Source organism: Streptomyces sp. NBC_01454 (assembly GCF_036227565.1).
Classification (GTDB): Bacteria; Actinomycetota; Actinomycetes; order Streptomycetales; family Streptomycetaceae; genus Streptomyces.
The window spans coordinates 288,071-403,413 of sequence record NZ_CP109461.1 but is presented as its reverse complement, the minus strand read 5'-3'; the positions used below and the strand labels follow the sequence as shown (position 1 = coordinate 403,413).

The 115,343-nt window shown below is 67.9% G+C and carries 99 protein-coding genes and 14 pseudogenes (2 of these 113 running past the window's edge); 58 read left to right on the top strand and 55 right to left on the bottom strand.

Annotated elements, in window-relative coordinates; all coding sequences use genetic code 11:
• The 6 genes from fxlM to OIU81_RS38550 all read left to right on the top strand — a co-directional run.
• Window positions 1-1,164, top strand: the final stretch of a protein-coding gene (gene fxlM / locus OIU81_RS38575; RefSeq protein WP_329142475.1) for a methyltransferase, FxLD system. It extends 1,173 nt beyond the left edge of the window; only the last 1,164 of its 2,337 coding nucleotides appear in the window; the start codon falls outside the window, past its left edge; the stop codon is at window positions 1,162-1,164.
• On the top strand, window positions 1,161-1,580 hold the full coding sequence (locus OIU81_RS38570) for a MazG-like family protein (RefSeq protein ID WP_329142476.1): 420 nt from the start codon (window positions 1,161-1,163) through the stop codon (window positions 1,578-1,580). The genes fxlM and OIU81_RS38570 overlap by 4 nt, the downstream gene beginning before the upstream one ends.
• On the top strand, window positions 1,577-2,074 hold the full coding sequence (locus OIU81_RS38565; protein ID WP_329142477.1) for an NUDIX hydrolase: 498 nt from the start codon (window positions 1,577-1,579) through the stop codon (window positions 2,072-2,074). The genes OIU81_RS38570 and OIU81_RS38565 overlap by 4 nt, the downstream gene beginning before the upstream one ends.
• Window positions 2,075-2,148: 74 nt before the next feature.
• Window positions 2,149-3,270 carry an NUDIX hydrolase gene (locus OIU81_RS38560; RefSeq protein WP_329142478.1) on the top strand — a complete coding sequence of 374 codons (1,122 nt, stop codon included), beginning with the start codon at window positions 2,149-2,151 and terminating at the stop codon, window positions 3,268-3,270.
• 29 nt (window positions 3,271-3,299) lie between these two features.
• Window positions 3,300-3,767 carry a hypothetical protein gene (locus OIU81_RS38555; RefSeq protein WP_329331888.1) on the top strand — a complete coding sequence of 156 codons (468 nt, stop codon included), beginning with the start codon at window positions 3,300-3,302 and terminating at the stop codon, window positions 3,765-3,767.
• 67 nt (window positions 3,768-3,834) lie between these two features.
• Window positions 3,835-4,137 (top strand): hypothetical protein, encoded by a 303-nt coding sequence (locus OIU81_RS38550; RefSeq protein WP_329142480.1) that lies wholly within the window; start codon window positions 3,835-3,837, stop codon window positions 4,135-4,137.
• 39 nt (window positions 4,138-4,176) lie between these two features.
• Here OIU81_RS38550 and OIU81_RS38545 read toward each other — a convergent pair whose 3' ends face one another.
• From OIU81_RS38545 to OIU81_RS38530, 4 genes are all read right to left on the bottom strand, one after another.
• Window positions 4,177-4,365, bottom strand: a complete 189-nt coding sequence (locus OIU81_RS38545) for a hypothetical protein (protein ID WP_329142481.1) — start codon at window positions 4,363-4,365, stop codon at window positions 4,177-4,179.
• Window positions 4,366-4,864: 499 nt separating this feature from the next.
• Window positions 4,865-6,022 (bottom strand): MFS transporter, encoded by a 1,158-nt coding sequence (locus OIU81_RS38540; protein ID WP_443074112.1) that lies wholly within the window; start codon window positions 6,020-6,022, stop codon window positions 4,865-4,867.
• Window positions 6,023-6,094: 72 nt separating this feature from the next.
• Entirely contained in the window at window positions 6,095-7,204 is a 1,110-nt protein-coding gene (locus OIU81_RS38535) for a M56 family metallopeptidase (protein ID WP_329142483.1), read from the bottom strand.
• A 3-nt stretch (window positions 7,205-7,207) separates the two neighbouring features.
• On the bottom strand, window positions 7,208-7,597 hold the full coding sequence (locus OIU81_RS38530; RefSeq protein ID WP_329142484.1) for a BlaI/MecI/CopY family transcriptional regulator: 390 nt from the start codon (window positions 7,595-7,597) through the stop codon (window positions 7,208-7,210).
• A 240-nt stretch (window positions 7,598-7,837) separates the two neighbouring features.
• On the opposite strand from OIU81_RS38530, the gene OIU81_RS38525 reads away from it, so the two are divergent.
• From OIU81_RS38525 to OIU81_RS38510, 4 genes are all read left to right on the top strand, one after another.
• The gene (locus OIU81_RS38525; RefSeq protein WP_443073897.1) at window positions 7,838-9,226 is read left to right on the top strand and encodes a glycosyltransferase; all 1,389 of its coding nucleotides are present in this window, start codon (window positions 7,838-7,840) and stop codon (window positions 9,224-9,226) included.
• On the top strand, window positions 9,223-10,005 hold the full coding sequence (locus OIU81_RS38520) for a polysaccharide deacetylase family protein (protein ID WP_329142485.1): 783 nt from the start codon (window positions 9,223-9,225) through the stop codon (window positions 10,003-10,005). The genes OIU81_RS38525 and OIU81_RS38520 overlap by 4 nt, the downstream gene beginning before the upstream one ends.
• Complete coding sequence (locus OIU81_RS38515) at window positions 10,002-11,219, top strand: glycosyltransferase family 4 protein (protein WP_329142486.1); 1,218 nt, start codon at window positions 10,002-10,004, stop codon at window positions 11,217-11,219. The genes OIU81_RS38520 and OIU81_RS38515 overlap by 4 nt, the downstream gene beginning before the upstream one ends.
• 89 nt (window positions 11,220-11,308) lie before the next feature.
• Window positions 11,309-12,145, top strand: coding sequence for an undecaprenyl-diphosphate phosphatase (locus tag OIU81_RS38510; protein WP_329142487.1), 837 nt, complete (start codon window positions 11,309-11,311; stop codon window positions 12,143-12,145).
• A gap of 43 nt (window positions 12,146-12,188) precedes the next feature.
• Here the strand turns inward: OIU81_RS38510 and OIU81_RS38505 are convergent, their stop codons facing one another.
• Together OIU81_RS38505 and OIU81_RS38500 are read right to left on the bottom strand one after the other, a co-directional pair.
• A complete protein-coding gene (locus OIU81_RS38505; RefSeq protein WP_329142488.1) occupies window positions 12,189-13,163 on the bottom strand; it encodes a response regulator transcription factor in 975 nt (324 codons plus the stop codon).
• A 423-nt stretch (window positions 13,164-13,586) separates the two neighbouring features.
• Window positions 13,587-14,072, bottom strand: a complete 486-nt coding sequence (locus OIU81_RS38500; protein ID WP_329142489.1) for an alpha/beta hydrolase — start codon at window positions 14,070-14,072, stop codon at window positions 13,587-13,589.
• Window positions 14,073-14,157: 85 nt separating this feature from the next.
• Here OIU81_RS38500 and OIU81_RS38495 point away from each other — a divergent pair, with 85 nt between their 5' ends.
• A complete protein-coding gene (locus tag OIU81_RS38495) occupies window positions 14,158-14,565 on the top strand; it encodes a hypothetical protein (protein ID WP_329142490.1) in 408 nt (135 codons plus the stop codon).
• A 9-nt stretch (window positions 14,566-14,574) separates the two neighbouring features.
• Window positions 14,575-14,793, top strand: a complete 219-nt coding sequence (locus tag OIU81_RS38490; RefSeq protein ID WP_329142491.1) for a helix-turn-helix transcriptional regulator — start codon at window positions 14,575-14,577, stop codon at window positions 14,791-14,793.
• A gap of 110 nt (window positions 14,794-14,903) precedes the next feature.
• Here the strand turns inward: OIU81_RS38490 and OIU81_RS38485 are convergent, their stop codons facing one another.
• Window positions 14,904-15,740: a COG4705 family protein gene (locus OIU81_RS38485; RefSeq protein WP_329142492.1), complete on the bottom strand. Its 837-nt coding sequence runs from the start codon at window positions 15,738-15,740 to the stop codon at window positions 14,904-14,906.
• A gap of 180 nt (window positions 15,741-15,920) precedes the next feature.
• On the opposite strand from OIU81_RS38485, the pseudogene OIU81_RS38480 reads away from it, so the two are divergent.
• From OIU81_RS38480 to OIU81_RS38460, 6 genes and pseudogenes are all read left to right on the top strand, one after another.
• Window positions 15,921-16,457, top strand: a pseudogene (locus OIU81_RS38480) (sodium-dependent transporter); the annotation flags it as partial.
• Between the two features lie 116 nt (window positions 16,458-16,573).
• Window positions 16,574-16,810 carry a DUF5133 domain-containing protein gene (locus OIU81_RS42615; RefSeq protein ID WP_443074893.1) on the top strand — a complete coding sequence of 79 codons (237 nt, stop codon included), beginning with the start codon at window positions 16,574-16,576 and terminating at the stop codon, window positions 16,808-16,810.
• A gap of 299 nt (window positions 16,811-17,109) precedes the next feature.
• Window positions 17,110-17,436: a hypothetical protein gene (locus tag OIU81_RS38475; protein ID WP_329142493.1), complete on the top strand. Its 327-nt coding sequence runs from the start codon at window positions 17,110-17,112 to the stop codon at window positions 17,434-17,436.
• 156 nt (window positions 17,437-17,592) lie between these two features.
• Complete coding sequence (locus tag OIU81_RS38470) at window positions 17,593-18,246, top strand: response regulator transcription factor (RefSeq protein ID WP_329142494.1); 654 nt, start codon at window positions 17,593-17,595, stop codon at window positions 18,244-18,246.
• Window positions 18,237-19,505, top strand: coding sequence for a sensor histidine kinase (locus OIU81_RS38465; protein ID WP_329142495.1), 1,269 nt, complete (start codon window positions 18,237-18,239; stop codon window positions 19,503-19,505). Before OIU81_RS38470 ends, OIU81_RS38465 begins: the two co-directional genes overlap by 10 nt.
• Window positions 19,506-19,543: 38 nt before the next feature.
• Entirely contained in the window at window positions 19,544-20,818 is a 1,275-nt protein-coding gene (locus OIU81_RS38460) for a COG4705 family protein (RefSeq protein ID WP_329142496.1), read from the top strand.
• 697 nt (window positions 20,819-21,515) lie between these two features.
• On the opposite strand, the gene OIU81_RS38455 is transcribed toward OIU81_RS38460, so the two are convergent.
• The 5 genes and pseudogenes from OIU81_RS38455 to OIU81_RS38435 all read right to left on the bottom strand — a co-directional run bounded on the left by OIU81_RS38455 (window position 21,516) and on the right by OIU81_RS38435 (window position 26,402).
• Window positions 21,516-22,439, bottom strand: a complete 924-nt coding sequence (locus OIU81_RS38455) for a hypothetical protein (protein WP_329142497.1) — start codon at window positions 22,437-22,439, stop codon at window positions 21,516-21,518.
• Between the two features lie 846 nt (window positions 22,440-23,285).
• Window positions 23,286-23,459: a hypothetical protein gene (locus OIU81_RS38450; protein WP_329142498.1), complete on the bottom strand. Its 174-nt coding sequence runs from the start codon at window positions 23,457-23,459 to the stop codon at window positions 23,286-23,288.
• Window positions 23,460-23,562: 103 nt separating this feature from the next.
• The gene (locus OIU81_RS38445; protein WP_329142499.1) at window positions 23,563-23,982 is read right to left on the bottom strand and encodes a hypothetical protein; all 420 of its coding nucleotides are present in this window, start codon (window positions 23,980-23,982) and stop codon (window positions 23,563-23,565) included.
• A 71-nt stretch (window positions 23,983-24,053) separates the two neighbouring features.
• Window positions 24,054-24,572: pseudogene (locus OIU81_RS38440) on the bottom strand (IS701 family transposase); the annotation flags it as partial.
• A 63-nt stretch (window positions 24,573-24,635) separates the two neighbouring features.
• The gene (locus tag OIU81_RS38435; protein ID WP_329142500.1) at window positions 24,636-26,402 is read right to left on the bottom strand and encodes a tyrosine-type recombinase/integrase; all 1,767 of its coding nucleotides are present in this window, start codon (window positions 26,400-26,402) and stop codon (window positions 24,636-24,638) included.
• Window positions 26,403-26,443: 41 nt separating this feature from the next.
• Here OIU81_RS38435 and OIU81_RS38430 point away from each other — a divergent pair, with 41 nt between their 5' ends.
• From OIU81_RS38430 to OIU81_RS38420, 3 genes are read left to right on the top strand one after another with little or no spacing between them, the layout of a single operon-like run.
• Complete coding sequence (locus OIU81_RS38430; RefSeq protein ID WP_329142501.1) at window positions 26,444-26,749, top strand: transposase; 306 nt, start codon at window positions 26,444-26,446, stop codon at window positions 26,747-26,749.
• A 35-nt stretch (window positions 26,750-26,784) separates the two neighbouring features.
• Window positions 26,785-27,909, top strand: coding sequence for an IS30 family transposase (locus tag OIU81_RS38425; RefSeq protein ID WP_329142502.1), 1,125 nt, complete (start codon window positions 26,785-26,787; stop codon window positions 27,907-27,909).
• A 36-nt stretch (window positions 27,910-27,945) separates the two neighbouring features.
• Window positions 27,946-28,839, top strand: a complete 894-nt coding sequence (locus OIU81_RS38420) for an IS3 family transposase (RefSeq protein WP_329142503.1) — start codon at window positions 27,946-27,948, stop codon at window positions 28,837-28,839.
• A 382-nt stretch (window positions 28,840-29,221) separates the two neighbouring features.
• Here the strand turns inward: OIU81_RS38420 and OIU81_RS42610 are convergent, their stop codons facing one another.
• The 5 genes and pseudogenes from OIU81_RS42610 to OIU81_RS38400 form a co-directional block, all read right to left on the bottom strand.
• The gene (locus tag OIU81_RS42610; RefSeq protein WP_443074901.1) at window positions 29,222-29,599 is read right to left on the bottom strand and encodes a transposase; all 378 of its coding nucleotides are present in this window, start codon (window positions 29,597-29,599) and stop codon (window positions 29,222-29,224) included.
• Window positions 29,600-29,793: 194 nt separating this feature from the next.
• Window positions 29,794-31,012 (bottom strand): annotated as a pseudogene (locus OIU81_RS42605) (IS256 family transposase); the annotation flags it as partial.
• Window positions 31,013-31,076: 64 nt separating this feature from the next.
• Window positions 31,077-31,645, bottom strand: a pseudogene (locus OIU81_RS38410) (site-specific integrase); the annotation flags it as partial.
• Between the two features lie 489 nt (window positions 31,646-32,134).
• A complete protein-coding gene (locus OIU81_RS38405; RefSeq protein WP_329142155.1) occupies window positions 32,135-33,331 on the bottom strand; it encodes an IS110 family transposase in 1,197 nt (398 codons plus the stop codon).
• Between the two features lie 508 nt (window positions 33,332-33,839).
• Window positions 33,840-33,980, bottom strand: coding sequence for a hypothetical protein (locus OIU81_RS38400; protein WP_329142505.1), 141 nt, complete (start codon window positions 33,978-33,980; stop codon window positions 33,840-33,842).
• Window positions 33,981-34,014: 34 nt separating this feature from the next.
• On the opposite strand from OIU81_RS38400, the gene OIU81_RS38395 reads away from it, so the two are divergent.
• Window positions 34,015-35,154, top strand: a complete 1,140-nt coding sequence (locus tag OIU81_RS38395; protein WP_329142506.1) for a Fic family protein — start codon at window positions 34,015-34,017, stop codon at window positions 35,152-35,154.
• 741 nt (window positions 35,155-35,895) lie between these two features.
• Here OIU81_RS38395 and OIU81_RS38390 read toward each other — a convergent pair.
• Window positions 35,896-39,006 carry an Ig-like domain repeat protein gene (locus OIU81_RS38390; protein WP_329142507.1) on the bottom strand — a complete coding sequence of 1,037 codons (3,111 nt, stop codon included), beginning with the start codon at window positions 39,004-39,006 and terminating at the stop codon, window positions 35,896-35,898.
• A gap of 599 nt (window positions 39,007-39,605) precedes the next feature.
• Here OIU81_RS38390 and OIU81_RS38385 point away from each other — a divergent pair.
• From OIU81_RS38385 to OIU81_RS38370, 4 genes are all read left to right on the top strand, one after another.
• A complete protein-coding gene (locus tag OIU81_RS38385) occupies window positions 39,606-40,676 on the top strand; it encodes a tyrosine-type recombinase/integrase (RefSeq protein WP_329142508.1) in 1,071 nt (356 codons plus the stop codon).
• Complete coding sequence (locus OIU81_RS38380) at window positions 40,673-41,095, top strand: hypothetical protein (RefSeq protein WP_329142509.1); 423 nt, start codon at window positions 40,673-40,675, stop codon at window positions 41,093-41,095. The genes OIU81_RS38385 and OIU81_RS38380 overlap by 4 nt, the downstream gene beginning before the upstream one ends.
• Window positions 41,096-41,119: 24 nt before the next feature.
• Window positions 41,120-42,300, top strand: a protein-coding gene (locus tag OIU81_RS38375) for an IS3 family transposase (protein ID WP_329142510.1) whose coding sequence is annotated in 2 segments (ribosomal slippage) — window positions 41,120-41,387 and window positions 41,387-42,300 — 1,182 coding nt in all. Because the reading frame shifts where the segments join, the coding sequence is not laid out codon by codon here.
• Window positions 42,297-44,291: a tyrosine-type recombinase/integrase gene (locus tag OIU81_RS38370; RefSeq protein WP_329142511.1), complete on the top strand. Its 1,995-nt coding sequence runs from the start codon at window positions 42,297-42,299 to the stop codon at window positions 44,289-44,291. Before OIU81_RS38375 ends, OIU81_RS38370 begins: the two co-directional genes overlap by 4 nt.
• Window positions 44,292-44,948: 657 nt before the next feature.
• Here the strand turns inward: OIU81_RS38370 and OIU81_RS42600 are convergent.
• A pseudogene (locus OIU81_RS42600) lies at window positions 44,949-45,035 on the bottom strand (transposase); the annotation flags it as partial.
• A 333-nt stretch (window positions 45,036-45,368) separates the two neighbouring features.
• Between OIU81_RS42600 and OIU81_RS38360 the strand changes: the two are divergent.
• Entirely contained in the window at window positions 45,369-45,677 is a 309-nt protein-coding gene (locus OIU81_RS38360; RefSeq protein ID WP_329332052.1) for an alpha/beta fold hydrolase, read from the top strand.
• A gap of 246 nt (window positions 45,678-45,923) precedes the next feature.
• Here OIU81_RS38360 and OIU81_RS38355 read toward each other — a convergent pair whose 3' ends face one another.
• From OIU81_RS38355 to OIU81_RS38320, 8 genes are read right to left on the bottom strand one after another with little or no spacing between them, the layout of a single operon-like run.
• Complete coding sequence (locus OIU81_RS38355; RefSeq protein WP_329142512.1) at window positions 45,924-47,108, bottom strand: 4-hydroxybenzoate 3-monooxygenase; 1,185 nt, start codon at window positions 47,106-47,108, stop codon at window positions 45,924-45,926.
• A complete protein-coding gene (gene pcaDC, locus OIU81_RS38350) occupies window positions 47,108-48,244 on the bottom strand; it encodes a bifunctional 3-oxoadipate enol-lactonase/4-carboxymuconolactone decarboxylase PcaDC (protein ID WP_329142513.1) in 1,137 nt (378 codons plus the stop codon). The genes OIU81_RS38355 and pcaDC overlap by 1 nt, the downstream gene beginning before the upstream one ends.
• Window positions 48,241-49,614: a 3-carboxy-cis,cis-muconate cycloisomerase gene (pcaB, locus tag OIU81_RS38345; protein WP_329142514.1), complete on the bottom strand. Its 1,374-nt coding sequence runs from the start codon at window positions 49,612-49,614 to the stop codon at window positions 48,241-48,243. Before pcaB ends, pcaDC begins: the two co-directional genes overlap by 4 nt.
• Complete coding sequence (gene pcaG, locus OIU81_RS38340) at window positions 49,598-50,140, bottom strand: protocatechuate 3,4-dioxygenase subunit alpha (RefSeq protein WP_329142515.1); 543 nt, start codon at window positions 50,138-50,140, stop codon at window positions 49,598-49,600. The genes pcaB and pcaG overlap by 17 nt, the downstream gene beginning before the upstream one ends.
• Window positions 50,137-50,910: a protocatechuate 3,4-dioxygenase subunit beta gene (pcaH, locus tag OIU81_RS38335; protein ID WP_329142516.1), complete on the bottom strand. Its 774-nt coding sequence runs from the start codon at window positions 50,908-50,910 to the stop codon at window positions 50,137-50,139. Before pcaH ends, pcaG begins: the two co-directional genes overlap by 4 nt.
• A gap of 7 nt (window positions 50,911-50,917) precedes the next feature.
• Window positions 50,918-52,108: a thiolase family protein gene (locus OIU81_RS38330; RefSeq protein ID WP_329142517.1), complete on the bottom strand. Its 1,191-nt coding sequence runs from the start codon at window positions 52,106-52,108 to the stop codon at window positions 50,918-50,920.
• Window positions 52,105-52,755: a CoA transferase subunit B gene (locus OIU81_RS38325; RefSeq protein WP_262039924.1), complete on the bottom strand. Its 651-nt coding sequence runs from the start codon at window positions 52,753-52,755 to the stop codon at window positions 52,105-52,107. The genes OIU81_RS38330 and OIU81_RS38325 overlap by 4 nt, the downstream gene beginning before the upstream one ends.
• Window positions 52,755-53,522 (bottom strand): CoA transferase subunit A, encoded by a 768-nt coding sequence (locus OIU81_RS38320; protein WP_329142518.1) that lies wholly within the window; start codon window positions 53,520-53,522, stop codon window positions 52,755-52,757. Before OIU81_RS38320 ends, OIU81_RS38325 begins: the two co-directional genes overlap by 1 nt.
• A 106-nt stretch (window positions 53,523-53,628) precedes the next feature.
• Between OIU81_RS38320 and OIU81_RS38315 the strand changes: the two genes are divergently transcribed.
• Window positions 53,629-55,302: an IclR family transcriptional regulator domain-containing protein gene (locus OIU81_RS38315; protein ID WP_329142519.1), complete on the top strand. Its 1,674-nt coding sequence runs from the start codon at window positions 53,629-53,631 to the stop codon at window positions 55,300-55,302.
• A gap of 66 nt (window positions 55,303-55,368) precedes the next feature.
• Window positions 55,369-55,698 carry a hypothetical protein gene (locus tag OIU81_RS38310; RefSeq protein WP_329142520.1) on the top strand — a complete coding sequence of 110 codons (330 nt, stop codon included), beginning with the start codon at window positions 55,369-55,371 and terminating at the stop codon, window positions 55,696-55,698.
• A 523-nt stretch (window positions 55,699-56,221) separates the two neighbouring features.
• Here OIU81_RS38310 and OIU81_RS38305 read toward each other — a convergent pair.
• Window positions 56,222-56,719: a transposase gene (locus tag OIU81_RS38305; protein WP_329142521.1), complete on the bottom strand. Its 498-nt coding sequence runs from the start codon at window positions 56,717-56,719 to the stop codon at window positions 56,222-56,224.
• A gap of 200 nt (window positions 56,720-56,919) precedes the next feature.
• Between OIU81_RS38305 and OIU81_RS42595 the strand changes: the two are divergent.
• A pseudogene (locus OIU81_RS42595) lies at window positions 56,920-57,054 on the top strand (transposase family protein); the annotation flags it as partial.
• Between the two features lie 146 nt (window positions 57,055-57,200).
• Here OIU81_RS42595 and OIU81_RS42590 read toward each other — a convergent pair.
• The 4 genes from OIU81_RS42590 to OIU81_RS38285 all read right to left on the bottom strand — a co-directional run bounded on the left by OIU81_RS42590 (window position 57,201) and on the right by OIU81_RS38285 (window position 59,047).
• The gene (locus OIU81_RS42590; protein ID WP_443074113.1) at window positions 57,201-57,488 is read right to left on the bottom strand and encodes a cytochrome P450; all 288 of its coding nucleotides are present in this window, start codon (window positions 57,486-57,488) and stop codon (window positions 57,201-57,203) included.
• On the bottom strand, window positions 57,481-58,572 hold the full coding sequence (locus OIU81_RS38295; RefSeq protein ID WP_329142522.1) for a cytochrome P450: 1,092 nt from the start codon (window positions 58,570-58,572) through the stop codon (window positions 57,481-57,483). Before OIU81_RS38295 ends, OIU81_RS42590 begins: the two co-directional genes overlap by 8 nt.
• 2 nt (window positions 58,573-58,574) lie before the next feature.
• A complete protein-coding gene (locus OIU81_RS38290; protein ID WP_329142523.1) occupies window positions 58,575-58,751 on the bottom strand; it encodes a hypothetical protein in 177 nt (58 codons plus the stop codon).
• Between the two features lie 77 nt (window positions 58,752-58,828).
• A complete protein-coding gene (locus OIU81_RS38285) occupies window positions 58,829-59,047 on the bottom strand; it encodes a hypothetical protein (protein WP_329155610.1) in 219 nt (72 codons plus the stop codon).
• A gap of 117 nt (window positions 59,048-59,164) precedes the next feature.
• Here OIU81_RS38285 and OIU81_RS38280 point away from each other — a divergent pair.
• From OIU81_RS38280 to OIU81_RS38255, 6 genes and pseudogenes are all read left to right on the top strand, one after another.
• Window positions 59,165-59,479 (top strand): annotated as a pseudogene (locus OIU81_RS38280) (helix-turn-helix transcriptional regulator); the annotation flags it as partial.
• A gap of 10 nt (window positions 59,480-59,489) precedes the next feature.
• On the top strand, window positions 59,490-59,951 hold the full coding sequence (locus OIU81_RS38275) for a universal stress protein (RefSeq protein ID WP_329142524.1): 462 nt from the start codon (window positions 59,490-59,492) through the stop codon (window positions 59,949-59,951).
• 110 nt (window positions 59,952-60,061) lie between these two features.
• A pseudogene (locus OIU81_RS38270) lies at window positions 60,062-60,273 on the top strand (dodecin).
• 121 nt (window positions 60,274-60,394) lie between these two features.
• Window positions 60,395-61,227, top strand: a protein-coding gene (locus tag OIU81_RS38265; RefSeq protein WP_443073899.1) for an IS5 family transposase whose coding sequence is annotated in 2 segments (ribosomal slippage) — window positions 60,395-60,739 and window positions 60,742-61,227 — 831 coding nt in all. Because the reading frame shifts where the segments join, the coding sequence is not laid out codon by codon here.
• Between the two features lie 73 nt (window positions 61,228-61,300).
• Window positions 61,301-62,755, top strand: coding sequence for an amino acid permease (locus tag OIU81_RS38260; protein ID WP_329142526.1), 1,455 nt, complete (start codon window positions 61,301-61,303; stop codon window positions 62,753-62,755).
• Between the two features lie 110 nt (window positions 62,756-62,865).
• Window positions 62,866-64,863, top strand: coding sequence for a GH92 family glycosyl hydrolase (locus OIU81_RS38255; protein ID WP_329142527.1), 1,998 nt, complete (start codon window positions 62,866-62,868; stop codon window positions 64,861-64,863).
• Between the two features lie 483 nt (window positions 64,864-65,346).
• On the opposite strand, the pseudogene OIU81_RS42585 reads toward OIU81_RS38255, so the two are convergent.
• Window positions 65,347-65,670: pseudogene (locus tag OIU81_RS42585) on the bottom strand (integrase catalytic domain-containing protein); the annotation flags it as partial.
• A gap of 471 nt (window positions 65,671-66,141) precedes the next feature.
• On the opposite strand from OIU81_RS42585, the gene ltrA (OIU81_RS38245) reads away from it, so the two are divergent.
• From ltrA (OIU81_RS38245) to istB, 4 genes are all read left to right on the top strand, one after another.
• Complete coding sequence (ltrA, locus tag OIU81_RS38245; protein ID WP_329142529.1) at window positions 66,142-67,401, top strand: group II intron reverse transcriptase/maturase; 1,260 nt, start codon at window positions 66,142-66,144, stop codon at window positions 67,399-67,401.
• Between the two features lie 728 nt (window positions 67,402-68,129).
• On the top strand, window positions 68,130-69,701 hold the full coding sequence (gene ltrA / locus OIU81_RS38240; protein ID WP_329142530.1) for a group II intron reverse transcriptase/maturase: 1,572 nt from the start codon (window positions 68,130-68,132) through the stop codon (window positions 69,699-69,701).
• Window positions 69,698-71,230 carry an IS21 family transposase gene (gene istA, locus OIU81_RS38235; protein ID WP_329142531.1) on the top strand — a complete coding sequence of 511 codons (1,533 nt, stop codon included), beginning with the start codon at window positions 69,698-69,700 and terminating at the stop codon, window positions 71,228-71,230. Before ltrA (OIU81_RS38240) ends, istA begins: the two co-directional genes overlap by 4 nt.
• Complete coding sequence (istB, locus tag OIU81_RS38230; protein WP_329142532.1) at window positions 71,230-72,021, top strand: IS21-like element helper ATPase IstB; 792 nt, start codon at window positions 71,230-71,232, stop codon at window positions 72,019-72,021. Before istA ends, istB begins: the two co-directional genes overlap by 1 nt.
• A gap of 476 nt (window positions 72,022-72,497) precedes the next feature.
• Here istB and OIU81_RS38225 read toward each other — a convergent pair whose 3' ends face one another.
• A complete protein-coding gene (locus OIU81_RS38225) occupies window positions 72,498-73,028 on the bottom strand; it encodes a hypothetical protein (RefSeq protein ID WP_329142533.1) in 531 nt (176 codons plus the stop codon).
• A gap of 17 nt (window positions 73,029-73,045) precedes the next feature.
• Entirely contained in the window at window positions 73,046-73,435 is a 390-nt protein-coding gene (locus tag OIU81_RS38220; protein WP_329142534.1) for a hypothetical protein, read from the bottom strand.
• A 158-nt stretch (window positions 73,436-73,593) separates the two neighbouring features.
• Here OIU81_RS38220 and OIU81_RS38215 point away from each other — a divergent pair, with 158 nt between their 5' ends.
• The 3 genes and pseudogenes from OIU81_RS38215 to OIU81_RS38205 all read left to right on the top strand — a co-directional run.
• A complete protein-coding gene (locus tag OIU81_RS38215) occupies window positions 73,594-74,970 on the top strand; it encodes an IS1380 family transposase (RefSeq protein WP_329142535.1) in 1,377 nt (458 codons plus the stop codon).
• 324 nt (window positions 74,971-75,294) lie between these two features.
• Window positions 75,295-76,242 (top strand): annotated as a pseudogene (locus tag OIU81_RS38210) (cellulose-binding protein); the annotation flags it as partial.
• A 356-nt stretch (window positions 76,243-76,598) separates the two neighbouring features.
• Window positions 76,599-77,443 (top strand): annotated as a pseudogene (locus OIU81_RS38205) (IS1380 family transposase); the annotation flags it as partial.
• Between the two features lie 69 nt (window positions 77,444-77,512).
• On the opposite strand, the pseudogene OIU81_RS38200 reads toward OIU81_RS38205, so the two are convergent.
• Window positions 77,513-77,710, bottom strand: a pseudogene (locus OIU81_RS38200) (IS21 family transposase); the annotation flags it as partial.
• 593 nt (window positions 77,711-78,303) lie between these two features.
• On the opposite strand from OIU81_RS38200, the gene ltrA (OIU81_RS38195) reads away from it, so the two are divergent.
• From ltrA (OIU81_RS38195) to OIU81_RS38185, 3 genes and pseudogenes are all read left to right on the top strand, one after another.
• A complete protein-coding gene (gene ltrA, locus OIU81_RS38195) occupies window positions 78,304-79,557 on the top strand; it encodes a group II intron reverse transcriptase/maturase (RefSeq protein WP_329142536.1) in 1,254 nt (417 codons plus the stop codon).
• A gap of 507 nt (window positions 79,558-80,064) precedes the next feature.
• Window positions 80,065-83,745 carry an Ig-like domain repeat protein gene (locus tag OIU81_RS38190; RefSeq protein WP_329142537.1) on the top strand — a complete coding sequence of 1,227 codons (3,681 nt, stop codon included), beginning with the start codon at window positions 80,065-80,067 and terminating at the stop codon, window positions 83,743-83,745.
• Window positions 83,746-84,173: 428 nt separating this feature from the next.
• Window positions 84,174-84,431 (top strand): annotated as a pseudogene (locus OIU81_RS38185) (transposase); the annotation flags it as partial.
• Between the two features lie 51 nt (window positions 84,432-84,482).
• On the opposite strand, the gene OIU81_RS38180 reads toward OIU81_RS38185, so the two are convergent.
• From OIU81_RS38180 to OIU81_RS38170, 3 genes are all read right to left on the bottom strand, one after another.
• A complete protein-coding gene (locus OIU81_RS38180) occupies window positions 84,483-85,208 on the bottom strand; it encodes an IS3 family transposase (protein WP_329142538.1) in 726 nt (241 codons plus the stop codon).
• Window positions 85,205-86,575 carry an IS4 family transposase gene (locus tag OIU81_RS38175; RefSeq protein WP_329332048.1) on the bottom strand — a complete coding sequence of 457 codons (1,371 nt, stop codon included), beginning with the start codon at window positions 86,573-86,575 and terminating at the stop codon, window positions 85,205-85,207. Before OIU81_RS38175 ends, OIU81_RS38180 begins: the two co-directional genes overlap by 4 nt.
• Before the next feature lie 1,052 nt (window positions 86,576-87,627).
• Window positions 87,628-87,765, bottom strand: a complete 138-nt coding sequence (locus tag OIU81_RS38170) for a hypothetical protein (RefSeq protein WP_329332035.1) — start codon at window positions 87,763-87,765, stop codon at window positions 87,628-87,630.
• A 287-nt stretch (window positions 87,766-88,052) separates the two neighbouring features.
• Here OIU81_RS38170 and OIU81_RS38165 point away from each other — a divergent pair, with 287 nt between their 5' ends.
• Together OIU81_RS38165 and OIU81_RS38160 are read left to right on the top strand one after the other, a co-directional pair.
• Window positions 88,053-88,739, top strand: a complete 687-nt coding sequence (locus OIU81_RS38165) for an alpha/beta fold hydrolase (RefSeq protein ID WP_329142540.1) — start codon at window positions 88,053-88,055, stop codon at window positions 88,737-88,739.
• An 11-nt stretch (window positions 88,740-88,750) separates the two neighbouring features.
• Entirely contained in the window at window positions 88,751-89,176 is a 426-nt protein-coding gene (locus OIU81_RS38160; protein WP_329142541.1) for a hypothetical protein, read from the top strand.
• Between the two features lie 141 nt (window positions 89,177-89,317).
• On the opposite strand, the gene OIU81_RS38155 is transcribed toward OIU81_RS38160, so the two are convergent.
• Window positions 89,318-90,640, bottom strand: coding sequence for a LuxR C-terminal-related transcriptional regulator (locus tag OIU81_RS38155; protein ID WP_329142542.1), 1,323 nt, complete (start codon window positions 90,638-90,640; stop codon window positions 89,318-89,320).
• A gap of 3 nt (window positions 90,641-90,643) precedes the next feature.
• Here OIU81_RS38155 and OIU81_RS38150 point away from each other — a divergent pair, with 3 nt between their 5' ends.
• Entirely contained in the window at window positions 90,644-91,081 is a 438-nt protein-coding gene (locus tag OIU81_RS38150) for a hypothetical protein (protein WP_329142543.1), read from the top strand.
• Window positions 91,082-92,341: 1,260 nt separating this feature from the next.
• Here the strand turns inward: OIU81_RS38150 and OIU81_RS38145 are convergent.
• Together OIU81_RS38145 and OIU81_RS38140 are read right to left on the bottom strand one after the other, a co-directional pair.
• Entirely contained in the window at window positions 92,342-93,250 is a 909-nt protein-coding gene (locus tag OIU81_RS38145; RefSeq protein WP_329142544.1) for an IS3 family transposase, read from the bottom strand.
• 103 nt (window positions 93,251-93,353) lie between these two features.
• Window positions 93,354-94,522 (bottom strand): IS3 family transposase gene (locus OIU81_RS38140; RefSeq protein ID WP_329142545.1). Its coding sequence is split into 2 segments (ribosomal slippage): window positions 93,354-94,270 and window positions 94,270-94,522, totalling 1,170 coding nucleotides; the frame shifts between segments, so codons are not numbered across the junction.
• Between the two features lie 92 nt (window positions 94,523-94,614).
• Between OIU81_RS38140 and OIU81_RS38135 the strand changes: the two are divergent.
• Window positions 94,615-95,384: pseudogene (locus OIU81_RS38135) on the top strand (transposase).
• Between the two features lie 646 nt (window positions 95,385-96,030).
• Window positions 96,031-96,825: an IS5 family transposase gene (locus OIU81_RS38130; protein WP_329154816.1), complete on the top strand. Its 795-nt coding sequence runs from the start codon at window positions 96,031-96,033 to the stop codon at window positions 96,823-96,825.
• Here the strand turns inward: OIU81_RS38130 and OIU81_RS38125 are convergent.
• The 3 genes from OIU81_RS38125 to ltrA (OIU81_RS38115) form a co-directional block, all read right to left on the bottom strand.
• Complete coding sequence (locus OIU81_RS38125) at window positions 96,773-97,318, bottom strand: hypothetical protein (RefSeq protein WP_329154817.1); 546 nt, start codon at window positions 97,316-97,318, stop codon at window positions 96,773-96,775. The genes OIU81_RS38130 and OIU81_RS38125 overlap by 53 nt on opposite strands.
• Window positions 97,319-97,462: 144 nt before the next feature.
• Window positions 97,463-99,286, bottom strand: coding sequence for a group II intron reverse transcriptase/maturase (ltrA, locus tag OIU81_RS38120; protein ID WP_329142546.1), 1,824 nt, complete (start codon window positions 99,284-99,286; stop codon window positions 97,463-97,465).
• A gap of 716 nt (window positions 99,287-100,002) precedes the next feature.
• Complete coding sequence (gene ltrA, locus OIU81_RS38115) at window positions 100,003-101,259, bottom strand: group II intron reverse transcriptase/maturase (protein WP_329142547.1); 1,257 nt, start codon at window positions 101,257-101,259, stop codon at window positions 100,003-100,005.
• A 982-nt stretch (window positions 101,260-102,241) separates the two neighbouring features.
• Here ltrA (OIU81_RS38115) and OIU81_RS38110 point away from each other — a divergent pair.
• The 3 genes from OIU81_RS38110 to OIU81_RS38100 all read left to right on the top strand — a co-directional run bounded on the left by OIU81_RS38110 (window position 102,242) and on the right by OIU81_RS38100 (window position 104,650).
• Entirely contained in the window at window positions 102,242-103,681 is a 1,440-nt protein-coding gene (locus OIU81_RS38110) for an Ig-like domain-containing protein (protein WP_329142548.1), read from the top strand.
• Window positions 103,682-103,986: 305 nt separating this feature from the next.
• Window positions 103,987-104,157: a DUF7196 family protein gene (locus tag OIU81_RS38105; RefSeq protein ID WP_329142549.1), complete on the top strand. Its 171-nt coding sequence runs from the start codon at window positions 103,987-103,989 to the stop codon at window positions 104,155-104,157.
• A 205-nt stretch (window positions 104,158-104,362) separates the two neighbouring features.
• Window positions 104,363-104,650 carry a hypothetical protein gene (locus tag OIU81_RS38100; protein WP_329332030.1) on the top strand — a complete coding sequence of 96 codons (288 nt, stop codon included), beginning with the start codon at window positions 104,363-104,365 and terminating at the stop codon, window positions 104,648-104,650.
• A gap of 101 nt (window positions 104,651-104,751) precedes the next feature.
• Here the strand turns inward: OIU81_RS38100 and OIU81_RS38095 are convergent, their stop codons facing one another.
• From OIU81_RS38095 to OIU81_RS38070, 6 genes are all read right to left on the bottom strand, one after another.
• A complete protein-coding gene (locus OIU81_RS38095) occupies window positions 104,752-105,177 on the bottom strand; it encodes a transposase (RefSeq protein ID WP_443073902.1) in 426 nt (141 codons plus the stop codon).
• Window positions 105,174-106,378, bottom strand: a protein-coding gene (locus OIU81_RS38090) for an IS3 family transposase (RefSeq protein ID WP_329142551.1) whose coding sequence is annotated in 2 segments (ribosomal slippage) — window positions 105,174-106,138 and window positions 106,138-106,378 — 1,206 coding nt in all. Because the reading frame shifts where the segments join, the coding sequence is not laid out codon by codon here. Before OIU81_RS38090 ends, OIU81_RS38095 begins: the two co-directional genes overlap by 4 nt.
• The gene (locus tag OIU81_RS38085) at window positions 106,273-107,208 is read right to left on the bottom strand and encodes an ExeA family protein (RefSeq protein WP_329142552.1); all 936 of its coding nucleotides are present in this window, start codon (window positions 107,206-107,208) and stop codon (window positions 106,273-106,275) included. Before OIU81_RS38085 ends, OIU81_RS38090 begins: the two co-directional genes overlap by 106 nt.
• Complete coding sequence (locus OIU81_RS38080; protein ID WP_329142553.1) at window positions 107,205-107,435, bottom strand: hypothetical protein; 231 nt, start codon at window positions 107,433-107,435, stop codon at window positions 107,205-107,207. The genes OIU81_RS38085 and OIU81_RS38080 overlap by 4 nt, the downstream gene beginning before the upstream one ends.
• Window positions 107,432-108,811: a DDE-type integrase/transposase/recombinase gene (locus OIU81_RS38075; protein ID WP_329142554.1), complete on the bottom strand. Its 1,380-nt coding sequence runs from the start codon at window positions 108,809-108,811 to the stop codon at window positions 107,432-107,434. The genes OIU81_RS38080 and OIU81_RS38075 overlap by 4 nt, the downstream gene beginning before the upstream one ends.
• Before the next feature lie 99 nt (window positions 108,812-108,910).
• Window positions 108,911-109,291, bottom strand: coding sequence for a helix-turn-helix domain-containing protein (locus OIU81_RS38070; protein ID WP_329142555.1), 381 nt, complete (start codon window positions 109,289-109,291; stop codon window positions 108,911-108,913).
• 281 nt (window positions 109,292-109,572) lie between these two features.
• On the opposite strand from OIU81_RS38070, the gene OIU81_RS38065 reads away from it, so the two are divergent.
• The 3 genes from OIU81_RS38065 to OIU81_RS38055 are packed head-to-tail and all read left to right on the top strand — an operon-like array spanning window position 109,573 to window position 111,910.
• Complete coding sequence (locus tag OIU81_RS38065) at window positions 109,573-110,220, top strand: DUF6415 family natural product biosynthesis protein (protein WP_329142556.1); 648 nt, start codon at window positions 109,573-109,575, stop codon at window positions 110,218-110,220.
• Complete coding sequence (locus tag OIU81_RS38060) at window positions 110,214-110,678, top strand: DUF6302 family protein (RefSeq protein ID WP_329142557.1); 465 nt, start codon at window positions 110,214-110,216, stop codon at window positions 110,676-110,678. The genes OIU81_RS38065 and OIU81_RS38060 overlap by 7 nt, the downstream gene beginning before the upstream one ends.
• 53 nt (window positions 110,679-110,731) lie before the next feature.
• Entirely contained in the window at window positions 110,732-111,910 is a 1,179-nt protein-coding gene (locus OIU81_RS38055; protein ID WP_329142558.1) for a thiopeptide-type bacteriocin biosynthesis protein, read from the top strand.
• A gap of 17 nt (window positions 111,911-111,927) precedes the next feature.
• Here the strand turns inward: OIU81_RS38055 and OIU81_RS38050 are convergent, their stop codons facing one another.
• Window positions 111,928-113,148: an IS110 family transposase gene (locus OIU81_RS38050; RefSeq protein WP_329142559.1), complete on the bottom strand. Its 1,221-nt coding sequence runs from the start codon at window positions 113,146-113,148 to the stop codon at window positions 111,928-111,930.
• Between the two features lie 239 nt (window positions 113,149-113,387).
• Here OIU81_RS38050 and OIU81_RS38045 point away from each other — a divergent pair, with 239 nt between their 5' ends.
• On the top strand, window positions 113,388-114,041 hold the full coding sequence (locus OIU81_RS38045; protein WP_329142560.1) for a lanthionine synthetase LanC family protein: 654 nt from the start codon (window positions 113,388-113,390) through the stop codon (window positions 114,039-114,041).
• A 37-nt stretch (window positions 114,042-114,078) separates the two neighbouring features.
• On the opposite strand, the gene OIU81_RS38040 is transcribed toward OIU81_RS38045, so the two are convergent.
• The 3 genes from OIU81_RS38040 to OIU81_RS38030 form a co-directional block, all read right to left on the bottom strand.
• The gene (locus OIU81_RS38040) at window positions 114,079-114,492 is read right to left on the bottom strand and encodes a hypothetical protein (RefSeq protein ID WP_329142561.1); all 414 of its coding nucleotides are present in this window, start codon (window positions 114,490-114,492) and stop codon (window positions 114,079-114,081) included.
• A gap of 127 nt (window positions 114,493-114,619) precedes the next feature.
• Window positions 114,620-114,841, bottom strand: coding sequence for a DUF397 domain-containing protein (locus OIU81_RS38035; protein WP_329142562.1), 222 nt, complete (start codon window positions 114,839-114,841; stop codon window positions 114,620-114,622).
• A protein-coding gene (locus OIU81_RS38030; protein WP_329142563.1) for a helix-turn-helix domain-containing protein crosses the window boundary here: on the bottom strand, window positions 114,838-115,343 show its 3' portion. It continues 427 nt past the right edge of the window; 506 of the gene's 933 nt are visible here — the last part of the coding sequence; the start codon falls outside the window, past its right edge; it ends in the stop codon at window positions 114,838-114,840. The genes OIU81_RS38035 and OIU81_RS38030 overlap by 4 nt, the downstream gene beginning before the upstream one ends.

Here is a 115,343-nt window from a genome sequence, read left to right as displayed (position 1 = left end):
ACCCCGGAAAGCGAGTTGCGGACCGCCTACGACGACGACCTTGCCGTCGTCACCAGCCGGGACGAGACGGGGACGGCCGTCAGTTCGGTGAGCGCGCCCTGGCTGCAAGCCGACATGATCGAGAAGCTGCGTCTGGAGCCCGGGATGACGGTGTTCGAGGCCGGTTCCGGCGGCTACAACGCCGAGCTGATCGCCCGCGTCGTCGCCCCGGCCGGGCGCGTGGTCACCGTGGACCTCGACCCGTACGTCGTCCAGCGCACCCGGCGGTTCACCGCGGAGGCCGGCCGCGGTCAGGTGACGGTGCTGCTCGGCGACGGCAGCCAGGGCGCGCCCGGACACCTGCCGCGCGGTGGCTTCGACGGCAGCGTGATCACCCACAACTGCTGGGATGTTGCCCCTGCTTGGCGAGAGCAATTGGCCGAGGGCCGGTATCTGGTGCTGCCGCTGGAGATCCACGGCTACACCCGCGCCATCGCACTCCAGCGGCATGGAGATGTGCTGCACGCACGGGACTGGACGTACTGCGGGTTCGTCCGCGACCGCGGGGCCGCCGCCCGCAGCACTCCGATCACCGACTTGGCCGGGGGCGAAGTGCAGTTGTGCCACGAGGACGGCACGTCCCCTGATCCCGCGGGCTTGGATGCGGCGTTGCGAGGTCCACGGCATGAGGTGCCCACCGGCGTCACCGTTGCGGGGATGGAGCCCTTCGAGACCCTCCAGCTCTATGCGGCCACCACGCTGCCGGGGTTCTGCCGGCTGGCCGGCGCCCGGGACACTGCGCTGGCCGCCCTCCCGTACGGCGCGGACGCCGCCGCTACCGTCGCGGACGGCTCACTTGCCTACCTCACTCACGTCCTGGTCAAGGATGGAGAGACGCCTGAAGAGCGCCGCTCCGAGTTCGTCGTCCACGCCGTCGGCCCAGCCTGCGCTGAGCTGGCAGAGCGGATGGCTGCCTGCGTACGGTCCTGGGACCAGCACGTGCGCGGAACCGGCTACCCGCAGATGACCGTGCACCCGGCAGACACTCCCGACCACGCACTCCCCACCGGGCACGTCTTGGACAAGACCTCTTCCCGCCTGGTCTTCCAGTGGCCGGGTCAGCATCCCGCCGCGCAGGCCACGGCCGAAGCAGCGATTCTCACAGAGGCCGGAGGTAGCCGATGAGCTCGAGGACGGAGCAGACGACGCCGCCGTCGGCAGAGCCCGGCCCGGTGGAGGAGGACATCTGGGAGACGATCGGTCGGCTTGCCCGGCTCTTCGAGGCCCACGACGGCGCCCGCGGCCTGGATCAGGCGCAGCAGTGGACCTTGCAGGTACTGAAGATTGCCGAGGAGACCGGCGAAGCCTCCCAAGCCGTCATCGGTGCCCGCGGCACCAACCCCCGCAAGGGCGACAGCCACACCTGGCAGGACGTCCACAGCGAGGTCGCAGACGTCGTCATCACGGGCATGGTCGCCCTCGCCCGTATGCGCCCCGACGACGCCGAGCAGTACCTCCGGCACCAACTGGCGGCGAAGGCCGCCAAGTTTCTTCCGGCCGCGTCAGCCGCCGACCGTCCGTCCCCTGGGGAAACAACATGACTGGCACGTGGCTGCCTCCCGAGCAGTACATCGCGACCTTGCCCAAAGCCACCGTCTACGGGTGTCTTTTCGTCACGGACGAGGCATACCACCCGCTCCAACTGCGTGCTGCGCGCAACCCTGATCTGTGGCAGTGGCCCGGCGGCAACATGGACCCGGGAGAAACGCCCTGGCAGTGCGCGCTGCGCGAATGCCTCGAAGAGACCGGCTTGAGTCTCGCTGTCGAACCGCGGCTGCTGGCCGTGCACTTCCTGCCTCCACTGGGTGACTGGACCACGCACAAGCTCGGTTTCGTCTTCGACGGTGGCCGGCTGACCAGGCGGCAGATCGACAGCATCGTCCTGGACCCGGACGAGCACACTGAGGTGGCCGTCAAGTCACTGGACGTCTGGAAGCAGGAGATGTCCGCGCACTCCTTCGCCCGACTCCAGGCGGTCGCCCGCGCCCGCCACACCCGATCGGTCTGCTACCTGGAACAGACAGCCCTGCCATAGCGAGAGGGGGAGCGGAGCGCTTGCCTTCTCCGCTCCCCTGGCGCGACCGGCGTCCCCCTACCGAAGGAGCATCAATGGACACCTCCGCCAGCAGCACCTCGGCTGCCGAACCCGGACAACCAGCGATGTCACACGAGGAATACGCGCGCTCACGGCATTCGGTCTGGCTCGGCGCGGCGGCGTTGTTCACCGACGAGATCGGCCGTGTCCTGCTGGTCAAGCCGACCTACCGCACGCAGTGGCTGCTGCCGGGCGGCTGCATGGAAGCAGGCGAAGGCCCCGATCAGACCTGCTGGCGCGAAGTCCAGGAGGAACTCGGCCTGTCGATGCCACTCGGACGGCTTCTGGCCGTGCACTGGCTCGCCCCCGGGCACCCGGACCGCACCGAAGGAGTGCCCTTTCCCGGCGAGGTCCGCTACGTGATGGACGGCGGAACCCTCACCCCGCGAGACATCGCCAGGATGCGTCTGCCCCAGGACGAGCTGAGCGGATACGAGTTCCTCGACTCGCGGGGGGCAGCCGAGCGGATGATCCCGGTCGACGCACAGATCCTGCTGGCCGCGCTGCGCGCCCGCCTGGCCGGCACCACCGCCCACCTCAGCGGAGGCCGGCGCGTCGGCCCCGTTCCGCCCCTGGACCGGTGCCAGGTGCACACCCGGCCCCGGGCCGGACGCGGCTGGCCCTGGCACCCCGGCCGCGCCCCGGAACACCTCCCCATCCCGCAGGCGTGGGGCTGGCTGTTCGCACCCGACGGCCGGGTAGTACTGGTCATCGACCCGGAAGAACCCTTGGCCATGCTGCCCGGCGGCACCGTCGAATCCACCGGCGCCTCACCGGAAGCCGCCCTCGTGCGCGAGGCCGCCGAAGAAGCACAACTGACCCTCGGCGAGGTGGAGAGGCTGGGCTGGGTCTACGACGCCACCGGGGAGGTATACGGAGGGATCGGCGAGTGCGCCCGGTTGCGACTGGCCGCGCCGATCACCGGGGCCGAGCCCTCATTGGTTGATCCGGCCAGCGGGCGACGGTTCGCCCGGTTGCTGGCCACGCCGCATCAGGCTGTCGCCCTGCTCGGCTGGGGTGAACAGGGCTATCACCAAGCCGAGCATGCCGCACGCATCGCCCGCAGCCGGTGGGGAATTCCGCTCGCCGCTCCGTCGCCCATCACGGAACTCCCCTCCCAGGGCGGGCTGTCGTGACATATGCCCCATCGCACCACCGACAGGAGATGCTCTTGATGCGGATAGCGAACTTGAACGCCTACAAACTGAGGCTCAACGATCGGGACACCGCTGGGTGGCAGGACCGGGTCACCGCAATCCGGGAACTCAACCCGGATATCCTCGGCCTGCAGGAAGTCCGCGTCGACGAGGACAACGATCCCGCGACGTGGGATGACGAGGCAGCCGAGATCGTCCAGCTTCTCGCAGCAGACTGCGAATTCACCGCCACCGCGCTCGACACACGTGGCCGGCCGCGCACCGCGATGGCCAGCAACTCTCATCGTGGCTGGTACACAGCGGCGATGTGGAACCCCGAGTCCGTCCGCTGCCTCCCCGGCAGCTTTCGTCCGTACGGCGCCCCCGACTTCTGGCACGGAGTCACCACCGCCGCATTCGACATCGGAGCAGTCGAACCGTTCACCGTGGCCGTCTACCACGGGCGACCCCATCCGAGGTGGATTCCGCGCCGATGAGTCCCTACGCCTGAAGAGCATCTTCCGCCGCACCGGTGGGGCCAAGCCCGGAGCCATCATCTGATACATGGTCGATGCCGCGGCTCACCTCGGCGTGGCCTGGCAGCCCACCGTCGGCCACTGGACTGACGGCGAGGGGGACCCCGATCCTTGGGGCTCCCGCCGTATCGACCTCATCCTCGTCAGCCGCCCCCTCGCACCCGCGTTGATCGCCTATGGGACCAACCGAAGCGCCGCCGCCAGCCGGGCAGCCGATCACTTGCCGATCTATACGGACCTCGACCCTGACCTGATTTCCCGGGAGTTCGCGAATTCTGAAGGGACAACGGAGCAGAACTCAGGGGGCGTTGGCGCCAGGAGCCGGGCTTGATGGCGTGGGTTGTGGAATCCGCGGGCTGCCTCGGGGCGCTCAGTCGAGCGCGGCGAGCACGAGGCCGCCGAGCGCCAGGACCATCCATGCCGCCAGGTAGGTGAGGGCGGCGCTTGGGGAGACGGCGGTCCGCAGGACGCCAGCAACGCCGCTCGCGGAGAGGTTGCCGAGGGACTGCTCGCTGGCGAAGAGGCAGAAGGCGGAGCGGGCTTGCGCGAAACCTTGCACGGAACGCGTTGCAAAGGTCGTGGCCAGGTCTCCCAGTCAAGCTCTGAGCGATCTGGGGCAGGAGCGGCTGCTGCGGCTGAGGGAGTGCGGTCCTTCGAACGAAGACGGCTGGAAGTTTCAGCTCCCGTCCAAGGGCGCGATGGGTGAACACACGCACACAGGGGTCGTGGAGAAGTGGGCGAAGCGGTGGGGCGCCCGTGAGGCGACGAAGCTGACGGGAGTCTGATCATTGAGGAGGCGACGCAGCTTGCCCCGCCGCAGATGGTCGAGGGTGACCCGCGCACACTGACGCTGCTGGATGTCAACGCGCGGTTCCAGCCACATGAGCAGTCCCGGCAGTTGGTCGCCGACATACGCCGGGAGGGACGCCCGACCTCGACGCCGCTGGAGTGGGAGGACACGGTGACTGGCGCATCGCCTCGTTGATCAGTTCAGCGCCTGCTCCGCCAGGCTGGCGGTACACAGCGAACCGTCGGTCGGCGTTGGCCTGAAGCCCTGGTCATGCCTGTGGTCCATCCGCCTGCGCAGGCGCCGTGCGGCGCGCAATGAGGACGACTGTCGGACCCACCGCCAGGAGCAGGGCGAGAGCGGCGTACCCGTAGGCGAGGGTGGCGAGCGTGGCAGCGGCGCCGACCAGCAACGGGCCGCCCGCGTCGCCGAGTTCGCGCCCGAGTTCGGCGGATCCCATGGTCTGGCCGAGGCGTTCCTGGGGGGTGGAGGCGGCCAGGGCGGCGAAGCCGAGTGGGGTGATCAGGCCGGTACCGGTGCCGATCAGTACCGCGGCGAGCAGCACGCCGGCCGGTCCTGGCAGCATCGCGAAGCCCAGGCCGCCGGCCGTGGTCAGGAGCCCGATGCCGAGGCCGGTGGGTGCGCTGAAGCGGCCGGTGTCCAGGGCACGTCCGGCCTTGGGCTGAACGATGGCTGCGCAGGCGGCCAGGAGCGAGACGGCGGCGCCGGTGGCCACGGTGTCGAGACCGGCTGCCCTGCCGGAGACCGGCAGGAAGCCGACCCCGACCGAGAGTGCGGCGGCGGCGCCCGCGAGAGCGGCAGTCGGCTTCAGGAAGGCCGGGTCGGCCAGTCGCCTCGCCAGGTCCCTGACGGTCTGGCGGGTGCGCGGCAGCGGTGGTACGTGCGGCACGGCCAGCGCCGCCCATACCGCGACGGCCGCGCCGAGCAGCGCCATGACCGTGAACAGCGGCCGCAGCCCGCCGGCCCAGACCAGTACGCCGCCGAGCAGCGGGCCGAGGGTGTAGCCGATGGACTTGTAGAAGCCGTAGCTGCCGAAGGCCCGGCCATGCTTGGCGGCCGGGTTGAGCCGGGCGACCAGCGCGGAGGCGGAGGGGGAGAAGGCGGAGGCGGCGGCGCCCTGGCCGAGGCGGGCCGCCCATAGCCAGCCGGGGCTGTCCGCCAGCGCGTACAGGGCCGATGCCGCCGCGAAGGCGACCAGTCCGCCCAGCAGCACAGGGCGGGCGCCGATCCGGTCCGCGAGGGTGCCGAAGACGGGCTTGAGCAGCACTTCCGCCCCGTCGTAGAGCGCGAGCAGCCCGCCCAGCACCATCATCGAGGTCACCGCGTCGGGGGAGAAGCCGCCCAGGTTGGCTGCGATGGCGTGGGCGCCGAAGGCGGTGGTGAAGGCAGCCGCGTACAGGGGCCACATCTGCCGCCGTCCCGCCGGAGCGATCTGCTCAGTCGCGGTCATCGGTCTGCCTCCCAGGTCTCGTGCAGGGCGCTAAAGACCCGCTCCGCGTAGTCCACGCACGCCGCGGCGGTCGCCTGCCTGCCCGGGGTGTGGCATGCCTGACTGCTGCCCCGCCTCCGCCGGGTACCGCACCTCGCGCACTTCGGCCCGGTGCCGGGCTCTGCAGTCGTTGCGGCCGGTGACCGGCACCCCGAGCCGGTCGGCTGACCTATCGCCCGGCTGGTGAGCGGACGTGCAGCGTGGGTACATCGCGCCCGCGAACATCGCGTCGGTGTCGACGGCGGCCTCCGCCAGGCTGCCGCAGCACAGTGCCAGTAGCAGGCCGCCTGCGATCAGCGGCAGCCGTCGGGGGCGCCGTGGCGGGGCGAACAGGGCCCGGACCCGGCGCGGTACCGGTCCGCCGGCGGCAGCCAGGGCTCCCGGGTGGCGGCGGGCGCCGGAGGTGGCCAGCGCCGCCCGCGCGACAGCGCGGGCGACCACCGTGCGGTCGCCCGTCGCGGCTGCGGCGTCCTCGTCCGCCCAGCGTTCCAGGACGAAGGCGCCTGATGTCGCAAGGGGGCGCAGCAGCGGGTTCACCGCGGCCGTGAGCCGCCAGGTGATCTGGAAGGTGTGGTGGCGGTGGCGCAGGTGGGCGCGTTCGTGGGCCAACAGGGCTTGTCGTTCCGCGTCATCGAGAGCGCGCAGCATCCCGCGGGAGACCACGATCCGGCCCGGGGCCCCGGGCAGCGCGTACGCCTCCGGCTCCGGGATGTCGATGACGGCGAGCTCGCCGCCGGGCAGCCGCCCGCACTCGCGCCGCGCTCGCAGCAGCGCCCGCAGGTGCCTGCGCACGGCGACACCCAGTGCGAGGATGCTTGCGGCCAGGATCAGCCCGCAGATCACGGCCACGACGGAATGTACGGGATTCTCGGCCCGCAGCACGGTGATGGACCAGGGCCCCTGCTCGGCGACCTCCGGGATCTGCCCGACGCCGGTGAACGCCAGCAGCGCCAGCGCCCCCACCCATCCCCCGGCCGCCACCAACGCGGCGCAGGTCAGGGCCCAGGCCGCCGGGCGGGGCGGCAGGCGAGTCGCTGCCCAGGGGGCGAACAGCGCGAGCAGCGCGCTGATCGCGAAGGGGACGTAGACGCTGACCCGCACCGGTCACTGCTCCCGTTGCTCGCCCAGGAGCCGCTGCAGCAGCCGCTCGTCGTCCGCGGACAGCTCGTCGACGAACCGGGACAGCACCGCCTCGCGGTCCGAGCCGTGTTCCAGCAGCGAGCGCATCTGTCCGGCGGTGTGGGTGGCCTCGTCCCGCGCGGGTGTGAAGGCGTAGCCGCGACCTGCCTTGGTCCGGGTCACCAGGCCCTTGTCCAGCAGCCGGGACAGGATCGTCAGCACCGTGGTGTAGGCCAGGTCGCCGGGAAGCCGCTCGTTGACCTGTGCCGCCGTCAGCGAGCCGTCCGCCGCCCACAGCGTCGCCAGCACTCCGCTCTCCAGCTCCCCGCGCGCCCGCCTGCGGCTGTCGGCTCCCTCGCGGTCCACGTCACCCATGCCGTTACACGCCTTCCTCGCCCCGGCCCCGATACGCCGCCGCCGGTATTTCCGGTGGCCACTCGGCGGCCACCGAATCTACTACGCCTTGTAGAAGAGTAGCTGCCTCGGCCATCAGGCGAACAACTACATGCTGTAGAGTCTTGCTGCTACATGTTGTAGAGCCACGGCCTCCGCCCTGCGCCGTCCGAGCGCAGACAGTGCGGTGCGTTCGTCTACGTCGATGGAGGCTGATCGCGCGTGTTGTCCCCCAGCCCGGCCGATCCGGCAGCGGCCGGTATCGCCCTCCCGGGGCCCCGCCCGCCGGGCCCCGGCGGGCGGATCGTGATCATCTCCGCGAGCGTCGGCGCCGGCCACGACGGCGCCGCCGCTGAACTCGCCCGCCGCCTCGGCGCGTACGGCCGGTCGGTGGACCGGCTCGACTTCCTCGACCTGCTCCCGGCCCGCCTCGGCAGGGCGATCAGTAGCGGCTATCACCGGCTGCTGACCCATGCACCGGGGTGTTACCAGCGGATCTACGCCGCCGCCGAGCGCGCCGGAGGCAGCGGCCCCGGGGCACGAGCCCTGCTGCGCAGCGCGGAGAAGCGGACCCTTCGGGCGCTGCCGCCGGACACCCGGGTGGTGGTCTCCACCTACCCCGGCGCCAGCCAGGTCCTCGGGGCGCTACGGCGCAGCGGCCGGCTCACCGTCCCGGCGATCACCTACCTCACCGACTTCTCCGTGCACCCGCTGTGGGTCGCGGCGGGCGTCGACCTCCACCTGGCCGCCCACGCGATACCCGCCGCGCAGGCCCGCGCCTGTGGCGCCGCCCGGGCCCTGGAGTCCGGGCCGGTCGTGGACCCGCGCTTCTCCCCCGTCGGCGACCGGGAGCGGCGGCCGGCCCGGGCCCGCTTCGGGCTGCCGCCCACCGCACCGCTGGCGCTGCTGGTCGCCGGTTCCTGGGGCGTCGGCCCGGTCCAGCAGGTGGCCGCCGAGATCCGCGACAGCGGCGCCGCGGTGCCGGTAGTGGTCTGCGGCCGCAACGAGGCCCTGGCCGGGCGGCTGCGCGCGGCGGACATCGAGCATGTTTACGGCTGGGTGGAGGACATGCCCGGCCTGATGCACGCCGCCGACGTCCTCGTCCAGAACGCCGGCGGTCTCACGTCGCTGGAAGCCTTCGCCGCCGGTCTGCCGGTGGCCGGCTACCGCTGCATCCCCGGCCATGGCCGGACCAACGCCGCCGCCCTGCACGATGCCGGACTGGCCACCTGGATTCGCGACCCGGCCGACCTCAAGCCGGTCCTGACCGACCTGCTCGGCGGCCCACTCGGCAGGCGTCAACGCGCCGCCGGCCTGGCCCTGTTCACCGCCGACCCGGACACCGGGCCGGTGGCGGCCATCCTCCGGGCGTGCGGCGCGGGAACCGCTCCGCCGCCCGTGGGCCCGCCCCGCCGACGCAGCCGCCCGGCCCCGCACAGGCTCGCCGGCACCGCCGTCCTGGCCACCGCGCTGTGGGCCACCGCGGTGGGCACCGGCATCGCCGCCACCCACAACGGCCTCGGCGTCCTGCGGGGCATCGACGACCGCAAGGATCACCGACCGGACCACGCCGAACCGGCCGCCGCGCCGAGGGAAGGACACCGCCGATGACCACCGCCCGCCTGACCCGTGGCCTCGCCTACGCCGCGCTGCCCGCCCTCGCGTTCGCGTACGCGGCCCCGGTCGTCTCCACCTTCGGGCCGCTGCGCAACCGCCTCATGCCCCGCCTCGCCGGACGCGGCCGGACCGATCACGTGGCCCTGACTTTTGACGACGGCCCCGACGCGCTGTCCACCCCCTTCTTTCTCCGCCTCCTGGACGAGCGCGGAATCCGCGCCACCTTCTTCCTCCTGGGCTCCGCCGCCCGCCGCACCCCGAGCCTGGTGCGGGAGATGAACGCCGCCGGACACGAGATCGCCCTCCACGGCTGGGCGCACCGACCGTTGCTGCTGCGCGGCCCGCGCTCCACCCACGACGACCTTGCCCGCAGCCGCGACACCGTCGCCGACATCATCGGAGCCCCGCCCCGGCTCTTCCGGCCCCCGTACGGGGTGATGACCACCGCTGCCCACCTGGCCGCCCGCCGCCTCGGCCTCACCACCGTGCTGTGGACCTGCTGGGGCGAGGACTGGCGGGCCCGGGCCACCGCCGACAGCGTCCACCGCACCGTCACCGCCGACCTGTGCGGCGGCGGCACGATCCTGCTCCACGACTCCGACTGCACCTCCGCCCCCGGCTCCTGGCGCAGCGCCCTCGGCGCGCTGCCCCGCCTCCTGGACACCTGCGAGCAACACGGCGTGCGCATCGGCCCGCTGCGCGAGCATGGCATTGCGCCGTCCGGGCGCACGCTCGCGCTCCTCCATGAGGAAGAGCAGGAGCATGCCCGGTGAAGATCTCCTTTCTGATCCACAACGTCTACGGGATCGGCGGGACCATTCGCACCACGCTGCATCTCGCCGCCGCGCTCGCGGAGCACCACGATGTGGAGATCGCCTCCGTGCTGCGTCATCGTGAACGCCCACGGTTCGCCGTCGACTCGCGGGTGACGCTGGTGCCTCTGGTCGACATCCGCCCCGACTCCGAGGATGCCGCCGACCCGCTGCTGTACCAGCCGGCCGAGGTCTTTCCCGCCGCCGAGAAGCGGTACCGCCAGTACAGCCGCCTGACCGACCGGCGGGCCGAGGAATATCTGCGCGGCTGCGGCGCCGACGTGATCATCGGGACCCGGCCCGGTGTCAACGTCTACCTCGCCCGCTTCGGTCCGCGGCGGGCCCTGCGGATCGCCCAGGAACACCTCACCCACGACGCCCACAGCAAGAAGCTGCGCGCCGAACTCGCCCGTCACTACGGCACCTTGGACACCGTGGTCACCACCACGGAGGCGGACGCCGCCGTCTACCGGGCCAAGATGCGGCTGCCGGGCGTACGGGTCCTGGGCGTGCCCAACGGCGTGCCCGAGCCGGACGTCGCGCCGTCCGACGGAACCGCCAAGGTGATCGCCGCGGCCGGCCGGCTGGTGCGGGGAAAACGGTTCGACCTGCTGATCGAGGCATTCGCCCAGGTCTTCGCCGAACAGCCCGACTGGCGTCTGCGGATCTACGGCACGGGCACCGAAAAGGACCGGCTGCAGCAGCTGATCGACGACCGCGGCCTGGGCGAACACGCGGAGCTGATGGGGGTTCGCTCGCCGATCGAGGCCGAGTTCGCCAAGGCTTCGATCGTGGCCGTCGCCTCCGACGCCGAGTCGTTCGGCATGACCATCGTCGAGGCCATGCGCTGCGGCGTACCGGTTGTCAGCACCGACTGTCCGCTCGGCCCGGCCGAAATCATCCGCGACGGGGTGGACGGCCGTCTCGTCCCCGTCGGCGACCACAGGGCGATGGCCGACGCGCTGCTCGACCTCATCGCCGATGAAGACGCCCGCCGCCGCATGGGCCAGGCCGCCCTGGCCGCCTCCCGCCGCTTCGACCCGGCTCCCATCGCCCGTACCTATGACGCGCTCTTCGCCGAACTGGACGCCACGCGCCGTGCGCGGGCCAGGCAGCGCCAACGAGCCTTGTGGCGCGGCCGGTTGCGCCGCATCGTACGCAGACTCCGCAGGTGAGCCTCCCTCTCACCGCGCCCGCCTTCCCGCAGCGCACCGCCATGCGACTGCCCCATCACCGGCCCCACTCCCAGGAAAAAACAGGTCTCATGAGCGTGATCAGCGTCAGTCAAGCCGCCGTACTCGGAGTCGTCGAGGGCCTGACCGAATTCCTCCCGGTCTCCTCCACCGGCCACCTCAAGATCACCGAAGGGCTGATGAACATCCCCGTCGACGACAGCGCGGTCGTCGGCTTCACCGCCGTGATCCAGGTCGGCGCGATCGCTGCGGTACTCGTCTACTTCTTCAAGGACATCGTGCGCTTCGCCACCGCCTGGGGGCGCGGTCTGAAAAACCGCGAGGAACGGCACCACCATGACTACAAGTTCGCCTGGTGGGTCATCTACGCAACCATCCCGATCGTCATCGTCGGCCTGGCCGCCAAGCCCCTCGTCGAGGGCCCACTGGCTTCCCTGTGGGTGGTGGCCGGCTCACTGATCGTCGGCAGCGGCTTCATGTGGGTGGCCGACCAGATGGGCCGCCACAAGCGCGGCGAGGACGAAGCCACCTTCAAGGACGCGATGATCGTCGGCTGCTCGCAGATCCTCGCCCTGCTCTTCCCGGGCTTTTCCCGCTCCGGCGCCACGATCTCCACCGCCCTCATCCGCGACCTGGACCGGGTGGCCGCCACCCGGCTCTCCTTCTTCCTGGGCATCCCGGCCCTCACTGGCGCCGGTCTGTACGAACTCAAGGACGCACTCGGCACCGGTGCGGGTGCCGCTCCCCTCGCCGTGGGCACCGTCGTGTCGTTCGTGGTGGCCTACGCCTCCATCGCCTGGCTGCTGAAATTCGTCGCCAAACACTCCTTCAGCGCCTTCGTGATCTACCGGATCGTCATCGGACTGCTGCTGTTCGGACTGCTCGCCACGGGTGTACTGAACGCCTGACGCCCCCGGGCAAGGTGCCGTACAGGTCAGTGCGCCATCCGTCTCAACCGGGCGAGAGGTAGACGCGGTAGCCGTGGTGGACACGCAGGCCGGGCAGGGGGCCGGAGGTCCAACGGCGGGCGTATGCGGGCGCCTTGTGGTGGGGCCGTACGAGAACGGCGACCGGCTCGTGCCGGGCAGTTGCGAGGACCTTCGCGACGGTGGTGTTCTGGTTGTGTCCGGTGACCTGCCCGGAGGCGCAGCGTGCCTGGTACGCCACGGGGGTGGCCAGCCGACCGGTGACCAGGCAGGGCGGCCGTACCCCGTAGGTGCGCAGGTCGGCGGCTATGCGGGCGTAGTCGCCGGTGCCGTCGGCGGCGGTCCGCGCGGCACGGGTCAGGATGGCGTGCCGGCTCACCAGCTGCACCGCGACGAGCGCGGCGATCAGCAGGGTGGCGGCGGGCCGCAGCCGGGGGCCTGCGGATCTGGTCGCGGAGGCCAGGGCGTCCGCGACCGGGACGGCCAGCAGCGCATATGCGGGGAGCAGGAAGCGGGGCGCCGCGTAGTCGAACTCTTTGCGGCGCAGTTGGCCCCCTTCGCCGTGGAGGGTGCAGTGCCGCGCCGTGGTGTCGACGGTGAGGTCGCCGAGCCGGAGTACTTCCTGGGGGGTGGGGGTGATGGTGTGGCGGCGCAGGTGGGCGCGCAAGCGGGCCAGCAGGACGGTGAGGCTGAAGGGTTTGACGAGGCGTCGATGTCGTCGGTGCGGGCGGTGAGGATGATGATGAGCAGGTCGGGGCAGCGGGTGCGCAGGGTGCGGGCCACGTCGAGGCCGTCCATTGTCGGGCAGGCCGAGGTCCAGGAGGAGGGCATCGTAGGGGGTGCGGGCGGCTTCGGCCAGGCCGCTTGCGCCGGTGCGGCTCCAGGTGGGCGCGTGGCCGTTGCAGCGCAGGCCGGTTTGCAGGTGGCGTCCGATGGTGTCGTCGTCCTCGATGACGAGGACGCGCAGGCGGCTGCGGTCCGGTGTGGCGGGCGTGCCCATGGGCGACAGGGTAGACAGGTCGCTCGTTGCACGCTGGTCCACGGGACCGCCCCGCACTGTGGGAGCGACGAGTGCGGTCTGAGCCCGTGTCCTCTGTGCTGACGGGCAGCCACCAAAGCCCGCCCGCGGGTGATGACCTGATGACATCCTTTTGGATCACCTCCACACTGGACACGCGGTGGTCTTGCTCGGTGTTCTGCTCTGGTTGCCGGGCCGAGCTGCCGTCCTGGGCTCCTGCCAGTACGGCGAGCAGGGCGGCGGCTGCGGTGAGTGCCAGGTCGGCGCCGGGGATCGAGAGGCTTGCGGGTGGTGGGTCGAAGACTCCTGTCAGGCCCTTGACCAGCATCCTGCTCCAGCACCCCTCGCCCCGCTACCCGCAGATCCGGTTCCTCCGATGAGGCACCCGCCATACCCGCACCACGGTCACCCCTTCAGGTCTGCGGTGTCGCCGGTAATGGAGAAGGTTTCCACCCGGCCGCCGGGAAACTCGACTTGGTCGGCGTCGTAGGTGTGGTCGACGGCCACGACCAGGTAGCCGTGGCTGGCTAGTTCCTCGATCAGAACAGTGCCGAGGCTGCGATCGCTGCGCAGGCCCGGTGAGTACAGGACGACCGGCCTCCCGCACCGGCCGCGGTCCACCGGTGCGGCCGGGTGGGCGTGCGTGGTGGGCAGCAGCAGCGTGCCGGACGGGATGCCCTGTTCCCGCTCGAAGAAGGTGACGGCGCCGGGTGACATCCACGGCACGGGCGGGTGGCCATGGGCGGCGCGTGCCGGGTACCAGAGCTGGATCATGAGCTCCCGAGCCGGGCGGGAATCCTGCCAGGGATCGACGCGCGCCCGGTCGACCAGGTGCACCGCGACCGTGCCCAGGGGATGCGGACCGGTTGGTGCGGGCAGGGTGAGCCGCACCGTTCACCATCCCAAAATGTAAGGTGTCCTTTCCATCAAGTCAAGTATCCTTGACTTGATGGAAAGGACACCTTACATTCATCGCATGGCAAAGCAGGTACAGCAGGACCAGGTGACGCGCGCGGCCCGCCGCGCTGTACTCATCGACGGCATACCCGTGTCCACTTTGGGCGTGATAGCCCTGGCCCTGGGCAGCAACCCTCATCCGAGCACCGCCCAGAAGGCTTGGTGGATCGCGACCACCGCCGTCTTCACCCTCGCGATCACCTGGGCGCTGCTGCGGGCATTCCGGCGCGCGGACGAATACCTGCGCAGGATTCAGCTGGAGAGCATGGCCATCGCGTTCGCCGCAGTCCTCGTGGGGCTGCAAGTGGCCACCCTGCTCGATGCCGCAGGCATCATCCAGCTCCATCAGCTCGCGCAGTTGATCCTCCTCGGCGGCGTGGCCATCTGGATGACGATCGCTGACCTGCGGACCCGCCTGAACCGGTGACGGAGCACTGTGAAGAACCGACTACGCGAACTGCGTGCAGCCCGCCGGTGGAGCCAGGCCGACCTGGCCGACCGGTGCCAAGTCTCACGGCAGGCCATCAACGCCATCGAAACCGAGCGGCACGATCCCAGCCTGCCTCTGGCGTTCACCATCGCCGACGTCTTCGGCCTGACCATCGAGGGAATCTTCCGTCCTGACCGGCCGGAAACGACTGGCAACCCGGCCTGAATTTGATTCCTCATGCGGCCTCGACAGGCCGCATGAGGAATCAGTGAACGAAAGGGCGCTCGCCCCGAAACCGGGACGAGCGCACCTTGAACGCGAGCGGGCGGGGCAGGTCAGTCCGCGTGCCGGGTGGCCCGCTCCGGCTCGCTGACGTCCTTGTGCGTCACACCCAGATACACGACCAGACCCAGGATGACGGCCAGGAACAACGCGCTGGTCGCCACCGTGCCCAGGCCCAGGCCGCCGTCTCCGGTCGGCTGGGAGAGGTAGTCGCCGATCGACGCGCCGAGGGGCCGGGTGAGGATGTAGGCGATCCAGAAGCTCCAGACCGCGTTCAGGTCGAGGGAGAACCGAGCGAGGGCGATCGCGGCGATGGCCGCGGCGAAGAGCACGGCCGACACCCAGTAGCCGAGGTTTATCTTCTCGGCGACCAGGTCGCCGGCGGAGGTGCCGAGCGCGAAGGTGAACAGGACAGCGAGCCAGTAGAACGCTTCGCGGCGGGTGGTGTCGACGTGGTGGATCGACAGCGTGCGCTCGGCGCGGTACCAGAGGGCGAAGACAATCACCAGGGCTATCGCGAAGACCGTGGTGGTGGTCTCCAGCGCCACGCCCATGTTGTCGGTGAGGTTGTCGCTGACCAGGGTGCCGACGACGCTGATCAAGGCGACGGCGAGCCAGTACACCCCCGGGCGGTAGCCCTTTGTGCGGAACTGCACCACGAGCACGACGGCGAGCAGCGCGCTCATCAGGAGCGAGACTCCGGTCAGCCCGAGGCCGGCCTTCTCGTTCAGGAGGTCGGCGGCGGTCTCGCCGACCGTGGTGCACAGCACCTTGATCACCCAGAAGTAGACGGTGACCTCGGGCACCTTGTTCCAGCGCAGCCGGTGACGGGAAGGGGCTGCCCGGCCGGCCTCCTGAAGCACCGGATTCTCAGATGTCTCGTATGTCATGCTGCCCGACCGTGGCACCGGGCACCTGAACAGATCCTGACTGTCGCCGTGGATCACCCGCCCCGCCCGTTCTGTGCTCGCACCATAGCTCCATGCACACGCACGCACATGGTCTCCGCATAGCGGTCTTCCGTCCCGCCCCTGCCCCCGCGACGGAAGAAGACCGCCATGCACGCACCCGCTCCGACCGCCAGTGGCGGCTACGCCGACTCGCTCGCCGCGAGCGTCCACACTGCGGGCGGGGGCTTCGCCCTCGTCGGCGTGGTGCTGCCCTGCGCGGCGGGCATCCTGGTCCGCCTCAGCCTGCCCCCGTCCCTGCTCGTCCGAGTACTGGGCGCAGTCGTGCCTGTGGCCCTGGCCGGCTCGCTCGTCCTGACGTACGTCAACGCCAGCGGCGCCCTCGGCTCCTTCGTCGCCCGGCCACGCCCGCTGCTGCTGGGCGCCGCGCTGGTCGTGGCGGCACTGGTCTGCCAGCTGTCGTTCGTGCTCGGCGGGTGCGCGGCGCGGGTGCTGCGGCTGGACCCGCCCGCCGCCTCCTCGCTCACCCTCGCCTGCGGCATGAACAACAGCAGCGCCAGCGCCGTACTGATCACCGCCGCGCTCCCGGACAAACCACACCTACTGCTCCCGGTCCTCGCCTACGGCCTGCTCCAGAAGACAGCCGCCAACCGAGTCGTACGGGTCCGGCCTCCCACGGTGTTGCGTTCTATTGCCTAAAACATCGCGGCCCCCGGCCCGACGCCGGGGGCCGCAGGACACCGGTGCGCGCAAGCTGTCGCAGCCTGTTCCCAGGATGCGACAGGCGTCGATGGCTGCGACCGTATGGGTGAAGAATGATCGATGCGGGCCAGCCCGCACGGGAGACAGACTTGGTCATGGCGTACCCCCCGCACTTGCGCGAGCTGGTCGAACGATGCGAAACGCTGAGGCGCCGCCTGGCCGTCGACCACAGCGCCGAGACCGCCCGTCGGCTCGAAGACGCGGCCCACGCACTGTGCCTGCTCACCGGGGCACCCGCCGACTGGACACGGCGCTGTACGTCGCCCGTCAGCAGATGTTCGAGGCGATGAGACGCAAGCAGCCCAACCAGCACTGAGAGGCTCAGCCGTAAATGTCCAGGTCGGATACGAGACGCTGGCTGCAGTCCGAAGACGATCAACACGGTCCCAGATCCTCGCCACCACGGATCTGGGACCGCCATCATGCGAGCTGAGAACAACGTACTGCGAACCGGGGCTCACTGCTGCGTATCCGCTGCCCGGCCTCACGGCGCATGCCGACTGCCCTCTGTTCAAGGGCCTGATCCGACGAAGAAGCGGGCCGTCGGCGCGGTCGCCGGGACACTGATCAGTGGTGGCAGGGTGCGTACATGATGACCGCCATGCAGGCGAGGCAGATCGCCTCGCCGATCAAGGCCGGAGCGGTCGGGCCGGTAGCTATCGGCGACTATGCCCCGGGCGATCGACCCGGCGGCGAACCTCCTGGCCTTTCCGCTGATGAGCGTGGGATGGCGGGAGCTGAAGCCACCATCGCGGTCTGTTCCCCGCCCGTAGATCGAGACGCCGTGGTGCCAGACACCGATGTACAGCCTGCGCTTTTCGACCCGGTAGGGGGCATTCCGTACGACAGTGCCACGCTCGCCTGCGGGAATTCCTCCAGGATCAGCCCGCTCACCCGGTCGAAGAGCGAACGGTGACCTGGCGCAATGGCGTCTGCGGCTCGGCCGGTGGCACCCGACCGTCGCGGCTTCATGGCAGGGCATGGGCGTGCGGCACCAACGGCGTGCTCCAGGCCGTCAGGCGGATGACCTGGGCAGATGGAGAACTGGGACGGGAGTATCTAGGGTCAGCGCGTGGCTTTCATCATGGTGTGCGAGGACGACGCGGCGGTCCGCGGCGTTCTCAAGCGCGCCCTGGAGCATGACGGCCACACCGTCTCCGTCGCCGCCACGGCCGATAGCCTGCTGCGGCAGTTCGCACCGGCGCCCGATCTAGTCGTCCTGGATCTCGGGCTCCCGGACGCCGACGGCCGCGACGTCTGCCTGGCCCTGCGGGCTCGCGGCGTCGACGTGCCGGTGTTGATGCTCACCGCCTTGGACGGCCTGCATCACAAGGTGGGCGGCTTCGAGGCCGGCGCCGACGACTACATGACCAAGCCCTTCGACATCCCGGAACTGCTGGTCCGTGTCCGGGCGCTGCTGCGCCGGGCCATCGTGGCGCCCGCACCGTGCGAGGTCGTCCTCGATCCGGCGAAGCACGTGGTGACCTACGATTCGGAGAGCATGAGCCTGACCCCGACCGAGTTCCGGCTACTGGGCCGCCTGATCGCCTCGCAGGGCGACGCGGTACGCCGCCACGCCCTCATCGCTGCCGGCTGGCCGCACGGAGCGCAGGTCAGCGACAACACCCTCGACTCCTTCGTGCGCCGGCTGCGGACCAAGCTCCGTCCGCTGGGTGTGGCCGAGCGTCTGGCGACCGTCCGCGGTGTGGGCTACCGATGGCAGTGACGGGATTCCGCAGCAGGGTCGTCGCGCTCACTGTGCTGATCGCCACCGCCGTGGTCGCGATACTGGTCGTGGTCTCGCACGTGCTGCTGAGCCAGGTGACGGACGCCGACGCGCACGATATGGCGCGTACCCGCGCCGAGGCGGTCGCGGCGAACGTCACCGCCAAGGCCGGCCGTGTCGTACTGACGGAGAACAGCAGCGAGGCGCTGGACGAGGTCGCCTGGGTGTATGCCGACGGCCGCCTGATCGACGGGAACGTACCGGCAAGCGTGGTCGCGCGCGTCGAGGCGCTGGCAGGCTCAGGGCGATCGCAGACCGCCGCCGTCGGCGACTACCTCCTGTACGCGCGGCAGGTCCCGATCGACGGCCACCACGTCATGGTGATCGTCCGGGTGGACCTCACGCCCTACGAGACATCCGAGCAGCGCAGCCTGACCCTGTCGCTGATCCTGGGCGGCCTCGCAATCCTCCTGGCCGGCGGTGTCGCACACCTCGCAGTGCGCCGCGCGCTGCGGGTCGTGCAGGAGATGGCCGCCCTCGCCGACGAATGGGGCCATCACGAACCCGGGCGCCGCTTCGACCTTGGAGCCCCCCGCGACGAGTTCGGGGAACTGGGACAGACCCTGGACCGCCTCCTGGAGCGCGTCGACAACGCGCTGGCGGACGAGCGCCGGCTCACCGATGAGATCGCCCACGAGCTGCGGACACCGCTCACGGTCCTGCGGGCCGAGGCTCAGCTGGCGCAGCTGTCCGGCGAGCCGGTGGCGCCGGAGGCGGTGCTGAGCGAGGTCGACCGCCTCGACGCGGCGATCACGACGATTCTGCGCGCCGCGCGCGCACGGACCGACGCTGGGACCCGGTGCGATCTGGGCTCCGCCGCGCGGCAGGCGATCGCCGGCCGCGCGGTCGAGGTCGCCTTTCCCGCGAAGGTCGAGGTCGCCGTGCCGGCCGACGTCGCCGTGTCGCTGCTGTCACCCCTGCTGGAGAACGGCCTGCGGCACGCGAAGTCCCGTGTGTGGATCACCGGGCGCAACCATGGCGAGGCCATCGTGGTCGACGTCCTGGACGACGGCCCCGGGTTCGATCCCGCGGACGTCGACCGGGTCTTCGAAGCGGGGGTGACCAGCGGCGCCGGGTACGGGCTGGGGCTGCCGGTGGTCAGGCGCATCGCCGCCTCGGCCGGTGTGGAGGTCCGCGCGATCGCCGACGGCCGCGGCCACGTCGAGGTGACGCTCCCGGCCGCCCGTGCGGCCACGTAGTCAGGTTACGTGCAGGTTCCCCGCGTAAACCTCCCCGCATGACAACGACAACGGAAGCACCCACGCGCAGCGGGCGCCTCATGCTCAACAAGGTCCCCGAGGTCACCATCTGGTTCTGGGTGATCAAGATCCTGTGCACCACCGTGGGTGAGAGCTTCGCCGACTGGATCAACATGAAGCTGGGCGTCGGCCTGGTGAACACGGCCTGGATCTTCACCGCGGTCTTCGTGGTGGTCCTGGCCGTCCAGCTGCGGCTGAAGCGGTACGTCCCGTTCCCTTACTGGTTGACCGTGGTCGTTGTCAGCGTCACGGGCACCTTGTACACCGACATCCTGACCGACCAGCTGAACGTGCCGCTGTGGATCAGTTCCGCGGTCTTCTCGGTGCTGCTGGCGGTGGTCTTCGGCGTGTGGTGGCTGCGTGAGCGCACGCTGTCCATCCACTCGGTCACCACGCTCCCGCGGGAGTCGTTCTACTGGCTCGCCGTTCTCGTCACCTTCGCGCTCGGCACCGCGACCGGCGACTGGACCCTGGAGCTGACCGGCTGGAGCCCGGGCGTCTCGGTGTTGCTGCCGCTCGGCCTCATCGCGGCGATCACGGCGCTGTGGAAGTTCGGCGCGAACCCGGTGCTGTCCTTCTGGCTCGCCTACATCCTGACCCGCCCGCTGGGAGCGAACATCGGCGACTGGCTCGCCTCCCCCAAGGTCGCCCAGAACCCGGGCGACCCGACCGGTCTCGACCTGGGCACATTCACCACCAGCCTGATCTTCCTCGGCCTGATCCTGGCGACGGTGGTCTACCTGACAGTGACGCGCGCGGATGTGACCGAGACCCGCGAGGCGACCCACGCCGCACCCGTCACCGGCGACCCGCGCAAGGAGCGCACCGCGCTGGCCGGCTTCGGACTGCTCGCCGTCGCCACCACGGGCCTGCTGATCTGGGCCCACGGCCAGCCGCACGCCGGCCCAGCGCCGGAGACCGACAACACCTCCGCCGTCCAGATGGCTCCCGGCCAAGCGGTGAAGAACTTCCCGCCCGCGAAGGTCGCCGCGCTGAAGACCCTCGCCTCCACCTCGCTCAAGGACGCACGCTCGGGGAACGCGACCGGAGCGCACGCGGCCGCCCAGTCGCTGCGTGACCTGTGGGACGCCGACCAGGCGTCACTGCAGCCGCTGGACCAGACCGGCTGGACCTCCATCGACGCCCAGATGGACAAGGTGCTCAAGACCTTCGGCATCGACCACCCGAACCCTCCGATGTCGCCTGCACAGCAGGAAAAGGAACTGACCGCCCTCCTGACGGACATGGGCTGACAGACCGCACAGCGCCGGGCCGGCCCACCCGGCCGTCGGGCTCGGTGTGCCGGGCTGCGCCGAGAACCGCGCCGCCCCGGCACACGCCGTCGAGCCGCGGACAGCGCAGGCGGCCGAGGCCGCCCGTGGCAGCCCGGGCATGTCAGCAGACTCCCGTGGGGCGGTCGAAGCCGGCGTCAATGGCTTCGACCGCCCCGCTGTTGCCCCAGGCTGGTCAGTCACGGGCACGACGCCGGTCACGTTCCGCTTGCCCGAACGGGCTGCATTGCCTCAGCGCCATGCCGTCCGGGATTGAATCAAAACTGAGCCACACCAGGAACCGATCCGGCGTAGCGGAGGCCCAGTGAACGTATGCGGTCACCGCACTGGGCGGCTGGGTGGCACCACGGAAAGTAATCACCTTTGCAGTCGTCGGGCTCGGATTGCTCACAACTTGCCGAAGCGGTTACTGCTCACGAAGCGCGGATTTTGGCGCTTCCGCAGGAGCCAGTGCTAATGATCAAGAGGAACCTACAGGCAGCGTGCATGTAGGTTCCGCGGTTTCATGAGCACTTCCGCGCGATCAGGAGCACTGTTTGGGCATTAGGCGGGATCATGAACGGCCGCTACGGTCAGTAGTCTCCATCTATCCGCCGTTTATGATCTTTCCAGCGGGGGAGCATCCGCTCTTCGCTCCGTCCTCGTCCTTCACCATGTCTCAACCCAAAGCTGGAAAGCGTTCAGTGATTCCGAACTGCCCTCGCGCGTGTAGGCAGACGTCGATCGCCTGGTTTCCCTCGGTATTTCCATCATGGAGAGCCAGTTCAGTGGGGGCGATGTACGCCTCTCCCGGGTCAATGCGGACCCGTAGGACAGGGCACTGCGGGTGTGCGGTGAAGAAGCCGGGGATACGCCGATCCCACGTTTTGTGGTCTGTCAGCCCCAACACATCGGCGGCGAACGGCACGTAGAGAAGCGATCGCGACCCTTTCCCTAGATTCACCCCTACACGGTTGGTAGCCAGCCCAACCGGCCTGAAAGTGTCCCAGCCGTCAACGTGCAGTCCTGTGAGGAGACCCGTTTCTATTCTCGGAGTAACTGTCACAAGCCCTGGGTCGCGAGCCGCCAAACCAATTAGGCCGAAACCTTCCCGCGTAATAAGATATTCTCCGAGAAGGTCGGCTGCATCCCGATTGACTACGTCAACACCCTGTTCATCGTGCGCGTTGAAGGCATTCGCGTAAGCGAGTGCCACGCGGACGAGTGCGCGATGCACCGAAGGGGGGAAACGGCAGACGCCAACCATTCGGCGCATATCCCATTGCCCGGGCGGCGCACACAGCGTCTCGCATTCGGCAGCGTCGAGTGTGCGCCAGGGCCACATCGGCACAGAAGCATGGGACCGGTAACGCGGGTCATCGGCCGGCCGCACTCCATTCGATACACTCAGACGCTCGTTCAGCGGCATCAAATCGCTTTGCACACGGACACGAACAGCGTCACGTTCCCACTCGAAGCCGTACTGCTTCAGGTAATTTCGCCCAAAGCTGTCGATTGGCGACTCCATGCGGGGCGTCTCACCCCGCCGCGTATCGTCGAGGTGAAACTCGCTTGCCTTGCCTTCGGGGCGTGAAGCTGCCATAACCTCGCCTTCTTGCGTAGGCGTATTCTCAAACTCTTGGAAACGTCCGAATACAAGCCTCAAGCAGCGCGACACCAAAGGACGGGGATCGAACAGAAGGGAGTGGCGCGCGAGGGATTACCCGCGCGCCACAGCGTTCAGTCCGCAGTAGCGTGCCCGTGGGTCTGGTGGTGACCGACACCACCGCCGTACACTGCTGCCAGGTCGGTCTCATCAATGTAGGCGAGGTCCGTTTCCTGCTCCTCGGAACTATTCATCTCGGGCATAACCTCCTCAATCGCTCAAGTTGAGCGCGATGGTGACTGTAACCAGCCCGGCGCGGCATGCGCAATGGGGCCTCCCGCTGCCGAAGGTGGCCGGGCGCCCATTCCGGGTGCGCCCGACTCAGCGAACTGCCCAAGGAATGGAATTGGCGAGTATTGGTCTGCTTGCCGGTTGAGTGCCACTGATACAGATGGCCTGTCACCTATCCTCCGCTCTTCGCTTGTCCGGCGGGGCAGGAAACGCAAGCGACCCGGCGCTCGTCGAGACCATTGAAGCTCACCCCCTTCCCTCCAGCTTCCAGAGGAGAGCGTGGCAAAAACCTGCTTGCCGCCCAAGAATCGGAGCCGGCTACCCGAAGTGACGACCGCTCAGAGCCTGTCGGGCCATGCTGCTCATGATCACCGAGCACACGCGCTGCTCACCAGGCGCGGAATCCGGTGTTTCCGCAGGAGCCAGTGCTCATGAAGTCACGCTCCCTATAGTGCACATGCGCGGCAGCCGCGTGAGCAAGGAACCGCTGGTCAACCGGCAATGCGCACGCTTTCGGGGAGCGTGGTCAGTTCCCGCGCGGGGCGCACATGATCACGGCCATGCCGACGAGGCACACCAGGGCGCCCGCCACGACGCGTGGAGCTGCTGCGGCCGGGACAGCTCCTGCAGGCGCCCGGTGAACAGCGCATCCCATTCGGCGACCCGCAGTGGCTGCTCCTCGGTGGGCAGCGTGCAGGACTGCGGCACCCACGAAAGATCACTCATCGCACTCGCTCCCGTCGTCACGTCCCCGGTGGTGGAGACACCTTCGACGGTAAACCTGTACCTGGGTACCGGTTGCAAGCCTGGCAGTGAGGGCCGAGCGTCGCTAGGTGGGTGGGGCGGTGAGCTGCTCGGCAATCTGGGCTTCGAGTGCGGCGATGCGTTTGTCGGCGAACCGCGTGTTGTCCCGGGCCGCGGCGAGACGCTTGGTCAGGCGCTCCCGCTCGGCCGTCAGCGATCTGACCTCGCGTTGCAGGGCGACGTTCGCGGTGGTGATGCGGACGACGTCCGCATCGGTCCACTCGCCCTGCAGCGCAGCGATCTGGCCGAGGAGTTCGGCGATGCGCTCTCGCTGGTTGACGACCTCCGCGTTGGTGTTCTTGAGGGCTTCCTCGGTGTTGAGTGCGCGTTCTCGCCAGGACGCCTCAACCGCGTCGCGCTGGGCTTGATCCGTCTGCGCCCGCAGCCCGCGAGCCCTAGGTGTATTGATCACGAGCGTTGTTAACAGCTGCTGGGTCTTGATCAATGGCGAAGACCTCCGGTGTGGTGGAGTTGTCTAGGACTGCACCGCACGGAGGTCTTCGTGTCCCACCGTAGCTTGGTGGCGAACTCGATATCGTCGCTGATTCCGGCAGCCCGGCACCGTTCGCGGTTCGATATCCAGTCCTTCGGGAGATACAGCTCGCGGTCGATCAGTGCCCGCCCCCGGTCGGATCCATAGGCCAGGAACACTCCGATCTGGGAATTCTCGATCCGGCCAGCCGTCCCCGAGTACTGCCGGGCCACACCCGCCGACTTGATGCCCTTCTTCAGGAAACCCGTCTCGTCGAGGATCAGAATTCCCCGGTCGGGATCTGCGATCTGCTCCACGACCGCGTCGCGGACGTCGTCCCGCAGGGCATCGGCGTCCCACAGGTAGTGGTTCAGCAGCCGCTGCATCCCCTGGGGGCCGTCGTCGCCGGCGGCCTCGGCCAAGGTCCAGCCGTTCTTCCGTTCCGCCTCGCTGAGCAGTCCCCGCAGGTAGGACACCATCCGCCGCCTCGACTCCACCCGCCCGAAGCGTCCCGCGAACCGCGCCACGAAGTCACCGAACAAATCTGACCAACCATCAACTATCTCGTCCACCACGAAACCAGCAACGACGACGACCGCATCGAGTCACGGAGTGTCGTTGCAGTACTAGCGGCGGCCTGGGTGACGATGGATCGGGCCTCGGTGCGCTCGTAGAGGAAAGTGCGTGAGACGTCCGCCTGCCGGGCGACCTCGGCCACGGTGATCGCACTGCCGCTCTTGGCGAGCTGGTCGACGACGCTCTTGACGCGCACGAGGCTGGGACCACATGCGGTCGAAGTAGTCTTGGGGCCGGCGCAGGTCCAGGGCGAGGGCGTCCTCCAGCATGCCGAGGCCGGCCAGTGCCTTCTCCAAGCCGCCGATCGCGCGGGCGGTGGGCTCGAATACGGAGTGCAGGTAGTCGGCCGTGCGGTCGTCGGGGGCACGTTTGGCCAGCGAGGCCCACTGCTCCGCCTTGCGACGCCAGTACAAGAGGTCGGCGCCGGACATCACGAACTTGTCGCAGTTGTGGCAGTCCAGGTCCCACGGGCACGCGTCCCCTCGCACCACGGGCTGGTAGGTGCAGAATCCGCCCTCGGCCGGGGTGCAGCGGCGCGCGAGGTCGATGGCCATGGCCTGGGCTTCGGCCCGGGTCATGTGCTCGGACGGCGAGGCGAGCAGCCGGCCCGGCTCGGCCGATCCCGGTCCGCTGACCCAGACCCGCTCGAGTGCGTCGTCGACCTCCGAGGACGCGACCTTCGCGTAGTGCTCGGCCATCCGTACGGAGATCTGGCCGAGGTACTGCTTGATGTGGTGCAGGCCGGCGCCACTCTTGAGCAGGTTCGTCGCCAGCGTGTGGCGGGCCTGATGGGGCACCCAGGCGCCGATGTCCAGCGCCTCCAGCCAGTCCCTGAAGGCGTCACCGAAGATGCTGTAGGTGATCACAACCGTGCCGTCGGGATTCTTGTGGGGCGAGGGGAACAGGGCGAGCGCCTTGCGTTCCTTCGCACTGGGGCTGCGGCCGTAGCGGTCTTCGAAGCGTTCGACGGTGCGCTGGTTGCGCAGTTGAAGCCGCTCGTAGAGGCGTTGCGGGATGCGGATGGCCTCGTCGAGGTTGCCCACCTTCGTCTGGTCATGCCAGAGGAAGGGAACCTTGCGGTGGATCGACGTGCATTCCAGCCGCAGTTCGGTGATCTCCGAGGCCCGGCGGCCGGTGAACACCAGGGCCTCCCAGATGTCGCGATAGCCCATGTCGTTCGGGTCGAAGCGGTCGTCGAGTACCTGGAGGTTTTCCTCGTCGGCCATGGCCCGGGCCACCGGGTCGGGGAACGGGTTGCGGGTGCGGTCGGCGCGTTGAGCCTTTGGCAGAGCGATGATGAACTCCCGTGGCAGGCCGATGCGTTCGGCCTCCCCGGTCTCCATCGCGTCACGCAGGATCGACCGGGCCTCGTTGAAGGTCTCGCGGCGGGTGTAGCCGGTGACCCTCATCGGCCGTCCGTCACGGCTGATCGCAAGCGACGGCAGGCCCTCACGCGCCCGCTTACAGGACGGGGGGGGAGCCATCACCGAGGTCACGACCGCGACCAGGACGACGATGGTGTAGGTGGCCGTGGTCAGTACGCCCAGGCGCAGGCCCGCCGTGGCGATGACGATCTGGATGACACCGCGTGCGTTCATTCCCGCGCCCATGGCCAGCGCCTCCCACACGCCGAGCCGGGCGAGAAGCGCCCCGAGGAACACTCCGGCGAATTTCCCGAGCACGGCAACCGCCAGCACCGCCAGTGCGGCGACCGCCATCACGGGATGGGCCAGAGCGGCTAGGTCGATGTGCAGGCCCGCGGTGGCGAAGAACAGGGGGCGAATACCGCCATGAAGCTTCCCCTTGTGACTGGACACCTGGAGACTGGGACATGAGGTTCCAGAGGAAGTAGTGCCAGGTGGGTAGTCAGTACTCCAAGCGGTATTCGGAGGAGTTCAAGCGGGACGCGATCGCGTTGGCCCGCTCCTCCGACAAGACGATCACGGAGGTCGCGCGGGATCTGGGGGTGAGTCCGGAGAGTCTGCGTGGCTGGGTCAAGCGTGACCGGATCGACCGCGGCGGGGGCACGTCGGGCGAGCTGACCAGCGCTGAGCGCGAGGAGCTGAAGCGGCTGCGCAGGCAGAGCGCCGAACAGCAGAAGACGATCGAGATCCTGAAAAAAGCGGCCTTAGATTCAACCGGTCAGAGCAACAGTGCTGGTTGAGGACGGTATACGTGGCGAGATTGGGTCGGCCGGGGATGTCGGACGAGACGAAGGCCGACCTGTGGCGGCGGTGGAGGTCCGGGGAGTCGATCAGCGTCATCTCGAGACAGATCGGCAAACCGCCCGGCTCGGTGTTCACCGTCCTCAAGCATCACGGAGGAATCGCTCCCGCGCCTCGCAAGGCGCGCGCTGGAAGCCTGACCTTGGGCGAGCGGGAAGAGATCTCGCGCGGGCTTTGTGCCGGCCATTCCTACCGGGCGATCGCCAGCCTGCTGGGGCGTGCGGTGTCGACGATCAGCCGTGAAGTCGGCAACAACGGCGGACGCGACGTCTACCGGGCAATCGCTGCGCAGGAACGGGCACTTGACCGCGCCAGGCGCCCGAAACGGTGCCTGCTCGCCACCAGACCGGCGCTCAGGCAGAAGGTGCTGACCCTGCTCTGCGAGGAGTGGTCACCCGAGCAGATAGTCGGCCACCTTCGTCGCTATCACGGCAATGACCCGGCGATGGAGATCAGCCACGAGACGATCTACCGGTCGGTCTACACCACCCGGTGGAAAGTGATCCCCCGCGAGGTCTGCAAACGCCTTCGCACCGGCCGCCCGATCCGGAAGAACAAGCGACACACGGTGAAGGGACAATGGCGCTCGCAGATCACCGATGCCCGGCCGATCGAGGAGCGCCCCCAGGCCGCGGAGGACCGCAGCGAGCCCGGACATCTGGAAGGCGATCTGGTGATCGGCTCGAACAACAGCCAGGTCGCCACCCTGGTCGACCGAAAGACGCGGTTCCTCACGGTCGTGAAACTCGCCAGCCGCCACACCAACGTTGTCGTTCCAGCTCTAGCCGAGACATACACGCGCATGGACTCCCGACTACGAGGCACGCTGACCTGGGACCGCGGCATGGAACTGGCAGCCCATAAGCGTCTCAGCACCGACACCGGCGTCGACGTGTTCTTCGCAGCCCCACGCAGCCCCTGGCAGCGGGGCACCAACGAGAACACCAACAAGCTGCTCCGGCAGTACCTGCCCAAAGGGACGAACCTCTCGACGTTCAGCCAGGGCGACCTTGATGCCATCGCGGCAAAACTCAACAACCGCCCCCGCAAGTGCCTGGGATTCCGCACCCCGGCCGAGAGTGTTGCCTTGACCGGTTGAATCTAAGGCGGCCTTCTTCGCGAAGGACAGCGATCGGTGAGCGAGTTCTACCAGTTCATCGCTGCGGAGAAGGCCGTCTACCCGGTGGCCCTGCTGTGCCGTGTCCTGGGCGTGGTCCGCTCCTCGTTCTACGCCTGGCTGGAGGCGGAGGATGCCCGGGAGGCCCGGACGCGGGCGGATGACGCGCTGGCCCACGAGATCACCGTGATCCACCTGGCCTCGAAGGGCGCCTACGGTGTTCCGCGCGTGCACGCCGAGCTACGGCGGCTGGGCCGACCAGTCAACCGCAAGCGGGTGGAGCGGGTCATGCGCGAACGTCGGATCACCGGCGTCACACGCCGAAGACGCCGCTCGCTGACCCGTCCCGACAAGCAGGCACGGCCCGCCCCGGACCTGATCGGCCGTGACTTCACCGCCGCCCGGCCCGGCACCCGGCTGGTTGGGGACATCACGTACCTGCCCACCCGTGAGGGCTGGTTGTATCTGGCCTGCTGGCTGGACCTGGCCACCCGCGAGGTCGTCGGTTACGCGATGGCGGACCACCACCGTGCCGCGCTGGTGGTCGACGCACTGCGGATGGCCCACGGCCGGGGCGGCCTGGAAGACGGCTGCATCACACACAGCGACCGCGGAAGCGAGTACACCTCAGCTGAATTCCGCGCAGAAGTACACACGTTGGGGCTTCGTGAGAGCACCGGCAGGACTGGCTCCTGCTTCGACAACGCCGCGGCGGAGAGCTTCTGGGCCGTGCTCAAGGAAGAGATCGGCACCCGGATCTGGCCCGACCGGGCGACCGCCCGCGCCGACGTGTTCACGTTCATTGAGACCTTCTACAACCGGCGCCGCCTGCGCAAACACGCTGTGTTCGGGTACCTCACACCCCACGAGACGCGTCAGCGGTTCCGTAACGCCCAAACACTCGCAGCGTAGAAGAAGAGTGTCCAGGATCACGGGGAAACTTCACCCCACCGCCAGCAACGCATTCGGCATGCCGGACTATTCGCAACAGCGGCGATACCAGCAGTCCGGCTCCGAAAATCGAACCCGGACAGCATTCGACACCCGTGGCAATCCGCCTCTGATCCACACCAAGCGAACAGTCCAACATGACGCCCCATCAACACTATCTGATGGCCCATCATGAAAGTCAGCATCAAGTCAGCGTGCGTCCTGCCAGAGGCGGCGACACATGCACTTGCGCCAATCCACCCCACACCACTTCTGAGCTGCAAAGATGCTGGCCAACCCGCTACACCCACCAGAACGCCGCCAACCCGGCGCCAACGGAACCCGAATCGGCGTGCGAGCAACATCACCGCGCGCCTGCCTTCCCTACTGCTCGACCGGACAAAGTTTCCCAGCGACACCGTGTCCACCCACTTCCTGCACCTGGCGGGAGCAGCCGCCCTGAAGGAGTGGGGTCTGCGCGAGCAGCGCCGCACCGCAAAGCGGTCTCACTGGTCAGGCCGTGGTCTCCACCGTGATCTTCAGTCGGGACCTGCACCGCCACGGCGCCGACCTCCGTCATGACCTTCCTGGGCCGGTAGTCGTTGCGGGCGTTGCCGCCAGAACGAGAGCCCCAGCCACCGGTGCGGCCGGCCTCCTCGCCCAGATGCTGGTCCATCTCCGCCTCGACGGCGGCCTGCATGAGATGCCTGGTCAGCTCAACCAGCAGGCTGCCTTCGCCCATCAGCTTCAGCCCGCCATCGCGGACCTTGACCTCGGCGAGTTCGGCCAGCTCGTCGAGCAGGCGCGGGCTCAGCCCGTGCGCAGCCGCCGCCTCACGGCTCAGAGTTGTTGCTTTCGATGCCACACCGGCACCGTCAACGTCACCGTCCAGCACCGCAACCGATACACCGTCAGCGCCCTCGATCAGGGTGCTGTGGCAGCCCTGGAAAGGACGGCGAAGGCGAGGGAGACGCAGCTGGTCTCGCCGGGGAAGTGGCCGATGACCTTGACACGGCGGCGGGTCTCGCTGAAGGTCCACTCGATAAAGTTGCAGTGCCGGATGCGCTTGTGGTAATCGGCGGGACACCGCAGGTAAGTGGCGAGTGAATTCCAGTCGACCAGAAGGGAATTGGCCGCGGCCGGGTAGGTCTTCTCCCGCTTCGCCGCGAAGTCGCCGAGGAGGCGCTCGACGGCGACGACGAGCAGCTGGCCGGGGCAAGGCCGAGTGCGGCGGTATCGAAGATCTCCCAGAACTCCTTCTTGACCTGTTCCTGGTCGTGCAGGCTGACCTTCGAGACGACGTTGCGGCATTTATGAATGAGACACCGCTGGCGCAGGCCCGGCCCAAGACGAGCTCGCAGGCGGAGATGAGTCCCTTGCCGCCGTCGGATATGACCAGCAGCGGAGGCTCCAGCCCGCGATCCAGGAGCCCGGCAGAGAAGTTGACCCAGGCGTCGTGGGACTCGGAGGCGGCGGCTTCCAGGCCGATGAAGACGGGTTTGCCGTCGGTGTCGATACCCCAGGCGGCCAGCACCGGCTCCGCGGGCACGTTCGGGTGCATGCGGAAGTGCGAGGCGTCGATGAACAAGTAGTCCAGCGTGACGCCGGTCAGGTCGCGCATCCACCAGGCGTCATACTCGCCGCGGATGGCCTGGCAGATGTTGGAGACCGTGGACTTCGACAGCGCCGCGTCGGAGCCGAGGGCTTCGGCGAGGATGTTCTCCACGTCCCGGGTGGACAGGCCGCGGACGAACGAGGCGAACACCAGCGACTCTAGCGCATTCGTCCACGTCACCGCGGTGCCGAACAGACGCGAGCGAACGCCTCCGTGGTGCCCCGCCCTCTGGGACGGGCCACCGTCACCGGTCCGGACGTCGTCTTGATGGTCGCCTCGCGATGCCCGTTGCGGTGCCGGCCCGCACGACCGGTACGACCCCCTCCGTCTCACCGGCCTCACCATCAGCGGCGGCACCGGCGCGCTGGTAGTGGGCCGGGCCGAGGAACTCCTCGACCTCAACTTCCAACGCGAACTGGATGATCACCTGGCGCCGAGACGGGCAACATCCTCCAGACACTCGGCCAGCGGTCGGCCCTGGGCGAAGACGGCATCGATCTCGGCATGGATCGCCTGGATGGGCGATACTCGTGACTGCACGAGCGTGGGTCCTTTCGTACGAACTTGGCCGTTCAGTCCGAAACCTTCGCTCGTCGCCTTTACACCACCTTTTGGACGCGACCTCCGCCGCGGCGGCCAGACCGTTGCGCAACGCGTCGTCGCCGACGAGGCGCGAGGAGCCGTCGGTGCCCTTGCGCTCGGAGGGGAACAGCGGGGCACCGGGTCGAGTGCGGTCGTCGTCGAACTGGCCCCGGACGTCCTCGATGAACCACCGCAGCATGCGGTCGGCGCCGTTGATCAGCGGCACCATCCGCTCGCGCGGACCCGAGCCGCGGGCGCCCTCGCCGTGACGCACATGGAGCTTGCCGAAGCGGCCCAGGTCCCACTTGATGTCGGCCAGGTCGAGTTTGCATGCCTCGCTCACCCCGAGCCCGACCTGCGACATCAGATTCGATGCGGTGCAGTTCCGCGCGGTGGGGGCGAACTTGCGGCAGGTCGCCAGCTCGCCGCCCCAGCCGGTGAACAGCGCCTGGCCTCCGGCTCGGTCGGCGGGATCCACAGGGCAGCGTCCTTGGATCCCCGCGGGCGGTTCATCTCGTCGATCGGGCACTCGACGACCCGCCCAGTCATCCGATGGATCTCGACCTTGTGCCGCAGTTCCAGCAATAGATATGTGAGATATCAGCCCTCGGCGAACAGCTGAAACAACCTCTGACCTGGGACTTGTAACTGATCACTAGAATCTGCTCCTAGCCTATGTAATGTCTACCGGGGTCCACCGTGGTCCGTGGCGACAACGAATGTCCAGGTCAGAGGTCCCCGCGTGCTCCCGTGCGCTCTCGTTTGTGAGAGATGTGTGAGACGAAGTGAGACGCAGGGTTTTTGGTCACACTGACACCCCGGCGGGTCTCCGGTGCGGCGCGACACCCCGCTCCACCGGCCCCGCTCGGAGCTCCTGCCAGGCGGGTGCCTGCCCGTCGACGTACCGGAGGCTGGGCGGATCTCCACCCAGTCTCCACATCGGCAAGCCGTGGTAGGCATCATGCGCGGCGGCGTGATCCCGGCGGTTTGGCTCGCCCCTCGTCTCGGGATCCGCGACGTGCGGACTGTCGGGATCACCCGCACCACCAGCGACAGTATCGATGCTTCCTAATGAAGTTGTCAAGCCGCTGTAGCCACTGGGGGTGCGACCTCGTAGCACCGTCGGTCACGGATCAGGGCCCACAGGACGTTGACGCGGCGGCGGGCGAGGGCGAGCACGGCTTGGACGTGCTTCTTTCCCTCGGCGCGTTTGCGGTCGTAGAACTTCCGCGAGTTGGGGTCGCAGCGGACGCTGACGAGCGCGGAGGTGTAGAAGACGCGCTGGAGTCTTCGGTGGTAGGCGACCGGCCGGTGGAGGTTGCCGCTGACCTTGCCCGAGTCGCGAGGCGCGGGCGCAACGCCGGCGAAGGCCGCCAGGGCGTCCGGAGAGTCGAAGTCGTCCAGGCTGCCGCCGACAGCGGCGAGGAATTCCGCTCCCAGCACGGCACCGATGCCGGGGACGCTCTGGACTATGTCGGCGAGTTCGTGCTCGCGAAACCGGCCCTCGATGAGCTTGTCCATCTCGGAGATCTGCTCGTTGAGGGTCATCACCTCCCCGGCCAGGGTGTGGACCAGCTTGGCTATGGTCTTCTCCCCGGGGATGGCGGTGTGCTGCCGCTCTGCTGCCTCAACGGCTGCTTCGGCCAGGGATCTTGCGTTGCGGACGGTGCGGTTGGCCAGCCACTTGGTCAGCCGTGTGACCCCGGCGCGGCGGATCGAGGCCGGACTCTGGTACCCCGTCAGCAGCTTGAGCGGGCCGGTGTTGGTCACGTCCAGGGCCCGTTCCAGGGCGGGGAACATGCTCAGCAGGGTGCCGCGCAGGCGGTTCACGGTGCGGGTGCGGTCCTCGACCAGGTCGGCGCGGCGTCCGGTCAGCAGCTTCAGCTCGATGGCGGCTTCGTCGCCGGGGCGGATGGGCCGCAGGTCGCGGCGCATCCTGGCCTGGTCGGCGATCACGTAGGCGTCGCGGGCGTCGGTCTTGCCCTCGCCGCGGTAGCCGTCGGAGGCCCGGTTCACCAGCCGGCCGGGCATGTACAGGATCTCCTGGCCGTGGTTGACCAGCAGGGCCAGCAGCAGTGCGGGTTCTCCGCCGGTCATGTCGATGGCCCAGGTGACCTGACGCCCGTCGGCCAGGTCGAGGACGTCACCGAGCAGTTTCAGCAGCTCGGGCTCGTCGTTGGCGACCCGCCGCGACAGCAGTGTTTTGCCGTCGGTGTCCAAGGCGAGGCCGTGGTGGTGGCCCTTGCCGCTGTCGATCCCCGCCCATATCCGGCTCATCGTGCTCCTGACGTTCGTGTTCGTACTGTTCGTGCCACGGACGACTTCGCCGGCATTGCTCTACGCAGCGACTTGTTCGCACTTCCTAATCGGCGGCCGAGTCGTCGTGGGGTGCCGGGCGGCGAAGCCTCGCAAGCCACAAGGTGGCAGCCGCCTGACAGCCACACCCAGCACCCCTGGGCGACCCAACCCTACGAATGGCTCGATCAACCCGATCAAGAAGGTAGAGCCGCCTGACCACGCTGGCGGGCATCCGGAACGCCGCGTCGCTCGGAGACGTGACGGGCCTGGATGTACTGCTCGTCGACGACACCGCCGGAAGCGGCGCGCCCCTCGTCCACACGGCGGACGTGATCCGCGCCCGCCGGCTCCGGGCAAGCTCGGCCAGCTGTTGCTCGATGTTGTAGCTGAGGGCGGTCAGCCGATCGCGGAGCTCACCAGCGCTCAGCTCGGGTTCGCCGGTCCGTTACATGGTCGCGCCGCCTGCTCGGCTGCCCCGCGCCGCCTGTCACTCCATCCAGTCCAGCAGACGCTTCGTTGACCTGGTGTGTTGACCAGTGACCAGCATGGTCGGCAGGCCGGTGGCCCTGCTCGTCGAGCTGGGCGAGTTCATGTTCATCGTGGACGGACGGTGATGAAGCTGCAGCATTGAAGGAATGATAGGAGTCAGGTATCATTCACTTATGCTGTATCAGACGCCTCACCTCACCACCGACGACCGCCGGGTCCTGGAGGAGATCGATTCCCTGCAGGAGCAGCTGCGCCACGCGGTGCAGCAGGTGCCGACGAAGTGGACGCAGGATCTGCGCAAGGCGCTGACGGCCAGCGCGATCGCGGCGTCCAACACCATCGAGGGTTACCAGGTCGATGCGAAGGATGTCGCGGACCTGATGGACGGCGAACGCGATGCGGTGGATGCCAGCGAGGAGAACAAGGCCGAGACGCTGGCCTACCAGCAGGCGATGACCTACATCCAGTCCCTGCACAACGTAGGCGACTTCAGCTACAGCAAGGAGTTGTTCAACTCGCTGCACTGGATGTTGCAGGGCCACCACCATCGACTGCGGGTGGCCGGCCAGTGGCGTCGCACTGCGATCCGCATCACCGCCCCCGGCGATGAGCTGGCCACCGATTACGAAGGCCCGGACGTCGACCTGCTGCCGGGCCTGATGGGCGAGCTGGTGGACTGGCTCAACGACGGCGACCTGGACGCCCACGTCCTGGTGCAGGCGGCGATGGCGCACCTGAACCTGGTGAAGATCCACCCGTGGTCGGACGGGAACGGGCGGATGTCCCGCTCCCTGCAGACGCTGGTCATCGCCCGTGGCGGAGTGCTGGCGCCGGAGTTCTCCTCCATCGAGGAGTGGCTGGGCATGCCGGGCAACACCTGGGAGTACTACAAGGTGCTGCGCGAGGTCGGCGGCCCGGTCTACTCACCTCAGCGCGACACCGGGCCGTGGATCCGGTTCAACCTGCTCGCCTACCACCAGCAGACCCAGCGGGTGCAGCGCCGCGTCGACCGCTCCAACGACTGCTGGATGCAGCTCATGGAGGCCGCCGACACCTTCGGGGTGACGGAGCGGCAGATCACCGCGCTGCACGAGGTGGCGATGGTCGGGCGGGTGCGGCGCTCTCGTTACGAGAAGGCCGAGGGCATCAACACCCAGCAGGCCACCCGGGACCTGCAGGCCCTGACCAAGGCGGGGCTGCTGACGGCGGTGGGGCAGACCAAGGGCCGCCACTACGTCGCCGGCCCCCGCTTCCCCGAGAACGTCCTGGCCACCGCCCAGCGCCCGCACACCATCACCAACCCCTACGCCTAAACCTCGAGGGCGTGTCAGTGACTCCGTGTAAGTCGTGGGGTTTCGCTTGAGGGTAATGCGGTCCTGGAAGTAGATCGAGAAGGCGTTCAGCGCGGCCTTCCAGTGCGGCGGGCCGCGCGTTGAGAGCGGGCGCGGACGGTGGGGTGTGCGACGGCGTTGGGGGCACGCACCTGGGGCGTCCGCTCATGGGCAGGGCTCCGCTGCCATTACGAAGCGGAGCCCTCAGCCCACGTTGGGGGCTTTCCTCAACGGGCTGAGGCCAGGAGACGTTACCCGAGGCATTCCCCACGAGCCGGAGTCACAAGAGCACATGACCCCATAACTTAGTTCCTGCGTGTACCGCGCTGTGGTGTGGGAGAGCCTGTGGTCAGGCGCCGGCTGTTCGGCGCTTCCTGCGTTGCGGTGGGCAGCCGGACGCTCCTTGCGGTCGGCGCCTGCCTGACCACTTGGCTCTGTGGGTCCCGTGGGCCGGCCGCTGGAGGAGGAGGGGCCGGTCGTGGTCAGGTGGCGGCGTCCAGGGCGCAGGCATCCGTCCGTCCGATTGGTGGGTCCGGGGGTGCCTGGTCTGGGCTCGCTGTGGTGTTTGTGGGCCTGTTTTTGCGGCACGAGCCGTCCCCCGTAGTTGCGTTACGGGGGACGGCTCTTGTGTTGGGTTGTTCGCCAGCCCGGTTGGGTCAGGCGGTTCAGGTGAGTGCCGCGGGCTTCCGGCTGTGCACGTTCACGTGTACGCCAGAGGCATCGTCAGCTGATGATGCAGGGGGTGAGGGTGTTGGAGGAGGTGAGGAATCCTCCGGGGACGGGGGTGGTTGCGGTGTAGCCGGAGGCGAGTTGGAAGACGGTGAGGTGGGCGAGGCAGGTGGCGTTGCCGAAGGTGTCGGCCACGGCGGTGCACAGGACGGGTCCGCTGGGTCCGTCGGAGTGGAAGGTGACGGTTGATCCGGGGGTGGCGCCGGTGGCGGTGAGGGTGGTGTGGGCGAAGGACCAGGGCAGCGGGGGGAAGTCCAGCGTGTAGCAGGCCGGCTGCGCCTTGAACGTACCGCCGGAGGGCTGGACGGTGACGGTGACCGGTGTGGAGGTGACGTTGGTGCAGGTGCAGGCGGTTCCGGTGGCGGTGACCGTGGCGATGAGGGTGTTGGCGCCGGGGGTGGTGAAGATGACCGGGCTGGTGGCCACCCCGGAGGCGTTGGTGAGCGCGAAGCCGATGATCGCACCGTTGCTGGTGAACGTCACCCCCGCGTTCGGCACCGGCGCCCCGTTGCAGGTGACCGTGGCGGACACGGTGGTGGGCTGGCCCACCGTGACCGTACCGGCCGGGGGTGTCACGGTGATCAGGCAGCTGGAGGGTGATTGGACCGTCACCGTGACGGCACCGGTTGAGGCGGTGGTGCAGGTGTTGCCGGTGTAGACCGCGGTGATGGTGCCGGAGGTCAGGGTGGTGGAGGTGAAGCACGCCTGTCCGGTGCCATCGACGGGCACGCTTTGGCTCAGGCCGGGGCCGCTGAAGAAGACGGTGCCGGTCGGGGTGGGATTACCGGGCGGGACGGTGATCTGGGCGCAGACGGTCACCGTCTGTCCGGGGGTGGAGGGGTTGGGGGTGGCGGTGACGGTGGTGGTGGAGGGGATTTGGTTGACGGTGACGGTGACGTTGCCGGTCGAGCCGGTGAACGGTCCGGTGGGGGTGTAGGTGGCGGTGATGGTGCCGGAGGTCAGGGTGGTGGAGGTGAAGCACGCCTGCCCGGTGCCATCCACCGGCACGGTCTGGTTGAGGCCGCCGGGGCCGGTGAACACCACGCTGCCGGTGGGGATGGTGGCGCTGGGAGGTGCGGTGGCCACCTGCGCGCACACGGTCACCGCCTGCCCGCAGGTGGAGGGGTTGGGAGTGGCCGTCACCGTGGTGGTGGTGCCGGCCGGAGTCTGAACAATGTCAACGGTACCGGTGGACTGTGTGAAGCACGTATTGCCGCTGTAGGCGGCGGTGATGGTGCCAGCCGACAAGGTGCTGGAGGTGAAGCACGCCTGTCCGGTGGGGTCCACCGGCACGGTCTGATTCAGCCCGCCGGGGCCGGTGAAGACCACGCTGCCGACCGGAACCCCCGCACCAGGAGCGGTCGCCGCAACCTGGGCGCAGACCATCACTGACTGTCCCGGACCGGAGGGATTCGGTGTCGCCGTGACGGTCGTGGTGGTCGCTGATGGGGTGACGGTCAGTGGGGCGAGAGGCGAGCCTGAGCCGAGGTAGTTGCTGTCGCCGCTGTAGACGGCCGACACCTGGTGTGTGCCGGCATCAAGTGGGGTGCTGAGAGTGACGGTGGCCTGGCCGGTCGGGTCCAGAGTGCCGGTCAGTGCCGGGCCGTCATCGCTGATGATGAAGGTCACCGTTCCCGTCGGAACGGGAGTGCCACCGGGTGGAACTGTGGACACCTGCGCCGTCAGGGTCACCGGCTGACCGCACGGCACCGGATTCGGGCTCACCGACACCACCGTCGACGACGTCGGCTGCGCCGTGAAGGTGTAGTTCAGCGCGTTGCTCGGCCCACCGGGAGTGGTCACGGTCACCGGCACGGTGCCCGACCCCGCAGGAGCCGTCACCGTCAGCGACATACCACCCGGGCTCACCACGATGCTCGTTCCCGGCGTGGCCCCGAACAGCACCTGTGTCGCGCCGGTCAGGTCAGTGCCCGTGATGGTCACCGTATTGCCCCCTGCGGGCACTCCCTGCGCCGGACTGAGGAAGATCAGATGCGGGACCGGCGGAAACACACTGACGTCATTCGAGGTCTCGTTGGTGACGTAGATGTTGCCGTTGGGCGCCACCGCCACCCGGATTGGCTGGGTGCCGGCGGGGAGGGTGGTCCTGACGGTGTTGGTGGCACTGTCGATCAGCGTCACATCGCCCGAGGCATTGTTGACGACGTAGACGATGCCGTTGGGCGCCACCGCCACCGCCCGCGGCACGTTGCCGAAGGGGATGGGGATGGTGGTGGTGACGGTGTTGGTGGCACTGTCGATCACCGTCACACCGCCGAGTTGGTTGGTGACGTAGACGTTGCCGTTGGGCGCCGCCGCCACCCCACTCGGAGTGCTGCCGGCGGGGAGGGTGGTGGTGACGGTGTTGGTGGCACTGTCGATCACCGTCACATCGTTCGGGCCACTGTTGGCGACGTAGACGTTGCCGTTGGGCGCCGCCGCCACCCCACTCGGATTGGTGCCGGCGGGGAGGGTGGTGGTGACGGTGTTGGTGACACTGTCGATCACCGTCACACTGCCCGAGATGCCGGCGACGTAGACGTTGCCGTTGGGCGCCACCCCCACGTTCAGGGGACTGCCGGCGGCGGGGAGGGTGGTGGTGACGGTGTTGGTGACACTGTCGATCACCGTCACATCGTTCGAGGATTGGTTGGCGACGTAGACGTTGCCGTTGGGCGCCACCGCCACCGCAGTCGGATTGGTGCCGGCGGGGAGGGTGGTGATGACGGTGTTGGTGACACTATTGATCACCGTCACATCGTTCGAGCCATTGTTGGCGACGTAGACGATGCCGTTGGGCGCCACCGCCACCCCAAACGGACCGTTGCCGGCGGGGAGGGTGGCGGTGACGGTGTTGGTGACACTGTCGATCACCGTCACATCGTTCGAGGATTGGTTGGCGACGTAGACGTTGCCATTGGGCGCCACCGCCACCGCCCGCGGATTGGTGCCGGCGGGGAGGGTGATAGCGGCGAGCAGCGCCATGTGCTGCTGCGCTCCAGCCACGCTCCCGGCGCCGAGCGCGGCCAGCCCTGCAGCTGCTTGCCCTTGGACGAGAAGAGCGGAGATCTGCGGCGGCAGCCACAGTTGTGGGTTTGTGTTCATGGTCAGGGAGCCTCTCGATTCGCTCTGAGCGGCACTGCCCATGCGGCCATAGTACGGACAACGCCAGATGACGTCGGCACCAGAACGCCTTGCTCCCGAAAGGGCGGCACCACACAGCACGAACGAACCGAATGATCGCATAGTGGGCTGCTCATCCAGGAGGGATGGGCAGCCCACCGGTTCACATCCATTAGGCATCTGGCACGACAGTCAACCAACCCTTCAGACGCACATTCACCCGACCGGCCCACCACCCCCGCCCAACTCTCCACAACGCAGAGCCCCACAGCACCAGAGAGAGACAGCAAAATCCCCCACCTGCACAGCCGACGAGACCGACCTTCCCTCACAGCGTAGAGACCGTGACTGCAGGGGAAGTTGGGAGTCATGCCGGTCAAAAGGCGGCGGACGTGTAAAGCGGGTCTGATCAACATTTCGGGGAGGCGTGACGGGGTGTGACCCTGTTCATGGGGTGAGGATGATCCGGCGTCGCAGGAGGTCGAGGTTCGCTCGTCCATAGCCTTGCCTTTTTAAAAGTTACGTGGAATCTGCCGGGGTGATCATGTCTTCCCGGTGTAACCACGGACTTGGGAGATGGCTTGAGCGGCACGACGGTGCTCACAGAGAAGTGGCCGGTGCTCGGCCGGCACGCGCAGGCGGCGGCCTGGCTGACGGTCTGGACGGATCTCGGACGTGCGCCACGCACGATCGACGCGTACGGGCGGGGACTGGCCGAATACCTGCTGATGTGCGAGCGGGAGGATGTCGATCCGGTCACCGCGAACCGTTCCCATGTCGCCGTCTACGTACGGGAGTTGAGCTCGCGGCCGCACCGCCGGGGCGCGAACGTGATCTCGATCGACTCGGGGGCGGGACTGGCGAACGCGACGATCCAGCAACGGCTCGTGCCGGTCCGCCTGTTCTACGACTTCCTCATGGAAGAGGGGCTGCGGGAATCCAACCCCGTCGGCCGCGGTCGGTACACCCCCGGCCGACGGAACGGCGGTCCGCAGCGCGGCCTGGTGCCCCGGCTGACGAAGCTGCCGTGGATTCCCGGAGAACAGCAGTGGCTCAGCGTCCTGGAGATAGCCAAGCGCGAGCCCGTACGCAACCGCGTGATGCTCGCCCTGGCCTACGACGCCGCCCTGCGCCGCGAGGAACTGTGCTCACTGCGGACCGACGACGTCGATCCGGCCCACCGCACGCTGCGCATACGGGCGGAAACAACGAAGAACCGGCTGGAGCGGGTGGTGCCCTACTCGGCACCGACCGGGATACTGCTGTCGGACTACCTCGCCCACCGCGCCCGGATCAGCCGGGCCCGAGGGCCGCTGTTCTTGTCGGAGTCGCGGCGCAATCACGCCCAGCCGCTGAGCCTGTGGACCTGGTCAAAGGTGGTCCGACGGATCGCGCTGACCTCCGGCGTCGAGCGGTTCTCCACGCATACCACCCGGCACCTGTGTCTGACCGATCTGGCCCGCATGGGCTGGGAGTTGCACGCGATCGCGTCGTTTGCCGGACACCGTCACACCGACTCCACGCTCCAGTACATCCACCTCTCCGGCCGGGACCTGGCGGAAAAGCTGGCCCGCGGCATGGACCATATTCACGCCTGGCGAATACAGATGCTCATCGCCCCGGCCGGCGCGACGGCGGAGGTGTCGCGGTGAGTGCACCGTCGCTGGTCATCGCCACTGAGGACGCCGGTGGTCGCTGGTCCTGGCCGATCGTCCCGGGCCGCTACGACACGACCGTCGCGGTCCGTCCTGTTGAGGCACGGGCCGTTCTCGAGCTCGGCGTGCGCAATCTGCGCCGGCTGCAGTACCACGACCCGGCCGCACCGGGCTGGCGCGTGATCGCACGGCTGTTGGGACCGCTCGAGGCGGTCAACGCCGCACTCGACTCGCCGCCCACCCCGCACCGCCGACGGGCCATGCTCGACGTGATCGCCCTGCTGCTGACGCACAGCGCGGAGACCGGACGGGCCTACTGGGGCTGGACCATGCAGGAATGGACCCGTCTACTCGGCCGCACCCAGGCCGAGGGGCGTTTCCCCTTGAGCGTGGACACCCTGATCATTGGATCGTGATGATCCATAGGACAGGAGTTCCCGTTGGGGACGTCGAAGTACTCGCCTGAGTTCCGGGCCGATGCCGTCGCGCTGTATCACTCGAGCCCGGGTGGGACGTACGCGTCGGTGGCCAAGGACCTGGGCGTCAACCACGAGACGCTCCGCACGTGGGTGCGGGATGCCGAGCAGGCCGCCCGGCCCGGGGCGGTGGAGGCCACCGCGATGGAGAAGGAGAACCGGCAGCTGAGGGCGCGGGTGAAGGAACTCGAGCTCGAGCGGGAGATCCTGCGGAGGGCCGCGAAGTATTTTGCGGCGGAGACCAGTTGGTGAGCAGCCGCTTCCAGTTCGTCGAGGATCACCGTGGCGCCTTCGGCGTCAAGCGGCTGTGCCGGATACTCGCGGTCTCGCGTTCCGGCTTCTACCGGTGGCTGGCCGGCGCATCCGCGCGGGCCAGCCGGGCGAGGGCGGATGCCGAGCTCGCCGAGCGCATCAACCGGATCCATCAGGAATCGGACGGCACCTATGGGGTTCCGCGCGTCACCGCCGAGCTGAAGGAGGCCGGGAAGCCGGTCAATCACAAGCGGGTCGAGCGCGTCATGCGCAAGTTCCACATCGTCGGGCTGCACCTGCGCAAGAAGGTCCGCACCACCATTCCCGAGCCGTCGGCGACACCGGTGCCGGACCTGCTCCAGCGGGACTTTGCTGCCCCGGTGCCGAACACCAAGTACGTGGGCGACATCACCTATCTCCCGATCGGCAACGGCCAATTCCTTTATCTGGCAACGGTGTTGGACCTGTGCTCGAAACGCCTGACGGGCTGGTCGATCGCCGACCACATGCGGACCTCGCTGGTCACCGACGCGCTCAGGGCCGCAGCGAGGGCCCGCGGCGGGGACGGCCTGCGCGGGGCGATATTTCACAGCGACAACGGGGCGCAATATGTGTCGAAGGAGTTCGCCCAGGTCTGCTCGGAGCTGGGCGTGACCAGATCGCGAGGCACGGTCGGCACAAGTGCGGACAACGCCGCCGCGGAGAGTCTGAACGCGACCATGAAGCGCGAAACGCTCCAGGGCCGCAAGCGGTGGAACGGGGCCAGTGAGGCCCGCCCCGCGGTCTTCCGCTGGGCGACCCGCTACAACACCCGCCGACGGCACTCCCGCCTCGGCCAGATCAGCCCGATCACCTACGAACAGCGATCAACTACGCTGGCCACCGCCGCATGACAACCGGTGTCCACGATCACGGGGAAGGCCCCGAGTTCCGCCAGCACGCACCCGGCTGGGCCGGGGACGAAGTCCGCCCCTACCTCGCGGCGCACGCCTACCTGCTCGGCTCTTTCAACGAGTTCCACCGGCTCAGCAGTTTCCAACGTCTCACGCTGTCCTGGCGGATCTTCGGACGCGACCGCGTCACCAGCGAGATCACCCGCATCCGCACGGTCCTTCGCACCTGGGGCTATCAGCTGGGCCAGGACGACGACACGCTGCTGCCGGCGGTCGCCTGCCAGCTGTTTCTGCTTAATCACAGCCCGCACCTGGAAGACATGGGCACCGCGCTGTTCGACAGGGTCCGCCGCGAACGGCTGCTGGAGGGCTCCCAGCTGAACACCCTGCACGCTCTGCAGCGAGCGGTCGCCGAGCTCGGTTTCTGCGAGCCGCCCCTGCAGAGCACCGGCCGCCACTCGGTGCGGGCCACTGGCGGCGCCAAGATCTGGGAACAGTGGGCCGACCGCTGGCACGACACCTCCACCCTCACCCCGCGCGTCCGCGGCAGCATCCGCTCCACCCTCCTGCGGGTCGGCCGGTGGATTGCCGCCGAACAGCCCGACGCCGCCGATCCCACCGACTGGACCCGGCAGACCTGCGCGACCTGGATCGCGGCACTGGACCGGATGAAAGTCGGCGACTACGTCCAGCGCGCGGTCGGTCTCAAGGACCGGCTCGGCAAGCCGCTGGAGGCGCCCACCAAGGCCGGGCAGATCACCGCGCTGCGGACCTTCTTTCGGGACTGCCAGGAGTGGGAGTGGCTGCCCCGCCGGTTCGACCCACTACGCGCTCTGGCGCTCCCCCGCAGCATCACCGCCCTCCTCGGCCCCGATCCACGCGTGATCGCCGACGAGGTCTGGGCGAAGCTGTTGTGGGCCGGTCTCAACCTCGATCCCGCGGATCTTCCGCAGACCCGGTCCGGGCACTTCTACCCCTTCGAACTGGTCCGCGCGGTCACGCTGACCTGGCTGTTCTCCGGCCAACGCAGCAACGAGATCGCCCGGTTGAGGCTGGGCTGCATCCGCTGGCAGCACGACGGAGATCCCATCGCGGGCGACTCACAGCAGGTGCTGGCCCGCGATGCGGTCTGCCTGCTCGACGTCCCAACCCACAAGACCGGCACCGCCTTCACCAAGCCGGTCGACCCGATCCTCGGCCAGGCCATCGACGCCTGGCAGGCCGTCCGCCCGGACCAGCCGAAGTTCACCGACCGCCGCACCAGCGAGCACGTCGAGCTGCTGTTCGCCGTCCGGGCCCGCCGGGTCTCCACCAGCTACATCAACAACACCATCATCCCGATGCTCTGCCGCAAGGCCGGAGTCCCGGACGCCGACGTCCGCGGGAACATCACCAGCCACCGATCCCGGTGCACCATCGCCAGCCAGCTCTACAACGCCAAGGAACCGATGACGCTGTTCGAGCTGCAAGCCTGGCTCGGCCACCGATCGCCACAATCCACCCAGTACTACGCGAAGATCACCCCGAACACTCTGTCCAAGGCGTACTCCGAAGCTGGCTACTTCGAGCGGAACGTCCGCACCATCGAGGTCCTGGTCGACCGCGACGCGGTCGCCTCCGGCGCCGCCGCGACCGGCGAACCCTGGCAGCACTACGACCTCGGCCACGGCTACTGCACCTACACCTTTTTCGAGCAGTGCCAGCACCGCATGGCCTGCGCACGCTGCGACTTCTACACCCCCAAGGACTCCACAAGAGCCCAACTCCCGGAAGCCAAGGGCAACTTGCAGAAGATGGCTGTCTCGATCCCACTCACCGAGGATGAGCAAGCAGCCGTCACCGACGGCCAGACCGCGCTCGACCGCCTCCTCGACAGACTCGCCGACACCCCCACCCCCGCCGGACCAACACCCCGACAGCTCGACGTCCCGGTCGGCGCCACCCTCCTGCCGATACTCGACGTCCGCCAGGGCAAAGCACAGCAAGCTTGACAATTCTGATTCCACAGAATGATCCGGTGCACGTGGCCCTCGACTCGACCGCTCGACCAGGGCAGGCTCAGTCCGGCAGTGACGGCGTCGAGGTCGCGTCGCAGATGTCGGGCGAAGATCCGCAGGGGCGCGGGTTCGACGTGCTCGTTCGCTTGGATCCAGTCATTCAAGCGGTGTCCTTCGAGGTTGGTCATCATCTGGGCGAAGTCGCTGACGCTCCCGGCGACGGTGGCCAGTTCGGGGCATCGGGCCAGCAGGTGGTCTCGGTGTTGGACCTCGGTGCTGGTGAGGCGGTCGGGTCGGCGGGTGAGCCAGCCGGTGACCTGGCGGACGCTCGGTGCTGTCGGTAGTTTTGGTGCGGGGGCCGGCGAGCTTCGCAGGGGTTCGAGCCAGCGGCGAACGGTGCGGTCGCTGCCGCGGTAGCCCATGGCCACGATCTCTTGGTAGAGGCGGCTGCTGTCGGTGCAGCCCTCGTTCCACCGCTGGTTGAGGTAGACATGAAAGCGCCGCAGCGGTCCGTGAACGTGCCGGGACGGCCCCAGCAGGGCTTGCGGTGCGGGCGCCGTCGCATAGCGCCGGACGGTCTTGCGGTCCAGGCCGAGCCGTTCGGAGATCTGGGTGATGTTCACACCGAGGGCGTATACTGACTTCGGCTTGTCAGGGTGACGTCGGGATGTCGAGGGCGAGGCCGGTTCCGGCGATGAAGCCGTCGAGGGTGGCGGGCCGGTATTGGAGTCGTTTGAGCACGGGGCACGAATACCGCCGAACATCGCCCGCATCGCCCCGTGCCGCAACACCGCCAGGTCATCGATGCTGTCCGCACCCGCGGCCATGCCCGCGACGATGCCGGTGACCTTGGCGTCCGCCGCCGCACCCGCGCCGTTGCTCGTGCCGGTCAGCTTCACCTTCTCCCTCACCAGTCGCGGCAGCCCGCACCGCTCCGCCAGCCGCAACACCGGGACCAGCCCGGCATGCGCGATCAGATTCGGGTCATCGAACGCAGCGGAGACCGCCGCAGGAGTGTGGGAAGCTTGCATCTCGGAAGTGCCTTGCTGACTGTGCGTGCTGGAAGCCTGAATAACTCCCATCATCGCAGGTCGCAAGGCACTTCCTCGTTTCAAGGGTGTCACCGCCAGCCACGCTGCAGTACAGAAACTCCCTCGCCTCGGCATCGACGGCGCCGCCGCCGGTTCCCCCGCCTGGCGCCAGATCCCCTCCCACTACCTCATCGCCACCCAGGACCGGGCCCTGCCCGCCACCACACAGCAGGAACTCGCCGACCGGATCGGCGCACAGACCACCGAATGGGACACCGGGCACGGCCCCATGTACTCCCGCCCCAAGGACATCGCCACCTACCTGCACACCCTCGCCAAGAACCTGTGACCGCGCGGTTCTGGCCCGGCCAGGGGTCTTGACGTGGTTCCTGCCCGGTCCGGGGCCATACCTACGGTCGGGGTGTCCCATTCCTGCGGGAGAGGGGCCACGCCTCGCCCCCGCAGGCGCCTTCCTCGCCGTGTCATCGCCTGCCCGGGCCCACGCCAGCACTTCCGCACCGGGCCACGGCCAGCCGGTTGTGAACCCATTGCCAGAGCCGTCCGCAGCGGATCAGGTCTACCGCGGACCGCCCGGTCAGTCTGAAAGTGGCAACCCCGTGTAGTTCTCGGCGAGTTCCGCCGCCGCGTGCTTCGAGGTCGCCACCCGTTCCAGCTGTGACAGCTGCAACCGCGTCTCGAACGCCGACTGCTCAGGGTCCGTGTGCAGGGTGGTCGTCATGAAGTACGAGAAGTGCTCCGCCCGCCACACCCGGCGCAGACATGTGCCCGAGTACGCGTCCAACAGCTCGGTCGAACCAGTCTCCCGCCACCGGGTCAGCGCGCGGGCCAGCACGATCACATCGGCCGCGGCCAGGTTCAGCCCCTTCGCTCCGGTCGGCGGAACGATGTGCGCCGCGTCGCCCGCCAGGAAGACCCGGCCGTAGCGCATGGGCTCGGTGACGTAACTGCGCATCGACAGCACCGCCTTCGAGGTGACAGGTCCACGCTCCAGCTTCCAGCCGGGATCGGCGTGGGTCGCAAACCGGGCGTCCAGCTCGTCCCAGATCCGCTCGTCCGGCCAGTCGCCGGGATCAGCGCCGTTCGGCACCTGGAGGTACAAGCGGCTCACGGACGGCGAGCGCATGCTGGCGAGGGCGAAGCCACGCTCCGAGTGTGCGTAGATCAACTCCTCGTACACGGGCGGTGCTTCGGCGAGTACACCGAGCCAGGAGTAGGGGTATGTCCGCTCGTAGGTGGTCCGTACGGAGTCGGGCACGGCGTTGCGGGTCACACCGTGGAAGCCGTCACAGCCGACAACGTAGTCGCAGGTGAGCATCTGCTCCCGGCCCTCGTGCCGATAGCGGACAACCGGGCTTCCGGTGTCCGCACCGTCGATGGAGGTCACCTCTGCCTCGAACAGCAGTGGCCCGCCCTCGGCGAGTTGGAGGGCGATGAGATCCTTCACGACCTCGGTCTGCGCGTACACCATCACGCTCCGCCCGCCGGTGAGCGAGGGGAAGTCGATGCGGTGCGCGCGGCCGCCGAAGCGGAGCTCGATGCCGTCGTGGGGCATGCCCTCGCGGTCCAGTCGTGCCCCTGCCCCGACGGCGCGCAGCGCGTCGACGGTGGCCTGTTCGAGGATTCCGGCGCGCTGTCGCTGCTCGACGTAGGCACGGTCCCGGCTCTCCAGCACGACGCTGTCGATTCCTGCGCCGTGCAGCAGCCTGGCCAGCAGCAGGCCGGCCGGGCCGCCGCCTATGATGCCGACGGTGGTGTGCATCAGCACTTCCCTTCTTCTTCGAGTTCCCTGAGGACGGGGTCCGCCACGGCGAAGGCGGAGTTGGCGGAGGGCACCCCGCAGTACACGGCTGACTGCAGCAGGACCTCGCCGATCTCTTCCGGGGTGAGGCCGTTCCGGACGGCCGCGCGCACGTGCATGGCGAGCTCCTCCGCGTGGCCGCCGGCGACGAGTGCGGTGAGGGTGATGCAGCTCCGCGTACGCCGGTCCAGGACGTCGCTGGTCCATATCTCGCCCCAGGCGTAGCGGGTGATGAAGTCCTGGAAGCGCGCGGTGAACGGGGTGGTCCGGGCGACGGCCCGGTCGACATGGGCGTCGCCGAGCACCGCACGGCGCACGGCGGTACCGGGTGATCCGGTTGAGCCGGCTCTGAAGTGCGCCTGCAGCGCGCTGAGTACGGCCTGCGGCTGCTCCACACTCGCCAGGTGCGCGGCGTGGGGCAGTTCGAGCAGCTGGGCGTGGCCGATACCGTCGGCGAGTTCGCGGGCGTGGGCGGGTGGAGTGGCCGGGTCCTCGCGGCCGGCGATGACGAGGGTGGGTGTGGTGATGCGCGACAGGTCGGCGCGCAGGTCGAGGGTTGCGAGGAGGTCGCAGCAGATGGCGTAGGCCTCCCGGTCGGCGGAGCGCTGGTCGGTGACGAACGCGTCGAACTCCGTGAACGCCGGGGTGAACCACCGTGTGGGCGCGGTCGCGGCGATCGGGTCCGTGCCGTGCGTGCGCACCAGCTCGGCGCGCTCCAGCCAGGGTCCTGGTTCCCCGAACCGGGCCGAGGAGCAGAGCAGGGCAAGGGAGGCCATCCGGCCGGGGTGGTGTGCGGCGAGCCAGATGCCGACGGCGCCGCCGAGGGAGATGCCCGCGTACGCGAAGGAGTCGGCTCCGAGCGCGTCGGCGAGGTCGAGGACCAACCCGCCGAGCTCGGCGATGCCGGCCCCGGCAGGGAGCAGATCGGCACGGGAGCCGCCGTGGCCGGGGAGGTCCCAGCGCACGACGCGCCACTGTTGTGCAAGCGCTGGGACCTGCGGGTCCCATACGGACAGCGAGGTCCCGAGGGAGGGCCCGAGTACGAGCACGGGGGCGTCGGCCTGGCCGTCGACACGATGGTGGAGCAGGGGGGTCATGGGGCGTCCTGGGATTCAGGGGCGGGTGCGGCCTGGTGGGTGTTCGTGCCCGCATGTCCGCAGCCGCGTGAGAGAGCGCGGTCGACCAGGGCTGGGGCGGAGCCCAGGTACCTGCTCGCGTCGCCAAGACGGGCGAGGGTCTCCGCGGGGAGCCGGGTCGTCAGCTCCGGGTCCCGGAAGAGGTCGGTGCCCTGCCGTGACGCACGGCGCGCCGCCTCCGTCACCAGGCGGCGCGCCGCCGCGCGACCCAGCATCGGCTGAAGCTCCGTCAGGAGACGTTCGGTGAGCATCAGTCCGCCCGTGAGGTCGAGGTTGGCCCGCATCCGGTCCGGGTGGACCACGAGGTCCGAGCACAGGACCGTCGTCGCCCGCGCCGCCCCGCCCGTCAGCCGCAGGGCCTCGCGCAGGGGCAGCCATTCCGCGTGCCACGTCCCCGCGGGGCGTTCGTCCTCCGCGACCAGCGAGCCCAGGAGGACCGACGCGAGGGGTGGCACCTGGCGGGCCGCGGAAGCGATCAGCGTCGCCCGCGCCGGGTTGTTCTTGTGCGGCATCGCGGAGGAGCCGCCGCCGGAGCCCTCCGCCAGCTCACCCACCTCGGTGCGGGACAGCACCAGCACATCCGCGGCGATCTTTCCCAGCGCACCGGCGCAGAACGCCAGCGCTGCGCCCAGATCCGCGATCGGAGTGCGCAGGACGTGCCAGGGCAGCTCGGGCTCGGCAAGGCCGGTTTCCCGCGCGTAGGCGGCCAGGAGCGACAAACCCTGGTCACCGAAGGCGGCCAGGGTCCCGGCCGCGCCCCCCAACTGCGCCGGCAGTGAGGCCCGAACCCGTGCGAGCCGTTCCTGTGCGTCCAGTACGAGCGCGCGCCAGCCCGCCGCCTTGAGGCCGAAGGTGGTGGGGACGGCGTGCTGGGTGAGGGTGCGGCCCGGCATGGGAGTGTGGCGGTGCCCGGCGGCGAGTGTGCCCAGCACGTCGGCGGTGTGTGCGAGGTCGCCGGCCATCAGGTCCAGGGCTGGTGCGGCCATGAGCATGAGTGCGCTGTCCAGGATGTCCTGGCTCGTGGCGCCCCGGTGGACGAACTCCGCGTGCTCGGGCACTCGTTCGGCCACGGCCGCGGTGAGGTCGGCGACGAGTGGGATTACTGGATTGCCCCCGGCCTGCGCCCGCAGGGCCAGGGACCGTGCGTCGAACCGTGCGGCGGAGCACGCCACGGCAGTGACGGTCTCGCCCGCCGCCTGGTCCTGAACGCGCGCAAGCGCCGCCTCGGCGTCCAGCATGGCCTGCAGGAAAGCCCGGTCACTCGTGGCTGTCTCCGCGGGGCTTCCCGCCCATAGCGGAGCCAGCAGCCCGACGTCATCCGTGGAAGTCAAGGAAGACCGTCTCCTTCTCCCCTTGCAGGTGGATGTCGAAGCGGTACGCCCGCTCGCCTGTGGGCACCGCTGTCAGCGTGGACCTGCGTTCCTCGGGAATCGTGGCGAGCAGCGGGTCGGCCGCCGCGTCGCCGACGTACGCCCTCGTGAACAAGTGGTGCATCAACCCGCGGGCGAACACGCACACCGACAGATACGGCGTCGCCTCCGGCGGTGGCAGTGTCGTCACGACCCAGCGCCCGTCGGCGTCGGTCGGCACTCGACCGAACCCGGTGAAGTCCCTCCCGTTGCGGCCGGTGAATCCCCCGGTGACCGGGTCCCGGCGCAGGGAGCCGGGGCGGCCCGAGCCCTGCCAGAACTCCAGGAGCGCGTCCGGCACCGGGTCACCGTTCCCGTCGCGTACGCAGCCGTGCACGGTGATCGTGGCGGGATGCCCGGCTGGGGCGATGTCCCCGCCGCCGGGAAACGGGAGGGCGTACCCGTAGAAGGGGCCAACGGTCTGCGAGGGAGTGGGGAAAAGCGTCATTGCCCCTCCTCGGGGTCCTGGAGCGTGGCGGCCGGGCCGTCGAGCACGATGTCCCAGCGGTAGCCGAGGGACCCTTCGGGGATCGACAGCTCGTGCTCGTACGCGGCGACGAGCCTGGCCCGCGCCGCCGGGTCGGTGACCGACTGGAGGATCGGGTCGTACGGGAAGAGGGGATCACCCGGGAAGTACATCTGCGTCACCAGGCGCTGGGTGAACGCCCTGCCGAACAGCGAGAAGTGAATGTGGGCGGGCCGCCAGGCGTTGACGTGGTTCCGCCACGGATACGCCCCGGGCTTGATCGTCGTGAACGTGTAGGTGCCGTCCTCGCCCGTCAGGCAGCGTCCGACTCCCGTGAAGTGGGGATCCAGCGGGGCCGGATGCTGGTCGCGCTGATGCGCGTACCTTCCTGATGCGTTGGCCTGCCAGATCTCCACGAGCTGGCCGCGCACGGGCCGTCCCGAGCGGTCAAGGATCCGACCGGTGACGGTGATGCGCTCGCCGAGCGGCTCTCCGGCGTGCTGCCGGGTCAGATCCGCGTCGAGCTCGGTGACATCGGTGATGCCGAAGACCGGACCGTGCAGCTCGGTCGCTTCCGGGTCGTCACCCACGGCGATGAGCGGCAGGCGCGGGTGGCGTAGGACGCTGCTGCGGTAGGGGGCGAAGTCCCGAGCTGGGTGGTGCGGTGCGGGAGCGCCGTCCATGACCGCCGTGGTGGCCGATTCATGGGCCGTGGCGATCTCCGCACTGATCTGCTTCTGGGTGGGGGTCATGGGGAAGTCACCTTTCCAGGACGAGTGCGAGGCCCTGCCCCACGCCGATGCACAGGGTGGCCAGTCCGGTGCCGGAGCCCGCGGCGGCCAGCTGATGGGCGACCGCGCTGGTGAGCCGCGCCCCGGACACGCCGAGCGGATGGCCGAGGGCGATGGCTCCGCCCCGCGGGTTGACGACGGCCGGATCGAGGCCCGGCAGCTGGTTCACACAGGCCAGGGCCTGGGCGGCGAAGGCTTCGTTGAGCTCCACGGTGACCAGCTCGCCCAGCTCCCGGCCGGCCTTCTTCAGGGCGCGGCGAACGGCCTCGACGGGGCCCGCTCCGAAGTACTGCGGCTCGATGCCGGTGACGGCCGAGGCACCGATGCGGGCGAGCGGTTCGCGGCCGGTGGCGCGCAACCCGTCCTCGTCCACGAGGAGCAGCGCGGCGGCCCCGTCGTTCAGCGGGGAGGAGTTGCCCGCCGTGACGGTGCCGTCCGTGCGGAACACCGTCTTCAGCTTGGCCAGCGCCTCGATCGACGTGCTGTCCCGGATGCACTCGTCCCGGACCAGGTCCACCCCGTCGACCGGCACGACCTCAGCGTCGTACAGGCCGTCCGACCAGCCACGGGCGGCATTGCGGTGGCTGGCGAGGGCGAACGCGTCCTGGGCCTCGCGGTCGATCCCGTACCGCTCGGCGAGCAGCTCCGCGCCCTCACCGAGGCCGACCGTCCACTCCTCGGGCATCCGCGGGTTGACCATCCGCCAGCCCAGCGTCGTCGAATGCACCTGCTGGTGCCCGGCGGGGAATCCACGCTCCGGCTTCTGCAGCACCCAAGGGGAGCGGCTCATCGACTCCACACCGCCCGCGACGGCGATCGACGCGTCACCGACGGCGATGGCGCGGGCGGCTTGGACGACAGCCTCCATCCCCGACCCGCACAGCCGGTTCACCGTGGTGCCGGGCACGGTCACCGGCAGTCCGGCGAGCAGCAGGGCCATCCGGGCCACATCGCGGTTGTCCTCCCCGGCACCGTTGGCATTGCCGAAGAAGACGTCGTCGATCCGGGCCGGGTCGAGGTCCGGCACACGCGAGACGAGTGCACCCAACACCCCCGCCGCCAGATCGTCCGGACGCACACCGGCCAGCGCACCGCCGTACTTGCCGATCGGCGTACGAACGGCATCGACCACATACACCTCACGCAGACGGCCGGTCATGTCAGCTCCTTCACGCACGCGACCCCGACGGGCGCAGCAGTCCTCTGTCGTATGTCATCCGGAGCGACTCCCGGAGCGGTCTCGACGAGAACGAGTCCCTCCGCGGTCACGTCCAGGACGCCAAGGTCGGTGATGATGCGGTGCACACACGCCCTGCCCGTCAGCGGCAGCGTGCACTCCTGGACGATCTTCGGGGCACCATCCTTGGTGGTGTGGTCCGTCAGAACGATCACTCTGCGGGCGCCGTGAACGAGGTCCATCGCGCCTCCCATGCCCTTGATCAACTTTCCGGGGACGGACCAGTTGGCCAGATCGCCGCCCGCGGAGACCTGCATGGCCCCCAGGACGGCCGTGTCGACGTGGCCGCCGCGGATCATGCCGAAGGACAGCGCGGAGTCGAAGAACGCGGCGCCGGGACGGGTGGTGACCGTCTCCTTCCCGGCATTGATCAGATCCGGGTCGACTTCGTCCTCGTACGGGTACGGTCCGACGCCGAGGATCCCGTTCTCGGAGTGCAGGACGACGTCAACGCCGGCCGGGAGGAAGCTCGGTATGAGCGTGGGCAGCCCGATGCCGAGGTTCACATACGAGCCGTCGGTCAGTTCGGCGGCCGCGCGCGCGGCCATCTCGTCGCGTGTCCAGCTCATCAGCGTCGTTCCGCCCCTCGTACGGTCCTTTTTTCTATGTCCTTGATGGCGGCCTGCTGCGGGGTGAGCGGGAGCACCCGCTGGACGAACAGGCCCGGTACGTGGATCGCGTCCGGGTCCAGTTCCCCCGGCTCGACCAGCTCTTCCACCTCGGCGATGGTGACCCTGCCTGCCATCGCCGCAAGCGGGTTGAAGTTCCGGGCGGCCTTGCTGAAGACCAGGTTCCCGTGCCGGTCGCCCTTCGCAGCACGCACGAGGGCGAAGTCGGTGGTGATGCCGTGTTCGAGGATGTGGTCACGGCCGCCGAAGGCACGGACCTCCTTGGCCGGGGACGGCAACGCCACCGAACCGTCGGGGGCGTACCGCCAGGGCAGTCCGCCGTCTGCGACCTGGGTGCCGACGCCGGCGGAGGTGAAGAAGGCAGGGATACCGCAGCCTCCGGCACGCAGCCGTTCGGCGAGCGTGCCCTGAGGCACGAGCTCGACCTCCAGCTCACCGTGGAGGTACTGGCGGGCGAACTCCTTGTTCTCGCCGATGTACGAGCTGGTGACCCGGGCGACGCGGCGCGCTGCGAGCAGGATGCCGAGGCCACCGCCGTCCACACCGCAATTGTTGGAGACCACGCCGAGTCCGGCGGTGCCGCAGGCGTGCACAGCCTCGATCAGCACGTTCGGCACCCCGCTCAGGCCGAATCCGCCGACGGCGAGCGACGCGTGATCCGGGATGTCGGCGACCGCCTCGGCGGCCGACCGTTTGACTTTGTCCATGGAGGGTTGCACCATTCGGTTGTTCGCCCAGTGAACTAGAGTTCATTTTTGGCTCGCCCTGAGTGTGCGTTCACCCGGCGCGCATGTCAACGCCCCTGGAGAAGCGATGCCAGCCACCCCGGCAGACGACCCGACCACCGCACCGGCCGAGGCCGTAGGGCCGCTGATGCGCGGGATCACCGTGCTGCACGAAATCAACGACGCGGGCGGACGGATGAGCCTCAGCGATGTCGCGCGCACCACGGGGCTGGCCCGCTCCACCGTCGACCGGGTCGCGGCAACCTTCGGGCGTATGGGCTATCTGCGGCTCGACGACCACGAGGTGAGACTCGCGCCGCAGCTGATGGAGCTGGGCAACACCTATCTCGCTGCGCTCGGGCTGCCGGAGCGGCTGGGTCCACTCGCCGCACGGCTCGCCGGGGAACTCGACGAGTCGGTCTCCCTCGCCGTGCCCGACAGGGACGGCATCCGCTTCGTGCACCAGACCACCCGGCGCCGTGCGATGTCGCTGACCTTCCGGATCGGTGATCTGCTGCCGGCGGAACGCACGGCGCCAGGGCCGCTGTTCGCCGCGGCGCGCTGGGCGGAGGAAGATTGGGCGGCGTGGCGCGGGCGCCGGGCGAGGGCCCCGGAGAGCCGCCCATTTCCCGCCGTGCCACCGCGATCCGGGGACACCGCCGCCAAGGACTTCGAAGACTTCGAGGAGCGGGCCGCCAGGGCGACGCAGGACGGCTACGCCCTGGACGACCAGCGCATCGAGCCCGGCCTGATCGCCGTCGCCGTCCCGGTTCGCGACCCGCAGGACGAGGTGGCCTGCGCGGTCAGCGTGGTCAGCCACACCAGTCGTCACAGCGCCGACTCGCTGCGGCAGGCGGTCCTGCCCCGGGTACGGGAGACCGTGGCCGCGATGGAGCACGAGCTGCTCCGGTCCGAACCCGCAGCGGCGGAACCCACCAAGGATCTCGCCCGGTGGACCACGACCTCCAAGCAAGAGCTCGGCGCGGAGTTCGTGGAGTCCCTGGCCCGCGGACTGACCGTGATCACCGCATTCGGGGAGGGGAGGGCGGAACTCTCGTTGAGCGAGATCGCCGGGGCAACCGGGCTCGCCAGGGCCTCCGCGCGGCGCGCCCTCATCACTCTGGAGCACCTCGGATACGTGACATCCCAGGACCGCCGCTTCCGGCTCACCCCACGCGTGCTCGCCCTCGGCCATTCCGCGCTGTCCTGTACGACGCTCCCTGAAATCGCCGTACCCCACATGACCCAACTGGTCGGCCGCGTCCACGAATCCGCGTCGCTCGCCGTCCTCGAGGGCGACGACATCCGCTACACCGCCCGCGTCGCCACCGAGCGCATCATGAGCGTCAACATCACCATCGGCACCCGCTTCCCGGCGTATGCCGCTTCCATGGGACGCGTCCTCCTGGCCGGACTCCCCGCGGACGAACGCACAGCCCGTCTGGCCCGTGCCGACCTCCGCCCCCTCACACCCCGCACCGTCACCGAGCCCGCCCGCATCAGCGCACTACTCGACGGCGTCCACCACGACGGCTATGCCCTCGTCGACGAGGAACTGGAGGAGGGTCTGCGTTCGATCGCCGTGCCCGTCCGCGACCGTCTGGGCCGCACGGTCGCCGCCCTAAACGTCGCCATGCACAGTAGCAGCCGCACCACAACGGCCTGCATCACGGACGTCCTCCCCGAACTCCGTGCCACCGTGGCCCGCATCGAAGCCGACCTCCATGTCGCGGGCCGCTTCACCCGCATCTCCGAGGTCTGACGTGATCGCCAGGACCCCGCCCTCCCCGCTCCCCGCTCCCCGGCCGTCGCGACGGCCGTGATCGTCGTGGCGGCGCAGCCGTCCGTGGAGACGTTCCTGCCGCTGCTGCTCGCGACCGTGCTGCTCGTGCTGGTCGGCCTCGTGACCGGCCGTAGCGGGCAGACCGCCCGCTACCCCACCTATTGGTGGTCGCCGCGACGGAGGCGAGCGAGCGGCGGCCTCGCCTTCGCCCCCGAACTCCTGCATGCGGGCGCCTTGTTCCACCGGATCGGCCTGAACCAGGAGCAGCGCTCCTCCGGCCGCCGGTTCGAGATCGCCGACGCCGAGGAGGCCCGGGCGCGCCGCACACCACCCCGGAGATCCCCGCATACCCCGATCCGGAGGTCGCACGGGTGACCGCGGGCGCAGAGCTGGACGTGCGCGGCACCGGCTACCGCGCCGTCTCCGGCGCGGTGCGGACGGCCGTGGTCGCGGCCCACGCGCCCCGCCTTCAAGCGGCGCGTTCAGCGACGGCATCGCGCCGAAGCCCAACGCCGCGTTCGGCAACGTCGAGGCGGACGCCCAGGAGCGGCGCACGTCCGGCTACGTCTCGCGAACGTCGTCGAAGCGGTCAAGAGCTCCAACCGGCCCGAGGGACCGGGGACCTTGACCACCGAACGGCATGGCGAGCCCCGGGCGGACCGCCGGGGCTCGACTCCTCGGCCTCGGCGGGACAGCACGGCCGCCCGCCTCCCCTCAGCACGCTCCCGCCGGGCAGCCCGCCCTCACCGTCGTACGCGCCCGCGTCTACGACGCGTTGCCTCAGCGGCGGGTCTCAGCCCAAGTTGACGACGCGGCCGAGGGAGGACGATAAGGTGCACCCGTAATTTCCGGTGCAGGGAGGAGCTGACCACCCGTTCCGCCTTCGGAGACCCCCAGATCACGCTGCGCAGGGGACCATCTCGTCCAGGCCGCCGGTCCGCCGCGCGCACTTCGGCAGCAGGCTGGAGGCGATCGTGCCCGGCCCGGTCCCTCGGGACTGCACCGCCACGGCGCCGACCTCCGGCATGACCTTCCTGGGCCGGTAGCCGTTGCGGGCGTTGCCGCCAGAACGAGAGCCCCGGCCACCGGTGCGGCCAGCCTCCTCGCCCAGATGCTGGTCCATCTCCGCCTCGACGGCGGCCTGCATGAGATGCCTGGTCAGCTCAACCAGCAGGCCGCCCTCGCCCATCAGCTTCAGCCCGCCGTCGCGGACCTTGACCTCGGCGAGTTCGGCCAGCTCGTCGAGCAGGCGCGGGCTCAGCCCGTGCGCAGCCGCCGCCTCACGGCTCAGAGTTGTTGCTTTCGATGCCACACCGGCACCGTCAACGTCACCGTCCAGCACCGCAACCGATACACCGTCAGCGCCCTCGATCAGGTGACCGTTCTTCGCTTCCATCAGGGGTCCCTTCTGAGTGGCTGCCCACCTGATTCATGACACTCCCGAGTGGCGCGGTGCCCCGCTTGGGGCTCTGTCGCGAGTTTGGTGAAAGACCCGGTGTGAATCTTGGTAGTTCGTGATCATGTCGGGCGTCGATCGCTGAACTGATCTCGGTCTTGTTCCCGCACTTCGCTCGCCTGCACGTTGAGCATGTCCGGGTGACTCTACGTACGGTCCGGATATATGCGCGAGGACGAGAGCCGGCCGTAGTGTGTCCGGGCTGCGGCACGGTGTCTATGAGGGTGCACAGCCGCTACGAACGGAAGGTCTCCGATACGGCGGTTGCGGGCCGGCAGGCCCAGATCTGCTGTTCCCGTCGGTCTCCGGTGTCGCGGTCATGGCGGTGGACACGGGTGATGAGGCCATTTACGTCGATATCCGCTGCACGCGCACCGGGGCGGCCTGTCCTGACTGCGGCGGCTGCGTCAGACGAGGACCGTCAGAGCGGACTCGGTGGACGCACGGTGCGCACCGTCACCGGGACACCGCCCCTGGGCCACATCGTGGCAACACCGGTCGGATGGACCGCCTTCGCCAAGGACAGTTCGGTCCGGCGTGCGAGTTCTGCGATCAGCGCTCGCAGCTCCAGCTCGGCGAAGGCGAATCCGATGCACCGCCGGTACCCGCCGCCGAAAGGGGACGAAGCTGTACGGCACTGGTTCGCGGTAGCCGGGAGTCGTGGGGTTCCACCGCTCCGGGCTGAACACCTCGGGGTCGGGCTACAGATCCGGTAGGCGGTGGGTCACATACGGTGAGTAGAGCGCCTTGGAGCCCTGCGGTATCACATGCCCGGCATACGAGAAGCTCTCGGCCGCTGTGCGTCCGGTCAGCACACCTGGGGTATACAGGCGCAGGATCTCGGAGACCGTCCAGCCGACATAGCGCATCGCCCCGAGGCGGTCGGCGGTCAGCACCCCGTCTCCGGCGATGCTCGCAACTTCGTGGCGAACGCGGTCATAGATCTCGGGGTGCCTGAGCAGCGCGCAAATGGCCCAACCCGCCGCGGAACTGCTTGAGTCATACCCAGAGGCGATCAGGCTGATCACCTGGTCACGTACTTCGAGGTCGGTGAGGTGGTCGCCTGCATGGTCGCATGCCCCCAGCAGGGCATCCAGTACCTCCCCTTGGTCGTCGGGCTTGGTCCGTCGTTTCGCGATCTCCGCGCAGACGCAATGATCGACGCGCCGACAGGCAGCCGCCGCCCGGCGATGGGCGCTGCCCGGCAGGTCGTAGTCGAAGCGGAGGAATGGTGAGCGGTTGATGTACCGCAGTGCCGTCTCAAGTTCTCGACCGATCTCATCGACGTGGGCCTGCAGCCGGTCACCGAACAATGAGCGGACGGCGATGCGTCGGACGCAGGAGCGCACTTCGGTGAACGCGTTGACGCGCAGTCCTGGCGGCCAACCGCCGATCATCCGGTGGCTCGCCTGGAGCATAAGCGGGAGGTACCCCTGGATGCGCCGGTGGCTGAACGCGGGCTGTACCAACCATCGGCGCCGCCGATGGTCGTCACCCTCACTCACCACCATCGCACGGGAGCCGACGACCAGAACGAGCAGGCTGAGCACTTCCCCTGAGCGGAACGCGGGATTCTTGGGCGAGACGCTCAGCAGCAGGCGGTTCGCCTGGGCACCGAAGAGCATCACATACCGTCTGTCGCCGAACCCGAACCGGCACACCGGTCCGTAGCGGCGCTGCAGCTCGAGCAGGGCGTCGTAGGGCTCGCCCAGCACACCCTTGAGGAAGTGGACGTGGCCGAGCAGCGTCGGTCCCGGCAACCGGGCCGCCGCATCACCAGCACGGGCTCTCATGATCACCGCTCCTCTTCCGCTTCCTTCGCCTCGCGCACATACCCCGCGGCAGGCAAGCGCGGGAGGCCGAGGCCGTCGTAGAGAGCTCTCACCAACGCGTAGCGACGGGCAAAGGTCTTGACGTCGTCCAGCCGGCAATTCCAGTAGACGGCGGCTACGAGGTCGAACAGCGGATCCACGAGTAGTGTGGAGGTGTTGCTGCCGGCGTGGCCGAACGTGCGGACCGAGCAACGGCGTCCGAAAATGGCCGGGAGTGTCATGACCCCCAGTCCGTAGGGAAGTCCGTGTCGCAGATCGATCGATGAGGCGCCCCGGGCCAGTGCGTGGCCGTCAACGCTTCGGCGCTGGCCTTCCCGATCAGCGGGGCGTCCTGGCGGATCCTCGTGGTCAGCAGGACCTCGCCGACGGCACACAGGTCACGCATGGTTCCCCACACGCCCGTGCCGGGCAGGGGCAACGCGCTGACCAGCAGCATGCGCTCAAGCAGAGCCTGCTGGTCCGGCGCGGGGCTGAACTGTCACCCGCTGCTCGCGGGAACGTCTGGAAATCCCAGGGTGGCGGAGAGTCCGAGGCGTTTGTACATCACACGGTAACTGTCGCCGCCCCCCCGCCGCGCGGCTCGGCCAGCCCCGTGGAGGCACAGATCCTGACACTGGCCGCGGGCGGCGCGACCACGGCGTCGATCGGGACGGCGCTGGGGCTGACCGTCGACGGGGTGAACTACCACCTCACCCGGCTGGCCCGCCGCTGGCGGGTACAGGGCCGTACCGCGCTGGTGGCCAGGGCGTATGTGCTGGGCGTGCTGTCGCCGGACAGCTGGCCGCCGGCGCCCGCCTGCCCGGCCGGGAGGCGGACGCGGGGTGCAACGGCCCGGCCCGCCGCCCCGGCAGCACACCTGTGCGGATAACTTCCATGATGTGGAGCAGAATGCAGCCGCACAGTTCGAGCGCGGAACGGACGGCCCGAAGGTCATCGTCGTGGGCATCGACGGCTCCGACTCGTCGTGGCGCGCCGCCGCCTACGCGGCGGGGCTGGCCCGGCGTCAGTCCTCGAAGCTCGCCCTGGTCTACGTCCAGCCGGTACTGCCCGCCGGGGCGGCGATGGGGGCCCCGGTCGCCGACGCCACGGACGAGGTGGCCGAGCAGCTGATGACCGAGATCCGCCGCGCGACCGAGCGGCTGGCGGGGCTGTACCCCCTGCGCTGGGAGTTCCACACGCTGCGTGGCGACCCGTACAACGGCATGGTGCAGATGGCCGACGAGCTCACGGCCGACGCGGTGGTGGTCGGCGCCTCGGAGTCCGCCGGGCACCGCATCATGGGCTCGGTCGCCGTGCGCCTGGTCAAGGCCGGGCGCTGGCCGGTCACCGTCGTCCCGTAGGACAGGTCCGCAACGTCCCGCCCGGCCCTCGCTCCGCTGGTGAGGCCGGGCACCCTGAGGCACGGTGGGAAGTGGACGGGCGGAGCGCCGCCCCGGCGAGGGAGACCACCGTGACCGACCGCACGTATCGCGTGACCGAGATCGTCGGAACGTCCCAGCAGAGCGTGGACGCCGCAGTCAAAAATGACAGCGCGCCGCGGAGACCCTGCGCAACCTCGACTGGTTCGAGGTCACCCAGGTACGCAGGCATATCGTCGACGGCGAAATCGATCACTACCAGGCCGGCCTGAAGGTCGGCTTCCGCCTGGAGGAGGCCGAATAACACTCCTCCCGTGTACGTCTCCCGGCGAGTCCCCGCAGCACTAGGGTCTGTCCGGTGGCGTCGCCTTCCTAAGAACTCCTAACGAAATGATCTTCGAGGTGGTTGGATCACTCCGGGACTGATGATCTGGGGGTACGGGGTGGCTCGGCCGAAGCCGTGGGAAGTCGATGACGAATTGTGGGCGGTGATCGAGCCGCTGTTGCCCAGGGTTGAGCGTCGGACCCGGCATCCGGGACGCAAGCGGCATCCGGACAGGCTGGTGTTCCAGGGCATCCTGTTCGTGCTGCACACCGGGATCGCCTGGGAACACCTGCCGCAGGAACTCGGCTTCGGGGCGGGCATGACCTGCTGGCGCCGCCTGGCCGAGTGGACCGAGGCCGGGGTGTGGCCTCGGCTGCACGAGGTCCTGCTCGCCAAGCTCCGCGGCGCGAACGCCTTGGACTTCTCCCGGGCGGCGGTCGACGGCTCCCACATCCGGGCGTTAAAAGGGGCCCCAAGACGGGACGAAGCCCCGTCGACCGGGGCAGGACGGGCAGCAAGCACCACCTGATCACCGACGCCACCGGCATCCCTCTGGCCGCCACCCTGACCGGCGGCAACCGCAACGACGTCACCCAGCTGATCCCACTCCTCCAGGCCGTGCCGCCAGTGCGGGGCAAGCGCGGCCGCCCCCGGCGCCGCCCGGACGTGGTGCTCGGTGACCGCGGCTACGACCACGACAAATACCGCCGTCTCGTCTGGGACCTCGGCGTGAAGCCGCTGATCGCCCGCCGCGGCACCGAGCACGGCTCCGGCCTGGGCACCCAACGCTGGGTCGTGGAGCGCGCGTTCGCCCACCTGCACTGGTTCCGCCGCCTGCGGATCCGCTGGGAGATACGCGACGACATCCACGAAGCCTTCCTCACCCTCGGATGCGCACTCATCTGCTGGAGGCGCCTGAAGTCATTGCGTTAGGAGTTCTAAGACGCCCCCGAGGGTCCATGATGAGCCGCCGTCGGACCACAACGGAGCGACGGAGGGATGACGCATGGGGCTGCGCGCGGGACAGGGCGTACTGCGCCGCAAACCGATCGAACACATTGAAGAGGCGGAAGGCAGCGCGAGTCAGCAGCTCACCCGGGCGCTCGGCCTGTGGCAGCTGACGGCCATCGGTGTCGGCGCCATCATCGGCGCGGGCATCTTCACCCTGGCCGGCACCGTCGCGAACGGCAAGGCCGGCCCGGCGGTGGTGATCTCCTTCCTCATCGCGGGCATCGCGAGCGCCGCGGCGGCCTTCTCCTACGCCGAGTTCGCCGGGCTGATCCCGAAGGCGGGGTCGGCCTACACCTATGGCTACGCGGTCCTCGGCGAGCTGGCGGGCTGGTTCATCGGCTGGGACCTGCTGCTGGAGTACACCGCGATCGTGGCGGTGGTGGCGATCGGCATCTCCGGCTACTTCGGCTTTCTGCTCGGTGAGCTGGGCGTCGATCTGCCCGCCTGGATGCTGGGCGCGCCGGGCACGGGCCCGGGGCACCGGGTGGACCTCTTCGCGGCGGTGCTGTGCCTGCTGATCGCCTATCTGCTGACCCTGGGCATCAAGAACGCCGCACGCTTCGAGACGGTCGTGGTGGGCCTGAAGGTCATCGTGGTCATCGTGGTCATCGCGGTCGGCTTCTTCCACATCAACACCGCGAACTACCACCCGTTCTTCCCGTTCGGGGTGAGCGGCGCCTTCACCGGCGCGGCCACGGTCTTCTTCGCGGTCTTCGGCTATGACGCGATGAGCACCGCGGCCGAGGAGTCCAAGGACGCCCAGCGCCACATGCCGAAGGCGATCATGTATTCGCTGGCCATCTCCATGGTGCTGTACGTCCTGGCCTGCCTGGTGCTGACGGGTATGCAGAACTACCGTCACATCGACCCGGAGAGCGGTTTCTCCTCGGCGTTCAAGTCGGTGGGCCTCAGCGGCCTGGCGGATGTCATCGCGGTCGGCGCGATCATCGGCATTCTGACCGTCATGTTCACCTTCATGCTCGGGGTGACCCGGGTGTGGTTCTCGATGAGCCGGGACGGGCTGCTGCCGAAGTGGTTCGCCAAGACCAGCGCCAAGCACCGTGTGCCGACCCGGGTCACCTGGATCGTGGGCTTCGCCTCCGCGGCCATCGCGGGCTTCCTGCCGATCGGTGAGGCCGCCGAGCTGACGAACATCGGGATTCTGCTCGCGTTCGTGGTGGTCTGTGTCGCGGTCATCGTGCTGCGCTACAAGCGCCCCGAGCTGCCGCGGACGTTCCGTACACCCGGGATGCCGGTGGTGCCGGCCATCGGGGTGTGCTTCTCGATCTGGCTGATCACGTTTTTGGCGTGGCAGACCTGGGTCCGGTTCGTGGTGTGGTTCCTGATCGGCATGGTCATCTACTTCTCGTACTCCTACCGCCGTTCGAACCTGGCGCGGGCGGAGGGGCGGACCGCCTCCGGTACGGACGGCGGCGGCACACCGCGGTGAGCCACGGCCGCCAATCGGGCGGCGGCACACGACGGGGACCGGCGGATCGATCGGCCGGCCCCCGCGCGCGGTCAGAAGACGAACGGCCCCGGCGACTGCGGGGAGGTGGCGTGACAGGTGGCCGTGATGCCCAGCACCACGACCGTCTGAAGTCCTACGGCGGGATCACCGCCGAACTGACGGCCACCGCCCGCACCGGCAAGCAGCGCTACACCTTCCCGGCCACCGACCGGGCCAATGTGCTGCTCGACGCGGGCCAGTCGCTGCACCGGACGGTCTCGACGCGGGTCGAGGTGCTCGACTCCCGCACCATCCGCACGACGATCACGGGCCGCGGCTTCTGCCAGGACACCAAGCCGTACACCGTCCACACCCTCACCCGCTTCGACCGGCCCTTCGCCTCGTACGGCACCTGGGACGGCGACAAGGTGACGGCGGGCTCCCGGGACTCCACCGCCACCGGCCGCCACGGGGCCTACGCCCGCTTCGACACCCGCACGGACCGCACCGTCGAGGCGACCACCGCGATCAGCTATGTGGACGCGGCGGGCGCGGCGGGCAACCTGCGTGCCGAGGGCGGCCGTTCCTTCGACCGGACGAGGGCCGCGGCCGACGCCGCCTGGGAACGCCGGCTGGCGCTGGTGCGGACGCAGGGCGGCGACCAGGCGCTGCGCCGCACCTTCTACTCCTCGCTCTACCGGTCCTTCCTCGCGCCGAACATCGGCAGTGACGTGGACGGCCGCTACACCGGCTGGGACCAGCGCGCCCACCGGGCCGAGGGGTTCACGTACTACCAGAACTGGTCGCTGTGGGACACCTACCGCACCCAGACACAGCTGCTGTCGCTGCTGGCGCCGGGTGAGGCCCGCGACATGGCGCTGTCGGTCCTGCGGATCGACGAGGAGAGCGGCTGGCTGCCCAAGTGGGGCTACGGCACGGTCGAAACCAACATCATGACCGGCGATCCGGTCACTCCCTTCCTCACCAACGCCTACCAGCAGGGGCTGCTGCGGGGCCATGAGGAGCAGGCGTACGCGGCGCTGAAGAAGAACGCCGACGGGGTGCCGCCGGCCGACTCCCCAGCCATCGGGCGGGAGGCCAACGCGCAGTATGTGAAGGACGGCTTCGTGCCGTACCTCAAGGACCACCCGCATCCCAAGTCCGGCGACTCCGACTTCGCCCAGGGCGCCTCGGCGACCCTCGAATACGCCCTGTCGGACGCCATGCTCGCCCAGATGGCACGCGATCTGGGCCACGGCGGGGACGCCGACCGCTATGCGGCCCGGTCCCGCAACTACCGCACACTCTTCGACAGTTCGACCGGCTTCTTCCGGGCCCGCGACGGGAAGGGCGCCTTCACCGGCCCCGCCGACCCGGCCAAGAGCGTGGGCTTCCACGAGGGCACGTCCTGGCAGTACCAGTGGCTGGTGCCGCAGGACCTGCCCGGGATGCTGGCGCTGATCGGCGGCAAGGACAAGGCCGACGCGCGCCTGGACTCCTTCTTCGCCTACCCCCGGTTGCTGGCGGACCCGGGGAGGACGGCACGCGAGGTGTGGGTCAACGGCCCCTACGACTACTACAACGCGGACAAGTACAACCCGCAGAACGAGCCCGATCTGATCGCGCCGTACACGTATCTCTCCACCGGCCGCCCCTGGAAGACGACCGATGTGGTGCACGCCGCGCTGACCCTGTTCACCGACGCCCCCACCGGGATGACCGGAAACGACGACCTGGGGACGATGTCGGCGTGGATGGTGCTCTCCTCGATGGGGATGTTCCCGGTCCAGCCGGGCACCGACACCTGGGGGCTGAGCACTCCGGTCTTCGACCGGGTGGAACTGACACTGGACCGGCGCTTCTACCCGTCCGGCCACTTCTCCGTCACGGCGCCCGGTACGTCCTCCGCCAACCGCTATGCACAGTCCGTCCGCCTGGACGGCACCGACCATGACCGCACGTACCTCACCACCGGCGACCTGCGCGCGGCCCACGAACTGTCCTTCACCGTGGGGCCAAAGCCGTCCGCCTGGGGCACCGGCCCCCACGCGGCCCCACCGCCGGTGGGCGGCCCGGCCACACAGCAGCGGCGCGATCGCCAGCACTGAGAGCACCACGGCCGAGACCAGCGCGATGGCGACCCGCGCCCGGGGGCCGGTCAGCGCCCTGCCGAGCACGGCTCCGCCGGCGGCCAGGAACAGCTGCCAGCTCGCGGAGGCGGTGAGCACGGCCGCCACAAAGGCGGCCGGTCCGGCGACACCGGTGCGCAGGGTGCCCGCGCCACCCGCGAGCACCAGCGCGGAGAAGTAGACCACCGTCCACGGGTTGATCAACGTCAGCCCCAGGAAGGCGGCATAGGCCCGGGCGGGGTGTCCCAGGACGTCCCGCTCCGGGCCGTCCGGCGTGCCGCGCTGCCGCAGTGCCCGCCCGGCGGTCCGTACCGAGGTCAGCGAATCGAACCGTTCCGGGTAGTCGGCGGCGTACTTCGTGGTCCTGAACTGGCTTTCCGAGTACGGATTGTCGTTGCTGACCCTGGGGCGCGAGTGACTCCTGGTGATGCCGAGGTCGATCAGCAGCTGGGGGAGCTTCTTGCTGGTCATGGAGGTGCCGTGGTCCGCGTGCACGGTCTCGGGCACGATGCCGTTGCGCTCGATGGCCTCGCGGATCAACTCCTCGGCCCGCTCGGCCGTTTCGGCCAGTTCGACGGTTTGGCCGACGATGTAGCGGTTGAAGATGTCGATGATGACGTAGGCGTGGTACCAGATGCCCTTGGCCGGGCCGGGCAGCTTGGTGATGTCCCTTGTGTCCTGAACACGGGAAGGAAGCGTGTATAGGCAGCTTTCTGTAAGTGATGCTGTACGGATGATGAAGGTTTTGTTGGCCCTTCGAAGTCGCCCTGCGGGGGGAGATTTCAAACCGCCTCATGCTGCGTTGGCTGAAGACCGTCGTGGTGAGCGATGAGGAAAAGGCATCGGAAGAGATGTCAGGTGGGGATCGGGAAGACGAACGCAAGTGAATCGCTGCTGACGTGTCGTAAAACAATCAGGTGGCGTCAAAACCGGGGTGTGGGATAGATCCCGGGATGAGCCTGACGGGAGCCCGTCTATTGGTCAGGTGGCGTCCGGCATGTAGGTGACGTGAGCCCGGTCTGCGGCGTCCGTATGGAACAGGAGAAGGCAGGTCCCGGTACTGCCCGCCGCTCGGCGGCGGACGAGAGGGAGAACTTCGAGCAGCAGAATCTGCGAGGAGCCGAGTACCGACCCGGGTCCTGCTGGCGGACCGGCCCGTAGTAGTGGTGATGCCCCTGTAACGGGGGCGGAGCGAAGGAGCCGGGTCGCTCGTGACTGTGTTGATCGCATCAACCGGGAACATCCGGGAGGAATTCGGTGGGCCAGTTGAAGTCGAAGACCAAGCCGTTTGAAATTTCCAAGTGGGAGATCAAGGAGGCATGGGAGGAAGTCAGGGCTAACAAAGGCGCCCCGGGAGTGGATGGGCAGAGTATCGATGACTTCGAAAAGGATCTGAGAGGTAATCTCTACAAGATCTGGAACAGAATGTCATCGGGCTCCTACTTCCCGCCTCCGGTGCGTGCGGTGGAAATCCCCAGGTCGCACGGAAGTGGCACGAGGATGCTCGGCATGCCCGCTGTCGCGGACCGCGTGGCACAGACCGTCGTGGCCCGGCATCTGATGCGGCGAGTGGATCTAGTGTTCCACCCGGACAGCTATGGGTATCGGCCGGGGCGGTCCGCCTTAGACGCCGTGGAGAAGTGCCGGGAACGCTGTTGGAAACGGGATTGGGTCGTCGAATTCGACATCGCCCAGTTCTTCGACAGCGTGCCCTGGGACCTCCTGGTCAAGGCGGTGGAGGCTCACACCGACGCCGTTTGGGTGAAGTTGTACGTGTGCAGGTGGCTCGCCGCCCCGCTCGTCATGCCCGACGGCTCCCTGCTGCAACGGGAGCGCGGAACCCCACAAGGGGCTCCGGTCTCACCGGTGATGGCGAATCTGTTCTTGCACTACGCGATCGACCTCTGGATGGACCGGGAGTTCCCGTCCGTCCAGTTCGAGCGGTATGCCGATGACGCGGTCATGCACTGCGTCACGGAGCGGCAGGCCCGCGAGGTCCTGGATGCGCTGCGGAACAGGGTGGTCGAGGTCGGGCTGGAACTGCACCCGGACAAGACCCGGATCGTGTACTGCAAGGACGCCAGGCGCCGCGGCTCGCACGAGCACGAGGCGTTCACGTTCCTGGGCTACACCTTCCGCGCCAGAATGAGCCGCGACCGGCAGGGAGTTCAGTTCCTGTCGTTCACGCCGGCAGTCAGCAAGGAAGCCCTGAAGAAGATGGGGCGGGAGGTGCGGTCCTGGAGGCTGCACACCCGCTCGGACCTGTCCTTCGTGCAGCTCGCTCGCAGGATCAACCCTGTGGTGGCGGGCTGGGTCAACTACTACGGCCTGTTCCGGCCGTGGGAGATGAACCCCGTCCTCAGGCGCATCAACGCCTATCTGGTGCGCTGGATCCGGCGGAAGTACGAGCGGCTGGCGCCGAAGCGCAAGGCCATCGCGAAGTTCCAGGAGATCGTGAAGCGATACCCGAGGATGTTCGCGCACTGGCGAGTGACTATGGCGATCTCGGTGGTCTGACGATCAGGGCGACAAGAGCCGTGTAACGGGCGACTGTTACGCACGGTTCTGTGAGGGCGTGCGACACGAAGTCGCACGAATCGAGTGAATTGCACTGAAAGGAGGATCAGAGGTGTTGATGGTGTAATTCCGGACTAGTGTCCATGGGTCCGTTCCCGCCCTGACGTGCGTTGCGAGTAATCGCGGGGTGCGAAGCTCAGGGTTCAAGCCCAAGGGTGCTCGTACCATCCGAGCGCAACAGGCCAGGGAAAGGCTGATGGGTGAACGACAGTGAACCCGTGATGATGCTCCGTCACAGAAAGCCCTGGAGATGGCATGTAGGACCAGGGTGTAGGGCTGGCCGTTGGAAAGCGGCAGGCGGCGGCTGTGCAGCTCTACGCAGCCGTAAGGACACCGCAGCCTCGGAGTTGAGCGGGCACCCTTCCCAGCTGCATCTCGATCGTGTGAAACGTGGTAACCCCGTTGAGGTCCGGTGGCGATAACCGGTAGGCCGACCGTAAGGAGAGCTCAACTCCCCAGCGGGAACAGGATGGTCCAACAAGCCAAAGCCAGCAGCCGAAAGGAAACAGGAAGCCGGATGTCGCGAACTGGCACCTCCGCTGGTGACCTCCGTATAACTGGCTGGATACAGGCTCTTGCCTGGCCCGAAAGGGAGCTGACGTGGACCAGGTGAGCCTTTGAATGCTCACGCCGCAAGGACAACCGAACCGAAGGGCAAGTTAGGCGCCATGACAACGCGGACGAGTGAGGCGGCGCCGGCCGTCGTGCCTGCTCCGAGTCTGGTGAACGGACCGGAGGACCTGGACTGGCACTGGGATGCCATCGATTGGGGGCATGCCGAAGCCCAGGTAAGACGTCTGAGGCAGCGGATATTCAAGGCAACGCAGGAAGGGGACCTCAAGAAGGTCCGCAATCTGCAAAAATTGATGCTTCGGAGCTTTTCCAACACGCTGGTCAGCGTACGGAAGGTCACGGAGGTCAACGCTGGACGCCTGACACCGGGGATTGATGGGAGGGTCATTACGACCTCCCAGGGCAAGACAGGGTTGACGCAAGCCTTGCGTCGTTCCGTTCGAGAACCCAAAGCCCGGCCAGTCAGGAGGGTCTATGTAGCGAAGGCGAACGGGAAGCGGCGCCCACTGGGGATTCCCGTCATTGTAGATCGCGTGCGACAAGCCCGTGTCGTCAATGCGCTGGAACCAGAGTGGGAGGCCAGGTTCGAGCCGAGATCTTACGGATTCCGGCCGGGCCGCGGCTGTCATGACGCGATTGAGACCATCTTCACCACAGCGTGCGGTAAGAATGCCAAACGCCTGTGGGTGCTCGACGCGGATCTCAAGGCAGCCTTCGACCGCATCAGTCATGATCACATCCTCAACCAGCTCGGCACCTTCCCTGCTAGGAAGTTGGTCCACGGCTGGTTGAAGGCAGGTGTGGTTGAGAGGGGCTGGCTCACCCCGACCCGCGAGGGAACGCCTCAGGGCGGTGTGGTCAGTCCATTGCTACTCAATATCGCCCTCCATGGAATGGAGAGTGCGGCCGGGGTACGCTATCGCACCGGCCAAGACGGAAACATCGTCGAGGTAGTGCGTGGTGCCCCGGTGCTGGTCCGCTACGCTGACGATCTTCTCGCCTTATGCTCCAGCCAGGAGCAAGCCGAGTGGGTCAAAGCGCGGTTGAGTGAGTGGTTGACTCCCAAGGGTCTTACCTTCAACGAAGAGAAGACCCAGATCGTCCATCTGACACAAGGGGTCGATTTCCTAGGGTTCAACATCCGCCGTTACGACAGTGGAAAGCTCATCATCAAGCCCAGCAGAGACGCCGTTAAACGAATCCGGAAGAGACTCGCTGATGAGATGCATGCCCTACGCGGTGCGAACTCGGCGGCAGTCTTAGCCAAGCTCAATCCCATCATCAAGGGTTGGGCTTGCTACTACCGGACCGTGGTGTCCAGCCGAATATTCAACGCGCTGGATGCCTATGTGTGGAGGCTCACCTACCGGTGGGGTCTACATAGTCACCAGAGCAAACCCACACGCTGGGTTGTGGATCGGTACTACGGCGCTTTCAACACCGCCAGGAAGGATCGATGGGTCTTCGGCAACCGTGACAACGGTGCCTATCTCATCAAGTTCTCCTGGATTCCTGACGGCGGTCTTCGTAAGCTCCACGCTGGCGGCCATCTACGGCGCAATCTATGGCCACGGTTTTCCCCACGTACGGCATGGGGTCCCCGGGTACGGCCAGATTTCTCCCCGCTCGCTTTGAGTAATCCCGCTCGACGACGCTGGAGCGGGTGAAGAACAGCGAGGAAATCATGGAGATCCTGGAGGCTTACGACCTCACGGGGAGTTACCGCGCCGCGGCCGAGCTGGCCGGGTGCGACCACCACACGGTGGCCCGATATGTGAAGATGCGGGCGGCTGGGCAGCAGCCGGACAAGCGCCGGCACCGGGCCCGGCAGATCGACGACTATCTGCCGAAGATCGAGGAACTGGTGGTTCGCTCGCAGGGCAAGATCCGCGCGGACGTGGTCCACAAGAGGATCACCGCGATGGGCTTCACCGGCGGGGAACGCACCACCCGCCGCACCGTCGCCGAGGCGAAAGCCCAGTTCAGGGCCGGTAGGCGGCGGGTCTATCGGCCGTGGGTGACCGAGCCGGGGCTCTGGCTCCAATACGATTTCGGCGACGGCCCGGTGATCAACGGACGCAAGACGACGCTGTTCTGCGCCTGGCTCGCGTGGTCGAGGTTCCGCGTCGTGATTCCGATCTGGGACAAGACGCTGCCGACGATCACCGCGTGTCTGGACACGACGTTCCGCCGGATCGGCGGCATCCCGGCCTACGTGCTCACCGACAACGAGAAGACCGTCACCACCGATCACGTCGCCGGGATCGCGGTCCGTAACCCGGAGATCGTCGAGGTCGCGAGGCACTACGGCACGACGATACGTACTTGCCTGCCCGCGGATCCGGAGACCAAGGGCGGCTCGGAGTCCACGGTGAAGATCGCGAAGGCCGATCTCGTGCCGAAGGACGTGAATCTGCGCGAGCAGTACAAGAGCTTCGGTGACCTGGAGGCGGCTTGCCGGCAGTTCTGCGAGGAGGTCAACTCCCGTATTCACAAGGCGACTCGACGCAAGTCCGTCGAGCGGCTCGCGGAGGAAGCCCACCGGCTGCACCCGCTGCCGAAGAGTCCGTTCACCGCGGCATTCGGCACCACCCGCCGGGTCTGCTGGGACGCGACGATCTCGGTCGAGGCGGTCCGCTACTCGGTCCCGCACGAACTGATCGACACCCGGGTCTGGGCCCGCTTCCACGGCGACGAGCTGATCGTCACCGCCGCCGACGAGACCGGCTCGGCCCGTGAGGTCGCCCGCCACCAGCGGGGCGAGCCCGGCAGCCCTGTCTTGGACGACGCCCACTACCCGCCCCGCGAAAACAAGGAATCCGACCGCACCCCGCGGGCCACGAGCGCGGAGGAGGCCGCGTTCCTCGCCCTCGGCCCCGGGGCGGCGTCCTGGCTGATCGAAGCAGCCGCGACCGGCGTCCGCCGGATCAAGGCGAAGATGGCCGAGGCCGTCGCCCTGGCGAAACTCCACTCCGCGGCGGAAGTCGACCGCGCGCTCGGCACTGCCGCGGTCACCGGACGGTTCGCCGACAAGGACCTGCTGTCCATCCTCGACTACCAGGCCGTCCACGGCCCCACCGAGCCGCACCGCCGCAGCGAGGACCACTCCCTGCAGCCCGGCACCGGCGCCTGGTCCACGTTCGGCCTGTCCGCCACTTCTGATCTTCCCGAGTACGACGAAAGCGATCTCGCCTGATGGCCACCCCTCTTCGCACCGTTCCCGGCACCAACGGCGACCCCCTCGCCGAGGCCATCGAGCTCACCAGGCGGCTCAAACTCCCGCACATCCGCCGGTCGTTGACCGACATCATCCCCACCGCGAAGGCCCAGAGGTGGGACCCGGCCGAGGTCGTCCGCGTCCTTCTCGCCGAGGAGGCCGCCGGACGAGACCGCGCCAACCTGCACACCCGCCGCAAGCGGGCCGGCTTCCCCACCGGCAAGACCTTCGGCGACTGGGACGAGGGCAAGTCCTCGATCCCCAGGGCGACCCAGGACGCGCTCAAGACCCTCGAATGGGTCGGCCGCCGGGAGTCGTTTTGTATTTGTGGACCAAGCGGCACGGGCAAGAGCCACTTCACCGAGGCTCTTGGGCAGACCGCGGTCGAGGCCGGCCTGGCCGTCTCATGGTTCACGATCGAGGACCTCGGCTCGCTGGTCCGCCGTCACCGCGCGGACGACTCGATAGCAAGGGCCCTGGCACGGATCATCCGTTCGGATTTGATCATCGTGGACGACATCGGGCTCCTGCCCGTCTCCGAGGACGCCGCCGAGGGCTTCTACCGACTGGTCGATGCCGCATATGAGCGACGCTCGATCGCGGTGTCAAGCAACCTTCATCCGTCTGGCTTCGACGAGATCATGCCCAAGACCTTGGCCACAGCGACTGTCGATCGTCTTCTGCACCACGCTCATGTCGTGGTCACGCAGGGTGATTCGTTCCGGCTTACCGAGGCCACCACCGGGAAGGGAGTGAAGCCCTTCAGCTGATCCACACCGACCCAAAGGCGGGGAGATTATCTGGCCGCAGGCGGGGCGATCATGCCGTCCACCTGCGGGGATGTCTCAAGGCCGCCAGCGGGGCGCCACAGAAGGCCATTGACAATTCCGATCGTTCGGCACCAGGCGGTCAAGTCTGGGGCGTCACCAGACGACCCTGAGCTGGCCGAGTACTGGGCCAAACGACGACGCAGGAGAAGACCACCGCCCCTCGATCAGTCGACCTTGCGCCTACTCAAAGCGCAAGAAGGACGCTGTCCGGAGTGCGGGGACTACCTTCTGTACGCCGACCAGGAACCACAAGCTCCAGAGGAATGGGGAACGTGGTTCACCGTCGTCCGCAAGGCTCTCCGCAAAGAGGTGTTGACCTTGCAGAACGATGGTTCTGGCGATCGGAATCGCATCCATCTCCTGCATAGCTACTGCCACCACCGACGCTCAGCAAGAGTGGCATCGGAACAGCGAACTCAGCAGAACCTGCCAGCCCTTGTGGCTTGCCCGAGCCGTGTGCGGTGATAAGTCGCATGCACGGTTCCGAGGGGGCGGCGGCGCAGCAATGCGCCGTCGCTACCCGACCGGGAGGTGAGATCCCTCCCGGCTACTCGGCAGGTGAAGACCTGCGACGGCCCGGTGGCGACCAGTTCGGGGATCACCCTTGGCGGGTGGGTGGCCTGGCGGCGGCGTTCGCCGTTCTGCCCGGCGGCGGACAGGATCCGGTACATCGTCCGCTGCGAGCACCAGCAGTTCCCCGCGTCCAGCTCACGCGCCCAGACCTGCGCGGGCGGCAGGTCGACGTACTCCGGCCGGTTCAGCAGCGCCAGGATTTCGGCCCGCTCGGCCAGCGAAAGAACCGAGGCGGGCGCAGGTCTTGGGGACGGTGCGGGCTTCGGCGTCGGGCTGAGGCGGCGGCAGTGGGTGGCGCGTGAGTGTCCGGTCAGCCGGCAGGCCGCCGTGGTCCCCAGCTGTCCCTGGACACCCGCGAACTCCTCATCGATCACCGGCGCGGCGGCATGCTTCAGTCCACGCTCTCGGAGAGCAGTTCCAAGAGGGCGTTGGCTTTTCCCATGGCCTCCAGTGCGGCATCGCGGCGGGCGAGGTCCTTCTCCAGGCGGGCGACCTTCTTGCGCAGCCGCTCCAGCTCGGCCTGCTCGGCCGCCTTCTTCGGCCGTACCGCCGAGGTCCGCCGGTCGGTCAGCGCGTCGAGTGCACCGGCCTCACGGGCCTGGCGCCACTCGATGATGTGCGAGTGGTACAGCCGCTCACGGCGCAGGACCGCGCCGTTCTCGCCCGGCGGGGCGGCGTCGTACTCGGCGACCCGCAGTTTGTGCTCCGCGGGGAATATCCGTCGATTCGGCTTCGGCGACGGATCGTCGCCACCGGTGGGTATCGGGGTGGTGGTGACCATGCTGAGGGAATCTCCTGTCTCGCCCATCCAGACTAACCTCGCGCTTTCATGAAGCGGGCTGTCCGACAGGTGGTCAGGTAAGCGAAAAGTGCCTCTGACCAGCGAGAATGAGGATTGCTGAGGTCCTTGTTCCCGCCCCTGTCGGAGGCACTTTCCAGGTGAAGCAGCCTACCGGGTCCTACCCCCATGTCCGTGTCCGGGACGACGGCCGAGCCGTGGTCTCGCAGGCCGGTTCGGTCCTGCTGGTTGAAACGGCCCGCAAGATCGGCCTTGACCGAGCCATCTCCGCAGCGCTCACGCCCTGGCGCAAACCGCGGGCAGTCCACGACTCGGGCAAGGTCCTCCTGGACCTCGCGCTGGCGGTCGCGCTCGGCGGAGACTGCCTCGCCGACGTCGCACTGCTGCGGTCCGAGCCGGCCGTGTTCGGACCGGTGGCCTCCGACCCGACGGTCTCCCGCCTGATCGACACCCTCGCCACCGCCGGCGGGAAGGCACTGACCGCGATCCGTGCGGCCCGGGCCGAAGTCCGCAGCCACGTCTGGAAGTTGGCTGCAGGTCGGGCTCCGGACGCCGGCGGGCGGGTGACCGTGGACCTGGACGGGGTGCTGGTCGTCGCGCACTCGGACAAGCAGGACGCCGCCCCGACCTGGAAGAAGACCTACGGCCACCACCCGCTGATGGGGTTCGTCGACCACGGACCGGGCGGAACCGGCGAGGCCGTCGCGGCCCTGCTGAGGCCGGGCAACGCGGGCTCGAACACGGCCGCCGACCACATCAGTGCCGCCCGCCTCGCCCTGGCCCAGTTGCCGAAGAAGTACCGGCGCGGTCGGCAGACCCTCATCCGCTGCGATTCCGCAGGCGGCACTCACGAGTTCGTCGCCTGGCTCGCCCAGCGCGGACGCTGGCTGTCCTACTCGGTCGGCATGGTGATCACCGAGGCCATCCACAGCCACGTCCTCAAGATCCCGGCATCGGCCTGGACCCCGGCCGTCGAGACGGACGGCGAGGTCCGCGACGGCGCCTGGGTGGCCGAACTCGCCGGCGACGTCGTGGACGGCTGGCCCAAGGGCATGCGGCTGATCGTCCGCAGGGAACGGCCCCATCCCGGTGCCCAGTTGAGAATCACGGACGCTGACGGCATGCGGATCACCTGCTTCGCCACGAACACCCCCGACCGGCCGATCGCCGAGCTCGAGCTCCGCCACCGGCTGCGGGCCCGCGCGGAGGACCGCATCCGAGCCGCGCGTTCGACCGGCCTGCGCAACCTTCCCCTGCACGACACCGCGCAGAACGGCATCTGGCTGGAGATCGTCCAGATCGCTCTCGACCTGCTGGCCTGGATGCCCATGCTCGCCCTGACCGGCCAGGCAAGGCTCTGGGAACCGCGCCGTCTGCGGTTCCGCCTGTTCTCCGCGGCCGGCCAGCTCGTCACCACCGGCCGGCGCCGCATCCTCTGCCTCGCCCGCCACTGGCCCTGGAGCCACGAGATCACAGGCGCCCTCGAACGGCTCACCCTCCTGCCAAACCCTGACTGACCAGCAGATTCGCCTGTCCCCACGAAAAGAGGACCCAGCCCGGAGCAGTGGAACCCGGCGCCCACCCGACGCGACACTCGGGCCGCCAGCATGCCCACCATCAGGCACAGAAAGCGAAACGGTCCACCGACTCCGTCGGCGGACCGTCATGCAAGATCGAGGCTAACCCGATAAAACGGGTGTCTCAGTCGAGACGGTCAGAGAGGGTTCACCGGGCAGGCCTCCTTTCGGGTGCATGTGCATGCACGGCGGTTTGTGCGAATCGAAATGTGATAAACACACCCTAGAATATTCGCCCTCCCTTCACTTGATTGGGAAAAATCTATGAGCCAAACACTTCATTCCTCCGACCTCAGGGTTGCGCGGCGAGGGTACGACTGCGAGCAAGTGAGAGACCGCATCGCGGCGCTTGTCTCCGAGCGCGATACCGCCGTCGCAGACCGTGAGATCGCACAGGCATCGGTCAAATCGCTGGAACAGCGGATTGAGGAGCTTCACCTCGATACGCAGAGTAATCAGGATCAGGAAGACGACACCGTTTCGCCCTATGCCGGCCTGGGGAAGCGCATCGAGGAGATCCTGCACCTCGCAGAAGAGGAGGCGCAGGATATTAGGGACGCTGCAGATCGGCAGCGTCAGACAGCTGAAGCGGCGGCTTTGCAGCTGCGGGAGGAGGCGGAATCAGAGACAACCCGGCGGGAATTGGCGGCAGAGCAAGAGTGTGACCGCCTCGTCGCGGAAGCAAAGAGTGAGGCTGAGGCGCTGCGCACCGAGGCCCTCAAGGAAGCGCAGGCCAAGCGCGAGGAAGCTGGAGTTCTCTTCGAGGAGTGGCGAGCCAAGGCCTCTCAGGCCGCTGCTGAATTTGAGTCGAATCTCGCCAAGCGACGCGAGCAGTCGGAGCGTTCCATTGCTTCGCGCGAGGAGAAGGCAGAGATGGCCCTCTCTGCGAACGGGCAACGCGCAGAACAGATGCGCTTGGAGGCAGAAAAGCGACGCACGGATGCGGAACGAAGAGCCCGTCAAACGCTAGAGACATCAGATCTCTATGCGGCAGAAATTGTGGCAGCTGCCAAAACTCAGGCAGAGCAGATTCGTAGTGAGGCTGAGCGGGAGGTTGCGGTACTCGCCAAGCGTCGCGACCATATTAGTAACCAGATGGTAAATTTCCGGGAGATGCTCGCAACAGTGACGGATGACGAAGAAGGTACGGTGCGTGCAACTGTCTCGCAGGCAGTTTCGTCCTCCTCTACTGCCCCAGCATCTGAGGACCCGTCAACCTGTCAGGTTCACAGCGAAGACATGTCAGGCCCCTTCCCGCCCCGTCGCGGCGCTCCGATGGTGAATGTCACGGATTCCAGGTCTGGGCCCAAGCCCTGATGTCGGCTTCGAGGGCCTGCACGGATTTGTGGTGCCGCGGCGGATGAGCTTGTCGGTCTGGATCGCCCCGGCGTGTCCGGAGACTTCACTTCGGGAGGAGATGGAGTTCATGTCACGTCAGTGACGGCAGCCATGGCAAGCTAACCTCGCGCTTTCATGAAGCGGACTGTCCGAGGCTTGATCAAAAACACGGGAAGTGCCCCTGACCTGTAACGATAGGGCTTGCTGCAGGGAAAAGAAGCACTTCCCAGGTGAAGAAGCGTATCGGGTCGTACCCGCATGTTCGTGTCGAGGTCGGCGGTCGCGGGGCGGTCTCTCAGGCAGGGGCCGTGCTGCTGGTGGAGACGATCCGCAAGACCGGCCTTGACCAGGCGATGTCCGCTGCGCTCGCCCCGTGGCGCAAGCAGCGGGCCGTCCACGACCCGGGGAGGGCCATTCTGGACGTCGCCTTCGCGGTCGCGCTGGGTGGGGCTGCCTCGCCGACGTGGGCATGCTGCGGGCGGAGCCGGCCGTGTTCGGTCCGGTGGCCTCCGTTCCGACGGTCTCCCGACTGATCGGCCGACTGGCCGCAGGAGGGAAGCGGGGTCTGGCCGCACTCCGCATGGCCCGGGCCGAAGTGCGTGAACACGTCTGGAAGTTGGCTGGCGATGCGGCGCCGGACGCGGGCGGGCAGGTGATCGTGGACATCGACGGGGTCCTCGTCCTGGCGCACTCCGAGAAGCAGGACGCCGCGACCTGGAAGAGGACCTTCGGCCACCACCCGCTGATGGGGTTCGTCGACCACGGCCGGGGCGGGTCCGGCGAGCAGGTCGTGGGCATGCTGCGGCCCGGCAACGCCGGCTCCAACACTGCCGCGGACCACATCGAGGCCACCAAGCTGGCCCTGGCCCAGCTGCCGAAGCGGTTGAGGCGCGGCCGGCAGACCTTGATCCGTACCGACTCCGGCGGCGGCACCCACGAGTTCGCCGCCTGGCTCGCCCAGCACGGGCGGTGACTGTCGTACTCGGTCGGCATGACCATCACCGGCGCCATCCACCAGGCCGTCCTCAAGATCCCGGCCTCGGCCTGGACACCGGCCGTGGAACCCGAGGGCGAGACCGATGTCGCCTGACAGCTGAGCACGTTTATCTGTACTTGGCTGAGCACTTCAACGAGTACGCGGACAGCCGCCGGACCGCTCGATGAGTTCCTCGATCTTCGGCAGGTAATCGTCGATCATCTTCGGCCGTTGCTGGCGCCGGGTCGGGTCGCTGCCCTTGCCCCGAAGTTCCACATATCGCTGCACGGTGTGGTGGTCACAGCCGGCCAGCTCGGCCGCCGCACGGTAACTGCCCGTGAGATCGAACGCTTCAAGAATCTCCATGATCTCGTGTGCCACGAACGTGGAAGGAGCGCGCAATGTAGGCAAGCTCTCTCAAAGCGATGCTATGTGAGAGATGAAGGAATTGGCCCTTCGGAGCCGCCTTGCAGGAGGAGGCTTCAAACCCCCACATGCTGCGGAAGCGGTGACGCGACCGTGGTGAGCGATGTGGAAAAGGCGCCCGAGAGGCGTCAGGTAGGGATCAGGAAGACGAACGCAAGTGAACCACTGCTGAAGTGTCGTTATGGAGAATCAAGTGGCATCGAAACCGGGCCCTGAGATTGTGTCCGGGATAAGCCTGACGGGAAACCTGTCTACTGGTCAGGCGGTGTCCGGCATGGAGGTGGCGTGAGCCTGATCTGCCGCTCTCGCATGGAACGTGGGAAGGCACGTCCCGACACAGCACTCGCCCAAGGGTAGTGCGAGAGGGAGCCCTCCAAGCGGCTGAACCGCAAGGAGCTGAGTACCGTCGCGGGACGCGTTGGCGGACCGGTCCGTAGTAGTGCCGAAGCCTCTGTAATGGGGGTGGAGCGAAGGGACCGGGTCATCCGTGGCTGTGTGTGTCAGGTCAACCGGACGTTCTCCGGGAGGAGCCGATGGACAAGCTGAAAGCACCGGACAAGCCGTTCAGTATCTCCAAGTGGGAAGTACTGGAGGCATATCGGGAGGTGAAAAGGAATCAGGGAGCACCAGGGGTGGATGGGCAGTCCATCGACGACTTCGAGGAGGATCTGAAGGGCAACCTTTATAGAATCTGGAACAGGATGTCGTCAGGGACGTACTTTCCTCCTCCGGTGCGTGCGGTGGAGATCCCGAAGCAGCATGGTGGAGGCACGAGAATGCTCGGCATTCCCACCGTGGCGGATCGTGTGGCGCAAACCGTAGTAGCCAGACACCTGGCAGTCCGCGTGGAGCCTGTGTTCCACAAGGATTCCTACGGATATCGACCTTATCGGTCGGCCCTTGACGCGGTGGAAACCTGCCGACGGCGCTGCTGGAAGGACAACTGGGTTATCGATCTCGATATTCAGAAGTTCTTCGACAGCGTCCGGTGGGACCTCGTTGTCAAGGCTGTGGAGGCTCACACCGACGCCGTTTGGGTGAAGTTGTATGTTAAGCGGTGGCTCGAAGCGCCGCTTCAACTGCCCGACGGCACCTTGCAGAAGCGGAGCCAAGGAACCTCTCAGGGATCGGCGGTTTCGCCCGTGCTGGCGAACCTGTTCATGCACTACGCGTTTGACATGTGGCTCGCCCGGAACCACCCGGACGTCACGTTCGAACGCTATGCCGACGACGCGGTCGTGCACTGCATCAACATCCGCCAGGCGCGGAGGGTGTTGGCAGGGCTCACGGACAGGATGGAAGAAGTCGGGCTGCGGCTGCATCCCGACAAGACCAGGATCGTGTACCTCAAGGATGGGAGGCGACGTGGCTCGTACGAGAACACGTCGTTCACCTTCCTCGGATTCACGTTCCGAGCCCGCGGGGCGCGGAACAGGGACGGTGAGAACTTCACCAGCTTCCTGCCCGCGATCAGCAAGGACGCCAAGAAGAAGATCAGCCGGGAAGTCCGCTCGTGGCGGCTGCACCGGAAGACCCAGTTCACCTTCACCGAACTCGCCCAGCGGATCAACCCCGTTGTACGCGGGTGGATGCAGTACTTCGGCGCGTTCTGTCGCTCCGCGCTGTATCCCCTCCTCCAGCGCATTAATGCCTACATGTTGCGCTGGGTCCGCAGGAAGTACAAGCGGCTCCGGGCATTCAAGAAGGCCCACAGGTGCTGGAAACGCGTGATCCGCCAGTACCCCAGGCTCTTCGCCCACTGGGCATGGATGCCGGACGTGTGGTGACCAGGACGACAAGAGCGGAGTGACGAGAGATTGTCACGCTCCGTTCTGAGGGAGCCCGGAGGTGAGATCCCTCCGGGCCACCCGACCTCTTTCGTCTTCACCCGGCCAAGAGAACAGGCCAGGTGATCAAGCCCCCTGCAGTCACGGTTTCTACGCGGTGAGGGAAGGTCGGTCTCCTCGGCTGTGCAGGTGGGGGATTTTGCTGTCTTGCTCTGGTGCTGTGGGGCTCTGCGTTGTGGAGAGTTGGGCGGGGGTGGTGGGCCGGTCGGGTGAATGTGCGTCTGAAGGGTTGGTTGACTGTCGTGCCAGATGCCTAATGGATGTGAACCGGTGGGCTGCCCATCCCTCCTGGATGAGCAGGCCACTATGCGATCATTCGGTTCGTTCGTGCTGTGTGGTGCCGCCCTTTCGGGAGCAAGGCGTTCTGGTGCCGACGTCATCTGGCGTTGTCCGTACCTCGGCCGCATGGGCAGTGCCGCTCAGAGCGAATCGAGAGGCTCCCTGACCATGAACACAAACGCACAACTGTGGCTGCCGCCGCAGATCTCCGCTCTTCTCGCCCAAGGGCAAGCAGTTGCAGGGCTGGCCGCGCTCGGTGCCGGGAGCGTGGCTGGAGCGCAGCAGCGCATGGCGCTGCTCGCCGCTGTCACCCTCCCCGCCGGCACCAATCCGGAGGCGGTGGCGGCGGCGCCCAACGGCAACGTCTACGTCGCCAACAATGGCTCGGGCGATGTGACGGTGATCGACAGTGCCTCCAACGCCGTCATCGCTACCCTCCCCGCCGGCACCAGTCCGCTGGCGGTGGCGGTGGCGCCCAACGGCAACGTCTACGTCACCAACTTCGTCTCGGACAATGTGACGGTGATCAACAGTGCCACCAACGCCGTCATCGCTACCCTCACCGCCGGCAACGGTCCGGGTGCGGTGGCGGTGGCGCCCAACGGCAACGTCTACGTCACCAACGCGAACTCGAACGATGTGACGGTGATCGACAGTGCCACCAACACCGTCACCACCACACTCACTGCCGGCACCGGTCCGCGGGGGGTGGCGGTGGCGCCCAACGGCAACGTCTACGTCGCCAACGGTACCTCGGGCAATGTGACGGTGATCGACAGTGCCACCAACACCGTCACCACCACCCTCCCCGCCGGCGGCATTCCGTTTGGGGTGGCGGTGGCGCCCAACGGCAACGTCTACGTCACCAACACCGGCTCGGGCAATGTGACGGTGATCAACAGTGCCACCAACGCCGTCATCACCACACTCACTGCCGGCACCGGTCCGCGGGCGGTGGCGGTGGCGCCCAACGGCAACGTCTACGTCGCCAACTTCGGCTCGGGCGATGTGACGGTGATCGACAGTGCCACCAACACCGTCACCACCACCCTCCCCGCCGGCACCAATCCGCGGGCGGTGGCGGTGGCGCCCAACGGCATCGTCTACGTCGCCAACGGTACCTCGGGCGATGTGACGGTGATCGACAGTGCCACCAACACCGTCAGGACCACCCTCCCCGCCGGCACCAATCCGTTTGGGGTGGCGGTGGCGCCCAACGGCAACATCTACGTCACCAACAGTGGCTCGAATGACGTGAGTGTGTTTCCGCCGGTCCCGCATCTGATCTTCCTCAGTCCGGCGCAGGGAGTGCCCGCAGGGGGCAATACGGTGACCATCACGGGCACTGACCTGACCGGCGCGACACAGGTGCTGTTCGGGGCCACGCCGGGAACGAGCATCGTGGTGAGCCCGGGTGGTATGTCGCTGACGGTGACGGCTCCTGCGGGGTCGGGCACCGTGCCGGTGACCGTGACCACTCCCGGTGGGCCGAGCAACGCGCTGAACTACACCTTCACGGCGCAGCCGACGTCGTCGACGGTGGTGTCGGTGAGCCCGAATCCGGTGCCGTGCGGTCAGCCGGTGACGCTGACGGCGCAGGTGTCCACAGTTCCGCCCGGTGGCACTCCCGTTCCGACGGGAACGGTGACGTTCATCGTCAGCGATGACGGCCCGGCACTGACCGGCACTCTGGACCCGACCGGCCAGGCCACCGTCACTCTCAGCACCCCACTTGATGCCGGCACACACCAGGTGTCGGCCGTCTACAGCGGCGACAGCAACTACCTCGGCTCAGGCTCGCCTCTCGCACCGCTGACCGTCACCCCATCAGCGACCACCACGACGGTCACGGCGACACCGAATCCCTCCGGTCCGGGACAGTCAGTGATGGTCTGCGCCCAGGTTGCGGCGACCGCTCCTGGTGCGGGGGTTCCGGTCGGCAGCGTGGTCTTCACCGGCCCCGGCGGGCTGAATCAGACCGTGCCGGTGGACCCCACCGGACAGGCGTGCTTCACCTCCAGCACCTTGTCGGCCGGCACCATCACCGCCGCCTACAGCGGCAATACGTGCTTCACACAGTCCACCGGTACCGTTGACATTGTTCAGAATCCGGCCGGCACCACCACGACGGTGACGGCCACTCCCAACCCCTCCACCTGCGGGCAGGTGGTGACCGTGTGCGCGCAGGTGGCCACCGCACCTCCCAGCGCCACCATCCCCACCGGCAGCGTGGTGTTCACCGGCCCCGGCGGCCTCAACCAGACCGTGCCCGTCGATGGCACCGGACAGGCGTGCTTCACCTCCACCACCCTGACCTCCGGCACCATCACCGCCACCTACACCCCCACCGGACCGTTCACCGGCTCGACCGGCAACGTCACCGTCACCGTCAACCAAATCCCCTCCACCACCACCGTCACCGCCACCCCCAACCCCTCCACCCCCGGACAGACGGTGACCGTCTGCGCCCAGATCACCGTCCCGCCCGGTGATCCCACCCCGACCGGCACCGTCTTCTTCAGCGGCCCCGGCCTGAGCCAAAGCGTGCCCGTCGATGGCACCGGACAGGCGTGCTTCACCTCCACCACCCTGACCTCCGGCACCATCACCGCGGTCTACACCGGCAACACCTGCACCACCGCCTCAACCGGTGCCGTCACGGTAACGGTCACCCCCCCCACCAGCCCGACCACCACGACGGTGACGGCCACTCCCAACCCCTCCACCTGCGGGCAGGTGGTGACCGTGTGCGCGCAGGTGGCCACCGCACCTCCCAGCGCCACCATCCCCACCGGCAGCGTGGTGTTCACCGGCCCCGGCGGCCTCAACCAGACCGTGCCCGTCGATGGCACCGGACAGGCGTGCTTCACCTCCACCACCCTGACCTCCGGCACCATCACCGCCACCTACACCCCCACCGGACCGTTCACCGGCTCGACCGGCAACGTCACCGTCACCGTCAACCAAATCCCCTCCACCACCACCGTCACCGCCACCCCCAACCCCTCCACCCCCGGACAGACGGTGACCGTCTGCGCCCAGATCACCGTCCCGCCCGGTGATCCCACCCCGACCGGCACCGTCTTCTTCAGCGGCCCCGGCCTGAGCCAAAGCGTGCCCGTCGATGGCACCGGACAGGCGTGCTTCACCTCCACCACCCTGACCTCCGGCACCATCACCGCGGTCTACACCGGCAACACCTGCACCACCGCCTCAACCGGTGCCGTCACGGTAACGGTCCAAACACCCTCCAGCTGCCTGATCACCGTGACACCCCCGGCCGGCACGGTCACGGTGGGCCAGCCCACCACCGTGTCCGCCACCGTCACCTGCAACGGGGCGCCGGTGCCGAACGCGGGGGTGACGTTCACCAGCAACGGTGCGATCATCGGCTTCGCGCTCACCAACGCCTCCGGGGTGGCCACCAGCCCGGTCATCTTCACCACCCCCGGCGCCAACACCCTCATCGCCACGGTCACCGCCACCGGAACCGCCTGCACCTGCACCAACGTCACCTCCACACCGGTCACCGTCACCGTCCAACCCTCCGGCGGTACGTTCACGGCGCACCCGGCCTGCTACACGCTGGACTTCCCCCCGCTGCCCTGGTCCTTCGCCCACACCACCCTCACCGCCACCGGCGCCACCCCCGGATCAACCGTCACCTTCCACTCCGACGGACCCAGCGGACCCGTCCTGTGCACCGCCGTCGCCGACACCTTCGGCAACGCCACCTGCCTCGCCCACCTCACCGTCTTCCAACTCGCCTCCGGCTACACCGCAACCACCCCCGTCCCCGGAGGATTCCTCACCTCCTCCAACACCCTCACCCCCTGCATCATCAGCTGACGATGCCTCTGGCGTACACGTGAACGTGCACAGCCGGAAGCCCGCAGCACTCACCTGAACCGCCTGACCCAACCGGGCTGGCGAACAACCCAACACAAGAGCCGTCCCCCGTAACGCAACTACGGGGGACGGCTCCTGCCGCAAAACAGGCCCACAAACACCACAGCGAGTCCAGACCAGGCACCCCCGGACCCACCAATCAGACGGACGGATGCCTGCGCCCTGAACGCCGCCACCTGACCACGACCGGCCCCACCTCTTCCAGCAGCCGGCCCACGGGACCCACAGAGCCAAGTGGTCGGGCAGGCGCCGACCGCAAGGAGCGTCCGACTGCCCACCGCAACGCAGGAAGCGTCAAACAACCGGCGCCTGACCACAGGCTCTCCCACACCACAGCGCGGTACACGCAGGAACTAAGTTATGGGGTCATGTGCTCTTGTGACTCCGGCTCGTGGGTTTTGGACACCGGAGAGAATCGGATCTTGATGGTCCAGGAGAACGGAGTCCCTGTGGGGATGAAGCACTACCCCGCCGAGTTCAAGGCGGACGCGGTCGCGTTGTACCGGTCGCGTCCGGGAGCGACGATCAAGTCGGTCGCCGCCGACCTCGGAGTGAGCACTGAGACGCTGCGCAACTGGATCCGGGCCGCGGACGGACGCCGCTCCGGCGCCCACTCCGCACCCGCGGCGGCGTCTGAGGGGCCCCGCGTTTTCCGGACAGCCTGCCAATTAGTTAATTCAGGCTGCGAGCTGCTGGTTCAGGTACTCATCGTGGACCTCTCGTGGGGTCCGGCATCCGAGTCCCGAGTGGCGGCGTTTCGTATTGTAGCGGACCTCTATGTAGCGGGCAATATCACGGTAGGCGTGTTCGCGCGTGGGGTAGACGGTCCGATGGACGCGTTCATTTTTCAAGGTCGCGAAAAATGATTCCGCCATGGCATTATCGAAGCAGATCCCGGTCCGTCCGACGGATTGCCGGATTCCCAGTCCGGCCAGCGTGTTGGCGAACTGGGCCGAAGTGTAATTGCTGCCGCGATCCGAGTGAAAGATGACGCCCTCGGCGAGCCGGTGGTTGCGTGCCGCCATTTCGATGGCTGCTTCGATGAGCGGGGTCTTGTAATTGTCTTGCAGGCCCCACCCGATGACGGCCTTGGTGTGGCAGTCGATGACGGTGGCGAGGAATACCCAGCCTTCCCACGTCGGAATGTAGGTGATGTCGCCGACCATTTTGTGGCCGGGCGCGTCGGCGGTGAAGTCGCGGTTCACGAGATCGGGGATCGGGCCGGCCGAGCCATCGTTCTCGGTGAGGCTATGGCGCCACGGCCGCGGCTGGCAGGCCTGGAGGTCCAGTTCCCGCATGAGGTCACGCACGAGCTCGGGTCCACAGGCCACACCCCAGGCGGACAGGTCGGCGTGCACCCGACGGTAGCCGTAGATCAATGCCGGGAAGCGTAGCTTGATCATCTTGTGCGGCTGTTCTGTTTCGTGGTGGCTGTCGGGCCTGTTTGACCTGTGACGATCTGGATCCCGTACTCGATGATCTTTGTGCTGCGACTGGCCGGTCCGATGGGTTTCGAGGGGAAGATGGCGTTGGGCCGCTTCACTGCCCGCAGGCAGACACGCAGGCGCCGCTCGGACGGCCCCAGGTTCGCCAGCAGCGACGCCGTCATCTCGGGGGGGTGGGTGCCTGTCCGTGCCCTGATGCGGACCACCGTGTCCCGGGCAACAGTCAAAGCGACGGTGAAGGAGAGCCGGTCGGCATCAAGGCGGTGGTCGGCGGCGGTGGCCGCGATCATGCGACGGATCGCCTGGTGGGTGACGAGATACGCCCAGATCTCCTGGTTGACCAGCGCAGGCGTCTTCGACCTCAGGACGGCGCGCGGCCCACGCTGGGTGATCTTCAAGTCCCGGAATTCGAGCTCGGATTCCCACCGCTGCGAATACAGTGCGGCCAGCTCACCAGCGGGGAAGGCCTTGTGATCGAGCAAGGTGGTGATGAGCCGGTAGGGCTCATGACGCCGCGAGCCGTCGGCCGCCTCGATGACGACCACCATCTCGATCACCCGGACCCGTACCGACCGGGGCCTGCCCGCCAGGGCTTTCCAGATGTTCTTGTCCGCGTGACGGGTCGCGAGCCAGGAGCCGTCGGGCAGGACCTCGTCGGGGACCAGTCGCACGGCCGCCGAGATCCGCCAGAGCAGATCCGCCCCGCCGGCCGCGGCGTCGACCCACAGCAGCCAGCCAGGGAACCCCCGGTCGGCCAGCACCAGCATCCCCGGGCGCATTCGGTCCAACAGGCGCCGCGTCAGGTCTTGTTCGCAGACCCGGCGGACGTCGAAGGCCACCCCGAGCAGCGCCCGCGTCCCGCACTCGATCAGTGCAACCAGGTGGACCTGGGGGAACGCGGCGGCCCGTCGCTGATTGCGGGTCCGGCCGAACACCGCGTTCACCGCAGTGTCGGCGACCTCGAAGTATGTGCCGTCCACCGAGGCCAGCCGAAGCCCCCGCCAGAACACCCCCGGCATCACGGCCGTGCCGACCGGCCCGGCGATCCGCTCGAACAGCAACCGGAACGGCTCCGGGCCCAGCGAGAGGCGGCGCTGCCTCAGCGCCGAAGACGAGACCAGCTGTCCCCGCGCGACCAGACTCGCTGTCCCACCGGCCAGCTTCGACAGCACCGACCGATACCCGTCCCTCGGGAACAGCGTCAACGCGAGCACGAAGAACACGCACGTCACCGCGCAGAGTTTGCCGTCACTACGCCGGTCCCCGCGGCCGGAAACCGCCAGCACCTGCGTGACCATCGCCCGGGTCACGACCTGGCGCAACACCCCCAACTGCCCTGTCTGCCCAGCACTCGCGCGCGCCGATCCCTCTGTGCCACACTCCCCAGACAACGATGCTCCTGTTCTGAACAAACCGATCGTGGTAGATCGCTCGTTCTACAGGAGCATCGCTGCATTGAGGGCCCGAACCCACAAGATGATCAATCTACGCTTCCCGGCATTGACCTACGGCGCCCCCAGGATCACCGCCGAACTCCGCGAGGACAGCGGCCTGGTGGTCAATCACAAGCGGGTCGCGAGGATCATGCGGGCCATCGGGGTCGAGGGAGTCCCCCTGCGGCGCCGGCACCGCACCACCGTCGCGGACCCGGCCGCGGCGAAGGCACCGGATCTGATCGGCCGCGACTTCACCGCCACGGAGGTGAACACGAAGTACGTCGGTGACATCGCCTACCTCAGCGTCGGCGGCGGAAAGTTCTGCTATCTCGCGACCGTAATCGACCTGTGCTCGCGCCGACTGGCGGGGTGGGCGGTCGTCTGCGAGGGCTTTATCGTACGAGTCTCCGACCGAGCCCATCGAAGCTTGAACTCCCGCTCTCAACATCCAAGTTGTGAGCATCACCAAGGTGTACTGGAAGCCGTGATCGGCGTAGTGCACGAGCTTGCCGGGCTCGACCTCCCGGCTGGCCAGGGCGTACTCGAGCGTGGTAGGCATCAGGTCCGCGTCAGCGCGGGCGGAGGTCTCCCAGGCCACCGCCCGGCGCGCGAACGCGTCCCGGATCGCCGAGAGCACAAAGGCCCCTCATCGGTTGAGACCATCGTCGAGGTCGGTGGTCCACAGCCGGTTCGGCGCACTCGCGGCGAAGTCCCGCTCGACCAGGTGCGGGGCGAGCGTGGCTTTGGGATCCCGGCGTGTGAAGCCCTTCCGCCGCGAGCTGATCCTGGCGAGACCGGCCTCGCGCATCAGTCGCTCGACCCGCCACGGCCGACGTGGACGCCTTCGCGTTGAGTACGGCGGGACGCGTGGGGAGCTCCACGAGCCTGGCCAGCGGATCGTCGGTCGCTTCGTTGCCCAGCCGCAGGCGTGCTGCCACGGTCTAAGCCAGCAGGTCCCCGTCCTCCAGCGCGACCAGCTCCACCAGCCACACCCCATCGGGGAAGGACCGCTGCACCTCGGCGGCTATCTGCAACGCCAACCGGGCCTTGTCGATCCCGCCTGGCCCGGTCAGCGTCACCAGCCGCCTGCGCGACAGTAGGGTCCTGACCTGTGAGAACTCACTTCGTCGCCCGATGAAGCGGGTCACTTCAGCTGGCAGCGTGCCCGCTCCCCGGACATTGCCGCCCATGCCCACCGGAGACGCCCGCCGCAGGCCGGGCATTCTTCCGCTGCCAGCCCCGCGGGGAGGCCAATTCTCACGGAGATTCCGTGATCCTCGGCGGCGCCTGTCTCGGCAGTCTTGTTCCTCGTGAGGAGCCTCCTCCCCTGAGGAGGGGTGCTGTCCGGATACGAGGATAGGAGTTGATGACCGTGGCAGATGTGGTGCTGGTACATGGGTTGTGGTCCGACGGGTCCAGTTGGAGCGAGGTCATCCCGTTCCTGCACGACGCCGGGCACCGGGTGGCGGCGGTGCAGTTGCCGCTGACCTCCCTGGAGGATGACGTGGCCGCGACACGGCGGGTTGTGGAGCGCATGCCGGGGCCTGTCGTGCTGGCCGGCTGGTCCTACGGCGGAACGGTGATCACCAACGCGATGGCGGAGTCGTCCCACGTCTCGGCGCTGGTGTACGTGGCGGCATTCGCTCCGGACCGGGGCGAGAGCAGCTTCGGGATCCTGCAGCGGTTCGGGGCGACGGTGGGCGAAGCGGTCCGGCCGTACGAGGACGGGCTGTGCGGGCTGGATACCGACCGCTACCAGGAGGTGTTCGCCGGTGACGTGCCGGCGGTGCGCGCGAACGTCCTGGCGGCCGTCCAGAAGCCCTCCGCTCTGGCGTGTCTGGAGGCTGCGTCGGGTGAGCCGGCGTGGCGCTCGGTCCGCTCCTGGTACCAGGTGGCCGAGGAGGACAACGCCCTGCCGCCGGCGGCTCAGCGCTTCATGGCCGAGCGGATGGGGGCAGTGACCACGTCGGTGCCGTCCAGTCACGCCTCGCCCCTGTCCCACGCCGGGGAAGTCGCCGACCTGATCACCCGCGCCGCGGTCGGCACGGCCTGAGGGGGCGCCAGATGATGGAAGTGACCAAGCGTTCCGGTACGTCGGCGGCAGCAGGGAACGATACGCTGCTGCGCTTCTCCCTGAAGCTGGACGGCATCGTCTCCGGACTCGTCGCAGCCCTCAGTCTGCTGGGCGCCAGCGCATTGGACCCGCTGCTCGGTCTGCCCGCGTGGCTGCACTGGGCGCAGGGGGCGTTCCTGGCGGTCTACGCCGCCGGGCTGTGGTACGCGGGCACCCGCCCGGCCGTGATCCGGTGGATCGCCGTCAGCGCCGTCGTCCTCAACGCCGTATGGGCGGTGGGTTGCATAGCGATCATCGCGGCCGGCCGCTCATGGTTTCCCGTTACTGCCTTCGGCTATGCCTACGTCGGCTTCATCGGTATCGCCGTGACGGTGTTCGGGGCGATGCAGTACGCGGGACTGGGGCGGGCCCGTTAGGCCAGCAACCAGCCCTGACCCGGCGGTTGCGGAATCCGTCGGCGCTGCCGGGGCGGCGGGGTCGTGTCACGGGGGGATACGGCCCCGCCGCCCCGGCAGCGGCCGTCCCCGATGCGCGGACCCGCACCGAGGACCCTTCCGTCAGGGGCAGGGAGGGCCGACGGAGACCTGCCGCCCGGTCCCCCGGCCGCTGTCGAGCAAGGGCGCCAACTCACGTCTGCTGCTGATACCGAGCTTGCGGAACCCACTGGTCAAATGGTTCTCGACGGTCCGCCGCGTGATGAACAGGGTCTCGGCGATCTCCCGGTTGGTCAGCCCGCGGGCCGCCAGCTGCGCGACGCGGCGTTCGCTGTTGGTCAGCGCCGACAGCCCGACCGCGTGCGCGCGGCGGGGCCGTGCGCCGAAGGCACGCAGGCGGTCGCGGGCCAGGTCGGCGAGGCCGACGGCCCCGCCCTGCCGAGCGAGGACCAGCCCGCGCAGGGCCACCTCGCGGGCCAGCCGGGTATGCCCTGCCTCGAACCGCAAGGTGCCGTACTCGACCAGCGACCGGGCCTGTTCGAGCGGGGCTCCGGCTTCTTCGAGCAGGCCGGCGGATTCCTCCAGCGGCTTCAGGCTGGCCCGGCCGCGCGTCGTCATGCCGACGGCGCGCAGGCTGATGCCCAGGGTACGGGGGGTGCCCCAGTCCCGGGCCTGCTCCAGTTCCTGGTGCGCAAGGCGTGTGGCCTGCCCGGGGCGGCCCAGGACGAAATGGGCGAGGGCAGTGAGGGATCTCCAGGGAAGGATGGCAGGGTTGTCCCGTTGCCAGGCGATCTGGTGGCGCCCGCACGCCAGCAGGTCCTCCAGGGCGCCCATGTGGTCGCCGTGATCCAGACGCAGCCGCGCACGCGCCTCCAGCAGGTGCGCCCACTGCCACACGGTGCCGTACCGCTCGGGGTCGGCGGAGAGCAGAAGCGGCTCGGCTTCCTCGCGCCGTCCCGTTTCCAGCAACACCCGCACGACACCGGCGACCGCGAGGGGCACCATGGCGTCTCCGCGGGTGGCCGAGGTCAGGTCGAGCCAGCGACGTCCCGCGTCGAGGGCGGCATCAAGGCGTCCGGTCCGGTAGGCCACTTCGCACCGGCCCATCGAGAGCAGCGTCCGCGCCGGAGCGGAGTCGTGCCACTGGGTCTGTTCCGACAGGCGGTCGAGGAAGTCCGTCGTCTCCGCCGGCCGGTCGCACCAGACCAGGGCCAGGGCTGCCAGGCCGGTCGCGGAGATGAAGACGCCGTCCTGCGGCAGCGATACGTCCAGCGCCTCACGGGCGTACGAGGCCACAGTGGCGGCGTCGGCAGGCCGGCCGACCGCAAGGGCCGCCTGCACCGCCCGCACCGCTCGTTGACGGTCGTGGTCACCGTCAGGCATCAGCTCGGCCAGCCTCTCGCTTATCGACGGCCGCTTGTTCAGGTCGTTCAGTTCGACTAGCACACGTTGCAGACGCAGCCCGAATGCGGCACCGCTGCCGGGCTGATCGGCCGCGGCCATGAGCTGGGATTCGTGTGCGAGGAGCTCGCCCGCCTGGCAGCCGCGCTGGCCTCGCGTCAGCGCGTCGGCCAGTACAGATACCACTTCCCGCCGCGCCGACGGCGCGGTGAGCTCGTCCAGCGAGGTGCACAAGTGACGGACCGCGGCTGCCGGATGAGCTGGTGCCTCGGCCCGGCCGAGTTCGGCCAGCAGCGCACCCTGCCCCGCCGCAGGCAATTCGCGCAGCGCGCGCCGGAGATAGGCCACCGTCATCTCGGTGTCACCGCGAGCCGTGGCTTGGCGCGCCGCGCCGCGCAACGCGCCGGCGACCCACGCCCGGCCGGCGGGTTCGGCGGCGAGCAGATGCCCGGCGACCTCCTCCAGCGGGCCGTCCTGGTCGTGTAGCAGCCGGGCTGCCCGGTAGTGCGGGCAGGAACCGTCGTGCAGATCGGGCGTGTTGATGGGTCCCCCTCAGAAATCCGTCACTTGACATGTGGAGCGGTGGAGCCGACGACCACCGCCCCGACCACGAACGAGCACCGGGCCCGCTGCCGTGTCCGACGGGTGGCAAGCGGCCAATCATCGACGGCTGGCTGTTTTCGGGCCAGCCGACTCGGCCTTGGCGCGAAGAATGCGAAAACTCGAAAAAGGGGAACAGGGCGGCTGGACGCAGCCGGAAATACCCCAGTGTCAGAATGAAGGCATACGGTGAAGCCGGCACGGAGGCGCTATGAGCACACCATCAACGGCTCGGAGAATGGCAGCAGTCAGTACGCTGCAACGCTGTGGCAACGACTTCCATCGGGACTCATCCCCATCACCTCTTTGCTCGCGCGGACATATCCCGGTGCCCTCACAACGGGCGCCATCTTTCCCCCATGCTGCCATATCCCCGGACCGGGCCCCTCATTCTTTCGGCCGAATACGCTGACGGCACCAGGTGATCCGCGCCGCTTCCGGCGCGAGCGGTGCGGACGGCAGAAGGTGCCGGCTGGCAAGAGCGGTGCCGGGTGAGCGTATCGATGAGCGGGGGTGGTGAAGGCGTCGTCAAGTACGACGCTCCTAAAATTCCCCTCCACCGTGCTCGCCGATCCACTCCAGATGAGCAGCGTTGCGTCTTCGACGCCACTGTCCGGATGAGAGCTACGCGCTTCGCACGGGCCTTCAGCTCACCTGCAGCGTACGGTCGCTCCAACTGGGACAAGCAGTCCGGAAGGCACCGCCTGGGGTCGGTCGACTCACCGTCGGGAGGCTGCACTTGACGCCTTCAGTATTTGCGTAGCCAGGCGGTCGGTGTGGCGAAGATTTCTGCGGAGGCGGTGCACGAAGATCCATCGGCCGTCCGCATGCGCCGCGATGAAGCCAGAAGAGTCTCGTGTGGCGCCGTGGTACCAGAGCGCCCGCCCATTACGGAACCATGTAGGGGCCGGTTCACCAGCATTTCACGGTTGAGTCGGTCGCTATGGGGCCATGTCGCTTCTTCCGGGAGAAACTGCCAGGGGACAGTTCTCACTGCCGGTGGGGCCGGTGCGGGATCTTGCGGATGACGTTCTGGCAGAAGCCGCAGTCTCCGTCATAGGTGAGGAGCGGATCAGCTTCCTTCGCTGATGCTGTCACAGGTCTGAGGGGCCCCGCGTTTTCCGGACAGCCTGCCAATTAGTTAATTCAGGCTGCGAGCTGCTGGTTCAGGTACTCATCGTGGACCTCTCGTGGGGTCCGGCATCCGAGTCCCGAGTGGCGGCGTTTCGTATTGTAGCGGACCTCTATGTAGCGGGCAATATCACGGTAGGCGTGTTCGCGCGTGGGGTAGACGGTCCGATGGACGCGTTCATTTTTCAAGGTCGCGAAAAATGATTCCGCCATGGCATTATCGAAGCAGATCCCGGTCCGTCCGACGGATTGCCGGATTCCCAGTCCGGCCAGCGTGTTGGCGAACTGGGCCGAAGTGTAATTGCTGCCGCGATCCGAGTGAAAGATGACGCCCTCGGCGAGCCGGTGGTTGCGTGCCGCCATTTCGATGGCTGCTTCGATGAGCGGGGTCTTGTAATTGTCTTGCAGGCCCCACCCGATGACGGCCTTGGTGTGGCAGTCGATGACGGTGGCGAGGAATACCCAGCCTTCCCACGTCGGAATGTAGGTGATGTCGCCGACCATTTTGTGGCCGGGCGCGTCGGCGGTGAAGTCGCGGTTCACGAGATCGGGGATCGGGCCGGCCGAGCCATCGTTCTCGGTGAGGCTATGGCGCCACGGCCGCGGCTGGCAGGCCTGGAGGTCCAGTTCCCGCATGAGGTCACGCACGAGCTCGGGTCCACAGGCCACACCCCAGGCGGACAGGTCGGCGTGCACCCGACGGTAGCCGTAGATGCCGTCGGAATCCTCGAACGACTTGGTGATCAGCAATTTCAGATCCTCTCGTCGCCGGGCGGTCGCCGAAAGCGGCCGGCTCCGCCATTCGTAGAATCCGGAACGCGATATTCCCAGCCAGTCACACATCTTGGCAACCGGCACCCTCTCTTCCGTGTCCGTGGTGAACATTGCGTACTCTGCGTCGATGAACTCGAACTTGTCGCTCACCGAGGATCCTTGGCAAAGTACGCCGCGACTTTTTCCAGGAAAGCGACCTTCTGCCGCAGTTTGAGGCGCCCCGCGTTTCTCGGACAGGGGGTTTGCGGGATTCCTATGCTGCGGCCTGCAACTCTTCGTACTCGGCATGAACTTCTGCGGGGGTTCGGTAGCCGAGTGCGGAGTGGAGGCGTCTGTGATTGTAGAACATCTCGATGTATCGGACGATCGCCCGGTGAGCATGTGCACGCGTCGGGAACGAAGTTCGGTGGACGAGCTGGTTCTTCAGGGCGCCGAAGAATGATTCGGCCATAGCGTTGTCCCAGCAGACTCCGGTGCGGCCGACTGATGCCCTGAGTCCCAACGAACGAAGTTTCCCCCGGAGTTCCCGAGAAGTGTATTGACTGCCGCGGTCCGAATGAAAAATGCAGCCGTCGGTGAGGTGGGTGTTCCGTGCTGCCATGTCGAGTGCGTCCGATATGAGTGAGGTCTTCATGTGGTCAGCCATCCCCCAGCCGATCACGGCCTTGGTATGGCAGTCAATAACCGTCGCGAGGTAGAGGAACCTGGCCCAGGTATGGATATACGTGATATCGCTGACAAGCTTGCGACCGGGGGCATCGGCGGTGAAGTCACGGGCTATCAGGTCGGGTGTGGACGGCGCCGTGTCGTCGGCGACGGTGGTCACTCGCCAGGGTCGTGGCTGGCACGGGACCAGGCCCAGCTCGCGCATCAGAGCGCGGACCAGCTCCGGCCCGGCCTGCACGTTCATCCTCTTCAGGGCGGCGTGGACGCGCCGGTAGCCGTAGGTTTCGTGCGAGTCGGAGAAGACCTGGCAGATGATTTCCTTGAGTTCTGTGCGGCGCCCGGAGGTGGCCGACAACGGCAGGGAACGCCAGTGGTAGAAACCCGACGTCGATACACCTGCCCAGGCACATATTCGTCGCACGGGATAGGTATCGGACTCGCCGTCGATGAACTCGTACTTCTCCGTCACCGGTATTCCTGGGCGAAGAAGGCCGCCTCTTTTCCCAGGAACTCGGTCTTCATCCGCAGTTCACGGTTCTCGCGTTCCAGCTCACGCAGGCGAGCGCGTTCACTGATGTTCAGGGGTGGTTCCTCGCCGGCGTGCTCCTGCCGGTAGCGGCTGACCCAGGTACCCAGAGTTCCCTCGTTCACCTGGATTTCCCGTGCGACCTCGGCGATCGGCCGGGACTCCACGACCACCATCTTGACTGCCTCGTCCCTGAATTCGGGACTGAACTTCCTACGCTTTGGTGCCACGTGCTCTCTCCGCCGTTCCGGACTTCGATCCTATCGGGGACCCCTGTCCGAGAACTTCGGGGCGGCTCAGTTACGGGTGAGATGATCTTGCTGTGTCTGGTGTGATCGCGGCGTCGGAGCCGTTCTGGATAGTCCCGTTCACCGGGTTGAGTCCGCGTCAGTTCGGCAAGCTGATCACCGTGCTGCGCCGTGAGTGTGTGGAGCCGGTGCGCAAGGGTCGGCCGTCGAGCCTGCCGCTGAAGGACCGGGTTCTGCTGGTTGCCGCTTACTGGCGTACGAACCTGACACTGCGGCAGCTGGCGCCGCTGTTCGGCGTCTCGAAGTCGGCAGCGGACCGCATCGTCGACCACCTCGGCCCGCATCTGGCGCTTCAGCCCCGCAAGCGGTTCCGCAAGGACGCTGTCCTGATCGTGGATGGCACGCTGGTCCCCACCCGGGACCACACCGTGGCCAAGCAGTCGAAGAACTACCGCTACTCGACCAACCACCAGGTCGTCATCGACGCCGACAGCCAGCTGATCGTCGCCGTGGGCCGGCGCTGCCCGGCAACCGCAACGACTGCAAGGCGTGGGACCTGTCCGGAGCCAAGGCGGCCGTCGGCAAGACCACGGTGATCGCCGACGGCGGCTATCGGGGCACCGGCCTGGTCATACCGCACCGCCGCGAACGCGGCCAGGCCGAACTGCCCGCCTGGAAGGAGGAACACAACACCTCCCACCGCAAAGTCCGAGCCCGCGTCGAGCACGCCTTCGCCCGGATGAAGAGCTGGAAGATCCTCCGCGACTGCCGCCTGAAAGGCGACGGCGTTCACCACGCCATGCTCGGCATCGCCCGCCTGCACAACCTCGTCCTCGCCGGATAAGCGAACAGTGGACCAGCGGCCGACACACCGCCAAAGATCATTTACGAGACAGTCCTTAACGCCAGCTCGCATGCGTAGGAAAGGGAAAGTGCAGGGCCTGCCCCAGGCCACGAAGTAGGTGGATCCTGGACCTGCAATCCCTGCGGATTCGAGAACTTGCATGAGAGCTCTCGCCCCGAGGAGGGGCCCCATCGAGGCGAGAGGAACCCCCACTTTTCAGCAGATACGTCAATTGGCTCCGTGTCAGCGGTACACCAAGACGAGGTGAGCTACTGACCGACAACAGCATCCCACCGGGTTCAGTTCAAGTAGCCCACAAGGCTTGCCCACAGGCAACCGCTTGCATAGCATCATGACCCAAATGGCTGAGCGCATAAGAAGCCGTATCTCAACCGATCATGGAACGTGCGAGTCGAACAGGTTTCTCGCTGGGGTGATCTTCTGGCGGTCGGCGCATGGGGGCAGGGCCCCTTGGTAGCTCGGAGGTGCGAACCGAACCGAGCAGTACCAGGAGGCCCTGTTGTCGCAGTTGTACGCGCTCACGCCCGCTGTTCTCAACTCGGGCTCTCGATCGTGTGATTGCCTCGCGCACGTGTACGGGAACGCGGCCGATCATCCCGATCGGGTGCGGCGGTATCCGTCGGACATGACGGACGCGGAGTGGGCGTCCATCCGACCGTTGCTGCCGGTGCCGGCCTGGCTCCAGGGGCGGGGCGGGCAGCCGGAAGGCTATTGCCACCGCCAGATGCTGGACGCGATCCGGTATCTGGTCGCGGGCGGGATCTCCTGGCGGGCGATGCCCGCGGACTTCCCCGACTGGGGCCGGGTCTACGCCTTCTTCCGCCGCTGGCGCGAGCACGGGCTGATCACCGAGTTCCACGACCGGCTGCGCGGGCGAGTGAGGGAGTGCGAGCGCCGTGAGGCCGAGCCCACGGCGGGGATCATCGACGCGCAGTCGGTGCGGGCCGCCGCGACGGTGCCGGCCGCCTCACGCGGCTACGACGGCGGGAAGAAGGTGCCGGGCCGCAAGCGGCACATCGTGACCGATACGCTCGGTCTGCTGCTGGTCGTCGCGGTTACCGCCGCGAACATCGGCGACCGGGACGCAGCGGCGGGCCTGCTGAGGCGGCTGCGCCGCCTGCACCGCGACGTCACTCTTCTCTGGGCCGACGGCGGCTACACAGGCGACCTGGTCGACTGGTGCCGCAACAAACTCGCCCTCACCCTGCAGATCGTCAAGCGCACCGACGACATGAAGGGATTCGTGGTGCTCCCCAGGCGTTGGGTGGCCGAGCGCACATTCGCATGGCTGATGAACTCCCGCCGTCTGGCGAGGGATTACGAAACCCTGCCCGCCACCAGCGAAGCGATGATCCTATGGTCGATGATCACGCGGATGGGCCGGCGTCTGGCACGGCCACGGGCCGCCGGCCGACGCTGAACGTCCCCGACGACTCCTGCACCAGCCACCCGCGCTCCGCCAGTCGCCTGGCCTTCGAGCGCACTCCCTCGACCTTCGCCGGCGTCGTCTTCAAGCCCAGTTCCACCGCGATCTCCCTGGCCTTCAGTGGCCCCCTGCCCGCTGATCGCCCCTCCTCCAGCACACCCAGAAGCCGCTGATAGTCCGGCGCCAGAACCGTCACCGGCAACCCGTCCCGCCAGGGCGCCACCGTCGAGCCCGGCACGGGTGACGCCGCGGTTTCCCGCTCCGCCCCGGCCTCGGTCACGGCAGTCGACTCGGCCGCAGAGACCGCCAGGGCCTCGACCAGCTCCTCCCTCGCGATCACCCGCCGGTCCAGCTCGATCTCCGCGGCCTCCAACACCTCGGCCAGCCGCGCGACTTCCTCCCGCAGACCCTCCACCCGCACCCGGGCAGCCGCCTCGCGCTCCTCCAGCATTCCCAACACCGACGCCACCGCGCACCCCTCGACCATCAAGCGGACACAAGACACCGCATGCCTCCCTCACCCCGAGCAAAACCATGCCTAGCGAGTAGCCGGGAGGGATCTCACCTCCCGGTCGGGTAGCGACGGCGCATTGCTGCGCCGCCGCCCCCTCGGAACCGTGCATGCGACTTATCACCGCACACGGCTCGGGCAAGCCACAAGGGCTGGCAGGTTCTGCTGAGTTCGCTGTTCCGATGCCACTCTTGCTGAGCGTCGGTGGTGGCAGTAGCTATGCAGGAGATGGATGCGATTCCGATCGCCAGAACCATCGTTCTGCAAGGTCAACACCTCTTTGCGGAGAGCCTTGCGGACGACGGTGAACCACGTTCCCCATTCCTCTGGAGCTTGTGGTTCCTGGTCGGCGTACAGAAGGTAGTCCCCGCACTCCGGACAGCGTCCTTCTTGCGCTTTGAGTAGGCGCAAGGTCGACTGATCGAGGGGCGGTGGTCTTCTCCTGCGTCGTCGTTTGGCCCAGTACTCGGCCAGCTCAGGGTCGTCTGGTGACGCCCCAGACTTGACCGCCTGGTGCCGAACGATCGGAATCCAGGAGAACTTGATGAGATAGGCACCGTTGTCACGGTTGCCGAAGACCCATCGATCCTTCCTGGCGGTGTTGAAAGCGCCGTAGTACCGATCCACAACCCAGCGTGTGGGTTTGCTCTGGTGACTATGTAGACCCCACCGGTAGGTGAGCCTCCACACATAGGCATCCAGCGCGTTGAATATTCGGCTGGACACCACGGTCCGGTAGTAGCAAGCCCAACCCTTGATGATGGGATTGAGCTTGGCTAAGACTGCCGCCGAGTTCGCACCGCGTAGGGCATGCATCTCATCAGCGAGTCTCTTCCGGATTCGTTTAACGGCGTCTCTGCTGGGCTTGATGATGAGCTTTCCACTGTCGTAACGGCGGATGTTGAACCCTAGGAAATCGACCCCTTGTGTCAGATGGACGATCTGGGTCTTCTCTTCGTTGAAGGTAAGACCCTTGGGAGTCAACCACTCACTCAACCGCGCTTTGACCCACTCGGCTTGCTCCTGGCTGGAGCATAAGGCGAGAAGATCGTCAGCGTAGCGGACCAGCACCGGGGCACCACGCACTACCTCGACGATGTTTCCGTCTTGGCCGGTGCGATAGCGTACCCCGGCCGCACTCTCCATTCCATGGAGGGCGATATTGAGTAGCAATGGACTGACCACACCGCCCTGAGGCGTTCCCTCGCGGGTCGGGGTGAGCCAGCCCCTCTCAACCACACCTGCCTTCAACCAGCCGTGGACCAACTTCCTAGCAGGGAAGGTGCCGAGCTGGTTGAGGATGTGATCATGACTGATGCGGTCGAAGGCTGCCTTGAGATCCGCGTCGAGCACCCACAGGCGTTTGGCATTCTTACCGCACGCTGTGGTGAAGATGGTCTCAATCGCGTCATGACAGCCGCGGCCCGGCCGGAATCCGTAAGATCTCGGCTCGAACCTGGCCTCCCACTCTGGTTCCAGCGCATTGACGACACGGGCTTGTCGCACGCGATCTACAATGACGGGAATCCCCAGTGGGCGCCGCTTCCCGTTCGCCTTCGCTACATAGACCCTCCTGACTGGCCGGGCTTTGGGTTCTCGAACGGAACGACGCAAGGCTTGCGTCAACCCTGTCTTGCCCTGGGAGGTCGTAATGACCCTCCCATCAATCCCCGGTGTCAGGCGTCCAGCGTTGACCTCCGTGACCTTCCGTACGCTGACCAGCGTGTTGGAAAAGCTCCGAAGCATCAATTTTTGCAGATTGCGGACCTTCTTGAGGTCCCCTTCCTGCGTTGCCTTGAATATCCGCTGCCTCAGACGTCTTACCTGGGCTTCGGCATGCCCCCAATCGATGGCATCCCAGTGCCAGTCCAGGTCCTCCGGTCCGTTCACCAGACTCGGAGCAGGCACGACGGCCGGCGCCGCCTCACTCGTCCGCGTTGTCATGGCGCCTAACTTGCCCTTCGGTTCGGTTGTCCTTGCGGCGTGAGCATTCAAAGGCTCACCTGGTCCACGTCAGCTCCCTTTCGGGCCAGGCAAGAGCCTGTATCCAGCCAGTTATACGGAGGTCACCAGCGGAGGTGCCAGTTCGCGACATCCGGCTTCCTGTTTCCTTTCGGCTGCTGGCTTTGGCTTGTTGGACCATCCTGTTCCCGCTGGGGAGTTGAGCTCTCCTTACGGTCGGCCTACCGGTTATCGCCACCGGACCTCAACGGGGTTACCACGTTTCACACGATCGAGATGCAGCTGGGAAGGGTGCCCGCTCAACTCCGAGGCTGCGGTGTCCTTACGGCTGCGTAGAGCTGCACAGCCGCCGCCTGCCGCTTTCCAACGGCCAGCCCTACACCCTGGTCCTACATGCCATCTCCAGGGCTTTCTGTGACGGAGCATCATCACGGGTTCACTGTCGTTCACCCATCAGCCTTTCCCTGGCCTGTTGCGCTCGGATGGTACGAGCACCCTTGGGCTTGAACCCTGAGCTTCGCACCCCGCGATTACTCGCAACGCACGTCAGGGCGGGAACGGACCCATGGACACTAGTCCGGAATTACACCATCAACACCTCTGATCCTCCTTTCAGTGCAATTCACTCGATTCGTGCGACTTCGTGTCGCACGCTCTCTCAGAACCGTGCGTGAACCTCTCGATTCACACGGCTCCCATCACCCGGTCGTTCGAGGCCGGAGCAGTTTCCAGTGGGCGAAGAGCCCCGGGTAGAGCTTGGCGGTCCTCTCCAAGCCCTGCCACGCCCAGCTCCGGCGACGCCGGAGCCGCTTGTACTTCTGCGTGGCCCATCGCATCAGATACTGATCGATGCCCATCAGGCTCGGGACCAACGCGGACGGGTAGAACCGGCCGTAATAGTTGATCCATCCCCGCACGATGGGATTGATCTCCCGTGCGAGGTCTGCCAGGGACGATCCACTGCGCAGGTGCAGCCGCCACCGGCGGATCTGCGCCCGGATGCGCTTGGCCGCCTCATCGCTGATCGCCGGGTTGAAGCCGAAGAAGTAACTCCCCGTCCTCGACCGGGCCTTCCGCGAACGGAACGTGTACCCGAGGAAGCTGAACGAGACGTGCTCGTACGAACCACGCCTCTTGCCGTCCTTGCAGTACACGATGCGGGTCTTGTCGGGATGCAGCCGCAAGCCCCCGCACTCGGCCAGCCGCTGGCCAATCGCCTGGCACACCTGGTGCGCCTCGGCCTCGGTGCGGCAGTGAACCACCATGTCATCGCAGTAGCGCTCGAACCGGACACCCGGGAAGACCCAATCCATCCAGGCGTCGAACGCGTAGTGCATAAACAGGTTCGCCAACAGGGGCGAGATCGCCGAGCCCTGGGGACTCCCACGATCCCGCGCGACCAGTTCGCCACTCTTGTGCCGCAGCGGAGCCTTCAACCAGCGCTCCACATACAGCAGAATCCACCGCTGGTCGGTGTGGTGGGCCACCGCTTTGAGGACCAGGTCGTGGTCGAGGTTGTCGAAGAACCCCTGGATGTCGATATCGACCGTCCAGTCGGTCCTCCAGCACCGCTCCCGGCACGCCGCGACCGCGTCCAGCGCGCTTCTGCGGGGCCGGTATCCATAGGAATCGGGATGGAACATCGGTTCCACCTCCGGTTCCAGGACCATGGCCGCCGCCGTCTGCGCGATTCTGTCCGCGACTGTCGGCACCCCGAGAACCCTGACCTTGCCCGATCCCCCGGGCTTGGGGATCTCCACCATCCGCACCGGCGGTGGGAAGTAGCTGCCCGACGACAGACGATTCCACAGTTTGTAGAGGTTGCCTTGCAGGTCAGCCTCGAACTGCTCGACCGACTCACCGTCGACCCCGGCCGCTCCCCGGTTCGCCTTGACCCTGAGATACGCCTCCCAGACCACGTGCTTCGAGATCTCGAACGGCTTCGGCCCGCTCATCCGGCTCCTCCCGGGAACTCCGGTTGACCGCCAAGCAGACCTGGATGATCCGTCCCCTTCGCTCCACCCGCATTACCGGGTTTCGTCACTACTACGAGACGGTCTGCCCCCATGCCCCGCATCGGTACTCGGCCCCTTGCGGTGTTGGCCGCTTGGGGATCTCCCTCTCGCCGCCGGCCCCACAGGCCAGCAGAAGTATCGGGGCGACAGGTTCTCACGTTCCGTGCAAGAGCCCAGGTCAGGCTCGCGCCGCCTACATGCCGGACGCCATCCGGGCAGTCAGCAGGCTCCCCCCGGACTTGTCCCAGAGCCCTGGTCTCGCCCTGGTTTCGACGCCACTGGAATTTGTTACGACACGTCATCAGCGGTTCGCTCCCGCTCGCCTTCCTGACCCACACCTGACGCGATCACGTCGCGTCTTTTCCCGCAGCGCTCACCACGAACGGCACTTACTGACTTCGGCTCGTCAGGGGGGGGACGAACTGGTCAACGCCGACCTCAAAGGCAGCCTGCCCCACACCCACCGAGCCAGGAGCCAAGCCGAAACTCGCCGCCGAAACCCGCAGGTTCTTCCACCGCCGACAACGCCAGCCCCACGTCGTCACGGGCTACTTCAAAGCCCCGCACGTCCGCTACATCCTCGACGAGTGAACCCAACTAGTTTCTGATCAATAGGGACCGCACGTGCCGGTGCCCGCCGGGTGCGGCCGGGGGCTGGAATCCACCTCCGAAGCGCGCTGCGCCAATCAGGCTAATTCGCTCCCCAACTATGGTGCGCCGTCCGGTCGGTCGCTTCAATCGGTGCTATCGACGGTGGGGTGCCCATCCCCTGTCGGGGGACCAGGGACGACTGCCGTCATGCGGCGAATTCGTCCTGTTCTTCAGGGCACCCCCGGCAGGTGAGCACGCTCGGAGAGTCTTCTTCCTCCGGCGTGTATTCAGCCCCCACCTCCCTCACGGAGCCTTGAAAGGGGCTGCCATCATGGCAATCGCGCTCGTTCTCACCCCCGCAACAACCGTAGCGGGCCAGACCTTCACGGCCACTGCCACAGCCACCCCGGCCGTGGCAGGCGAACCGATCACCTTCGTGTACGACGCACAGCCCACTCAGATCGTCAACGCCAACGCGGGCGGTGTGGCGATCGCCACCTTCACGGCGACCACGACGGGGCCAGTAGTTGCTACCGGCGCTGTCAGCGGAACCGGCGTTGCGACGCAGACCGTCACCGCGGCAGCGGCCTGTGTGATCACGGTGACGCCCTCGCCCGCCAACCCGACCACGGGCCAGCCGGTGACCCTCACCACCACCGTCACCTGCAACGGCGTCCCGGTCAACGGTGCCGTGGTGTCGCTCACCACCCCCAACGGCACCTTCGTCGGCATCACCGCCGGCGGTGTAGGGACCGCCCTGAACGTCGGCGCGCTGCCCCTCGGCGTCAGCCCCATCACGGCCACGGTGGTCGGCTTCACGGGGGTCCCCCCCACCTGCCTCTGCATCGGCAACACCATCACGACGACTGTGACCGTCACCGCCGCCGCGACCTGCGCGGTCACGCTCACCTCGTCGCCCGCCAACCCGACCGCGGGCCAGCCGGTGACCCTCACCGCCACCGTCACCTGCAGCGGCGCCCCCGTCGCGGGCGCGACGGTACTCTTCACCGGACCCGGCGGACTGGCAGCCTCCGCCACCACCAACGGCTCCGGCGTGGCCACCACGATCACCAGCACACTTCCCGCCGGAGCCAACACCGTCATCGCCACCGTGAACGCCGCAGGTGGCACCTGTACCTGCACCAACGTCCAGGCCACCACGACCGTGACCGTCGCCGCCGCCGGGACCTGCGCGGTGGCACTGGCTGCGGTGCCCGCCAACCCGACCGCGGGCCAGTCCGTGACCCTCACCGCCACCGTCACCTGCAGCGGCGTCCCCGTCCAGGGCGCGACGGTACTCTTCAACTCCGGCGCCACGATCCTGGGCAGCACCACCACCATGGCCACCGGCCAAGCCGTCGTGACCACCAGCGCGTTGCCCTCCGGGGCCAACACCGTCACGGCCACGGTGATCGGCGAAGGCACCACCTGCACCTGCACCGGCGTCGCCGGCACCACAACGGTGACCGTCGGACCGTCGCAGACCTTCACGGCGCACCCGGCCTGCTACACGCTGGACTTCCCCCCGCTGCCGTGGTCCTTCGCCCACGCCACCCTCACCGTGACCGGCGCGACCCCGGGATCAACGGTCACCTTCCACTCCGACGGACCGGGCGGGCCCGTCCTGTGCACCGCAGTCGCCGACACCTTCGGCAACGCTACCTGCCTCGCCCACCTGACCGTCTTCCAGCTCGCCTCCGGCTACACGGCAACCACCCCCGTGCCCGGAGGGTTCCTCACTTCCTCCAGCACCCTGCTCCCCTGCATCTGACCCATCACCCCCTGGTCTGCACGGCTGAAAGTGCGCGGTTGCTGACCCCGAACCGCTGAACCAGGCAGCACAGATCAGCCCCCCACAAGAGCCGTCCCCCGTAACGCAACTACGGGGGACGGCTCGGGTCACAAGGATAGCCCCAGAGGCACTGCGCCGAGCCGATGCCAGGCGCCCCTGGACCCCACGAGGAGGCCGGAGCGGACGCCCGCGTCCGACCCACGAAGTTCGCTGCGGGCGACCATCACGACGCCGTGTCCGGCCCCCTCGGCCCCTCGCCAAGAGAGCGACAAAAGGAGTACGACATGGGCTGCAACTGCGGCGGAGGCACGCAACAGCAACAGCAACAAACCATCACTGCCTTTCAATTGGTCCTTCCCGACGGCACCGTGCGCGTGTACTACACGTGGCAAGAAGCGCACGCCGCCTACCAGCGGGCGGGCGGAGTCGGCACCATCGTCCCCGTGTACCAGTAACCGACTCCCGTCGGCACGAGAGCAGTTCCGCGACCCACGGCATTGACCTGACAGCAACTCTGCCGACGCCGCAGGCCCGTGCTCCGGCCGACCGGTCAGCCGGGGCCGCCGTCCCTTCCCGCCCGTGCCTGCCGGGAGAACTGCCGGTCCCGGCCCTCGCTCTGCCAATTCGTCCAGACACCCTCACGGTTAGGGGACGGACTTCATGACGCTTTCAGAGTTTCTTCTCTCCCTCGGCGCCACGTGCCGCCTCACCAGATTCCTCACGAAAGACACGTTGGCAGCGGGTTTCCGCTCATGGATCGCCGACCGCTTCGGCGACGACTCCAGACCCTCGTACCTGGTCAGCTGTAGCTGGTGCACGAGCATCTGGATGGCCGCCGCGATGACCGCCGCCATGCACTGGGCCGGTGGCAGCCTCGCGCTACAACTCGCCACCACCGCCCTGTCGCTCTCCTACGTCGCCGGGCTCGCCTCGCGCTGGCTCGACTGAGCGTCGCAGGCGTCACAACCGCCACGGCGGAGCAGGCGTAGAAGGCCGATGAAGATCTTGGGGAGGGGCTGTCCGGCCGGAGGCCGGATGGCCCCTCTTCGTTATGTGGTGGCTGGGGCGAGGTGCCAGGCGCCGTCGATGCGGGTGAGTCCGAGGTTGATCAGTCGGCGGAGGTTGAGGGCGGCGGCTCGGATGTGGAGCCAGGCGTCGTTCTTGAGGGTGCCGCGGTAGCGGAGTCGGCGGTTGCCGTGGTGGACGAGCCATGCGACGGCGCGTTCGACCGGTGGTCTCCAGCGGCGGTAGTCGGCCTGCCAGTCAGGATCGGTGGCGGCCTGGTGGCGGGCGGCCGCTTGGAGGTCGTGGTGCGGACGGATGGTCAGGATGCGTCCGGCCTTGGCTTTGGTGCACTGCTCACGCAGGGGGCACCCGGTGCATAAGTTGCCGAAGGAGGCTTTGCGTTGGTGGTGCTGCCCGCCGGGGTCGGACAGGCCTGAGGTGACCCCCGGAGTGTGGACACAGGGGTTCATGCTGCGAGTGAGAGTTTAGCTGTCTTGTGGTGCTGCTGTTCGAACTCCATTGGGGAGAGGTAGCCCAGGGCGCTGTGGCGGCGGCGGGCGTTGTAGTAGGTGAGCCACTGGAATATCTCCAGCCTCGCCTGCCGCATCGTCAAGAACAGTTTCCCGTACATCGTTTCTCGCTTCAGGCCCTGCCAGAAACTCTCGGCCAGGGCGTTGTCGTAACTCGAGCCGACCCTGCCCATGCTCCTGCGGATGCCGTACCGGTCGCAGACCTGGGCGAACGCGGCCGAGGTGTACTGCGACCCGCGGTCCGCGTGGAAGATCACTCCGGCCACGTTGCCGCCGCGGGCGGCGACCGCGTTCTGGAGCGCGTCGATGACGAGTTCGGCCCGCATGTGCGGGGCCATCGACCAGCCGAGCACCCGGCGGGACCGGATGTCCACGACGCAGGCGAGGTAGAGCCACGTTGCTCCGACCTGCACGTATGTGATGTCACCGCACCACTTCTCGTCCAGATCGCCGGCGGTGAAGTCCCGCCGGACCAGGTCCGGCACCGGCGGCGCGAGGCGGTCTGGAGTCGTGGTGCGCTTCTTCTTGCGCAGGTGGCGGCCGACGATGTCGTGCTTGCGCATCAGCCGCGCGACCCGCTTGCGGTTGACCGTGTGGCCGAAGCCGCGCAGCTCGGCGTGGACCCGCAACGCGCCGTAGTTCCCGCGGTGTTCGGCGTGGATCTCGCGGATCTCGGCGACCAGCGTGTCCTCGGCGGCCTGCTGCACGGCCCGCGCTTCGGCGCCGGCGATCCACCCGTAGTAGCCCGAGCGGGAGACCTCCAGCACCCGGCATATCCGCTTGACGCCGAACATCTCGGCATGGGCGGAGACGAAGTCCCAAGCGGCGGTCTTCACTTCATCTCCCGGGCAAAATACGCCGCTGCCCGGCGCAGGATCTCCCGCTCCAGCTGCCATTCCTTCTCGTTCTTCAGCAGCCGGGCGTTCTCCGCCCGCAGCCGCGCCAGCTCGCCCTCCGCGCCATCCGACGCGCCAGCGGCGGCCGACGGTGCGTCCATGTCGCGCACCCAGGTCCGCAGCGTCTCGGGGTTGACGTTCAGATCGGCCGCGACGTCCTTGAACGTCCGCCTGCCGGCCGAAGCCCGCCACAACGCGATCGCGTCGGACCGGAACTCCGCACTGTACTTCGAGGGCCGTGCCACAGAGATCTACACCTTCCAGGATCAACAAGATCCATTGTCAGGTGTGTCCACATCACGGGGATCACCTCAATGGGCTTGCCCTCGGCGTAGGCGGACAGCAGGGCCTGGACGGCGAGGTTGTTGACGGCGCGGGGAAAGCCGCGGGCGGTGTCGTGGATCAGCGTGATCGCGTCGTCGGTGAACAGGGTGTCGCTGCGGCCGGCGAGCGCGAGGTGGTGGACCAGGTAGGAGGAGGTCTCCTCGCCGGTCATGGACGGCATGTTGTAGCGGACCTGGATCCTCTGGTCCAGGGCGGCCAGGACACCGAGTTTGATCTTGTGCCGCAGGGTCGGCTGGCCGATCAGCAGGCAGGCCAGCGGGCTGTTGGAATCCATCTCGTCGTTGGTCAGCATCCGGATCGCCTCCAGCTGCTCGTGGTCCAGGAGATGTGCCTCCTCGATGATCAGGATGGGGACGCGGCCGCGCTCGTTGTTCTCGGTGGCCAGCAGGGCGGTGGCCTGCGGGATCAGCGTCGACTTGTGCGGACGCGGGACGCCGCCCAGCGAGGCGACGATCGCGTGGTGGATCCCGGCGACGCCGACCGCGGGGTTCGCCAGGTAGATCACCTTGTGGCGGGGGTGGTCCAGCTGGGACAGCGACGCTCTGACCGCGACGGTCTTGCCCGCGCCGACCTCGCCGGTGATCACCCCCAGTGCGCGTTCGCCGATGCACCAGGTGATGCGGGCGACGGCCTGCGCGTGGGAGGAGTGCCGGTGCAGCATCGAGGGGGCCAGGTCCTTGTCGAAGGGCATGCGCGTGAAGCCCCAGTGCGCGGTCAGTTTGTCTATCAACGTCCGTCCGTCCTCTCCAAGTGGGCGATGCAGCGGTCCAGTTCGGCTGCGGCGTGTTCGGCCCGCCGGTGGAAGCGGACCGCGAGCCGCAAGGCCGGGCCGGTGACCCGGTGGTGGTCGAGCCTGCGGCCGGCCAGCCGCAGCGTCCGCTCCAGCAGCAGGCGGGCCGACGTCTCCTGGTCGTCGAGCTCGTCGAGCCGGTCCTGGACCGGGTTGCCGCTGGTCACGAGCCTTCCTCGGTCAGGTCGACGGCTTCGGTCGGTTGGGCCTGGCCGGGCAGGAAGACCTCGTAGTTGATCCGCTGCCCGAGTTCCCTGGTGCGCTCGGTGTCGATCAGGCAGAGGTAGTCGATCCCGGTCGGCGCCGGCGGGGCCGCGACGGGGGTCTCGGGCTTGGCCTTGGGGTGCGCGTGCCGGGTGATCTGGTGCGGGATGGCCTTGCCGAACGAGCGTCCGCCGAAGCGGACGTCGATGTCGGTCAGGTCGAAGGGGTCGAAGACGAGCTCGACCTGCCGGCCGACCAGCGAGGCGTCGACGTTGTAGGTGTTGGACTGGAGTGAGACCGTGGCGGTCTTGGCGACCTTCCGCAGCTCTGACCAGCGGAAAGCCTCCCTCAACGCGTCCGGGGTGGGGACCGGGAACGGGGCGCTGGCCATCCACCGCTCCAGCGGCTGCTGCCCCGTCTCGGAGTGCGCCCGCCGGTGATAGACCTGCTCGACCCAGGCTGTGAAGAGGCGATTGAGCATGGCCAGGTCGGTGACCTTCTCCGTGTCGACCTCGACCAGGAACTGTTCCCGGACAGTGCGGAAAAAGCGTTCGATCTTGCCCCTGCCCTGCGGGCGCCCCGGCGTCGAGTGGATCAGCTTGATCCCGAGCCTCGCGCAGGCTCTGAGCAGGGCGGAGTCCACGAACGCGGAGCCGTTGTCGACGTAGACGCCCTCGGGGACGCCGCGGGCGGCCAGTGCCGGCCGAAGCGCCGCCGCCAGTCGGACGCTGTCCTCGGCGCCGCCCCAGCGGTGCCCGACCACCGCCCGACTGTGGTCGTCGACGAACGCGAAGAGATAAGCCTTGTGACCTGCGATCTTCGGCCCGTGGAGGGCATCCCCGACCCAGAGCTCATTCGGCCGGTTCGCCTCGAACCGGCCGAACGCCTCCGGCGCCTGCCCGTCGGGGCGGGTCAGCAGTTCCAGGCGCTGAAGGTGCCGGTGGACGGTGCGGTAGGACGGGCCCCAGCCCAGGTGCTGCTGCAGGATCCGCACCACCTGCGCGGTCGACCGGCTCGGATTCTCCCGCTTCAAGGCCGCTGCCAGGTCCAGCACCTCCTCCGGCGTGCGCGGGGTGACCTGCCGGGTCGGCGGCAGCAGCGCGTCGAAACCGCCCTCACGCCAGAGCTTGAGCCAGCGATCCACCGTCCCGCGCGTGATCTTGACCGGCTTCCCGAACGGATCGGTGTGCACCCGGGCAGCGATCGCGCGGACCATCGCCCCGCGCTGGCGCGGGCTCAGGGCAGCGTCAGCCGCCTCGCGGATCAACTGGTAACGGAACAAGGCGACTTGGTGGGCCCGTTCGGCCCGCCGTCGCTCCTCCTCATCGACCAACGCCATCCGGCGCCCTCCTGAAACGGCTGTGGACATGCCAGCCGCCAGGATGAGCCGAGCCCGACGATCTTCGTCAGGGTCAGCTCGTGTTGATCGTTTCGGAGGTCAGGCCGGAGGCCAGCCCGGCGCCAGCAGGCGGCCGTGGCAGGCCGCCGACACCAGCAACCAGGTAGGCACCTTCAACTTCCCGAGCCTCGCCCTCGCGGCGAACGCGAACCCCGTCACCGCACTGACCGCGTCAGCGACCGCCGTCCCGGCCGGGGCCGGCAGGACCGCGGCCGGGTCGTCCGCCAGCGCGACCAGCCACGCGGTGAACACCGCCGTCGCCCGGACCGCCCGCCGCGACCAGCACCGCAGCCAGCCCCGCACTGTCGTCACCGGCCTGCCCAGCCGCCCGGCGATCCGCCGGCAGCCCCAGCCGGCTGCCGCGAGCTCCAGCCCGGCCCCGACGACCTCAGCCGTGTCCGCGCGTCTGACCAGGGACAACGCTGGAAGCAGGATGTGCGTCGCCTCGCAGGAGCGGCACCTCGCCCGACGCGGACGCACCACCACGACCCCGCCCGGACCCCGCAGGCTCCGCGACCGGCCCCAGCCCCACCGGGCTAGCACCCCGCCGCAGCCCGGACACGACAACTCGCCCTCGACCAAGCGCCGTTCGACAACCGAAGTTGCCACCTCTACCGTGACCAAAGCGCCCTCCGTTGGCGCTCGCACGGCCCTCCCGGACGCCGCCAAACGAGCGGGAGGGCCGTGATCATGTTCAGGACATGATCACGGTGCCGCCCAGCACCCAGAAGATCAATTACCTTCTTGTGAACTCTTCCTCATCAACATCACCAATGGCACAACACTGCCCGTTCGTCAGCATGTTGAGTGGCTATCTACAGCTGATGACGAACACCGCATTACGCGACGAGATGGCGAGACCAGAGACCATGCCGGTCCGCGTCAAGGACCCCACGGCCCCGTCAACCCGCTGGATCCCACCGCTTGGCAGGCTGGGCCTCCACAACCTGCTGACCGCCGTGCGCAATTGGGAGCCGGTGGACTGGGAAGCGGTGTATGACAGCCTGGACACCGTCCTGAATGACGAGGTCAGCCACCACGCGGCAGGTGCAAGCGGCGGCGGCCGACCCGGGGCCGCTGTGCCTAGCTATGACGAAGCCGAAGACCTTGCTCAGCGATTCCGCGGGGCCCTTATACAGCTCGTGAGCCGAGGTCTGCGCGACGCGGCCGACGAGAAGCACCCGGACATCGCCGTCCTGATCGAACAGGCCCGTACGTTGCGCTCTGAAGGGCTGCCCGGCGACGAGCACCAAGCCCTGACGCTCCTTCGGAAGCTGGGTCGGGTCACCTTGGAGCTCGCCGAGCGCCCGGAAGAAGTCGGCATCGTAAAGGGGCTGGTCGAATGCTGACCACCGCCACAATGCTGACGCGCCATCCCACCGTCTCCCTTCGCCCGGCTGTGCAAGCGTACGACTACGAGTATTTCCGCAGTCGCCTCGCCGAGCCCGCTCTCCTCGCTGACGCTGTAGCAGTCCGTGTCTTTCGGGCGCCCCTCCTCGCCGTTCCCGTCGGTGGGCAGCGCCGCGGCGGATACATGTCCTTCGACCTGCTGACTCTGGCGACAGCAGCACGCGGTCTACTCGCGGGCCAGGCCGGATTCCCGGACCTCCGTATCCGGTGGTCGCCGTTCCGCGACACCTGCCACACCGTCGAGTGGGGAGATCCCTCTCCCGGCTGGTGGGAGAGCGACATGGTCTTTGGCCGCTTCTACGGCTACAGCGAGGCAGCCATCACCACGTTCGTACGCCAGCACCCCCAGTCCCCTTCGCCAGCAGTCTCCGTTCCGTGTTCCCCCACGGCCCCGTAGCCACCGGGGAGTGGCCCTCTTCCCGCACCGCACCCGAGAGGACGACGAGCACCATGTGCGAGCACAACCCGCCGTGTCCCACGGCCAAGGCTTCCCCCCTGCCGGGCGTCTCGACAAAGGAGTGGGACGACGCCTTCGATGCCTGGCGCGACCGCCTCCGCGTCCCGAGCCGTGTCGCCATGATCGAGTACGACCAGCGCCTTCCGCTGGACCTGACCCACCCGGTCCACCGGCGGGTGCTGCGTGCCGCCCTCGACAACACCCGGCGTCTGGACCTGCGCGAGGTCCCCGACGGCGACGTGCACGGGTGGATCGGGCGGGCGCACGAGGTGTGGCTCTCCCTCGGACTCACTCAGCCCAAGGCCGCTGCCGCACCGCTACCGCGTCCGGCCGCCGTCGCCGTCCCCACGCGGAACCTGCCTGGCGGTGGCGATGTCCTCCATGCACAGCTTCACGCGCATCCGCGCCGTTACGACGAGATCCTGAGCCGGCATCTGCCCCGGCTGCTCGCGATGTTCGATGACACCCCGCCGGTGTGGTGGTTCACCCGGCACCGGGAGATGGCCCGCCCGGACGCCGACCAGCACCTCGACTTCACGCTGCACCTGCCACGCGGCGCGTACGGCACCGCAGCCGCGCACGCCCACGCCTGGGCGGACGGCCTGCACTCCCTCGGCCTGGCGTCCGGTCTCGTCCTGGCTCCCTACCAGCCGCAGACTGGGCGGTTCGGCGGCGCGGCAGCCATGGACACCGCGCATCGGGCGTTCGCCGCGGACTCCGCCGCAGCCCTCGCGCAGATCCAACTCACCGAGCGCACAGATGCCTTCGCCCCGCAGGCCCTCGCCGCAGCCAGCGCCCTGAACCTCGTCACCTACCTCGCGCCGAGCACCGCCGAGGCCGAACAGTGGCTGGTCCACAACCTCTCCCAGAGCACAGGCCGCCTGGACCGGAAGCTGGGTAACCAGGTGCTTGAACTCGCCGGCCCTGACGCCACCTCGCTTCTCGCACCTCTCCCTGGCGGCCCCCAGGTCGCCGAAGCGTGGCGGGTCCGTGCCGCCGCTGTGACCGCCTACCGCAACGTCCTCGCCGGGGAGCGTGACCCGCTCACCGTCGTCCGATCCCTGCTCCACCAGCACCACGTGAGGGCTCTGGGCGTCAGCCCGACCGCCGAGTCCACCACGCTGCGGCTCGTTCGTACCGCGGCCCTCCAGCACCGGAAAGCGAACCGATGAGTTTCCTGAGTCAACCTCTATGCCGCCAAAGGTGTGTCGGCGGCGGGTTTGATCTTGCCGTTGGCCTCGTGGGTGACGGGGTCGTAGCAGACTCCGTCGCGCCAGCAGGCCCAGATCACTCGCAGCCAGGCGCGGGCGAGGATCCGGGTCGCATGGGGGTGTCGTTTCTGGCGGGCACGGGCATCGTTGTAGATCTTGGAGGCCCAGGGGCTGTTGTGTCGGCTGTTGTCGGCGAACTGGGTCAGGGCGAGGCGGGCCCTGCGGTTGGTCGCGAATCGGAAGGCCACCGATCGGGATTTGCCCGAAGCACGTGTGACGGGGACGACGCCGCCCTCGGCGATGAGCTGTTCGCAGGTCTGGGCGCGTTCCAGGAGCGGACCGACCTCGCCGATGATCTGGCCGAGGTTGACCTTTCCGATGCGCGGCATGGTCGCGAACAGCGGCGCGTAGGGGTGGGAATCGACCCTCTCGGCGATGGCCTTGTCCAGGGTGCGGATGGTTGCTCGTATGCCCTGCACCAGCTGGACCTGGACGCGGACCAGCTGCTCGACGACCGCTTCGCCGAGGCGGGAGGCCGCGGTCGGGGCCGAGCGCAGACGTTCGATGAGGACGGCACCGGGGCGCTTACCGGAGTATCCGCGGCGCCTGCACCAGGCTTCCAGCCGCCCGGCTGTGAGCTTGGCGGCCGAGGCCGGGGTGGGGTAGCGCTCCAGGAACGCCATCGCGATGTCGCTGTCCAGATTGGCGAACACCGCCTTGCCGCCGGGCCAGTGCATGTCCAGCAGCGCGGCGAGTTGGTTGACCGCGGCGACACGGGCCTCGACGTGGTCGGCGCGCTGACGGGTGAGGGCCTGCAGGTCCATGGTGGCCTGCTCGGTGGGCTCCAGCCGGGGCATCAGGTGGCCATCGGTGCGCAGGTAGTCGGCGAGCTTCATGCTGTCGCCCGCGTCGGTCTTGGCCTTGGAAGCGCCCCAGCGCGGGCGCATGGCGTGGAAGGCGTTGGGGTGCACGGGCACCACTGGGTGACCGGCCGCCAGCAGCCGGTCCACGGCCAGTCCGCGGGTCGTCTCGATCGCCACCGGCAGATCGGCCGGAGCCCCGTGTCTGCGCAGCCTGGCCAGGGTCTTGGCGAAACCCTCTTCGGTGTGGGCGAACTCCCACCGGTCGATGCGCTTGCCGGAGGCGTCCATGACGGTCACGTCATGGGTCTCGGTTGCCCAGTCCCATCCGATGAACACGCGCGTCGTACTCCTGTGGCTCTGACGGAGCACCTGCTCGGGGGTGAGGTGGTCTGCCGGGAGCTCATTAATCGGCCCTCTGCGGGGCGTGTCCCTGAAGCCGATCAGACGGCCTCGGTCCGGCGGGGCTGGCGGAACTCATCGTGGCCGTCGAACGGCTCGCGCCACTGGCCATGCACCCGCCGGGACCGAGAGGTCACAACCCTACGCGTGAAGGCTGCAGAAAGGATGGTCCTCTAATGAGCGCCCCGGTCGCCACAGCCCCGGCCATCCTCGACCAGTACACCGCCGGCCTGGCAGAACCCACCCCGCCGCCGGAGAACATGCCTTGGGCGGTGCAGTCCCTCGCCGAGGGTGCCGCCGGGATCGCTCTGCTGCACGCCGAAACCGTCAGTCGGTACGGCGGCTCCTGGCGCCCCGCCCACCGATGGATCACGGCTGCGGCCTCCGGGCCCATCAGCGCGGCCGACCAGACGGGCCTGTTCCTCGGGGCCCCGGCCATCGGCTTCCTCCTAACCACCGTCCCCCCGGCCTACCAGCATCTGTACGCCTCGGCACGCGCGATGGTGCACCAGCACATCACCGACCTCGCGAACCGCCGCGTGGACGCTGCACTCGCCCGCATCGACAGGCGCGACCTGCCCACCTTCGCGGAATACGACCTCTTCTACGGCCTCACCGGGATCGGCGCCTACCTCCTACGCACTGACCCCGAATGCCCCGCCCTGGAACGGGTCCTGAACTACCTCGTCGCCCTGACCCGGCCGCTCGCACCCGCCAACCGCGGCCTTCCCGGCTGGTGGGTCCGCCATGACCCCGCCCGCGGCGATTCCCCGTTCTTCCCCGGCGGACACGGCAACTTCGGCGCCGCACACGGCATCGCTGTTATCTAGGGTTGTCAACTCTTTGAGCAGTTCAGATGACTGAAGGCTAGTGAGGGACGTTAGGCACGTTGTCGAACGATGTGTATGGGAAGACGCCGAGGTTGCGGCAGTCGTCGCACAGGGACTGCATTCGCATCCATGTGCCGTCGCCGCGGAAGCGGATGCGGCCCGAAGATCCGCAGGCTTCACAGGTCTGCTCGGACGCGGTCTCGGCCGTATCGGTCAGGGCGGCGGCCCGGTCGGCGTACTCGCCGTCGAACTCGCCAGCCTCGAAGCGGTCGGTGACGGTGATGCGCAGGCGGCCGAGCTGTGTGCCGAACTCTTCGATCCGGTAGGCGGGATCGAGAGCGGACAGGTCGCGGTGGAGCTGATCCAGCAGTTCGGTCCAGCCTGGGCCGACGGTGGGGATGAGGGCGGGGATCTGTCGGGAGGCGTCTGTGACGTGGTTCGTGTCCGTCATGCTTCCCATGGTGTCGTGGGGGTGTGACAACGGGCCGTGGGCGGGGTAGGGCTGACCATACTGCGGCGCCTGCTTTCCCGCGGTGGGTTCGGGGGAAAGCAGGCGCCGTTTGTGCAGGAGGTGCTGGTCAGAGCTCTCCGGCGATCACGCCTTGCCGGAAGGCTGCCCATTCGGTGGCCGTATAGCGCAGGGGTTCACGCTCGGGGTGCTTGGAGTCGCGCACGGCCCGGGCTCCGCCGGGCAGGACGGCGATCTCCACGCAGTCGTTCTCACCACCGCTGAAGGACGACTTGGTCCAGTCGGCGTCGGAGAGGTCGAGGGCGTACAGCTCGGCCTTGTCGTGGTTCACGTACGGGTTCCTTCTTCCATTCTGCGGGTGATCAGTACCAGCGAGTCATCGCTCGACAGGGCCGAGGCAACGACCCGCTCGAAGGCGTCGGCGTAGATCTGAACCTCGTCGACGGCCTCAACGTAGGACGCGCCGATGAGGTTCTCCAACAGCACCACGTCAGGCATGGGGCCGGGGAAGCCGACGAGACTGAAGCCGCCGGTTGTGCCGGGGTGCGGGCTGGCGTCCAGCGGCATGATCTGCAGGGTGATGTTGGGCAGCTCGGCGACGTCGACCAGGCGTCGCAGCTGGTCGGGCATGAGGGTGGGGCGGGTCGCGAACCGCTGGTGCAGGACGCTCTCGTGGATGATCGCCCATAGCTTCAGGGGTCCCTCGGGGTGGGAGAGGACGGCCTGGCGGGCCATGCGGACCTCGGCGAGCGCGGTGACTTCCTCGGGGGTGCGGGTGGTGGCGTTGACCGCGATGGTCTCGCGGGCGTACCCGGCGGTCTGCAGCAGTCCCG

Coding starts and splice junctions, on each gene's coding strand:
- OIU81_RS38565 (WP_329142477.1), top strand. CDS start 1,577: ATGACTGGCACGTGGCTGCCTCCCGAGCAGTACATCGCGACCTTGCCC.
- OIU81_RS38110 (WP_329142548.1), top strand. CDS start 102,242: ATGGCAATCGCGCTCGTTCTCACCCCCGCAACAACCGTAGCGGGCCAG.
- OIU81_RS38475 (WP_329142493.1), top strand. CDS start 17,110: ATGATGACCGCCATGCAGGCGAGGCAGATCGCCTCGCCGATCAAGGCC.
- pcaH (WP_329142516.1), bottom strand. CDS start 50,910: ATGACCCCCACCCAGAAGCAGATCAGTGCGGAGATCGCCACGGCCCAT.
- pcaG (WP_329142515.1), bottom strand. CDS start 50,140: ATGACGCTTTTCCCCACTCCCTCGCAGACCGTTGGCCCCTTCTACGGG.
- OIU81_RS38220 (WP_329142534.1), bottom strand. CDS start 73,435: ATGGTCACCACCACCCCGATACCCACCGGTGGCGACGATCCGTCGCCG.
- OIU81_RS38295 (WP_329142522.1), bottom strand. CDS start 58,572: ATGAGAGCCCGTGCTGGTGATGCGGCGGCCCGGTTGCCGGGACCGACG.
- OIU81_RS38330 (WP_329142517.1), bottom strand. CDS start 52,108: ATGACCGGCCGTCTGCGTGAGGTGTATGTGGTCGATGCCGTTCGTACG.
- OIU81_RS38045 (WP_329142560.1), top strand. CDS start 113,388: ATGAGCGCCCCGGTCGCCACAGCCCCGGCCATCCTCGACCAGTACACC.
- OIU81_RS38550 (WP_329142480.1), top strand. CDS start 3,835: ATGGTCGATGCCGCGGCTCACCTCGGCGTGGCCTGGCAGCCCACCGTC.
- OIU81_RS38055 (WP_329142558.1), top strand. CDS start 110,732: ATGTGCGAGCACAACCCGCCGTGTCCCACGGCCAAGGCTTCCCCCCTG.
- OIU81_RS38060 (WP_329142557.1), top strand. CDS start 110,214: ATGCTGACCACCGCCACAATGCTGACGCGCCATCCCACCGTCTCCCTT.
- OIU81_RS38105 (WP_329142549.1), top strand. CDS start 103,987: ATGGGCTGCAACTGCGGCGGAGGCACGCAACAGCAACAGCAACAAACC.
- OIU81_RS38425 (WP_329142502.1), top strand. CDS start 26,785: ATGTCGGACGAGACGAAGGCCGACCTGTGGCGGCGGTGGAGGTCCGGG.
- OIU81_RS38570 (WP_329142476.1), top strand. CDS start 1,161: ATGAGCTCGAGGACGGAGCAGACGACGCCGCCGTCGGCAGAGCCCGGC.
- OIU81_RS38390 (WP_329142507.1), bottom strand. CDS start 39,006: ATGAACACAAACCCACAACTGTGGCTGCCGCCGCAGATCTCCGCTCTT.
- OIU81_RS38395 (WP_329142506.1), top strand. CDS start 34,015: ATGCTGTATCAGACGCCTCACCTCACCACCGACGACCGCCGGGTCCTG.
- OIU81_RS38285 (WP_329155610.1), bottom strand. CDS start 59,047: ATGCTGCTGGTCAGCGCGTTGCCCCTGCCCGGCACGGGCGTGTGGGGA.
- OIU81_RS42610 (WP_443074901.1), bottom strand. CDS start 29,599: ATGGGCGAAGGCAGCCTGCTGGTTGAGCTGACCAGGCATCTCATGCAG.
- OIU81_RS38315 (WP_329142519.1), top strand. CDS start 53,629: ATGCCAGCCACCCCGGCAGACGACCCGACCACCGCACCGGCCGAGGCC.
- OIU81_RS38325 (WP_262039924.1), bottom strand. CDS start 52,755: ATGAGCTGGACACGCGACGAGATGGCCGCGCGCGCGGCCGCCGAACTG.
- OIU81_RS38405 (WP_329142155.1), bottom strand. CDS start 33,331: ATGAGCCGGATATGGGCGGGGATCGACAGCGGCAAGGGCCACCACCAC.
- OIU81_RS38400 (WP_329142505.1), bottom strand. CDS start 33,980: ATGCTGCAGCTTCATCACCGTCCGTCCACGATGAACATGAACTCGCCC.
- OIU81_RS38260 (WP_329142526.1), top strand. CDS start 61,301: ATGGGGCTGCGCGCGGGACAGGGCGTACTGCGCCGCAAACCGATCGAA.
- OIU81_RS38100 (WP_329332030.1), top strand. CDS start 104,363: ATGACGCTTTCAGAGTTTCTTCTCTCCCTCGGCGCCACGTGCCGCCTC.
- OIU81_RS38495 (WP_329142490.1), top strand. CDS start 14,158: ATGGCAAAGCAGGTACAGCAGGACCAGGTGACGCGCGCGGCCCGCCGC.
- OIU81_RS38465 (WP_329142495.1), top strand. CDS start 18,237: ATGGCAGTGACGGGATTCCGCAGCAGGGTCGTCGCGCTCACTGTGCTG.
- pcaDC (WP_329142513.1), bottom strand. CDS start 48,244: ATGACCCCCCTGCTCCACCATCGTGTCGACGGCCAGGCCGACGCCCCC.
- OIU81_RS38510 (WP_329142487.1), top strand. CDS start 11,309: ATGAGCGTGATCAGCGTCAGTCAAGCCGCCGTACTCGGAGTCGTCGAG.
- ltrA (WP_329142547.1), bottom strand. CDS start 101,259: ATGAGCGGGCCGAAGCCGTTCGAGATCTCGAAGCACGTGGTCTGGGAG.
- OIU81_RS38190 (WP_329142537.1), top strand. CDS start 80,065: ATGAACACAAACGCACAACTGTGGCTGCCGCCGCAGATCTCCGCTCTT.
- OIU81_RS38180 (WP_329142538.1), bottom strand. CDS start 85,208: ATGATCAAGCTACGCTTCCCGGCATTGATCTACGGCTACCGTCGGGTG.
- OIU81_RS38355 (WP_329142512.1), bottom strand. CDS start 47,108: ATGCACACCACCGTCGGCATCATAGGCGGCGGCCCGGCCGGCCTGCTG.
- OIU81_RS38040 (WP_329142561.1), bottom strand. CDS start 114,492: ATGACGGACACGAACCACGTCACAGACGCCTCCCGACAGATCCCCGCC.
- OIU81_RS38455 (WP_329142497.1), bottom strand. CDS start 22,439: ATGGCAGCTTCACGCCCCGAAGGCAAGGCAAGCGAGTTTCACCTCGAC.
- OIU81_RS38460 (WP_329142496.1), top strand. CDS start 19,544: ATGACAACGACAACGGAAGCACCCACGCGCAGCGGGCGCCTCATGCTC.
- ltrA (WP_329142530.1), top strand. CDS start 68,130: ATGACAACGCGGACGAGTGAGGCGGCGCCGGCCGTCGTGCCTGCTCCG.
- OIU81_RS38520 (WP_329142485.1), top strand. CDS start 9,223: ATGACCACCGCCCGCCTGACCCGTGGCCTCGCCTACGCCGCGCTGCCC.
- OIU81_RS38540 (WP_443074112.1), bottom strand. CDS start 6,022: ATGTGGCCCCTGTACGCGGCTGCCTTCACCACCGCCTTCGGCGCCCAC.
- OIU81_RS38450 (WP_329142498.1), bottom strand. CDS start 23,459: ATGAGTGATCTTTCGTGGGTGCCGCAGTCCTGCACGCTGCCCACCGAG.
- OIU81_RS38320 (WP_329142518.1), bottom strand. CDS start 53,522: ATGGACAAAGTCAAACGGTCGGCCGCCGAGGCGGTCGCCGACATCCCG.
- OIU81_RS38095 (WP_443073902.1), bottom strand. CDS start 105,177: ATGAACCCCTGTGTCCACACTCCGGGGGTCACCTCAGGCCTGTCCGAC.
- ltrA (WP_329142536.1), top strand. CDS start 78,304: ATGGACAAGCTGAAAGCACCGGACAAGCCGTTCAGTATCTCCAAGTGG.
- OIU81_RS38065 (WP_329142556.1), top strand. CDS start 109,573: ATGATCACGGTGCCGCCCAGCACCCAGAAGATCAATTACCTTCTTGTG.
- OIU81_RS42615 (WP_443074893.1), top strand. CDS start 16,574: ATGATCGATGCGGGCCAGCCCGCACGGGAGACAGACTTGGTCATGGCG.
- OIU81_RS38555 (WP_329331888.1), top strand. CDS start 3,300: ATGCTCTTGATGCGGATAGCGAACTTGAACGCCTACAAACTGAGGCTC.
- OIU81_RS38370 (WP_329142511.1), top strand. CDS start 42,297: ATGACAACCGGTGTCCACGATCACGGGGAAGGCCCCGAGTTCCGCCAG.
- OIU81_RS38530 (WP_329142484.1), bottom strand. CDS start 7,597: ATGGGTGACGTGGACCGCGAGGGAGCCGACAGCCGCAGGCGGGCGCGC.
- OIU81_RS38075 (WP_329142554.1), bottom strand. CDS start 108,811: ATGGCGTTGGTCGATGAGGAGGAGCGACGGCGGGCCGAACGGGCCCAC.
- OIU81_RS38305 (WP_329142521.1), bottom strand. CDS start 56,719: ATGGAAGCGAAGAACGGTCACCTGATCGAGGGCGCTGACGGTGTATCG.
- istB (WP_329142532.1), top strand. CDS start 71,230: ATGGCCACCCCTCTTCGCACCGTTCCCGGCACCAACGGCGACCCCCTC.
- OIU81_RS38485 (WP_329142492.1), bottom strand. CDS start 15,740: ATGACATACGAGACATCTGAGAATCCGGTGCTTCAGGAGGCCGGCCGG.
- ltrA (WP_329142546.1), bottom strand. CDS start 99,286: ATGACAACGCGGACGAGTGAGGCGGCGCCGGCCGTCGTGCCTGCTCCG.
- OIU81_RS38560 (WP_329142478.1), top strand. CDS start 2,149: ATGGACACCTCCGCCAGCAGCACCTCGGCTGCCGAACCCGGACAACCA.
- OIU81_RS38505 (WP_329142488.1), bottom strand. CDS start 13,163: ATGGGCACGCCCGCCACACCGGACCGCAGCCGCCTGCGCGTCCTCGTC.
- OIU81_RS38125 (WP_329154817.1), bottom strand. CDS start 97,318: ATGGTCGAGGGGTGCGCGGTGGCGTCGGTGTTGGGAATGCTGGAGGAG.
- OIU81_RS38165 (WP_329142540.1), top strand. CDS start 88,053: ATGACCGTGGCAGATGTGGTGCTGGTACATGGGTTGTGGTCCGACGGG.
- OIU81_RS38160 (WP_329142541.1), top strand. CDS start 88,751: ATGATGGAAGTGACCAAGCGTTCCGGTACGTCGGCGGCAGCAGGGAAC.
- OIU81_RS38130 (WP_329154816.1), top strand. CDS start 96,031: ATGACGGACGCGGAGTGGGCGTCCATCCGACCGTTGCTGCCGGTGCCG.